101 protein-coding genes and 1 pseudogene (1 of these 102 running past the window's edge) are annotated in these 115,343 nt (G+C 49.1%); 48 read left to right on the plus strand and 54 right to left on the minus strand.

The features are described from left to right. Positions 1–246: 246 nt before the first annotated feature. Together J7438_RS01185 and J7438_RS01190 are read right to left on the minus strand one after the other, a co-directional pair. A complete protein-coding gene (locus J7438_RS01185; RefSeq protein ID WP_209275107.1) occupies positions 247–429 on the minus strand; it encodes a DUF2878 family protein in 183 nt (60 codons plus the stop codon). Positions 430–431: 2 nt separating this feature from the next. Next, on the minus strand, positions 432–1,781 hold the full coding sequence (locus tag J7438_RS01190) for an aminotransferase-like domain-containing protein (protein ID WP_209275108.1): 1,350 nt from the start codon (positions 1,779–1,781) through the stop codon (positions 432–434). A 230-nt stretch (positions 1,782–2,011) separates the two neighbouring features. On the opposite strand from J7438_RS01190, the gene J7438_RS01195 reads away from it, so the two are divergent. Continuing rightward, positions 2,012–2,614, plus strand: coding sequence for a LysE family translocator (locus J7438_RS01195; protein WP_209275109.1), 603 nt, complete (start codon positions 2,012–2,014; stop codon positions 2,612–2,614). A 78-nt stretch (positions 2,615–2,692) separates the two neighbouring features. Here the strand turns inward: J7438_RS01195 and J7438_RS01200 are convergent, their stop codons facing one another. From J7438_RS01200 to ilvA, 3 genes are all read right to left on the minus strand, one after another. Beyond that, complete coding sequence (locus J7438_RS01200) at positions 2,693–3,778, minus strand: hypothetical protein (RefSeq protein ID WP_209275110.1); 1,086 nt, start codon at positions 3,776–3,778, stop codon at positions 2,693–2,695. Between the two features lie 748 nt (positions 3,779–4,526). Beyond that, positions 4,527–4,886: a hypothetical protein gene (locus tag J7438_RS01205; protein WP_209275111.1), complete on the minus strand. Its 360-nt coding sequence runs from the start codon at positions 4,884–4,886 to the stop codon at positions 4,527–4,529. 311 nt (positions 4,887–5,197) lie between these two features. Next, complete coding sequence (ilvA, locus tag J7438_RS01210) at positions 5,198–6,760, minus strand: threonine ammonia-lyase, biosynthetic (RefSeq protein ID WP_286196319.1); 1,563 nt, start codon at positions 6,758–6,760, stop codon at positions 5,198–5,200. 125 nt (positions 6,761–6,885) lie between these two features. On the opposite strand from ilvA, the gene rpiA reads away from it, so the two are divergent. The 9 genes from rpiA to J7438_RS01255 all read left to right on the plus strand — a co-directional run bounded on the left by rpiA (position 6,886) and on the right by J7438_RS01255 (position 19,980). After that, the gene (gene rpiA, locus J7438_RS01215; RefSeq protein ID WP_209203347.1) at positions 6,886–7,560 is read left to right on the plus strand and encodes a ribose-5-phosphate isomerase RpiA; all 675 of its coding nucleotides are present in this window, start codon (positions 6,886–6,888) and stop codon (positions 7,558–7,560) included. A 256-nt stretch (positions 7,561–7,816) separates the two neighbouring features. Continuing rightward, positions 7,817–8,953 (plus strand): branched-chain amino acid ABC transporter substrate-binding protein, encoded by a 1,137-nt coding sequence (locus J7438_RS01220; RefSeq protein ID WP_286196295.1) that lies wholly within the window; start codon positions 7,817–7,819, stop codon positions 8,951–8,953. Between the two features lie 170 nt (positions 8,954–9,123). Then, a complete protein-coding gene (gene livH / locus J7438_RS01225) occupies positions 9,124–10,050 on the plus strand; it encodes a high-affinity branched-chain amino acid ABC transporter permease LivH (protein ID WP_209275113.1) in 927 nt (308 codons plus the stop codon). Beyond that, positions 10,047–11,387 carry a high-affinity branched-chain amino acid ABC transporter permease LivM gene (locus J7438_RS01230; RefSeq protein WP_286196296.1) on the plus strand — a complete coding sequence of 447 codons (1,341 nt, stop codon included), beginning with the start codon at positions 10,047–10,049 and terminating at the stop codon, positions 11,385–11,387. Before livH ends, J7438_RS01230 begins: the two co-directional genes overlap by 4 nt. Positions 11,388–11,441: 54 nt before the next feature. Next, positions 11,442–12,173 carry a high-affinity branched-chain amino acid ABC transporter ATP-binding protein LivG gene (livG, locus tag J7438_RS01235; protein ID WP_503003880.1) on the plus strand — a complete coding sequence of 244 codons (732 nt, stop codon included), beginning with the start codon at positions 11,442–11,444 and terminating at the stop codon, positions 12,171–12,173. Between the two features lie 2 nt (positions 12,174–12,175). Next, positions 12,176–12,895, plus strand: coding sequence for an ABC transporter ATP-binding protein (locus J7438_RS01240; protein ID WP_286196297.1), 720 nt, complete (start codon positions 12,176–12,178; stop codon positions 12,893–12,895). A 676-nt stretch (positions 12,896–13,571) separates the two neighbouring features. Next, positions 13,572–17,750: a response regulator gene (locus tag J7438_RS01245; RefSeq protein ID WP_209275115.1), complete on the plus strand. Its 4,179-nt coding sequence runs from the start codon at positions 13,572–13,574 to the stop codon at positions 17,748–17,750. Continuing rightward, complete coding sequence (locus tag J7438_RS01250; RefSeq protein ID WP_209275116.1) at positions 17,747–18,577, plus strand: CheR family methyltransferase; 831 nt, start codon at positions 17,747–17,749, stop codon at positions 18,575–18,577. The genes J7438_RS01245 and J7438_RS01250 overlap by 4 nt, the downstream gene beginning before the upstream one ends. Before the next feature lie 59 nt (positions 18,578–18,636). Further along, complete coding sequence (locus tag J7438_RS01255; RefSeq protein ID WP_209275117.1) at positions 18,637–19,980, plus strand: two-component system response regulator; 1,344 nt, start codon at positions 18,637–18,639, stop codon at positions 19,978–19,980. A 220-nt stretch (positions 19,981–20,200) separates the two neighbouring features. Here J7438_RS01255 and J7438_RS01260 read toward each other — a convergent pair whose 3' ends face one another. Further along, a complete protein-coding gene (locus tag J7438_RS01260) occupies positions 20,201–21,466 on the minus strand; it encodes a 6-phosphofructokinase (RefSeq protein WP_209275118.1) in 1,266 nt (421 codons plus the stop codon). Positions 21,467–21,697: 231 nt separating this feature from the next. Here J7438_RS01260 and mpl point away from each other — a divergent pair, with 231 nt between their 5' ends. Next, the gene (mpl, locus tag J7438_RS01265) at positions 21,698–23,071 is read left to right on the plus strand and encodes a UDP-N-acetylmuramate:L-alanyl-gamma-D-glutamyl-meso-diaminopimelate ligase (protein WP_209275119.1); all 1,374 of its coding nucleotides are present in this window, start codon (positions 21,698–21,700) and stop codon (positions 23,069–23,071) included. 9 nt (positions 23,072–23,080) lie between these two features. Continuing rightward, positions 23,081–23,704, plus strand: a complete 624-nt coding sequence (locus J7438_RS01270) for a flavin prenyltransferase UbiX (RefSeq protein WP_209275120.1) — start codon at positions 23,081–23,083, stop codon at positions 23,702–23,704. Here the strand turns inward: J7438_RS01270 and J7438_RS01275 are convergent. The 6 genes from J7438_RS01275 to tesB all read right to left on the minus strand — a co-directional run bounded on the left by J7438_RS01275 (position 23,672) and on the right by tesB (position 28,470). Further along, entirely contained in the window at positions 23,672–24,622 is a 951-nt protein-coding gene (locus tag J7438_RS01275; protein WP_209275121.1) for a hypothetical protein, read from the minus strand. The two genes, J7438_RS01270 and J7438_RS01275, sit on opposite strands and share 33 nt — an antisense overlap. Positions 24,623–24,680: 58 nt before the next feature. Then, positions 24,681–24,989, minus strand: coding sequence for a hypothetical protein (locus J7438_RS01280; protein ID WP_209203357.1), 309 nt, complete (start codon positions 24,987–24,989; stop codon positions 24,681–24,683). A gap of 109 nt (positions 24,990–25,098) precedes the next feature. Next, a complete protein-coding gene (locus tag J7438_RS01285) occupies positions 25,099–25,554 on the minus strand; it encodes a hypothetical protein (RefSeq protein WP_209275122.1) in 456 nt (151 codons plus the stop codon). 182 nt (positions 25,555–25,736) lie between these two features. Further along, a complete protein-coding gene (locus J7438_RS01290; protein ID WP_209275123.1) occupies positions 25,737–26,150 on the minus strand; it encodes a c-type cytochrome in 414 nt (137 codons plus the stop codon). A gap of 74 nt (positions 26,151–26,224) precedes the next feature. Further along, the gene (locus J7438_RS01295) at positions 26,225–27,325 is read right to left on the minus strand and encodes a polysaccharide deacetylase family protein (RefSeq protein WP_209275124.1); all 1,101 of its coding nucleotides are present in this window, start codon (positions 27,323–27,325) and stop codon (positions 26,225–26,227) included. Between the two features lie 269 nt (positions 27,326–27,594). Further along, complete coding sequence (tesB, locus tag J7438_RS01300) at positions 27,595–28,470, minus strand: acyl-CoA thioesterase II (RefSeq protein WP_209275125.1); 876 nt, start codon at positions 28,468–28,470, stop codon at positions 27,595–27,597. Positions 28,471–28,851: 381 nt separating this feature from the next. Here tesB and J7438_RS01305 point away from each other — a divergent pair, with 381 nt between their 5' ends. Next, on the plus strand, positions 28,852–30,066 hold the full coding sequence (locus tag J7438_RS01305; RefSeq protein ID WP_209275126.1) for a VTT domain-containing protein: 1,215 nt from the start codon (positions 28,852–28,854) through the stop codon (positions 30,064–30,066). Here J7438_RS01305 and J7438_RS01310 read toward each other — a convergent pair. After that, a complete protein-coding gene (locus J7438_RS01310; RefSeq protein WP_209275127.1) occupies positions 30,051–30,788 on the minus strand; it encodes an FAD-binding oxidoreductase in 738 nt (245 codons plus the stop codon). The genes J7438_RS01305 and J7438_RS01310 overlap by 16 nt on opposite strands. Positions 30,789–30,812: 24 nt before the next feature. Continuing rightward, entirely contained in the window at positions 30,813–31,697 is an 885-nt protein-coding gene (locus tag J7438_RS01315; protein ID WP_209275128.1) for an SDR family oxidoreductase, read from the minus strand. A 245-nt stretch (positions 31,698–31,942) separates the two neighbouring features. On the opposite strand from J7438_RS01315, the gene J7438_RS01320 reads away from it, so the two are divergent. The 8 genes from J7438_RS01320 (at position 31,943) to J7438_RS01355 (ending at position 41,294) form a co-directional block, all read left to right on the plus strand. Further along, entirely contained in the window at positions 31,943–33,499 is a 1,557-nt protein-coding gene (locus J7438_RS01320; RefSeq protein ID WP_209203365.1) for an ATP-binding response regulator, read from the plus strand. A gap of 76 nt (positions 33,500–33,575) precedes the next feature. After that, complete coding sequence (locus J7438_RS01325) at positions 33,576–34,838, plus strand: glutamate-5-semialdehyde dehydrogenase (RefSeq protein WP_353620082.1); 1,263 nt, start codon at positions 33,576–33,578, stop codon at positions 34,836–34,838. A gap of 156 nt (positions 34,839–34,994) precedes the next feature. Continuing rightward, the gene (gene rsfS, locus J7438_RS01330; protein WP_209203385.1) at positions 34,995–35,342 is read left to right on the plus strand and encodes a ribosome silencing factor; all 348 of its coding nucleotides are present in this window, start codon (positions 34,995–34,997) and stop codon (positions 35,340–35,342) included. Continuing rightward, positions 35,342–35,809, plus strand: a complete 468-nt coding sequence (gene rlmH / locus J7438_RS01335) for a 23S rRNA (pseudouridine(1915)-N(3))-methyltransferase RlmH (protein WP_209275129.1) — start codon at positions 35,342–35,344, stop codon at positions 35,807–35,809. Before rsfS ends, rlmH begins: the two co-directional genes overlap by 1 nt. Before the next feature lie 212 nt (positions 35,810–36,021). Continuing rightward, positions 36,022–37,887 (plus strand): penicillin-binding protein 2, encoded by a 1,866-nt coding sequence (gene mrdA, locus J7438_RS01340; protein WP_209275130.1) that lies wholly within the window; start codon positions 36,022–36,024, stop codon positions 37,885–37,887. Beyond that, entirely contained in the window at positions 37,887–39,032 is a 1,146-nt protein-coding gene (gene rodA / locus J7438_RS01345; RefSeq protein ID WP_209203368.1) for a rod shape-determining protein RodA, read from the plus strand. The genes mrdA and rodA overlap by 1 nt, the downstream gene beginning before the upstream one ends. Before the next feature lie 129 nt (positions 39,033–39,161). Next, complete coding sequence (gene mltB, locus J7438_RS01350; RefSeq protein ID WP_209203369.1) at positions 39,162–40,232, plus strand: lytic murein transglycosylase B; 1,071 nt, start codon at positions 39,162–39,164, stop codon at positions 40,230–40,232. 168 nt (positions 40,233–40,400) lie between these two features. Further along, the gene (locus J7438_RS01355; RefSeq protein ID WP_286196299.1) at positions 40,401–41,294 is read left to right on the plus strand and encodes a septal ring lytic transglycosylase RlpA family protein; all 894 of its coding nucleotides are present in this window, start codon (positions 40,401–40,403) and stop codon (positions 41,292–41,294) included. 35 nt (positions 41,295–41,329) lie between these two features. Here the strand turns inward: J7438_RS01355 and J7438_RS01360 are convergent, their stop codons facing one another. After that, positions 41,330–41,737: a hypothetical protein gene (locus J7438_RS01360; protein WP_163369678.1), complete on the minus strand. Its 408-nt coding sequence runs from the start codon at positions 41,735–41,737 to the stop codon at positions 41,330–41,332. Between the two features lie 267 nt (positions 41,738–42,004). Between J7438_RS01360 and J7438_RS01365 the strand changes: the two genes are divergently transcribed. The 5 genes from J7438_RS01365 to lipA all read left to right on the plus strand — a co-directional run bounded on the left by J7438_RS01365 (position 42,005) and on the right by lipA (position 46,084). Then, the gene (locus tag J7438_RS01365) at positions 42,005–42,472 is read left to right on the plus strand and encodes a GNAT family N-acetyltransferase (RefSeq protein WP_209203371.1); all 468 of its coding nucleotides are present in this window, start codon (positions 42,005–42,007) and stop codon (positions 42,470–42,472) included. 122 nt (positions 42,473–42,594) lie between these two features. After that, entirely contained in the window at positions 42,595–43,824 is a 1,230-nt protein-coding gene (locus tag J7438_RS01370) for a D-alanyl-D-alanine carboxypeptidase family protein (protein WP_286196300.1), read from the plus strand. A gap of 107 nt (positions 43,825–43,931) precedes the next feature. Next, positions 43,932–44,198: an HP0495 family protein gene (locus J7438_RS01375; protein WP_209275131.1), complete on the plus strand. Its 267-nt coding sequence runs from the start codon at positions 43,932–43,934 to the stop codon at positions 44,196–44,198. Positions 44,199–44,242: 44 nt separating this feature from the next. Beyond that, the gene (lipB, locus tag J7438_RS01380; protein ID WP_209275243.1) at positions 44,243–44,920 is read left to right on the plus strand and encodes a lipoyl(octanoyl) transferase LipB; all 678 of its coding nucleotides are present in this window, start codon (positions 44,243–44,245) and stop codon (positions 44,918–44,920) included. A gap of 48 nt (positions 44,921–44,968) precedes the next feature. Further along, positions 44,969–46,084: a lipoyl synthase gene (gene lipA, locus J7438_RS01385; protein ID WP_286196302.1), complete on the plus strand. Its 1,116-nt coding sequence runs from the start codon at positions 44,969–44,971 to the stop codon at positions 46,082–46,084. Positions 46,085–46,123: 39 nt separating this feature from the next. Here lipA and J7438_RS01390 read toward each other — a convergent pair whose 3' ends face one another. Beyond that, a complete protein-coding gene (locus J7438_RS01390) occupies positions 46,124–48,691 on the minus strand; it encodes a tetratricopeptide repeat protein (protein ID WP_209275132.1) in 2,568 nt (855 codons plus the stop codon). 416 nt (positions 48,692–49,107) lie between these two features. Here J7438_RS01390 and J7438_RS01395 point away from each other — a divergent pair, with 416 nt between their 5' ends. Together J7438_RS01395 and ilvD are read left to right on the plus strand one after the other, a co-directional pair. After that, entirely contained in the window at positions 49,108–49,818 is a 711-nt protein-coding gene (locus tag J7438_RS01395; protein WP_209203376.1) for a DUF3581 family protein, read from the plus strand. 277 nt (positions 49,819–50,095) lie between these two features. Beyond that, positions 50,096–51,937 (plus strand): dihydroxy-acid dehydratase, encoded by a 1,842-nt coding sequence (ilvD, locus tag J7438_RS01400; protein WP_209275133.1) that lies wholly within the window; start codon positions 50,096–50,098, stop codon positions 51,935–51,937. Position 51,938: 1 nt separating this feature from the next. On the opposite strand, the gene J7438_RS01405 is transcribed toward ilvD, so the two are convergent. From J7438_RS01405 to J7438_RS01435, 7 genes are all read right to left on the minus strand, one after another. Further along, positions 51,939–52,553 carry a LysE family translocator gene (locus J7438_RS01405; RefSeq protein ID WP_209275134.1) on the minus strand — a complete coding sequence of 205 codons (615 nt, stop codon included), beginning with the start codon at positions 52,551–52,553 and terminating at the stop codon, positions 51,939–51,941. A gap of 74 nt (positions 52,554–52,627) precedes the next feature. After that, positions 52,628–53,065: a hypothetical protein gene (locus tag J7438_RS01410; protein WP_209275135.1), complete on the minus strand. Its 438-nt coding sequence runs from the start codon at positions 53,063–53,065 to the stop codon at positions 52,628–52,630. 141 nt (positions 53,066–53,206) lie between these two features. After that, complete coding sequence (gene holA / locus J7438_RS01415; protein WP_209275136.1) at positions 53,207–54,256, minus strand: DNA polymerase III subunit delta; 1,050 nt, start codon at positions 54,254–54,256, stop codon at positions 53,207–53,209. After that, positions 54,253–54,828 carry an LPS-assembly lipoprotein LptE gene (locus tag J7438_RS01420; protein WP_209275137.1) on the minus strand — a complete coding sequence of 192 codons (576 nt, stop codon included), beginning with the start codon at positions 54,826–54,828 and terminating at the stop codon, positions 54,253–54,255. Before J7438_RS01420 ends, holA begins: the two co-directional genes overlap by 4 nt. A gap of 148 nt (positions 54,829–54,976) precedes the next feature. Continuing rightward, the gene (gene katG / locus J7438_RS01425) at positions 54,977–57,142 is read right to left on the minus strand and encodes a catalase/peroxidase HPI (RefSeq protein ID WP_209275138.1); all 2,166 of its coding nucleotides are present in this window, start codon (positions 57,140–57,142) and stop codon (positions 54,977–54,979) included. A gap of 238 nt (positions 57,143–57,380) precedes the next feature. Next, a complete protein-coding gene (locus J7438_RS01430; protein ID WP_209275139.1) occupies positions 57,381–58,271 on the minus strand; it encodes an aspartoacylase in 891 nt (296 codons plus the stop codon). A gap of 203 nt (positions 58,272–58,474) precedes the next feature. Beyond that, positions 58,475–59,851, minus strand: a complete 1,377-nt coding sequence (locus J7438_RS01435; RefSeq protein ID WP_209275140.1) for an aq_1923 C-terminal domain — start codon at positions 59,849–59,851, stop codon at positions 58,475–58,477. 268 nt (positions 59,852–60,119) lie between these two features. Between J7438_RS01435 and J7438_RS01440 the strand changes: the two genes are divergently transcribed. From J7438_RS01440 to J7438_RS01455, 4 genes are all read left to right on the plus strand, one after another. Beyond that, complete coding sequence (locus J7438_RS01440) at positions 60,120–61,511, plus strand: hypothetical protein (protein WP_209275141.1); 1,392 nt, start codon at positions 60,120–60,122, stop codon at positions 61,509–61,511. Between the two features lie 362 nt (positions 61,512–61,873). Continuing rightward, entirely contained in the window at positions 61,874–62,557 is a 684-nt protein-coding gene (locus tag J7438_RS01445; RefSeq protein WP_209275142.1) for a hypothetical protein, read from the plus strand. Between the two features lie 86 nt (positions 62,558–62,643). Beyond that, positions 62,644–63,477, plus strand: coding sequence for a hypothetical protein (locus J7438_RS01450; RefSeq protein WP_209275143.1), 834 nt, complete (start codon positions 62,644–62,646; stop codon positions 63,475–63,477). 164 nt (positions 63,478–63,641) lie between these two features. Next, positions 63,642–64,562 (plus strand): hypothetical protein, encoded by a 921-nt coding sequence (locus J7438_RS01455; RefSeq protein WP_209275144.1) that lies wholly within the window; start codon positions 63,642–63,644, stop codon positions 64,560–64,562. Positions 64,563–64,792: 230 nt separating this feature from the next. On the opposite strand, the gene leuS is transcribed toward J7438_RS01455, so the two are convergent. Then, a complete protein-coding gene (gene leuS, locus J7438_RS01460) occupies positions 64,793–67,420 on the minus strand; it encodes a leucine--tRNA ligase (protein ID WP_209275245.1) in 2,628 nt (875 codons plus the stop codon). A gap of 268 nt (positions 67,421–67,688) precedes the next feature. On the opposite strand from leuS, the gene J7438_RS01465 reads away from it, so the two are divergent. Further along, on the plus strand, positions 67,689–69,350 hold the full coding sequence (locus J7438_RS01465) for a putative transporter (RefSeq protein WP_209275145.1): 1,662 nt from the start codon (positions 67,689–67,691) through the stop codon (positions 69,348–69,350). 110 nt (positions 69,351–69,460) lie between these two features. Next, complete coding sequence (locus J7438_RS01470; protein WP_209275146.1) at positions 69,461–69,961, plus strand: hypothetical protein; 501 nt, start codon at positions 69,461–69,463, stop codon at positions 69,959–69,961. 29 nt (positions 69,962–69,990) lie between these two features. Here J7438_RS01470 and J7438_RS01475 read toward each other — a convergent pair whose 3' ends face one another. Then, positions 69,991–71,217 (minus strand): cation:proton antiporter domain-containing protein, encoded by a 1,227-nt coding sequence (locus J7438_RS01475; RefSeq protein WP_209275147.1) that lies wholly within the window; start codon positions 71,215–71,217, stop codon positions 69,991–69,993. Positions 71,218–71,341: 124 nt separating this feature from the next. Between J7438_RS01475 and J7438_RS01480 the strand changes: the two genes are divergently transcribed. Further along, entirely contained in the window at positions 71,342–72,001 is a 660-nt protein-coding gene (locus tag J7438_RS01480; RefSeq protein ID WP_209275148.1) for a YdcF family protein, read from the plus strand. 45 nt (positions 72,002–72,046) lie between these two features. Here J7438_RS01480 and J7438_RS01485 read toward each other — a convergent pair whose 3' ends face one another. Then, complete coding sequence (locus tag J7438_RS01485; protein WP_209275149.1) at positions 72,047–75,028, minus strand: hypothetical protein; 2,982 nt, start codon at positions 75,026–75,028, stop codon at positions 72,047–72,049. A gap of 160 nt (positions 75,029–75,188) precedes the next feature. Here J7438_RS01485 and J7438_RS01490 point away from each other — a divergent pair, with 160 nt between their 5' ends. Next, a complete protein-coding gene (locus tag J7438_RS01490) occupies positions 75,189–76,163 on the plus strand; it encodes an ankyrin repeat domain-containing protein (RefSeq protein ID WP_209275150.1) in 975 nt (324 codons plus the stop codon). Between the two features lie 98 nt (positions 76,164–76,261). On the opposite strand, the gene J7438_RS01495 is transcribed toward J7438_RS01490, so the two are convergent. The 4 genes from J7438_RS01495 to J7438_RS01510 all read right to left on the minus strand — a co-directional run bounded on the left by J7438_RS01495 (position 76,262) and on the right by J7438_RS01510 (position 78,462). After that, positions 76,262–76,573, minus strand: a complete 312-nt coding sequence (locus tag J7438_RS01495; protein WP_209275151.1) for a hypothetical protein — start codon at positions 76,571–76,573, stop codon at positions 76,262–76,264. A gap of 257 nt (positions 76,574–76,830) precedes the next feature. Then, entirely contained in the window at positions 76,831–77,421 is a 591-nt protein-coding gene (lnt, locus tag J7438_RS01500; protein ID WP_209275246.1) for an apolipoprotein N-acyltransferase, read from the minus strand. A gap of 144 nt (positions 77,422–77,565) precedes the next feature. Further along, complete coding sequence (locus tag J7438_RS01505; protein ID WP_209275152.1) at positions 77,566–78,015, minus strand: nitrilase-related carbon-nitrogen hydrolase; 450 nt, start codon at positions 78,013–78,015, stop codon at positions 77,566–77,568. A gap of 63 nt (positions 78,016–78,078) precedes the next feature. After that, positions 78,079–78,462: a hypothetical protein gene (locus J7438_RS01510; RefSeq protein WP_209275153.1), complete on the minus strand. Its 384-nt coding sequence runs from the start codon at positions 78,460–78,462 to the stop codon at positions 78,079–78,081. Between the two features lie 111 nt (positions 78,463–78,573). On the opposite strand from J7438_RS01510, the gene J7438_RS01515 reads away from it, so the two are divergent. Next, a complete protein-coding gene (locus tag J7438_RS01515) occupies positions 78,574–79,446 on the plus strand; it encodes a hypothetical protein (RefSeq protein WP_209275154.1) in 873 nt (290 codons plus the stop codon). Between the two features lie 163 nt (positions 79,447–79,609). Here the strand turns inward: J7438_RS01515 and J7438_RS01520 are convergent, their stop codons facing one another. Beyond that, on the minus strand, positions 79,610–79,996 hold the full coding sequence (locus tag J7438_RS01520) for a hypothetical protein (protein WP_209275155.1): 387 nt from the start codon (positions 79,994–79,996) through the stop codon (positions 79,610–79,612). A gap of 96 nt (positions 79,997–80,092) precedes the next feature. On the opposite strand from J7438_RS01520, the gene J7438_RS28150 reads away from it, so the two are divergent. Beyond that, positions 80,093–80,368, plus strand: a complete 276-nt coding sequence (locus tag J7438_RS28150; RefSeq protein ID WP_209202715.1) for an RING finger domain-containing protein — start codon at positions 80,093–80,095, stop codon at positions 80,366–80,368. 630 nt (positions 80,369–80,998) lie between these two features. On the opposite strand, the gene lnt (J7438_RS01530) is transcribed toward J7438_RS28150, so the two are convergent. The 5 genes from lnt (J7438_RS01530) to miaB all read right to left on the minus strand — a co-directional run bounded on the left by lnt (J7438_RS01530) (position 80,999) and on the right by miaB (position 86,601). Continuing rightward, complete coding sequence (lnt, locus tag J7438_RS01530) at positions 80,999–82,555, minus strand: apolipoprotein N-acyltransferase (RefSeq protein ID WP_209275156.1); 1,557 nt, start codon at positions 82,553–82,555, stop codon at positions 80,999–81,001. Next, a complete protein-coding gene (locus J7438_RS01535) occupies positions 82,555–83,397 on the minus strand; it encodes a CorC family transporter (protein ID WP_209275157.1) in 843 nt (280 codons plus the stop codon). Before J7438_RS01535 ends, lnt (J7438_RS01530) begins: the two co-directional genes overlap by 1 nt. 92 nt (positions 83,398–83,489) lie before the next feature. Continuing rightward, positions 83,490–83,951: an rRNA maturation RNase YbeY gene (gene ybeY, locus J7438_RS01540; protein WP_209275158.1), complete on the minus strand. Its 462-nt coding sequence runs from the start codon at positions 83,949–83,951 to the stop codon at positions 83,490–83,492. Next, complete coding sequence (locus J7438_RS01545) at positions 83,951–85,138, minus strand: PhoH family protein (protein WP_286196303.1); 1,188 nt, start codon at positions 85,136–85,138, stop codon at positions 83,951–83,953. The genes ybeY and J7438_RS01545 overlap by 1 nt, the downstream gene beginning before the upstream one ends. Before the next feature lie 113 nt (positions 85,139–85,251). Continuing rightward, entirely contained in the window at positions 85,252–86,601 is a 1,350-nt protein-coding gene (gene miaB / locus J7438_RS01550) for a tRNA (N6-isopentenyl adenosine(37)-C2)-methylthiotransferase MiaB (protein WP_209202719.1), read from the minus strand. 382 nt (positions 86,602–86,983) lie between these two features. Between miaB and J7438_RS01555 the strand changes: the two genes are divergently transcribed. Further along, positions 86,984–87,310, plus strand: coding sequence for a DUF1820 family protein (locus J7438_RS01555; protein ID WP_209202720.1), 327 nt, complete (start codon positions 86,984–86,986; stop codon positions 87,308–87,310). 93 nt (positions 87,311–87,403) lie between these two features. Next, positions 87,404–89,818 (plus strand): hypothetical protein, encoded by a 2,415-nt coding sequence (locus tag J7438_RS01560; RefSeq protein WP_209275159.1) that lies wholly within the window; start codon positions 87,404–87,406, stop codon positions 89,816–89,818. Positions 89,819–89,853: 35 nt separating this feature from the next. Here J7438_RS01560 and J7438_RS01565 read toward each other — a convergent pair whose 3' ends face one another. From J7438_RS01565 to J7438_RS01580, 4 genes are all read right to left on the minus strand, one after another. Further along, the gene (locus tag J7438_RS01565) at positions 89,854–90,501 is read right to left on the minus strand and encodes a hypothetical protein (protein WP_209275160.1); all 648 of its coding nucleotides are present in this window, start codon (positions 90,499–90,501) and stop codon (positions 89,854–89,856) included. A gap of 52 nt (positions 90,502–90,553) precedes the next feature. Beyond that, on the minus strand, positions 90,554–91,849 hold the full coding sequence (gene hemL / locus J7438_RS01570) for a glutamate-1-semialdehyde 2,1-aminomutase (protein WP_209275161.1): 1,296 nt from the start codon (positions 91,847–91,849) through the stop codon (positions 90,554–90,556). Positions 91,850–91,929: 80 nt separating this feature from the next. Continuing rightward, positions 91,930–92,574, minus strand: coding sequence for a thiamine phosphate synthase (gene thiE, locus J7438_RS01575; protein WP_209275162.1), 645 nt, complete (start codon positions 92,572–92,574; stop codon positions 91,930–91,932). A gap of 122 nt (positions 92,575–92,696) precedes the next feature. Next, on the minus strand, positions 92,697–94,013 hold the full coding sequence (locus J7438_RS01580; RefSeq protein ID WP_209275163.1) for a dicarboxylate/amino acid:cation symporter: 1,317 nt from the start codon (positions 94,011–94,013) through the stop codon (positions 92,697–92,699). A 273-nt stretch (positions 94,014–94,286) separates the two neighbouring features. Between J7438_RS01580 and J7438_RS01585 the strand changes: the two genes are divergently transcribed. After that, positions 94,287–94,514, plus strand: a complete 228-nt coding sequence (locus tag J7438_RS01585; protein WP_209275164.1) for a pseudouridine-5'-phosphate glycosidase — start codon at positions 94,287–94,289, stop codon at positions 94,512–94,514. Here the strand turns inward: J7438_RS01585 and J7438_RS01590 are convergent, their stop codons facing one another. Beyond that, on the minus strand, positions 94,515–95,066 hold the full coding sequence (locus tag J7438_RS01590; protein WP_209275165.1) for a GNAT family N-acetyltransferase: 552 nt from the start codon (positions 95,064–95,066) through the stop codon (positions 94,515–94,517). 72 nt (positions 95,067–95,138) lie between these two features. Between J7438_RS01590 and J7438_RS01595 the strand changes: the two genes are divergently transcribed. The 3 genes from J7438_RS01595 to J7438_RS01605 are packed head-to-tail and all read left to right on the plus strand — an operon-like array spanning position 95,139 to position 97,027. After that, positions 95,139–95,555: a hypothetical protein gene (locus J7438_RS01595; RefSeq protein WP_209275166.1), complete on the plus strand. Its 417-nt coding sequence runs from the start codon at positions 95,139–95,141 to the stop codon at positions 95,553–95,555. Positions 95,556–95,586: 31 nt separating this feature from the next. Continuing rightward, a complete protein-coding gene (locus tag J7438_RS27545) occupies positions 95,587–96,039 on the plus strand; it encodes an OsmC family protein (RefSeq protein WP_286196304.1) in 453 nt (150 codons plus the stop codon). After that, positions 96,020–97,027 (plus strand): C2H2-type zinc finger protein, encoded by a 1,008-nt coding sequence (locus tag J7438_RS01605; RefSeq protein ID WP_209275167.1) that lies wholly within the window; start codon positions 96,020–96,022, stop codon positions 97,025–97,027. Before J7438_RS27545 ends, J7438_RS01605 begins: the two co-directional genes overlap by 20 nt. A 60-nt stretch (positions 97,028–97,087) precedes the next feature. Here the strand turns inward: J7438_RS01605 and J7438_RS01610 are convergent, their stop codons facing one another. From J7438_RS01610 to J7438_RS01625, 4 genes are all read right to left on the minus strand, one after another. After that, complete coding sequence (locus tag J7438_RS01610; protein WP_209275168.1) at positions 97,088–98,134, minus strand: START domain-containing protein; 1,047 nt, start codon at positions 98,132–98,134, stop codon at positions 97,088–97,090. A 134-nt stretch (positions 98,135–98,268) separates the two neighbouring features. After that, a complete protein-coding gene (locus tag J7438_RS01615) occupies positions 98,269–100,038 on the minus strand; it encodes an SGNH/GDSL hydrolase family protein (protein ID WP_209275169.1) in 1,770 nt (589 codons plus the stop codon). 22 nt (positions 100,039–100,060) lie between these two features. Continuing rightward, entirely contained in the window at positions 100,061–100,525 is a 465-nt protein-coding gene (locus J7438_RS01620; RefSeq protein ID WP_209202732.1) for a C2H2-type zinc finger protein, read from the minus strand. A gap of 257 nt (positions 100,526–100,782) precedes the next feature. Then, a complete protein-coding gene (locus J7438_RS01625) occupies positions 100,783–101,817 on the minus strand; it encodes a hypothetical protein (RefSeq protein ID WP_209275170.1) in 1,035 nt (344 codons plus the stop codon). Between the two features lie 654 nt (positions 101,818–102,471). Here J7438_RS01625 and J7438_RS01630 point away from each other — a divergent pair. Then, positions 102,472–103,839, plus strand: coding sequence for a hypothetical protein (locus J7438_RS01630; RefSeq protein ID WP_209275171.1), 1,368 nt, complete (start codon positions 102,472–102,474; stop codon positions 103,837–103,839). 13 nt (positions 103,840–103,852) lie between these two features. Here the strand turns inward: J7438_RS01630 and J7438_RS01635 are convergent, their stop codons facing one another. The 3 genes from J7438_RS01635 to J7438_RS01645 all read right to left on the minus strand — a co-directional run bounded on the left by J7438_RS01635 (position 103,853) and on the right by J7438_RS01645 (position 107,787). Then, positions 103,853–104,962, minus strand: coding sequence for an anhydro-N-acetylmuramic acid kinase (locus J7438_RS01635; protein ID WP_209275172.1), 1,110 nt, complete (start codon positions 104,960–104,962; stop codon positions 103,853–103,855). Between the two features lie 130 nt (positions 104,963–105,092). Beyond that, positions 105,093–106,538: an OapA family protein gene (locus tag J7438_RS01640; protein WP_209275173.1), complete on the minus strand. Its 1,446-nt coding sequence runs from the start codon at positions 106,536–106,538 to the stop codon at positions 105,093–105,095. 202 nt (positions 106,539–106,740) lie between these two features. Further along, positions 106,741–107,787, minus strand: a complete 1,047-nt coding sequence (locus J7438_RS01645) for a hypothetical protein (protein ID WP_209275174.1) — start codon at positions 107,785–107,787, stop codon at positions 106,741–106,743. A 387-nt stretch (positions 107,788–108,174) separates the two neighbouring features. On the opposite strand from J7438_RS01645, the gene tyrS reads away from it, so the two are divergent. Then, positions 108,175–109,482 (plus strand): tyrosine--tRNA ligase, encoded by a 1,308-nt coding sequence (gene tyrS, locus J7438_RS01650; protein ID WP_209202738.1) that lies wholly within the window; start codon positions 108,175–108,177, stop codon positions 109,480–109,482. A 126-nt stretch (positions 109,483–109,608) separates the two neighbouring features. Here tyrS and amrA read toward each other — a convergent pair whose 3' ends face one another. Together amrA and amrB are read right to left on the minus strand one after the other, a co-directional pair. Next, the gene (gene amrA / locus J7438_RS01655; protein WP_209275175.1) at positions 109,609–110,187 is read right to left on the minus strand and encodes an AmmeMemoRadiSam system protein A; all 579 of its coding nucleotides are present in this window, start codon (positions 110,185–110,187) and stop codon (positions 109,609–109,611) included. A gap of 161 nt (positions 110,188–110,348) precedes the next feature. Further along, positions 110,349–111,128 (minus strand): AmmeMemoRadiSam system protein B, encoded by a 780-nt coding sequence (gene amrB, locus J7438_RS01660; protein ID WP_209275176.1) that lies wholly within the window; start codon positions 111,126–111,128, stop codon positions 110,349–110,351. Between the two features lie 168 nt (positions 111,129–111,296). Between amrB and amrS the strand changes: the two genes are divergently transcribed. Beyond that, positions 111,297–112,397 (plus strand): AmmeMemoRadiSam system radical SAM enzyme, encoded by a 1,101-nt coding sequence (gene amrS / locus J7438_RS01665; protein WP_209202741.1) that lies wholly within the window; start codon positions 111,297–111,299, stop codon positions 112,395–112,397. A gap of 820 nt (positions 112,398–113,217) precedes the next feature. Here amrS and J7438_RS01670 read toward each other — a convergent pair. From J7438_RS01670 to J7438_RS01680, 3 genes and pseudogenes are all read right to left on the minus strand, one after another. Further along, a pseudogene (locus tag J7438_RS01670) lies at positions 113,218–113,355 on the minus strand (alcohol dehydrogenase catalytic domain-containing protein); the annotation flags it as partial. Positions 113,356–113,682: 327 nt separating this feature from the next. Beyond that, positions 113,683–113,952, minus strand: coding sequence for a type II toxin-antitoxin system RelE/ParE family toxin (locus J7438_RS01675; protein WP_209202742.1), 270 nt, complete (start codon positions 113,950–113,952; stop codon positions 113,683–113,685). Beyond that, positions 113,952–114,215 carry a type II toxin-antitoxin system RelB/DinJ family antitoxin gene (locus J7438_RS01680; protein WP_209202743.1) on the minus strand — a complete coding sequence of 88 codons (264 nt, stop codon included), beginning with the start codon at positions 114,213–114,215 and terminating at the stop codon, positions 113,952–113,954. Before J7438_RS01680 ends, J7438_RS01675 begins: the two co-directional genes overlap by 1 nt. A 202-nt stretch (positions 114,216–114,417) precedes the next feature. Here J7438_RS01680 and J7438_RS01685 point away from each other — a divergent pair, with 202 nt between their 5' ends. After that, on the plus strand, positions 114,418–114,849 hold the full coding sequence (locus J7438_RS01685) for a YkgJ family cysteine cluster protein (RefSeq protein ID WP_286196325.1): 432 nt from the start codon (positions 114,418–114,420) through the stop codon (positions 114,847–114,849). 116 nt (positions 114,850–114,965) lie between these two features. Here the strand turns inward: J7438_RS01685 and adhP are convergent, their stop codons facing one another. Next, positions 114,966–115,343: the 3' portion of an alcohol dehydrogenase AdhP gene (adhP, locus tag J7438_RS01690; protein WP_209275178.1), read on the minus strand. The gene runs 642 nt beyond the window's last position; only the last 378 of its 1,020 coding nucleotides appear in the window; its start codon lies off the right edge, out of view — the gene reads right to left on this strand; the stop codon is at positions 114,966–114,968.

Here is a 115,343-nt window from a genome sequence, read left to right on the forward strand (position 1 = left end):
GTTGTTGTCTGTTCAATCTGGCGACCTGCCATGCTCCGCTTTCTTTTGCGTTTGCGGCTGGTTGACGGCTCGTCTCTTCCAGCTTCAGTGGATGTTAACCGGGATACAGTATCTGCGGTTGCTGAGGAGGAAGGTGACTGCATGGTTTGTTTGGAGGTCCTCCCTGTTTCCAATTGGAGAATCGTTTGGGAATGACAACGATAGAATACGACCTTGTCAGCCCGATAAAGTTCCAGGCAACCGGTATCAGAGAAGCCTTACCTGTATTTGTTTTTCTTTATGCCAGTTACCTATCCATAGCAAGTGGATAAAAAGGACTATTACGGCTGCAGCCAGGGCAATTTGATCCCCCCAAAGAACACAAGCAAGCCAGCCAAGCTGGAAAAGCAGATAATTAGCAATCAGTTTTATTTTGTCGTTTGTCATCATTATTAGAACACCAGTGGGCGATAGATGGGTTCCAGTTCTACGGTCAGGATGTCCCGAATGGTTTTCAAAGCGAACTGAACTTTATTGTCACTATCAGGGCTGCTGATACAAAGGCGTACGGCCTGGGGAACTGAGTAGCTGCCAACGGCAAACAGTTCTGACTGGAGCACTTTCACTCCCTTATTATGCAGATGTCGTACAAAAGTCTCTGCCCGCCAGGGTTCAGGTAGCTTGAGCCAGCCATGAAAACTATAAGTTTGTGCCTGTATATCCATACCTTTGAGGTGGTGGGTCATGAGTTCCTGACGCCTGGCAATGGCTTCGGTCTGCCAGCAAATCAGTTGTTCTGCAATACCGGATTCAATCCACTCACTGGCAATTTCAGCCATCAATGGTGGTGGCACCCAGCAGTCGCTCCTTATGGCCATGACCAAACGTTCTCTCAGGTGAGCAGGGTAGCAGAGGTAGCCGGTCCTTAATCCACCCGACAGCGTTTTTGAGAAGCTGCCGCTGTAAATTACCAGGTCAGGAGCAAGGCTGTAGAGCGATGTCAGTCGTTTCTCGGAAGCGACGAATTGTACATCATCTTCCAGGATCAGCAGTTTGTGCCTGCGTGCTATCTCAATGATTTGTTCTCGCCGTTGCATTGGCATGATGAGCGCTGTCGGATTTTGCAGGGATGGCATTAGATACAGCAGTTTCGGGCGGTGTTGCAGGCAGCATTGTTCCAGTGCTTCTGGAATCAGGCCATGCTCATCCATCGGCAAACCTATATGGTGAGTTTGCCATTGTCTTGCCGCATTAATGAACCCCGGATAGGTAAGGGACTCGGAAACGATGGTGTCCCCTGGCCGGGTGGCTGCCTGAAGAGCCATCATATTGCCATGCTGGCCCCCATTGGTGATGAGAATATTGTCTGGATTTACATGGATCGACAGCGGTGCAAGCCACCTGGCAATGATACTGCGATGCCTTTCAAGCCCGGTTTCAGGCAGATAGTCCAGCAGCGCAGTCATGCGCAGAGGGTCTGATGCAATCATTTGCAGCGTCTCGGCCAGTATCTCTTCTCTCGGTGCCGGAACCTGAAGGGTCAGGCTCATATCAATAAGCGTTGACTCTGGTTTTTGAGGTACATTGAATTGGGCCTGCTGCCAGACCTTACCGGTAACAAAGGTTCCACTGCCCACTCTGGCGGTAATCAACCGTCGTCTTTCAGCTTCAGCATAGCCCCGGGTAATAGTACCAATGGTTACGTTAAGAACATCGGCAAGCCAGCGATGAGTAGGCAGTTTATCGCCTGAGTGTAATGACCCGTTTTTAATGGCCTGCTCGATGGCATCGGCGAGAGCCATATATTTGGGGCCGGACTTGAAGGAAAGGCATTTCAGCCAGCCCGGGAAGCTTATTTTTTTATCCATTGTCTTTTTATTATGTTTGAAATGATATCTTTGTCATGGTGACAATTTATTAATTGCACGCTTTTTTGTCCGTATATCATACTTTATTGGAGCCTTAATATCGTCGTTTGTTTGATTGTATGGGGGCAATTTCAAGGGCATTGTTAAAATATACTGAGGGAAAAATGAATGAGATAGAGATACTCTGGTTACCATTGGTAACCTTTGCCTTGAGCTCCAGTATTACACCAGGGCCCAATAATATTATGCTGGCAGCCAGCGGTGTAAATTATGGCTTTGCCAGAAGTATTCCCCATATGCTAGGTGTTTCTATCGGGTTCTTTATTCTGTTTCTTGGGGTTGCATTTGGACTGGGGAGTGTCTTTGAGAGGTATCCACAGCTGCAAACGGGTTTGAAATATATTGGGTCCATGTATCTATTGTGGCTGGCATGGAAGATTGCCACGGCTGCCAGTGTTGCAGAACAGGCGGACAGTAAAAGACCAATGACTTTTCTTCAGGCCATCAGTTTTCAGTTTGTGAATGTGAAAGCCCTGATGATGGCCGTCAGTAGTGCTGTTGTTTTTACATTGCCCGGTGATAACTACACGCTTTCTGTTTTACTGGTTGGGGTGATATTTTCTCTAATCAATCTGCCTTGTTGTTCAGTCTGGGTGGTTTTTGGCTCAGGACTGAGGCGATTTCTGAAAAATGAGCAAAGTTTAAGGGCTTTTAACTGGTCTCTGGCTTCACTGACGGCCGCATCGGTTGCATTATTTTATGTCTGAGAAACGGTATCTTTTTTATCAGCCGGGAGCGCTAATCCCGGTTTATAAAAAATGCCAGGTAAGTTGTGGGGTGATCTGTCAACCATTACGTCTACCTCTGAATAAGGGATGATGATGATGCCCTGGTTCCGGGTCACATCGCAAGCCGTCAGGTGAGCCACCAAAGCACTGGACATCACATTCATCAGCAGATTTCTTCCTGTCATCAATATTAGTTAGTGATCCATCAAAGATGTTACGGTATCTGGCTTGTAGATCTTTGCTGGTAATGTGTGCAGCCAAACCTGGTTCCGAGAGTAGGAATGTTTTGTGCATAATTGTTTCGTTAGGGTCATAAAAAATAACCTTCATGCATCCATCCTGCTTCTTTAATCTCAGGGCCATTACGTGACTAAATCTTGAATCACCTTGTGTACCAAACAAAAAATTCTTTTCATCGCCAGCAGGTATATTCCAATACTTTTCTACCAGCCCCGAAAGAGCCTCAGAAAACGCTCCCTCGTGGAAATAATATCCATCGGCATAAAAGGATCTGTTAGTAATTGGCCCGTTTTTTAATCCATCTGGATTACTGTACGCATCACTTATAGGAGTATCAGGTGTATTTGCAAAGATTGACTGTATCTTTTTCGGGGTGTTTATTCTTTTAAAAGTCTCTTTTCCCCGACCAAACTCTTTTGTGGCATAAGCCCAGGCGATGTGTCGGCAGACTATTTTTCTTCCAGGTGCTACGGTGTCAGTATCAGAGCGACGTACTGTGCAGTTAAGGCACTTTGAGTGCCAGGGTTTAATGGAGTAATACATGGGAATTGGAGCAATACTGCCATCCTGTTTGAAAGCAAGTTTAACCTTAAGTATGCGCCCTTCATCATGCAGTTTGTCTATCTTATTGGAAACATAGCTGGTTGAACTCTTGCAGGCTGACGGTATGCTGATGTTATAAGCACTTAATGGCTTATGGAGGCTTTTGGTAAACCATGCATTTGGGTGTTCTTTCATCAGCTTTTGGGTGTTACCGTCTAAAACGCTGACAGAATAACGACCAAACAGTGCCTTGATGCCATTAACAAGGGATTTTATGACCCTGATTGGCAGTAAGGATTCTGAATGTCTGCACCATGAATGTGATAGTGCTGACAAAACACTAAGCTTGATATGATCCATTACATGATATCCCTTGCTTGATTCTTATGATTCATTTGCTCGAAACCCTTTAGAGTATAAAAGTTCTAAAAAGTTCCACGGCTATCCCTCAGCTCAGGTAAGAGTGATGCTTTATGTTTGAGAGGCTGTATGTTTTTTATAAGCTGGGATCGTGCATCCCGGCTTATAAAAAAATATCAGGTTAACTACTTTTGGTGATCTATCAATCAGGAGCTCTTCCTTCTGAATAAGGGATGATGTATATTCCCGGGTTCTAAAAGCAGCGAGGAAGGTCGGCCACCAAAGAACTGGACATCGCATTCATCAGCAGATTTCTTCCTGTCATCAATATTAACGAGTGCTCCATTAAATAGGAAGCTCGCTCCAAGATCTTCAACGGTAATGTGTGCAGCCAAACCGGGTTTCGAAAGAAGGATTTTTTTGTAATTGGGTCATTTTCTAATTCATTTGGATGATGGTGCGCAAATGATGAAGGACGATCAGGTGTATTTGCAAAGGTTGACTGTATTTTTTCCGGGGTAGCTACTTTATGAAAATCTTTTCTCCGACCAAACACTTTTGTGGCATAAGCCCAGGCGAAATGTCGGCAGACTATTTTTTTTCCAGGTGCTTCGGTGTCAGTATCAGAGCGGTGGACTGCTTGATTAAGGTTTATGGGGGATAGGAATTATCCGAATTATATATGGGGATTGGGGCAACACTGCCATTCTCATTGAAAGTCAGTTTAACCAGCATTCCGCGTCCTTTTTTATACAGTTTTTTCTATTTTATTGGAAATATAGGGAGTTGAGCTTTTACAGGCTGACGGAATGCTAATATCAAAGACATTTAATGGTTTACGGAGTTTTTGGGTATACTGTGCATCTGGGTGTTCTTTCATCAGCTTTTGGCTGTTACTGTCTAAGGCGCTTACAGAAAAACGACCATAATATGTCTTGATGCCATTAACAAGGCATTTTATGGCCCTGATTAGCAGTAAGGATTCTGCATTTTTGTGCCATGTATATAAACGTGCGGCCTGAGCATCCAGTTTAATTTGATCTATTATGTAATATCCCTGTGTTATTTCGCTCTTATGATTAATTTGCTTAAAACCTTTAGAGTGCAAAAGTACTAATAAGTTCCGTGGCTGTTCCTCTTCTCAGGAAAGAGTAAAGTTTGTTGTTGCAGGTAGGATCGTTTGGTGAGTATCTATTTATTGGATTTTTGGGCTCGAGGCCCCACCGGCATACGCCATAAAACTTAGAGATCATGGTGCATGGCGGTTGGTTCGGGTGTCGGCTTCTTCAGGTGCCGACCTGCATGGTCAGCCTCCTGGTACACGTTTTCAATGTAATTGATGGGTTCTTTTTATATGGCGTCTAAACTCCGCTCAGGGTGAACGGAGGTTATACACCTCAAACTCATTGAAATGGTGTACTAGTCTCCCAGGAACGCCTTATAAGCCTCATTCTCATTTTCAGACCAGTAACGGTAGCCAATGGCATCAAGATATTCCGGGATATGCTGGTGTTCCTCTTCCGGGACATCCAGGCCTATCGCAACCCGTCCATAGGCCGCTCCATGGTTGCGATAGTGAAACATGGTGATATTCCAGCGCTGGCCCAGTTTACTCAGGAAGTTTAATAAGGCTCCCGGGCGCTCCGGAAATTCAAACCGGTAAACCTGTTCGTTGTTTACCGCTTCGCTATGCCCGCCCACCATGTGCCGAACATGAAGTTTGGCCATTTCATTATCGGTCAGGTCAACCACGGGATAGCCTTGCTGCTGGAGTTCATTAACCAGCCGGTCGATGGGCATCTGATCCGGGTGGACCTGAACACCGACAAAGATTCTGGCTTTGCCCGGGTTATGGTAGCGATAGTTAAACTCAGTGATATTTCTGCGGCCCAGCAGTTCACAGAACTGTTTAAAGCTACCGGGTTGCTCCGGAATGGTAACGGCGATGATCGCTTCCCGCTTTTCACCCAGCTCTGTGCGTTCCGAGACATAGCGCAAACGGTCAAAGTTGATGTTGGCACCGCTGTCAACGGCCAGCAGGGTTTGGCCCCGGACCTTGTCCCGGCTGACATACTTCTTCATACCGGCAATGCCCAGGGCACCGGCAGGCTCACAGACAGAGCGGGTATCATCAAAGATATCCTTGATCGCGGCACAGATTTCGTCGGCGGTGACGGTGATGACCTCGTCGATACAATCCCGGCAGATCCTGAATGTCTCTTCACCGATCTGTGCCACCGCTACCCCATCGGCAAAGATGCCCACATGGGGCAGGACAACCCGTTCACCCGCATCAAGCGCCGCCTTCAGGCAGGCCGACTCTTCAAACTCAACACCGATGACTTTGACGTCGGGCCGCAGGTACTTGATATAGGTGCTGATACCTGCCGCCAGACCACCGCCGCCCACCGGGATGAACACCGCATCCAGGGCACCGGTCTGTTGACGCAGGATCTCCATGCCAATAGTGCCCTGACCGGCGATGGTATCTATATCATCATAAGGGTGAATAAAGGTGTAGCCGTGCTTTTCAACCAGGGTAAAAGAGTGAGCCAGAGCCTGGTCAAAAGCGTCGCCATGCAGTACGACCCTGGCCCCGTAAGCCCGTACCGACTTCACTTTGATCTCGGGGGTGGTGACCGGCATGACAATGGTGGCCTTGATCCCCATTTCCCGGGAGGCCAGGGCTACTCCCTGGGCATGATTCCCGGCCGAAGCGGCAATAACGCCACGTTCTTTTTCTGCCGTCGTGAGCTGGGCCAGCTTGTTATAAGCGCCCCGAATTTTGAAGGAGAATACCGGTTGTAAGTCTTCCCGCTTCAGGAGAACCCGGTTATCCAGGCGCTGACTGAGGAAGCGGGCCTCATCAATCGGGGTTTCGATGGCGACATCATAGACCCTGGCTTCCAGTATTTTTCGTATATAACGGTGTGGCATGCTGTCCTGCTGGTGTCTTCTGTTAGCTTTATTGAGTTCAGGCAGTGCTGTGAAGCTCTCATTCTATAGGAATAAGCTTCAGGATGGCACTCGTCCAATTTGCCGGAAAATGGTGTAATATACGGCGCGTTTTCAGCCCTATTAACCGCTCAGTATTATCAGGTAACCCCATGAATCAGGATCAGCTCAAAAAGGCCACCGCCGAAGCCGCGTTGCAATATATCCTGCCCCATCTGGAAAAAGATATGGTGATCGGTGTTGGCACCGGCTCTACCGCGCGATTTTTTATTGATGCGCTGGCTGAGTACAAGGATGATTTTGATGGCTGTGTCTCCAGTTCTGAGGCATCTACTGAGCAGCTGAAGGCCCATGGTATTCCTGTCTATGATCTGAATACGGTGTCTGACCTGCGCTTTTATATTGATGGGGCAGATGAAGCCAATGAACATCTTCACCTGATTAAAGGGGGTGGTGCGGCACTGACCCGGGAAAAGATCATTGCAGCGGTAGCCAGAGAGTTCATTTGCATTGCCGATGAGAGCAAGGCGGTGGGTGTGCTGGGTGAATTCCCATTGCCGGTGGAGGTCATTCCCATGGCTCGCAGTTATGTTGGCCGGGAGCTGGTAAAGCTGGGAGGGGATCCTGCCTACCGCGAAGGGGTTGTGACCGATAATGGTAACGTGATTCTGGATGTCTGGAATATGAAGATGCTGGACCCGGTTGCACTGGAACAAAAGATCAATGGCATTGTTGGTGTGGTGACCAATGGTCTGTTCGCCTGTCGTCCTGCTGATGTGCTGCTGTTGGGTACAAACGACGGTGTTAGAACAATTACCGGCAAATGATTAAAACGGGTTCTCTGGAACAGTTGTGATCTTTAGTGGATAGTTGGCTCCCGCTGTTTCCATAAAAAAACCGCAATATTAGGCTGGATCGAATAGAAAAAATCCTTAATATAGCCATTGCTAACAATAAAAATGCTTGGCGACCTGCGTTGAGCGTAACCTGTGGTTTAGTCCTGAGTTTCGGGGGAGGGCGGCCACTTTCTGGCGAATGCTCTGTAAACTCAGGCATGAAAAACAACAATAAAGAGTGACTGACATGCTGAAATCATTCAATAAAAAAATGGCAGTCTTTACTGCCGTGTTAGCGGGTACAGCGGCACTGGGCAGTGCATCCATCGCATCCGCAGAAGATACCATCAAAATTGCCCTGGCAGGCCCGGTAACCGGACCGGTTGCCCAGTACGGCGATATGCAGTTTATTGGTGCCAAAATGGCCATTGAGCAGATTAACCAGGCGGGTGGCGTCAATGGCAAGGAGCTGGAAGGGGTTGTCTTCGATGATGCCTGTGACCCCAAGCAAGCCGTAGCGGTTGCCAACAGGATTGTAAACGACGATATTCGATTTGTTGTCGGTCACCTCTGTTCTTCTTCAACTCAGCCTGCTTCTGATATTTATGAAGATGAAGGTGTCTTGATGATCACTGCCGCCTCAACCAGCCCGGACATCACCACCCGTGGCTATGAGCTGGTTTTCAGAACCATTGGTCTGGACAGCATGCAGGGGCCAACGGCTGCGAAATACATCATTGATTCGGTAAAACCACAGAAAATGGCAGTGATTCACGACAAGCAGCAGTACGGTGAAGGTTTGGCCGCCAGTGTTCGTGATGAAGTTCAGAAGGCCGGAGTTAACGTTGCGCTTTATGAAGGTGTAACGGCCGGCGACAAAGACTTCTCTGCCCTGATTGCCAAGCTCAAGAAAGAGGATGTCGATTTCGTTTATTACGGTGGTTATCACCCTGAGCTGGGCCTGATTTTGCGCCAGAGTGCAGAGAAGGGACTGGATGTTAAGTTCATGGGGCCTGAAGGTGTCGGCAACAAGGATATCTCTGCCATTGCCGGTGAGGCCTCAGAAGGCTTGCTGGTGACTCTGCCCAAGAGTTTTGATCAGGATCCGGCCAATGCCCGGTTGGTGGAGGCATTCAAGGCCAGGAGTGAAGATCCTTCCGGCCCATTTGTCTTTCCCGCTTACTCTGCGGTGCAGGTCATGGCAGATGGCATGAAGCTGACCGCCAGTGAAGACCCTGAGAAAGTTGCCAGCAGCCTGCGTGCCAATAACTTCAAAACACCAACCGGTGAGCTTGGCTTTGATGGCAAGGGCGACCTGAAGGACTTCAGCTTTGTCGTTTATCAGTGGCATTCTGATGGCAGCAAAACTGCCCTGACCAAGTGATCGGAATACTGCCCTGCCTGCATGGGCAGGGTATTAATAAAGGAAATACTGTGCAGTCGAATAACCAGACGGCACCAGTCTAACAATGAGAAAGCAGTAAAAGGCCTGCAAGGAGTGCAGAACGCCATAAGCGTTATTGCAACATGCGGGCCTTTTTTATGGATTCGACCATGCCTGAGTCAGCCTATTATTTTATTCAGCAATTGCTGAACGGCCTTACTGTCGGGAGCACCTATGCCCTGATAGCCATCGGTTACACGATGGTCTATGGCATCATTGGAATGATCAACTTTGCCCACGGCGAGATATATATGATCGGCAGCTACGTTGCCTTTGCCGTGCTGGCCGGTCTTGCCTTGATGGGGGTTGACAGTATTGCCCTGATGCTGGCCGCCGCCTTTATCATCAGCATTATTATTACCAGTACTTATGGCTTTGCCGTTGAGCGGGTGGCCTATCGACCATTAAGAAACAGTAATCGATTGATTGCCCTGATCTCGGCAATCGGTATGTCTATTTTTCTTCAGAACTATGTGCGTATCGCCCAGGGTTCGAGAGATATCGCAATGCCCAGCCTGATTACCGGTGGCTGGACGTTTGGGCCCGCTGATGAGCTTAATGTCACTCTGTCGTACATGCAGGTGGTGATTTTCATTATTACGTTTATCACCATGACACTGCTGACGCTGTTTATTTCCAAATCAAGGATGGGGCGTGCATGCCGGGCATGTGCAGAAGACCTGGGCATGACCCGGCTTCTTGGCATCAATACCAACCAGGTTATCTCCCTGACCTTTATTATCGGTGCGGCACTGGCTGCGGTGGCCGGTGTTTTACTGGGGCTCTATTACGGCGTTATTAACCCCTATATTGGTTTTCTTGCGGGTTTGAAAGCGTTCACTGCGGCGGTTCTTGGTGGCATCGGCAGTATTCCGGGAGCTGTACTTGGCGGCCTGATTCTTGGTGTTACCGAAGCGTTTACCGCAGGGTATTTCAGTAGCGAATATAAAGACGTCGTCGCCTTTAGTCTGCTGGTGCTGATTCTGTTATTCCGACCTTCAGGGATTCTTGGCAAGCCGGAGGTAGAAAAGGTATGAATAGTCAGTCATCTACCACACTGCGCTGGTTTCCCGCTTTTATGGCAACCGGAGCGCTGTTGCTGCTTGCTGTGTTAATGCTCGGGGTTCAGCTATCCACTGAAAATACAAAGTTGGTCGTTTACTTTGCGGCCAGTGAACGGTGGCAGCTGATTCTTGCTGGTGCTGTTCTGGTTTTCCTGGTTCAGTTATTCCGGAACCCCATCTCTGCTTTCTGGCAGGGAGCCAAAAAACACAACCCACTACCGCAGGTTCAGCTGCCATCACTGGATGATAATAAACCTCTGAAGCGGCTGCTGATCAGTTTTGTCGTGGCCGGGCTGATGGTCTGGCCTTTCTTTGTTTCCCGTGGTGCGGTGGACCTGGCAACACTGGCACTTATTTATGTCATGCTTGGTCTGGGCCTTAACGTGGTTGTTGGTCTGGCAGGTTTGCTGGATCTTGGTTATGTGGGCTTCTATGCCGTTGGAGCTTACAGTTATGCGCTGTTGAGCCAATATTTTGGTCTTGATTTCTGGAGCTGCCTGTTGATCGGCGGGGTTATGGCGGCATTCTTTGGTTTTATCCTGGGGTTTCCGGTGTTAAGGCTTCGTGGAGACTATCTGGCCATTGTTACCCTGGGCTTTGGCGAGATTATTCGTATTTTGCTGAATAACTGGACCTCAATTACCGGAGGGCCGAACGGGATCAGTCAGATTCCAAAACCAACGTTGTTTGGTCTGGAATTTTCCCGGCGAGCCAAAGAAGACGGCAATGTACCATTTCACGAGTTCTTCGGGATTGACTACAGCAGCGGCTATAAAGTGATTTTCCTTTATATCCTGGCGCTGCTTCTGGTGCTGTTAACGCTCTACATTATTAATCGCCTGTTGAGAATGCCCATTGGCCGGGCCTGGGAAGCGCTTCGGGAAGATGATATTGCCTGTCGCTCACTGGGTTTGAATCCAACAGCCATCAAACTGTCGGCCTTTACCATTGGTGCAGCGTTTGCCGGATTTGCCGGTACTTTCTTTGCGGCCCGGCAGGGTTTTATTAGTCCGGAGTCTTTTACCTTTATTGAGTCAGCCATCATCCTTGCGATCGTGGTTCTGGGAGGCATGGGGTCACAGATGGGCGTTATTCTTGCCGCCGTTATTATGACGGTACTGCCAGAGTTTGCCCGGGAGTTTCAGGAGTACCGGATGCTGATGTTTGGCCTGATGATGGTGTTGATGATGATGTGGCGTCCGGAGGGGTTGATGCCCATGAAACGTCCGCATCTGAAGTTGAAAGATCATCAGTCGGATAAAAAAGATGATGCTTCTGTTAATCGTCAGCCCATTGCTGAAAGCGTTTAATCTGCAGGGAGTTATAAGATGAGTCAGTGTTTGCTGGAAGCATCGGATCTCAGTATGCGCTTTGGCGGTCTGCTGGCCGTGGATCAGATGGCGCTCAAAGTTCGTAAAGGCGAAATTGTCTCCATGATTGGCCCGAACGGTGCCGGGAAAACGACAGTGTTTAATTGTCTGACCGGCTTCTATAAGCCAACCGGAGGGAAGATTCTTTTTCAGGGCCGGGCGGTAGAAAAGCTGCCTGGCTTTAAAATCGCCCGTTTAGGTGTGGTGCGAACTTTCCAGAATGTGCGTTTGTTTAAAGCCATGACGGTTCTGGAAAATCTGCTGGTGGCCCAGCACCGTCATTTGAACACAGGGTTGTTGGCCGGGCTGTTTAAAACACCTTCGTTTCGCAAGAGTGAGGCAGAAGCCATGGAGCGGGCCGCTTACTGGCTGGATAAAGTGGGCCTGACTGAGTTTGCCAATCGTGAAGCCGGAAACCTGGCCTACGGTCAGCAGCGACGACTGGAAATTGCCCGCTGTATGGTGACCGATCCACAACTGTTGATGCTGGATGAGCCTGCTGCAGGACTGAACCCTAATGAAACCCGGGAGCTGGATAAGTTGATTTCCGATCTCAGAAAAAATCATGGTGTATCAGTGCTGCTTATTGAACACGATATGAAACTGGTGATGGAAATCTCGGACCGGATCTATGTTATTAATCAGGGGAGGCCCCTGGCATCCGGAACACCGGAAGCAGTCCGCAGTCATCCTGAAGTGATCAAGGCTTATTTAGGGGAATCCTGAGTATGAATAACGATAAACCACTGCTAAGCCTTGAGCATGTTTCTACCTTTTATGGCCAGATTCAGGCACTGGATGACGTGAGTGTAGAGATCCGGGCCGGTGAAATTGTGACGTTAATTGGTGCCAATGGTGCGGGAAAAACCTCTCTGCTGATGACACTCTGTGGTGATCCACGGGCGAGCAGTGGACAGATCTTTTATGGTGGGCGGGACATTACCCGGGACGATACGGCGGATATCATGCGCTCCGGTATCGCACTGGTGCCGGAAGGTCGGCGTGTCTTCTCCCGGCTTACCGTGGAAGAAAATCTCAGCATGGGGGGCTTTTTTACCGATGAGCAGGATTATCGTCAGCTGTATCGCCATGTTCTTGAGCTATTCCCGCGCCTTGAGGAGCGCCTCACCCAGCGGGCAGGCACGATGTCTGGAGGTGAGCAACAGATGCTGGCCATAGCAAGGGCACTGATGAGTAAGCCCAGGCTATTACTGCTGGATGAACCCTCACTGGGCCTGGCTCCTATCGTGATTCAGCAGATTTTTGACATTATTGCCAGGCTGAGGGATGAAGGGATGACGATCTTTCTGGTTGAGCAAAATGCCAACCAGGCGCTGAAGCTGGCTGATCGCGGCTATGTGCTTGAAAATGGGAAGATTGTTCTGCATGACTCCGGACAGGCTCTGCTAGTGAATAAATCTGTGCAGGAGGCCTATCTGGGCGGGTGATTGCAGTATTTTTCCTTTGATTTCTGAAGGGTTTGCCATACGCGGCTTTGAGAGAACTTCTGGCAGAAGCCGCTTTGGTTTCAATAGGTTAACTGGGTAAAACTTTAGTATCAGCCATATTTTGGAATCAAAATAACAATTTAAATTTTTGATAGTAATTAAAATTATCATTATTTTTTATTTATTCATTTGAAATCAACCAGTAAGTGGCGTGGTAGTTCTGGTTATAAGGCCATGTTCCCAGTACTATACTTTCCCTATAACTGAACTAGCAGTACAAGGAAGTGCATCATGAAACCTGAATACGATAAGCTGACCACACCGGAAGTATTGATGTTAGCCAGCTCACTGAGCGTTTTGGCGGGTTCACTGGTTACCCTTGGAATGCTGATTCAGTAGTCATCCGGCAATATCAGGGTTAAGCCTATGGCTACAAAGACCTGGCGGGTGCCCGCCGAGGTTTTTACCAGTCCAGAACAACACTCCCCTTCAAATCATCAGCATACCCACTGTTGATCTCATCTTGGTTTATAACCACCGACAGCAGTTATCTCTGTGATGGATTTTTCTTTGGTTCCTATGGGACAGAACCCTAATTTTTTTGTGCTATTTAACGATGATTAAGAGATGGAAAAGCTCCAGACTCCATCCTTTGCCAAAGCACAGAGATCAGGCCATGAGTTCAGAATCACCCAGTGAAAACAGGCAGCGAAAGACGGGTGGTCTGGCACTCACGCTTTTTCTCTGGTTTATTGTTTTATCCATTGGGCCTGTTGTGATTGTTGGGCTGAATGAGTACAAGACCGGAAAAGAAGCCATTGTCAAAGATCGTTATGATCAGCTTTCATCAGTAAATTTTCAGTTAACTCAACGCATTAATGAATACTTTGATACGGTGTTAACCAATTTATTCATTATGGCATCATCTTCCGAAGCATTTATTACCGAACTGGTGATGGCTCCAGGATTTAAAAGCCAGCCGGTTTCTGAGTTTATTAATTCCAGGGAATACGGGGATATCTATGAAAAGTACTCCATGGAGTATGTGGATTTCCTGCGATTCTATGACTACTCCGATGTGATTCTGGGCGATGCGGCAGGCAATATTCTCTTCACAGTGAATGAATACAGTGATTTAGGAGAAAACCTGTTTTCTTCAGAACTGGAAAATACGTTGTTTTCCTTGGCTGTTAAAGCCAGCCTGAATGATCAGCAGCCAAAGTATGCCGACCTTGCTGCCTACCCGCCCATAGGCAATGAGAAAGTCATCTTTTTAATATTACCGCTGGCGGATTCCTTCCAGAAAGCGGTGGGTTTTATTGCGGTGCAGATTCACCCGAAGAATATTCAGGTGATGTTTGATAAAGGTGAGTCCAGTGACGTCGGTCTCTCGTCGTTTCTTGTCGGTAAGGATCGTAAAATTCGCTTTGGTACCCGGTTTGAAAATCAGGAGCAGCTTAAATTTGGCGATGATAATCCGCTCATTAACCTATGGTTAAGCCATCTTGAGGATGATGGGAGCTACAGAGAGGAAGAGGACCATTTCGGAGAATTCTCAGCAGATAATGGTCATGCTTTTGAGTCTATTGGCCAGCATGAGCATGATCTGGAATCCATTTCAGAAAGTCTTGACGCTTTAAATCTGGACGAGCAGGACGTGTTCGGTCGGGCGGCTAAAGCAAGCTTGAACCATATTCGAAGCTACATTCATGGTGAAGAAGTTCTGGGGATTTATCTACCAATAAATATTGCCGGAACCCCTATGGTCATCCTTTCAGAAGTAACGCACCGGCATGCTTTTGCATCAGTTCAGGACTTTCAACAACGCCTTTTTGTGCTTATCGCCATCACTTTTGCCCTGGTTGTGGTTATTGCTCTGTTTGTTACACGACAACTGGTGAAGCCCATCCGTCGGATTACCCGGTGGGTCAATCGAGTCGCCGCAGGTGACTATGCCGAAGGGACTGTCCTGAATGGTAATAATGAGATCAGCGAACTCAGTCGCAGTTTTGCCCAGATGACTGAAAGGTTGCGTACCGTCAGTGCGGAAAATACCCGGAAAAACTGGCTTCAGGAAGGTATGGCCGGGCTGTATAACAGTGTGCGTGGTGAGCAGGCGATGGCTGAGCTGTGTCGTAACATTGTGACTTATATTGCCCGCTATCTGGATATGCATTCCGGTGCCATGTTTGTAAAAGATGATAACAACCGGCTGCAGTTGATGGGCACCTATGCCTGGAGTAAACGCAATCAACATGCAAAGTCTTTTGCCATGGGTGAGGGGCTGATTGGTCAGGCAGCATTGGAAAGGGAAACGATGGAGATAGCCGATGTACCTGATGGCTATATGGAAATTGCGTCCGGACTGGGCTCTGCCAGACCAACTCATCTGATCATTGTCCCGCTGTGCTATGAAAATGATCTGAAAGGGGGAGTTGAGTTTGCCCGGCTTGGTCCAATGACGGATGAGCAGCGCCTGTTTCTCCAACATTCTGTTGAAAGTATTGCCATTGCCATTAACTCTGCCCAGTATCGAACCCGGGTTAATCAGCTGCTTGATACCACCACCCAGCAATCCGAAGCACTAAAGGAACAAAAAGAAGAGCTGCGTTCGGTTAATGAAGAGCTGGAAAAGCGAGCCGGTATTCTGGAGGAGTCTGAAGAAGAGCTGAAAGCCCAGAGTGAGGAGCTGCAGAAATCCAATGTCGAACTGGAAGAACTCAGCGAACAGCTGATGCTCCAGAAAGAAGAGATTGAGAGAAAGAATAAAGATATTGAGCTGTCCAGTAAAAAGATAACGGAAAAGGCGGAGGAACTTGCCCGGGCCAGTCAATATAAATCTGAATTTCTTGCCAATATGTCCCATGAGCTGCGCACGCCCCTGAATTCTTTATTGCTCCTTTCCCAGATGCTGGCAGAAAACGACGAAGGTAACCTGACAGAGGACCAGGTAGAGTCTGCGCAGGTGATTTACAACGGTGGTAAAGAGTTACTCGAGCTGATCAACGACATTCTTGATCTGTCCAAGGTTGAAGCGGGAAAAATGTCGGTCAATCTTGATGATACGCCCCTGAACGAGATCAAAGGCAGTATTGAAGCCATGTTTAACCCACTGGCAGAAAGCCGTGGTCTGCAATTTCAGATCAGCATAGAGAGCGGTACCAGCCGGTCTGTTTTCACAGATAGCCAGCGGCTAATGCAAATTATCAAGAACTTCCTTTCTAATGCGTTCAAATTTACCGAGGAAGGCCGTGTTCAGGTAAGGATGTTTAATGAAACCCGCTCTGGCCATTTTTCAGACGATACCTGGACTGGTTTTGCTGTTAAAGATAGTGGGATTGGGATTCCCAAAGAGAAGCAGGAATCGATTTTTGGCTCATTCCAGCAGGCCGATGGGTCTACCAGCCGAAAATATGGCGGCACCGGGCTTGGTCTGGCGATCTCCAGAGAGATGGCAGAACTTCTGGGGGGCTTTATTGAGCTGGACAGCAAGGAAGGTGAAGGAACCACCTTTACCCTGTTCCTGCCGACTAATCCAGTGTGTTCTCTTGGCCCTGAGAAAGTACTGGCAGAAAACTATGTGTCCGATGTGTTTGACCAGTCTGTGAGAGCGTCAGAGGCTCCTGCTCAAAAGCCAGAAATAGATAATAAGCCGGAGGAGGCGGAGTTATCTGAGCCTGCGGCATCGTTTGATTACCAGTTACTGGTTATTGAAGATGATCCTCATTTTGTCACCATTCTTGGTCAACTGGCGGGTAAACATCGCTTTGGCTGTTTGCATGCAGAAACAGGAGAGCAGGGAGTTGCCCTGGCCCGACAACATCAACCATCAGCCATTATTCTGGATTTAGGCTTACCGGATATGGATGGGCAGGAGGTACTTGCTCAGTTAAAAGGCGATGAGTCAACCAGACATATTCCGGTGCATATTGTTTCGGGACGGGATCCGCAGTCGGTTTCCAGCCTTGGCACTGTTGGTTATTTGAGAAAGCCCGTGACGGTTACCGATATTGATCAAGCGTTTTTGACCCTTGGACAGGCCATTAGCCAGGATATTCACGATGTACTGATTCTCGATCTGGATGAAGAGCAAAGATCCCAGGTAGGCAGCATGCTGGAGCAAAAAGGGCTCCATGTAGGGTATGCCAGCACAGCAGAAGAAGCTGAGAAGAGGCTTATTGATCAACAGTGGCATTGCCTGATTATGGACCTGGAGCTTGGGGAAGTAAGAGGGCTGGAGTTCCTGGAAAAAATGACAGGCAAGTTGGGATCAGATATGCCGTCAGTGGTCATTCACACCGCGCACCCTGTAGATAAGACAGAACATTCCCAGTTGCAGGAATTCACCAATGCCATGGTGATGAAAGGTGATAGAGCCCTGGAAAGAATCACGGATGAAGTCAGCCTGTTCTTGCATACCGTTAATAAGGATCAGTTGGATGATACGCCCGATGAGCCGGTGGCCGGGTCAGAGAAGCGTCTTGATGGACACAAGATTCTGCTGGTTGATGATGATTTGAGAAATACCTTTGCTCTTTCCAAAGCCCTTCAGGGCATGGGGCTGGAAGTTGTGCTGGCAGACAATGGCAAAAATGCGATCAGCAAGCTTGAGGAAGAAGACGGCATTGAACTGGTATTAATGGATATTATGATGCCCGTTATGGATGGCTATGAAGCCACTGCCACTATTCGGCAAATGAATGAATTCAAAGAACTTCCGGTGATAGCCCTGACCGCCAAGGCCATGGCAGGTGATAAGGCCAAATGCCTTGAGGCAGGAGCCAATGATTACATGACCAAACCGCTGGATATGGACAAGCTGACAGCAATGCTGAAGGTGTGGCTGCTGCGATGATGGAGACTTGCCCGGTAGCTGATCTGGAACTCGACTTACTGCTGGACGCTGTCAAGAAGCACTATGGCTATGACTTTCATGACTATGCCAAAGCATCCATGATCCGTCGGGTAAGAAAATACATGGAGCAGACCGGCATCAACCATATCAGTGAGTTGATTCCCCTGTTCCTGCACGATCAACGTGCATTTTATCGCTTTGTGAAAAGTATTTCCGTTGTGGTGACGGAAATGTTCCGGGACCCGGATGTCTTTAAAGTCTTGAGGGAAGAGGTCATTCCTGTGCTCAAGACTTACCCGTTTATCAAGATATGGCATGCAGGGTGTGCATCCGGTCAGGAAGTGTACTCTATGGCGATCCTGTTGGCAGAGGAAGGGATACTGGATCGTTGTCAGATTTACGCCACGGACTTCAATGATGATGCTCTGAATCTGGCCAAAAAGGGGATTTATCCGGCAGAAGATATTGAACTTTATGAAAACAATTACCGCCTTGCCGGTGGGAAGCATAAGCTTAGTGATTATTGGGTCAGCCTCTATGATTCAATCAAGGTCAACAGTCGTTTATCGGAACGGCTGACCTTTGCCAATCACAACCTGGTGACGGATGGGGTTTTTGGCGAAATGCATTTGGTGATGTGCCGCAATGTACTTATTTATTTCAATGAGCAGTTGCAGGACAGGGCGTTAACTCTGATTAACGACAGTTTATGCCCGAGGGGATTTCTCTGTATCGGGCGCAGAGAGAACCTGAAGTTCAGCCAGATCAGAAACCATCTTGAAGATGTCAGTAATACGCTGCGGATATACAGGAAGCTGGGCTCGTGAATTCAGTCGGCTGACAGAATCTATGGAACCTTTTGGGAATAAGACAGGGATTGTCTGCTATGGAGACAAAGAGCAAAGTCAAAATTCTGGTTGTGGATGACCGCCCGGAAAACCTGCTGGCGATGGATAAGTTACTGAAGCCGCTGGGGGCTGAGATCCACAAGGTGGATTCTGGCGAGAAGGCACTGTCTGAAGTTCTGGCCCATCACTTTGCGGTTATTCTTCTGGACGTGCAGATGCCCGGCATGGATGGCTTTGAGACAGCTACATTGATGCACAGTAACAAGCAAACGGCCAATATCCCGATCATTTTTGTGACGGCGATTAATAAAGATCAAAACTACGTAGCCAAGGGTTATCAGTCGGGGGCTGTTGACTATTTGCCTAAACCGATTGTGCCGGAAATTCTTCTGGGTAAAGTGAAAGTATTTTTACAGCTGGAGGAACAGCGGCTGGAGCTTGAACAGGTAACCAGGGAGCTGCAATGGATCAGCCAGAAGAACAAGCTGCTGCTGGACTGTGCAGGAGAAGGTATTGTCGGGGTAGATAAAGAAGGCAAGATAACTTTTATCAATCCGACAGCCTGTGAGTTGTTAGGCGGCGTTGAAGCAGCTTTTCTGGATCAGCACATCAGCCAGTTTCTTTTGGACGACACCACGGGTGAAACAGCTCAGGAGCAATGGCAGAAGTCAGCTATTTATCGTGAGTGCCTGGAACAAGGCGGGACACTTAAACAGTCCACTGAATTAATCAACGTGAGCCGGGGAAGATTTCCGGCGGAGTTCAATATTGCGGCCATCGTTAATAGCAGGAACGCGGTTCAGGGAGCCGTGTTTGTCTTTCAGGATATAACTGAGCGCAAACAGCTGGAAGACCAGCTAGTGAAAATGGCTAAGTATGATAGCCTGACGGGTCTGGCTAACCGGACGTTATTCAGGGAGTTTCTTCAGTCTTCAATGGACCGCAGTGACCGCTACCATAATAAGACAGTGGTTATGTTTCTGGATCTGGATCATTTTAAACAGATCAATGATCAGCTTGGCCATGATGCAGGGGATCAGTTACTGACCAGTGTTGCCAGTCGTCTGGAGGGTTGTATCCGTAAGGTTGACCTGATTGCCAGGCTGGGTGGTGATGAGTTCGCCGTGGTACTGGATGATGTCAGTAACCCGGAAGATGCCAGAACGGTTGCCAATAAAATTCTTGCTGCACTTAAGGAACCCCATGAGCTGGGCGATACTGCAAGAAAAGTAGGTACCAGCATTGGTATTGCACTTTACCCTGAGAATGGCAGCGATGCTGACGGTTTGATCAAGGCGGCAGATGAAGCCATGTATGTGGCGAAGAATGAAGGTCGGAATGACTTTCGGTTTTACTCCGACCTTAACCCGGATATTTCATAAACGTGCTCCCGCTCTCGCTTGTCCTTTGCCGCTCTAAGGGAGTTTTGTTCAGTCGACCGTACTCCCCGGTACGGCGCTCCCTCACAAAATCCCTTAGAGCGACAAAGTCCTCGGCTTTGGCATCCTGCGTCGCCCTACCTCCCACATCCATGTGGTCGTGCGCGAGATTCGAGGCAGTTTATGAAATATCCGGGTTAATCAATGAACGGTTAAGTTAACATTACACGTCGAATGCTGTATCCAGCTGTTTCTCGACAAACACTTTTTTCAACCTGGCAAAACGAGGTAAGCCGTTCAGGTAAGCTGGGTACTCCTCGCCTTCAATCAATGGTTCAAGATAGCCCCGGCAGGTTTGGGTAATGTTGAAGCCATCCTCATTGATAAAGTCCAGTGGCATTGTACGTTCGAAGTTGGCAACCTTTTCCAGTGCTACCTCTTTGATCGCCCAGCGATACGGCATGTCAGACTCTCGAATGATGGCAGGCATTACGGCATTGTGACCTGTTACGGCCAGTTCAACCGCTGCTTTACCCACAGCGTAAGCCTGCTCCACGTCAACACGTGAAGCGATATGGCGGGCAGAGCGCTGAAGGTAATCAGCGACAGCATAATGGTATTTGTAACCCAGTTCCTGCTTAATCATATTACACAGGGCTGGAGCTACACCGCCAAGTTGCTGGTGCCCAAAGGAGTCAATTACCGTTGTTGACGCGGAGATAAAACTGCCATCGTCGTATTTGGCACCCTCTGAAGCAACGATCACGCAATAACCTTCGTTATTGACGGTTTCATGGACTTTTTTGAGAAATTTTTCTTTGTCCAGCGGCAACTCAGGGAACAGGATAATATGCGGTGGATCACCATCCTGGCGGGCAGCAAGGCCGGTAGCTGCTGCCAGCCAGCCAGCATGTCGTCCCATGACTTCCATGACAAACACCTTGGTTGAAGTGTCGCACATGGAAGCAATATCATGGCTGGCCTCTTTGGTGGATACGGCAAGGTATTTGGCCGCCGAACCAAAGCCCGGACAGTTGTCGGTAACCGCAAGGTCATTATCGATGGTTTTGGGGACTCCGATACAGGTAATCGGGTATCCCATTTTTTCACTGAGCTGGGACACTTTCCAGGCAGTATCCATGGAGTCATTGCCACCGTTGTAGAAAAAGTAGCCAATGTTATGGGCCTGAAAGACTTGAATTAACCGACGATATTCCGATTCACTCTCTTCAAATGACTTCAGCTTGTAACGACAGGAGCCAAAGGCACCGCCGGGAGTCCTAAGTAATGCGCCGATGGTTTCATCGGACTCGTAGGAGGTGTCGATAAGCTCCTCACGCAAAGCGCCCAGTATGCCATTATGCCCTGCGTAGACTTTACCGATTTTATCCGGGTAACGACGAGCTGTTTCAATAACCGCGCAGGCGCTGGCATTGATAACAGCGGTAACACCGCCAGACTGTGCGTAAAAAGCGTGCTTCAATGTCATCGGTTAAATTCCGGGTGTTGCTGTGTGTTGTTTTGTGTTCCTGGTTGATTGCAGATGATACCCGATCAAGAGTTTATTGGTAACGCTGTTATGCATGAATTTTATGGGCTGATGGTCTTTCGATGTCAACGTCCTTTTGCGCATAAGGCAAAAACAATGTCAAAATTCTGGTATCAGGGACTTTAGGATCTGTGCCCAAATCTGGAGCGCTTTTTTTTGGAGAGATCGGGAATGCACATACACATTCTGGGTATTTGTGGAACTTTTATGGGAAGTCTGGCCATGCTGGCCAGAGAGCTTGGGTTTGACGTGTCAGGCTCTGATGAGAATGTTTATCCCCCGATGAGTACACAACTCGAAGAGCAGGGTATTTCATTATTTCAGGGATATGGTGCTGAAGCGATCAACCCGTCACCGGATCTTGTGGTGGTTGGTAATGCCATGAAGCGGGGGATTCCGGCTATAGAGTATGTGTTGGAGAAGGGGCTTCCCTACGTTTCAGGTCCCGAATTTTTTGCCAGGTACATAGCGCCTGACCGCTGGGTATTGGCCGCTGCTGGTACCCACGGTAAAACCAGCACCAGCAGTATGCTTGCCTGGATCCTGGAATATGCCGGTATGTCTCCGGGCTTTTTGATCGGGGGCATACCGAAAGATTTCGGGATTTCCGCACGACTTGGCAGTACCCCCTTTTTTGTGATTGAAGCGGATGAGTACGACACCGCTTTTTTTGATAAGCGCTCAAAATTTATTCACTACCAGCCACGAACCCTGATTATCAATAATCTTGAGTTTGACCATGCGGATATTTTTGATGATCTTGCGGCTATTCAGCGGCAGTTCCACCATTTGGTCAGGACAATACCGGGCACTGGTCGAATTATTTATCCTGCCGGTACTCCCGAGATAGAAGCTGTTATGGCTATGGGCTGCTGGTCTGAGCAGGAAGAATTGGGTGGCAGTCACAGCCTTTGGCAGGTTGCACCGGTCAGTAGCGATGGCAGCCACTTTCAGGTTTTGTATAAAGGCACGGTTGTCGGAACCGTGAACTGGCAGCAGGAAGGTGATCACAATGTTGCCAATGCTTTAGCAGCCATTGCTGCGGCTCACCATGTCGGTGTCTTGCCAGATACAGCCTGTGAGGCGCTTTCTGTCTTTCAGGGGGTAAAGCGACGGATGGAAATGGTGGAGGAGGTTGGTGGTATACGGATTTATGATGATTTTGCCCATCACCCAACGGCGATTGCCACCACTCTGGCTGGGCAGCGAGCCAAACTCGGGGAAAATGCGAATATTCGTGTGATCATTGAACCCCGATCAAACACCATGAAAATGGGCGTGCATCAGGAGACATTGATCGCCTCCACCGCCAAGGCATCGGAAGTTATCTGGTTTAAACCACAGGGGCTTGACTGGCCATTGGCCGAGTTAGTGCAGGATAGCCCGGTAACGTCATCGGTTATGGATTCCACAGAAGCCATTGTGCGTTATCTGGTTGATACCGCCTCGGCTGGCGACCATTTGCTGGTGATGAGTAATGGTGGGTTTGAAGGGATTCATGGCCGTATAGCCAGTGGGTTGAAAGAGAAACTCAAGAAAAATTAAGGTTAAGTGATGAGTCGATCAAATCCTGAAAGAGTAACATTAGCCATCACGGGGGCTTCCGGAGCTCAGTACGGGCTTCGGCTACTGGAAAGCCTCGTGGCGGCAGAGCAACAGGTTTTTGTCCTGGTTTCCAGGGCGGCAAAAGTGGTTCTGGCCACAGAAATGGATCTTGAGATCGGTGATACGCCTGACGCCATTGAGCAATTTTTTATCAACCGTTACCGTGCTGCTCCCAGACAGATTCGTGTGTTTGGTGAGGATGACTGGATGTCGCCTGTCGCTTCAGGCAGTGGTGCTCCCAGCTCAATGGTGATTTGTCCCTGCAGTACCGGAACCTTGTCGGCCATTGCCTGTGGTTTAAGTAATAATCTGACACAGCGGGCAGCAACGGTGGTATTAAAGGAGCGACGCAAGCTGATCATAGTGCCCCGGGAAGCCCCCTATTCTGAAATACATCTGGAAAATATGTTGAAATTGAGCCGGATGGGCAGTGTTATTCTTCCTGCGTCTCCCGGTTTTTACCATCGGCCGGAAACCGTGGGTGACATGGTCGATTTTATTGTTGCCCGGATACTGGATCAGCTGGGAATTTCCCAGAAGTTAATGCCGTCCTGGGGGGATCATTGTCTTTGAAGAGGCTGGTTGTTCTGCCCCCGGAATAAAAGGTTTCAGGTTGTAAAGCCATAACGCCAGGGCATCCAGATAGATGGGCAGATTGGTTGCCGGGTCTGCCGGACCTGCCGCCAGATCAATGTCAAAACCCGGCAACTCCTGTCTTACTACTTCCTTCTGGTAAATCCCATGGGGCTGTTCTGAGATAACCAGGGCAGTTCCCGGTAGTGGGCCTGATTTCACCCAGTGCTTGAGGGTGTCGCGGGTATTGGGCCTGTGCCAGAAGCCGTCCCTCCAGTTTCTTGGCGTATCAATAAACTCAACCGGCAGGGCTCTCATTGCTTCTGGCATGGACACCAGTTGATGCAGCATGATTGCCGCCTCTGTTTCGGTAAAAGGGAGTGGGTCCGGGGTCTTCTTGTCAGGCTTTTTTGTGAGAATGTCCAGGTAGTCAGCCCCCGGGGTGAGAGGGCGCTGGCCCACCAGAAAAATCAAACGCTTGAACCGGATACCCTGACGCCACCAGTCAGTTAACAAGTCCAGCCTGCGTTTCATGCCGGGGGCAGTGGCTCCCAATAGCAGTGCATAATCATATTGTCTGGTTAATGGCCCGATGGGGGATATGAGTCCAAGCTTTTCAAGCAGATCAAGGACTCTGTGCCTTTTGTCCGTTGATATATCCAGCCCTGGTAATTCCCACCGTTCCTGTCCCGGTTTTCTGCGCCAGACCTGGGTGGTATCGATCATTGACTCCAGAGTAGGAGCATGGGAAATGCGCAGCTCTGTTAACAGTTCATCCAGTGTTAACGTGAGCGTTTTATAGTGTTGACCAGGATCGACGGTATCCGCCTGGGAAAGCATGGAAAGATACATGAGTGTCCCTACCAGAAACCGCTGGTAATTGAATCGGTAATGGAATCGACTCTTCCAGCCGGGCATTGTTTTTGTCCCTGATGATGGCGCAGGGACAAGCATAGCTGGTTCTCTTAACAGGTTATTAATGCTGAGTTGACGCAGAAGTAGCGGTCTGGGCCTGTTGCTGGAGAATAAGCTGGCTCAGCTCAGGCTGTTCCCAGTTCTCCGGGTAGTGTTTGGCCATTGCTTCCATCATGACGGTATATTCATCAGCGGGTTTTTTCAGCAGGTAAGTCAGGAAGGTAAAGATTCGATCAGACATTTCTTTGTTGATCTGATTCAGTTGTTGATCGTTTATCTGTCCTTTTTTCTGACACTCTTCAATGGTGGATTGACGAATGCAGTTGGCGGATATGATCAGCGCCAGTTTCTCGATGTTTTGATCTTCCATGATGGGCTCCATGCCTGTATAGATAAAATACGTTTACCTATATAAAACTAGTTGCTGTGGGAGGGGTTTCAAGCCTGACAAATAAAAACAGGGGAAGAGATTCCCCCAATTAAGGTTGAGGCGACTGAAGGCTGGTTAAATCGGGTTTATCCCGATCGGTGTTATACTCAATGCCCAGTTGCCAGCCTGTAGCAATCAGCAATCCGCCAACAGTCCCCCAAAGCGGTCCGACAGGGGTTAAGACACCTATAACGAACCCTGCCACACTGCCAATTCCGGTTTTGGTAAAAAAGGGCGGTAACATTTCACCAAAATGTCTGGACACATAATTAACAAGCTTTACTGCCCGACTGTAGAGGCCTTTGAAAAAGCATGAGATATTACTCCATGCGGAATGCTCTTCACTGGAGCTGGAGGACATACGGATTTTGGTAAAAATGCTGGCGATTTTTCTGCCAAAGCTGTTGCCACTTTCATCACTTTTATCACTGTGGCTCAGTGAAGCATCAGTAGAAGGGGGGGGGGCGTTGGGGATAAAGCCAGCAGATTGGTATGATACGGTCATTTTAAGCACACTTAATTATGTCGATTTGATACTTAAGACCAACAAAAGCAATTAAGGTTCCCACCTTTACTTGAAAATTTAATTGATCCTGGCGTGATGAGTAGAAAAATAGATCTTAATAGGTCTTAAAGGGGACATCCGGGATTTGTTAATTTACCGGGGCATCCCAATTTGGAGGAAACTTATAAACATCCGGTTATTGAGTACCACTCGCTGATACTCTCGATTTCTTCTTCAGATATCAGCCTGGCAATATTACTCATTGGCTGGTGAGTGGTTCTGGCGCCGTTTCGGTAGTATTGCAGTTGCTTAACCATGTACTCTTTTTTCTGACAGGCCAGATTAGGGTTAAGTGGCGTTGTACCAATACCGGTTGGGCCATGGCAACCCGCGCAGAGCTGCATCGCTTTTGCCTGTGCTGCTTCAAGGTGTTTGGGGGGAGGCTGAATTTGAGTAGCAGACTGCTGGTCAGTACATCCAGCCAGAAAGAAAACGGCGACTGGTACTATTTTTTTGATTTTAAAGGCTATTTTCATCAAACCATCGACTTCACTTAAATTGAGGGAGCGGTTAATAAACCACTTTACGTTTGCCAATACATGTTAGAGCCTATTGACGTTTCGTTGCAGGCACGCAACGAAACGACAACAGTTCCAGTCATTCAGCTTTGTCAATCCAGTGCCTTACCTTCATCTGTCAATCTGAGCCATGCATGGGAGTACCAGTAGTAGTGCTGACCACTGTTGGATGGCGCAGTACAGTTGTAACGAGTTCGGCCTACTGGTAATGGTTTATTGGCTTGAGTCCTGAGCAGAGTCATCTCTTTATTTAGCCAGGTTACCTTCAGCTCACCCTGGCCGGAGGCATAACACTTAAGCTGTTTTTTCTGGTAATCCCCTTCAGCCAGGGCCAGCTCCAGTTCGGGCTTAAGGTTATCCTGTGTGATCAGTGATGAGTCGGGGCTCTGGCTGGTCACTGGCAGAGCCCTGCTGTTGACTTTAGTGGCAAAGTCATTCAACCCATAAATACCAGCCATGGGGAAACGGGGCAGACGAGTGAAGTCAGAATATTCACCAGCGGCTCCGGACTGCTGACCAAATCCTGTATAACCCATCTTATCCAGTGTAACTCTGAGTTCCGGGGTGGTTTCGCCAAATGTCCAGGCAAACATCTTAACACTTTGACCGGTTTGCTCCCGGATTCTGGCTTCTGTCATATACAGGTCCTGACGGAACCGGGAAAGCCACTTTGCCCTGGTTTCTCCGGGCAGCCTTTCTACACTGTGGGCGTGGCTCATGGTGTGGTTTGCCAGGGTAGCACCTGCTTCCGTCATTTCCCGCAGATGCGCCCAGCTGAGGAAGTTCTGATAGTTTTTATCCACCGGTGTGGGCGTGACAAAAATGGTAAATGGCAACCCCTGTTCCCTGAGTATTGGAAATGCCTCGGTGTAAATGCTCAGATAAGCATCGTCAAAAGTGATGGCGACTGTTTTTTCCGGTAATGCCTTTTTATTGCGAAGTGCCTCAACCACATCAACCAGTGGCATCACATTGAACTTATTCTCCGCAAGATAGTGGATATGTTTCCTGAATGTCTCGGGGGTGACGCTGGTTATTTTCGGGGTTTCATTACTGACATGGTGATATTGCAATATGACTGCAGAACCGGATCCCTGACTCAAGGCCGGGATTATCGAGAGCAGTGTAAAAATGCAGGGTATGGATTGCCTCAATTTACCGACAACGGGCTTCAGCAGTAATGACAAGCTCACAGTATTCCCTTAATACGGTTTCCCCCAGCTGGATTCGGGGCAGTTGATGAAATATCCGGGCTGGGATTTTAACCTTCAACAAGGGGAATTTACTATCGTACTAATGACCACTTTTGGCTACTCAGGTATCCAGAGCCTGGTTCCATGTCCAGTGGTTAACTCCTTCCGGACAAAAAAAACCACCGATCAGCAAAGGCAGGGGCTGATTGGTGGTCCAAGTTTCAATAGCGAACAATTAAAAGTTTATGAGCGGTCAGCTCATTCTTCCTTTAGACCTTGGTCTGAACCCTGACCGGCCTGACAAGCCCCTCCTGGATGGTAGACGCTACCATTACTCCAGCCTGATTGAATATCTGGCCTCTTACCAACGCCCTGGCACCGCTGGCATGGGTGCTTTCAATAGAGTGCAGTAACCACTCATCCATCCTGAATGGGCGGTGGAACCACATGGCATGGTCCAGACTGGCTATTTGAACGGGTTTCTGGAAAGCGGCAGCTCCATGAGGGTACATGCTGGTGGGTAAGAACTGAAAGTCTGAGGCATAGGCCAGAAGGTATTTATGCAGCCCGGGGTTATCGGGCAGTTTTCCGTTGGCTCTTATCCAGATTTTATGGTTTGGTGCTCTGGTGTCTTCTGCCATTGGATCAACCGGGTCAGCAAAGCGAATCTCAATGGGGGTATCGCTGAGCAGTCGTTTTTGCAGAGGCTTGGGAATCAGGTCGCTGTGCCTTTGAATCAGGGCTTTTTCGCTCAGTGCTTCATCCGGGGGGATGACGTTTGGCATCGGGTCCTGGTGTTCAAACCCACTTTCGTTTAAATGAAAGGATGCGGACAAATTGAAAATAGGGCGACCATTTTGCACGGCTACTACCCGGCGGGTATTGAAGCTTCTGCCATCTCGAATGCAGTCCACCGTGTAAACAATCGGCTTGCTGCTGTCGCCCTCACGAAGAAAGTAGCTATGGAAGGAGTGAACATGACGTTCTGGATCCACCGTCTGCCTTACCGCAGACAGTGCCTGGCCTAATACCTGGCCACCAAATACCCGCCCCCAACCAAGGTCCTGACTCTGGCCCCGGAATATATTGTTTTCAATCGGTTCCAGTTTCAGTTGATTAATCAGTTCTTCCAGTACATCACTCATCCTGTAACTCCCTGGCTGCATACCGTTGTTGAGATTGGCTGCAGATTGTGTTGGTGTTTGGGTGACAGGGTAACAACAGGCCCGCATTTACCCTGTAAAACTGGCGCAGTTTAAACGCTCAGGCCTGCTTTGCAAATCAGGCTGTACCAGCAGGAAGGATTAGCCCACAGCCCGTTATAGCTGATAAATTGTGGGTTTTATGAGTCTGGCCGGTTAACACCGGTAAGCTCGGGCTGTTTACGATCAAGCATCTGGCAATATTTCTGGTAACGTTCCGATGTCATCATGGGTAGTCTATTAGAATGAAACTGTAGTCTAATTCTGATAACACATCAGCCCAGATCGATAGCAAGGTATTTCCCACCAAGGCCGCAATAAATCATGGATAACGCTTATTTTGATGCCATTCATATATGGTTACAGCAGAATACTGGCCTGATTGGTCCTGCTGTAGCAATGGTGGCCTGTCTGGAATCACTGGTCGTGGTGGGCATTGTTCTGCCGGGTGTGGCCCTGCTGTTTGCACTGGCGGCTATTGCCGGGGCGGCTTCCATTTCTATCTATCCAATCCTCCTGTGGGCTTTTCTGGGAGCTGTTGTTGGTGATGGGGTCAGTTATCTGCTTGGCTATCATTACCACGAGCGAGTCAGAGGCTGGTGGCCATTTAATCGTCATCCTCAATGGTTGGAGCGTGGTGAAGATTTCTTCAGGAAGTATGGTTTTTTAAGCATTGTGATCGGGCGTTTTGTTGGTCCTGTCCGCCCCATCATACCGGCAGTAGCGGGTATGATGGGTATGGTTCCCAGGTACTTTTTTACCGTTAATATTCTCTCAGCCCTGGCCTGGTCTCCGGTTTACCTGCTTCCGGGTTACCTGACGGGAGCCGCACTTCAGTGGCATGATAAAGTGCCCGATCAATTGTTGGCTGTGTTGTCAGCCATTACCGGTGTTGCCATCCTGCTTCCGCCGTTGCTGATCAGTGCTCATCGTCACTTCAAGCCCCGGTTTATTGGGTATCTGGTGCTGGTATCAGGGTTGCTTGCCTTACTTATTGCTGCTCACCGGGCAGGGGTGCTGGAGAGTGTCAATCAATGGCTGAAAGTCGTTCAGTTGTCCTGGTTGCAAAAGGTGATGTACTGGGTGGTTCCGATTGGCAGCATTCCTGTTTTGGGTATTGTTTCTGCAGGTGGCTTATTCTGGCTTTACCGTTCTAATCGGCTTGCCACTCTGTTCAGCCTGTTCTTTGGTGGTGTGTTAATGGTTTGCTCTGTCTGGCTTATCAACGGGCTGGCAGACAATGACAGTTCTGTGACATGGCTTGATCCTTATGCTTTCCCCTCTGTGCATACAACAGCCATCGTCTATGTACTGTTTTCTTTGGTTACCCTGGTGGCAGTCAATCGTCCATTTAAAGTCCAATGGTTATCGGCCAGTGCCGCTTTGGGGCTGGTGATGATTGACGCTTTTGCCCGGTTGGTTTTGCAGGTTAACTGGTTTGGCGACGTTATGACGGGATTGTGCCTTGGTTTATTCTGGGGACTGGTTACTCTTGAGCTGACAAGCTGGGCTGAAAAGCAGAGTCAGTGCCCGGAGTAAACATATTTTTCCCGTTTGATTTGCCGGGGGGATAACCCTCTGTCTCTGAGCAGAGTCACGCAATCATCAATCATACCGGGGTTTCCGCAGAGATAAACCACATCGTTTTCAGGGTTCAGGTTGAGGGCGTCAAACTGGTCTTGCACGTGGCCAGCATACTCATGGTTTGCTGTATTTACGGTGGACTCACGGCTTAAACAGGTGCGGTACTTTAAGTTTGGCAGTTGGGCAAAATCTTCAGAGTAAATGCTTTCCTCTCGATATCTGAAACCCTTTACAACGGTGACAGCTGTTCCCTTATCACTAAGCGTTTTCAATTGCTGAATCATGCTTCGATAGGGAGCAATCCCCGTGCCAGTTCCCACCAGAAGAAGCTGTCCGGGAAAGGTGTCCGGAAGCGTGAGGGCTCCGAACGGGCCAGAAATATTCAGTTCGGTTCCGGCAGGGGCTTTCTGGAAAAGCCCGGAAGCAACCCCACCACTGACCAGGCTGAGCGCTACTTGCAGCAGGCCGGTTGCCTTATAGTCCTCTGGTGCGTTGGCAATGCTATAACTTCGTTTATGAAGTTTTCCATCCATCTCAAACTGCAGCTGCACAAACTGTCCGGCAATAAAATTGAAACTCGCTCCTTCGTCCTGTACCAACTCAAAGCTCAGCTGCAGTGTATTGGCACTGAGCTGTTCAGTCTTATAGAGTTTTGCAGAGAAAAGAGAACCGGGCATTAATGGCTATCCTCATAACGTTATTTAAGAGCTACCGCTTTCATAATAGCTTCTGATCATCCGTGCGAGGGTTCCTCTCCAGGGTTTATTATGAACGCCAAAGGTACTTAAAATTTTCCGGCAGGAGAGGGTTGCATTGGCTGGTGCCTGAATACCATTACGATCGTTCAATTTATCCATACGCAGTTTTCGGATTTTCAGGTCCTGAAATTGCGATGCCTCAGAAATCACCACCTCGGCAAAACGGTTTTCAGAGATAGACTCTGCACCGGCGTAATGATAAGTACCCCAGGGTTCAGCCCCACAGCCCAGTTGCTGGATGATCGCGACAATAACTCTTGCCGCATCGTCGCTGGGGGTCGGGCACCCCTGTTGATCGGATACCACGGCAACTTCTTGCTCTTTGCTGATCTGATCCAGAAGGTACTTTAAAAGGTTGGTGCGCCGGTGGCTGATGACCCAGGATAGACGAAGAATGATATGCCTTGGGCAGCGCTCACTGATTTGCTGTTCTGCCTGCCATCGGCTGGTGGCCAGAACACCGGCAGGGTTAGGTATATCTTTTTCGGTATATGCTTCCTTTTTGCTGCCATCAAAAATCCGGTAGGTGGAAATATAGACCAGAATGGCCTGCTGCCGGTGGCAACCATCCGCCAGTGTTGCCATGGCATCCCGGTTTATCCGGAAGCATTTGGAGGGCTCGTTTTCGGCCTTAACCGGATCGTTATAACCTGCACAGTTGACTACGATATCTGGCTGATAATTTTTCAGGCAGGCATCAATGGACTCAGGCTGTTCCAGATTTAATTCATCCCTTTTCGGAGCGATACAATGGATCTGCTTATCAAGGAACAACCGTTGTACTTCCTGGCCGATCAGCCCGGTACCACCAATCAATAGTATTTTCATAAGCACTCGGCCGTTATGAGTTAATGATCACGGGCGATTCAACGCCATTGGATCAATACACTAAATAGCTCTATTGAAACATGAATAAGAGGGCTCAGGAAAAGAATTCTCAACGTTGAAAACATTGGCAAGAGTGATTGATGGCAGTAAGGTCTCTGATAAAAGCCGAAGTTATAGTAAGATAAGCCACTTATTTCCGTCTATTTTTACATTGATGAACCTTCTGAAATCAGGGTCTGCTGACGATGTATCTGGCTGAAGCTCCTGTAGAGCAGCATGAAGAAGAGCGTATTCTTCTTGTGGATGACAATCCGACCAATTTGCAGGTATTACTGCAAACCCTCAGTGGCCGTGGCTATAAGCTTCTTATTGCCAAGAATGGAGAGAGTGCTCTCAGGATCGCTGTCAAGGCAAAGCCCGCTTTAGTGTTGCTGGATATTATGATGCCTGGCATGGATGGCTATGAGGTCTGCCACCGGCTCAAGGAAAGCCCTGAAACCCGCAATATAACGGTGATTTTCCTGTCCGCTCTGGATGACACCAAAGACAAGGTCAGGGGCCTGGAAACCGGCGCTGTGGACTTTATCTCCAAGCCATTTCAAGCGGAAGAGGTCATTGCCCGGGTACAGACCCAGTTGAAAATCCATAAGCTTGAACAGGCACTTTCAGCGAGAAATCGACAGCTGGAGGCTGATAAGGCCCGCATTCTGGAAAGTATGAATGAAGGGATATTCGGCCTTGATCGACTGGGACTGATTACCTTTGCCAACCCGGCAGTCTCTGCCATGACCGGCTGGTCCATAGAACAACTGACGGGTCAGAACCTGATTCAGTTGATGAAAGGGAGTGAAGATGCCCCATCAGGGCCACTGGCACCGATTGAGGTATCCCTGAGCAAAGGTGTCAGTAAAACCGTTGAAAATGCCACTTTCCTGCACAGTGACGGTTCGCCATTTCCGGTGGATTTTTCCTGTACGCCGATTATGGAAGACAGTTCCCCTAGTGGCGCAGTGGTTGTGTTCAGGGATATTTCCGAGAAAAAAAGGCAGCAGGAAGCTCTGCAGAAGGCTCTGGATGAATTGGAAAGCCAGAAAGAGCAACTGACCCATGTCTCCCGGTTGAGCACCATGGGTGAGATGGCCGCTGGCTTTGCCCACGAGGTAAATCAGCCATTGACCGCGATTTCCAATTACGCCCAGGTGGCCAGAAGAATGCTGGCCCGGCTGGAATTGGCGGATGATCTTGGTCTTTCCGAGGCCATGGAAAAAGTCAATACCCAGGCCCGGCGGGCCGGGGAAATCATTGCCCGTATTCGCTCTTTTGTGAAGAAGCCGGACCATGTTCTGGGCAGCGTCGATCCAAACCGGTTGATTCAGGACACTTACAAGCTTGCTGAAGTTGACGCCCGTAACAACCATATGGAAATCCATCTTGAGCAGGAAGAGGGGCTTCCGAATGTGAAGGTTGACCCTGTGCAGATCCAGCAGGTGGCATTGAACCTGATTCGTAATGGCATGGAAGCGATGAGAGATATGGAGACCCGCAGTATCGGTGTCTATGTTCGTACCGAAAAGCTGGATGATAACTTTGTCAAAGTGTCGGTCATTGACCGTGGCCATGGTCTGGCAGATGATGCCGAAGAAAAACTGTTTACGCCGTTTTACACCACCAAGGCTGATGGTATGGGTATTGGACTGACGGTATGTCACTCCATTATACAATCCCATGGTGGCCGGTTGACATTCCAGCGTCACCCGGAAGGCGGGACGATATTTGAATTTACCATGCCGATTGCGGACTGATAATATGGCTGTTTTACAGCCTTTTATTGCAGAGAATAAACGATAGTGGTGATGCAAGTTGCCGGGAGAAAAGACATTGGCTGATCAAGTGACGGAGTACATGCATGGACTGGGCCAGAGAGCCCGGCAGGCCAGTAAGGAGATGGCTGTTGCTGATACTGCGATGAAAAACAGGGCACTTCTGGCGATAGCAGACGCACTGGAAGCGGATCGTTCACAGCTGAAGTTTGTCAATACCCGGGATCTGGACGCTGGCCGGGAACGTGGGCTTGATGCTGCCATGCTGGATCGCCTTGAACTGACCGATGCTCGAATTGATGCCATGATTGAAGGTCTCCGTCAGGTGGCAGCCCTGCCAGACCCCATCGGTACAATTGATGATATGAAGTATGTGCCCAGCGGTATCCAGGTAGGCAAAATGCGGGTGCCACTGGGCGTTATAGGCATTATCTATGAGTCCCGTCCTAACGTTACCGTGGAAGCAGCGAGCCTGTGTCTGAAATCTGGCAATGCGGTTATTCTCCGTGGAGGCAGTGAGTCCATTCACTCCAATCAGGCTATTGCCCGGTGCATTCAGCAGGGGCTGGCCCAGGCAGGGTTGCCTGAAGATGCGGTTCAGGTGGTTGAAACTATTGACCGTGCCGCTGTCGGAGTGCTGATCACCATGCCTGAATATGTCGATGTGATCGTACCTCGTGGTGGCAAGGGACTGATTGAGCGCATCAGTGCTGACGCCCGGGTACCGGTGATTAAACACCTGGATGGTGTCTGCCATGTGTATCTCGATGATCGGGCCGATCATAGCAAGGCCGTTCGGATTGCCATGAATGCGAAAACCCATCGCTATGGTGTGTGCAATGCCATGGAAACGCTGCTGGTGCATCAGGACGTGGCTCAACCTTTGCTGCGGGAGCTTTCAGGACTTTATTCTCAGAAGGGTGTTGAACTCCGGGGATGTCCTGTTACCTGTGAGATTCTGCCCGGTGCGGTACCAGCAACAAAAGAAGACTGGTCGGAAGAGTATCTTGGTCCCGTTCTGGCCATTAAAGTGGTCCTGGATATGGATGAAGCAATTACTCATATCAATCACTATGGTTCCCATCATACCGATGCCATCGTCACTGAAGACTTTACCCGTGCCCGCCGCTTTATGCGGGAGGTGGATTCAAGCTCTGTTATGGTGAATGCATCCACCCGCTTTGCCGACGGGTTTGAATATGGGCTGGGTGCTGAAATTGGTATCTCTACCGACAAAATCCATGCCCGTGGGCCTGTCGGCCTGGAAGGGCTGACTTCGCAAAAGTATGTGGTTTTTGGGGATGGACATATTCGCCAGTGATACTGCTCTGATAGTGGATTTCCGCCTCTGGAGGGTATCGGGCATTGACTTCTATGATTAATGCTGAGAGCCTGCCCTGTTTAAATGGCCTGATTCGGCACAGAGTAACAAACCATGCTCTGCCGGATCGTCAATACGAGGTTAATTTTGCAGTCTATGCATTCTGATGAGTTAAAACAGCTTGTTGTCGAAGCTATCGAAGAAGTAAAAGGTAATGAAATCACCTGTTTGAATGTTTCGGGTCAAACCAGTGTGACCGATTTTATGGTGATTGCCTGTGGTACCTCCAACCGCCATGTAAAGTCGCTGGCGGATAATGTCATTGAGCAGTGTAAGAAACATGGTGTTCGGCCGTTAGGGGTTGAAGGGCAGGACAAGTCCGAGTGGGTTCTGGTGGATCTTGGTGATGTCGTTGTCCACCTGATGCTGCCTGCTACCCGCCAGTTCTATGACCTGGAAAGACTTTGGGACAGCGCTGACCTGGTTGTCGCTGAGCCCTCCTGATGCGGATTCGGCTGATATCGGTTGGCTCAAAAATGCCGGGTTGGGTTGAAGAGGGCTACAGGGAATACAGTCGTCGGCTTGGTGCGGACGTGAAACTGGAGCTTGTTGAGATTCCTCTCGGTAAGCGCAGTAAAGGCTCTGACATTAATCGCCTTCAGGAGAAAGAGGCTGGCCAGATGCTCGCTGCTGTGGGTTCAGGCGACCTGGTGGTCACCATGGAAATTATGGGCAAGGCCTGGAGCACAGAGAAACTGGCGAACAATATGGGAGCGTGGCTACACAGTGGCCGCAATGTCAGTTTACTGGTCGGCGGACCGGAAGGTTTGCATGCCTCATGCCTGGCAAAGGCGGATCTCCGCTGGTCATTGTCGCCATTAACATTGCCTCACCCGCTGGTCCGGGTTGTGGTGGCTGAGCAGATTTACAGAGCCTGGAGCATTCTTCACAATCATCCCTACCACAAGTAAAACTGATGTAACCTTGATTGACGAAGTACTTTCACTCAAGTAATAGTGAAGGCTAGCCTCCTAGTGTGAGAGTTTTTATCTGAAATGCGGTGTTTTTTTCTTGAGAAGCACTGCATTTTTTACGCTTAATATTTGTGTATTAACAGGCTAATGTATCAGTTGATGCATTAAGAGCAGCCCTTTGACCATACGACTGATGACTGAGATATAACATGCCGCAGGATACCTTAAAGGACCATGGGGCAGAAAAAAGACTGGTAAATATCCGGATTTGGGTTGCCATTGGCTTTATGGTGCTCCTTGCTATGGGGCTGGTTTCCCGCCTCTTCTATCTTCAGGTTGTTCGCTACAATGAGCTGTCCACGCAATCGGATGAGAATCGTGTACTGGTTCAGCCAATACCCCCCACCCGCGGCCTGATATACGACACCAATGGCAAGCTTCTTGCCGTTAACAAGCCCAGCCATATATTGTCAATTGTTCGGGAGCAGACCAAAGATCTTGCCGGTTTGCTGGATGATATTGGTCATATTTTGTCTCTGACCGACGGTGAGCTGCAGCGTTTTCATCAACGGGTTAAGCGACGCCGACCTTATGAAGCAGTGCCTCTGAAGTTTGATCTGACTGCCGAAGAGATTGCCCGGATTTCGGTGAATCTTTTCCGTTTGCCGGGGGTAGATATCAACGCTGAACTGATCCGGCAGTACCCCGAAGGACAGCGTTTTGCCCATAGCATCGGCTATGTAGGCCGAATCAATGATCGGGATTTGAAACGTCTGGACCCGGCTCTCTACTCCGGCACTCATACCACGGGCAAGATTGGCATAGAGCGCGCCTATGAGTCGGTACTTCTGGGTAAACCCGGTCATCAGGAGGTAGAGACCAATGCCCGTGGCCGGGTATTGCGCGTATTGAAAAAAGTTAGCCCGCAAGCCGGTCAGGATCTTAACCTTTATCTGGACAGTGAGCTGCAAAAGGTGGCCATTGATGCAATCGATGGCCGCCGAGGGGCTTTGGTGGCCATGGACCCGAAAACCGGCGGGGTGCTGGCAATGGCCAGCAATCCATCATTTGACCCCAATCTGTTTGTGACGGGGATTGATAGTAAAACTTTCAATGCGCTCAACAGAGATATCGAGCGACCGTTGTACAATCGGGCATCATTAGGTGAGTACCCACCCGCCTCCACAGTAAAGCCGGTGATGGGGCTGGCACTGCTGGCGAGTGATATCGTCAAACCAGAGGACAGGATTTTTGATAAAGGCTGGTTTCAGCTACCGGGCAGTGATCACCGTTTTCGCAACTGGAAACGTTCCGGTCATGGCTGGGTTGATTTATCCCGCGCGATATCGGCATCCAATGATACCTATTTCTATATTCAGGCCGGGAAGCTGGGTATCGATAATCTCCATGATTTTGCTGATCAATTCGGCTTTGGCCACAAAACCGGTATTGATATAAGGGAAGAGCGTCCGGGCCTTTTGCCCTCCAGGGAGTGGAAACGGGGTGCCTATGGTCAGCCCTGGTATCCGGGTGAAACGGTGATTGCGATCATCGGGCAGGGGTATATGCTGGCAACCCCCTTGCAGCTGGCAGAGTCAACGGCACTTATCGCCAACCGTGGCAAGTATGTTCAGCCCCGTTTGGTGAAAGAAGATATTCCTGAAATCCAGGGTGAATTCTGGGGGGATGACATCACCATTGGCCGGACTCCCGAGGCGGAAGCCAAGAACTGGGAACTCATTATCAAAGCCATGGAAGATGTTGTTCACTCTCCGGGGGGAACTGCACACTGGCGAATCGGTCGGGGACTCAAGTATCGTATGGCCGGTAAAACCGGGACAGCACAGGTGGTCAGTATTCCCCAGGGAGAGGAGTACGATGCTGAGAAGCTGAAAGAGTTTGAGCGGGATCACAGTTTGTTTGTCGCATTTGCACCGGCAGAAGATCCCCTGATTGCCGTTGCTGTTATTCTGGAAAACAACAATGGTGCTGCCAATGTCGCCAGAAAAGTTATGGATTCCTACCTGCTGCCAAGATTAACGGCCAACAGCCATCAAGTGAAGGGAGAGAAATAATGGCCAACCAGGATTTTGTTCGCCAGATTGATCTCCACGGGTTTGGCCGCAGCCCGGGATTGTCCATGCGCTGGCATATTGATTTTGTGCTGCTCGGGTTTCTGCTTTTACTGTGTGGTGCGGGGCTCTTTATTCTTTACAGTGCCACCGGTCGGGATATGTCGGTTGTTATTCGACAGGCAACCTACCTGGGCATCAGTCTGACCGGAATGTTAATCGTGGCCCAGATTCCGCCAAGGGTGCTGATGCAGTGGGCCAAGTGGTTTTATGTGGGAGGGGTGCTGTTATTGCTGGCCGTTCTGTTTATGGGCGTACAGTCCAAAGGTGCACAGCGCTGGATTCAGCTGCCGGGTTTCCGGTTTCAACCATCGGAAGTGATCAAGCTGATTATGCCGATTACCATGGCGGCTTTTCTGGCCAGGCGTCCACTGCCTCCCTTGTTTAAAGATGTGATTTTCTCACTGATTATTATTGCTGTACCGGTGGTACTTATTGCCAAACAACCTGACCTTGGCACGTCTATTTTGATTGGCTCTTCGGGCCTGTTTGTGCTGCTGCTGGCCGGTTTGCGCAAGCGCATGATATTTTCTGCCATCTGTCTTGCAGCACCGGCGATCTATGTGTTCTGGCAGTTCTTTATGTATGACTATCAGAAGCGGAGGGTGCTGACATTTCTGAACCCTGAAAGTGACCCGTGGGGAGCCGGTTGGAATATCATCCAATCCACCATCGCTATTGGTTCCGGTGGGCTTTATGGCAAGGGTTGGTTACAGGGCACGCAATCGCATCTTGATTTTCTGCCAGAGAGCCATACGGATTTTATAATTGCCGTTCTGGCGGAAGAGTTTGGCCTGATGGGATGTCTGGTGCTCTTTGTCCTGTATACCCTGATTCTCGGGCGGGGACTATTCATCACCCTGAATGCCGAGACGCTCTTTGGCCGTTTATTGGCAGGTAGTATTACTCTGACGTTTTTCGTGTATATCTTTGTCAATATCGGGATGGTCAGTGGACTCCTGCCAGTAGTGGGTGTTCCATTACCCATGGTTAGCCGGGGGGGGACTTCTTTAGTGACCCTGCTGGCCGGTTTTGGTTTTCTGATGTCGATACATACCCATCGCTCTTTTCTGAGGGCCTCCCAATAGATCTTTACCTTTCTACCATAGAATTCAAAACCACTGTCGATTAATGTAGAGGCAGGGTGGGTTATGTATGTAGCTGTTTTAGTGTTTGTGAGAACCCTGAGTTTGTTATTTTTGAATAGGTACGGATACATGAAAAATTTTCCCGGGGTATTCCGTCGAATGTTTCGTGGTGGCCTGCTGATGGCTGCCGTGGTTGCTACACCTGTCACCTGGGCATTAGCCCAGGAAAATCACAACAGTGACTATCTGGGCAGGCAGGATGTTGATGCTTTTATTGATGAGCTGGTAACTGAACACCGTTTTTCCAGGACAGAGCTTGAGGATATTCTGGCCGGGGCGGAGCGTTCCGAACGTGCCCTGGAGCTGATCAGCCGCCCTGCAGAAGGGACTCTGGAGTGGAAAGACTACCGCAAGATATTTATCACGCCAGAAAGGATAGCGAAGGGTGTCAGCTTCTGGGAAGAAAATGCCGAAACCCTGGCCCGTGTTGAACAGGAGTTGGGGGTGCCAGCCAATATTATTGTGGCGATTATTGGCGTAGAAACCTATTACGGTCGGCAGACCGGTGGCTTTAAAGTGCTGGATGCGCTCACGACGCTGGGCTTTGACTTTCCCCGAAGAGGTGAGTTTTTTCGCAAAGAGCTGAAAAATTTCCTGTTACTGGCCCGTGAACAGAATCTGGACGTTGACGAATTGACCGGGTCCTATGCAGGAGCCATGGGCATTCCACAATTCATGCCATCCAGCTACCGTGCCTATGCGGTTGATTATACCGGCGATCAGCAGGCAAATATCTGGCTTAGCGATGAAGACGCCATCGCCAGTGTTGCCAACTATCTGCAAAAACACGGCTGGAAATACGGCAGTGGTGTGGCAGTTCAGGCAAAGGTTTCAGGCGTTAAGCATGAGCAGATCGTCTCTTCAGGATTGAAACCGGACAAAAAACTGAGTCTTGTGCAAAAGGCTGGGTGGGCTGTGCCGGAAAGGTTACCAAAATCCTCAAAAGTTCTGGCGATGAAACATGAAGGCAGTGCTGGCGCTGAGTACTGGGTCGGACTGCATAATTTTTATGTCATTACCCGCTATAACCGTAGCCAGATGTATGCCCTTGCCGTTTATCAGTTGTCCAGAGAAGTGAAGGACAGTTATAAACGGTCTCTGGCATTGCAAAAGCAGGTTGCAAAAGGTAAGCAGGGGTGATGGTTTTCCCGGGTTTGCTGATCTTTGCTGAAGGCTCACTGTAAGGTGAGCCTTTGGCGGCTACCCGGTTGATTGATAACGACCCCTCAGGAATATTATTTGTTAACGTTGAAAAGTATGTTTGATCAAATGGGACGATCTGGAGCCGGTCTCTCAGGCCTGGTATCAATGAAGAAAATCGTGGGAATTAACACCCGGGGATTCAGGCTGGTTCCGGCCGTCATGCTATCAGCCCTGGTTGGCTGTAGCAGTAGTCCACAGGTCCAGGATGGCCCACCGGCTGATTCCGTTGATATCAGTACCATTCCTGACGCAGTCCCGTCGCCGATACAGGTCCCTGTTAAAAATACACCCTATACCCTGGGTGGGATTCACTATCAGCCGATGGCCTCTGCCAATGGTTATGCAGAAAAGGGCCAGGCCTCATGGTATGGCACCAAGTTTCACGGGAAGCAGACGGCTAACGGTGAAATCTATGATATGTTCAAGATGACGGCGGCCCATAAAACATTGCCGCTGCCCTCCTATGTCAAGGTCACTAATCTGGAAAATGGTCAGTCGGTGGTGGTGCGGGTTAATGACCGTGGGCCATTTCATGGTGACCGACTGATCGATCTTTCTTATGTTGCGGCAAAAAAACTGGGGTTCGCTGATTCAGGGCTGGCGAATGTAGCAATAGAAGGCATTGACCCGGAGACCTTTGCCCGTTCTCCCGCCCATGAACGGGATGGAGAGTTGCTCTACCTGCAACTGGCCGCCTTTAAAAACTACCATAATGCGCAGCTTTTACGTCGGGATCTCTTTTCCCGGGCGGGTGTCCAGGCGAAAGTGGTCAAGGGGGATGCACCAGAACCGCTTTATCGGGTGAGGATTGGTCCGGTAGAAAGTCCTGATCATCTGGAGGAGTTGCTGGAGGGGTTAAGCTCTGCTGAGTTTGCGTCGCCCTATCTTGTGTATGAAAAACCTGTCGATGAAAAGTCTATGGGTGATGCGGGAACTTCCGAAAAGATGGTGACTGAAGTAGAGGCAGAACAGTCTGAACAGGTGGTGAAAGCCCCATAAGATTCGGGGTATGGATAGGATGGAGTCACTCTATCCTATTCTCTATCAACGAGTATTTTCAGCATGCCTTTGATTTCGGCCAGTTCATCTTCTACACGGGTCAAGCGATCTTCAACGCCGGTTAACCTGCCTGAAACACCGATCAATTTCCCTTCTACCCCCGTCAGGCGTCCCTCAAAATCCGTCAGATGTTCATCGGTTTGAGTCTGCCACTGTTCCATACTGTTGATGCGCTGAATCAGAGCTTTCATCAGTTCTTCAACATTGATCAGGCGCTCATTCATCCCGCTGCTCTGGCGGGTGAGTTCAAAGACCGTTTGTCGTATGGTAACAATGTCTTCGCTCATTTCCGTCAGCTTGGCGTTCTCTTTTGCCGCTGCCCGAGCTTTAGGTTCATTGATACCGAGCTCAATCAGACACTCGTACAGGTCTTCATTTAACATTGTGTCACTCCCGCTTTCCCATGTTTTATCAATCATAGAGTTATTGATTACTGTTACGGTTGAAAGGCATTGATGGCTCATAGTCGTGTATTCACAGGTAAAAATAGAGGGCGTTTGGCAACCTTGCCCAGATAATTCATTTTCACCGTAAGGCTTTGGGGCGTAAGGGATGTAGCATTTTTTTATCTATCCTGCTTTCCGTAAGGTCAGGTTTTTCAGTGCTTTGAGGTACAATCATGGTTATAGATTTCTTTGCTATTAATCCTGATGAAGATTATTAATTTGCAAGACCTGCCCTCATGCATCGAAACGGTTGCGCGTTGGCATTACAGGGAGTGGGGGGCTTTATACCCCGGAAGTGATTTGAGTGACTTTCGGGAGGATATGGAAGCTTCTTTGCTGACCGACCTGATCCCGCAAACCTGGGTGCTGGCAGAGGGAGGGAGTGTCTGGGGATCAGTCAGCATTCTCAAAGAGGATCTGCCAAACTATCCGGAGTTTTCACCATGGCTGGCCAATGTCTATGTGGAACCATCGAAGCGGGGGCATGGCTATGGTCAGCAGCTGGTAAAGGTGGCAATGGGGTATGCACGGCAGCAGAACCTGGGTCCGCTATTCCTGTATACTCCGGATCAAGTCAGCTTTTATGAGCAGTTGGGTTGGCGTACTTTTCATGATGATATCTATCATGGGAAAAAGATATTCCTTATGAGCAGTATGCCTGCTCGCGTCTGACTTGACGGAAGATCTGCTGTGCTAATTGATGAATTGTTATCAGTCGCTGTAAGTTGCAGTTAACCTCTAAAGATTTGAACATTATAATGATGAAAATCCATATACTCAGAGCATTTACCTGCATGGGCAAAAGAATTTTATCTTCCCTTCACACGCTGGAGGCCCTTCATAAGCTGGTGGCCCCCCGCTGGCTGAAAGCGTTGGCCATGACTGGTCTTGTTTTTGTCGGCCAGGCCAGTGCTTATGGACAGATTCCTTCGCCACCGGAAGTGTCCCTGAAAAGTTACATTCTGATGGACGCCGCCAGTGGTGAAGTGCTGGCCTCACAGAATCCCGATGAGCCCATGCATCCGGCCAGTCTGACCAAGATGATGACCGCGTATCTGGCGGAAATGGAAATGGCTGCGGGCAACATCCACCGTGATGACCAGGTTCTGGTCAGTGAAAAAGCATGGAGCCTGGGCGGTTCCACTATGTTTATTGAAGTCGGGGAACGGGTAACGGTTGAAGATTTGCTGAAAGGTATCATTATCGTTTCCGGTAATGATGCCAGCGTTGCGGTTGCTGAACACATCGCTGGCAGCGAGGGAGCCTTTGCTCAGTTGATGACCAGTACCGCCCAGCGACTTGGCATGAACAACACGCTGTTCCAGAATGCTTCCGGCTGGCCAGCAGATGACCATTACTCGACCGCCCGTGACCTGGCCATTCTTGGCAAGCATATCGTTCAGGACTATCCGGAATATTACGGCTGGTATGCTGAGAAGTATTTTCAGTACGGCGTGGATAAAAAAACCGGCAAACCCCTGCGTCGTCAGGCAAACCGTAACCGTCTGCTCTGGACCAACCCCTATGTGGATGGTCTGAAGACCGGGCATATTGAAGACACCGGCTACCACCTGGCAGTAACCTCTGAGCGTGATGACCGCCGTCTGATTGCTGTGCTGTTAGGCTCTGCCAGTGAGAAGCAGCGTGCGGATGATGCCCAGAAACTACTGACCTATGGTTTCCGCTTCTTTGAAAATGTGGATGTGAAAAAAGGTGGCGAGCCTCTGCAAACCGTTAAAGTCTGGAAAGGGGACATCAGTGAAATTACTGCGGGTATTACCGAAGACCTGATTGTCACTGTGCCCAGGGGTACGGGTAAGAACCTGACCGCCTCTCTGAAGATCGACCCAAAGCTGGAAGCGCCCATCAAGAAAGGTCAGACCATTGGTTCAGTCAACGTTATGCTGGAAGATGAACTGGTTCGTGAGGTGCCGCTGATTGCTCAACAGGCTGTTGAGCCAGGAGGTTTCTTCAAGCGTATCTGGGATAGTATTGTCTTGTTCTTTACCGGGCTGTTTGCATAACCCGGGTTAAAGATAAGCGTGAAAAGCGCTGTATTCCCGACAAGGATGCAGCGCTTTTACTGTTTATAGTCCGACGTACAGTCTGACAATGATGTAGGTAGATGGTTATGAATGAGCCACAGGCCCCGAAAATTGAATTCCCCTGTGATTACCCTATTCGTATCGTAGGGCACTCAGCTCCCGATTATAAAGATTTTGTACTGCGGGTGGTGACCAAACACGCACCGGACTTCGATGGCCATGCCAAAATGAAAACCAGCCGAAATGGCAAGTACATGTCGGTAACCGTGGTTATTCATGCCACCGGCGAACCTCAACTACAGGCGCTCTTTGAAGATCTGAAAGCCAGTGGCCGTATTCAGATGGTTTTGTAATGGACAGGGCTTTGATAGCTGAAAACACCCAACAGTCTGACGGTATTGAAAACGACCTGATCGTACGTTACCTCGGGCGGAGAAACTACGAGCCTGTCTGGCAGGCTATGAAAGCTTTTACTGCCAACAGGGATGATCAGACCCGGGATGAATTCTGGGTGGTGGAACATCCCCCGGTTTTCACCCAGGGGCAGGCTGGCAAGCCGGAACATGTTCTTTTCCCGGGAGATATCCCGGTTATTCAGGTGGATCGTGGTGGCCAGGTTACCTATCATGGGCCGGGGCAGCTGGTGTTTTACTTCCTGATGGATGTGCGCCGGAAGAAGAGTGGTCCAAGGGCTGTGGTTTCTGCATTGGAAAGTGCCGTAATTGCAATGCTGGCCAGTTATGGTTTAGAGGCACAGAACAGGCCGGATGCGCCGGGTGTGTATGTCAATGGTGCCAAGATTGCATCCCTTGGGCTCCGCTTTCGTAAGATGTGTTCTTACCATGGTTTAAGCCTGAACGTAGATATGGATCTGGAACCATTTAACCGAATTAACCCCTGTGGTTATCCCGGGCTTAATGTGGTGGATATGGCATCGCTGCTGGGAACTGTCGATATGGAGGAAGTGAGTCGGCGTTTACTGGTATGCTTTCAGAAAGCACTGAGCTACATCAATATTGATGAAAGAACGGCAATTGATGAGCTGTTGACAGCAGATAGCGGAGATAAAGATTAAGCCGTTAACGAGTCCAGTTAGCAGTAATCCAAGAAAACAGGGGGAGGCATGTCTACTCATTCCGAAAACAGCGGTCTTGAACCGTTTGGCAGCCATGAGCCAGTAGAAAGCCATGAGCTTGTGAATAGCGGCCTCACCGGAGAAAGCCCACGGATGAAACCGGAAAACATTATTCCTACCGTGCAAATAGACGGTAGCGTCAAAATAGAAAGTGGCACCAAATTTGTCAATGACAAAGGTATCACAGCCATTAAAAATGGCATTAAAGCCAGTGCCGGGGGGCAGCATGCCCCGATTCAGCGGAAACCATCCTGGCTCAGAATAAAAGCAAGTCACGGCACAAAGTACAAAGAAGTCAAAAGTACCGTGCATGAGCATAAGCTCAGCACGGTCTGCGAAGAGGCCATGTGCCCGAATATCAACGAGTGCTGGAGCTCCGGTACTGCAACCATCATGTTGATGGGTGATACCTGTACCCGGGCCTGCCGGTTCTGCGCTGTGAATACCGGGAATCCCAAAGGGTGGCTGGATCATGATGAACCAGAGCACACCGCTAACTCGGTTAAGCTGATGAATCTGAAGTATCTGGTGCTGACCTCGGTGAACCGGGATGACCTGCCGGATGGCGGAGCCGGACATTACGCTGCGGTGGTTCGCCGGGTTAAAGAAGAAAACCCGGATACTGATGTAGAGGTTCTGACACCTGATTTTCTCGGTGTTATGTCCCATGTTGAAAAGGTTGTTGATAGCCCCATAGCGGTCTTTGCCCAGAATGTCGAAACCGTGCGCCGACTGACTCACCCCGTGCGTGATCCCAGGGCCAGTTATGAGCAGACACTGGCTGTGCTGGAACATGCCAAGAAATACCGCCCTGATGTCCTGACGAAAACCAGCCTGATGCTGGGGCTCGGTGAAACCGACGATGAGATTCTGGAAGCCCTGGATGATCTGAGAGCCATTAATGTGGATATTGTTACCTTTGGCCAGTACCTGCAGCCAACCGTCAATCATCTTCCCATTGAGCGTTATGTGACACCGGAAGAGTTTGAAAAATATCGACAATGGGGGCTTGAGAAAGGCTTCCTGGAAGTCGTTTCCGGTGCGCTGGTGCGATCCAGTTATCGTGCGGAGCAAGTCTTACAGAAGAACAACGTGGGTCTTTGATACGAATGGGGGTGGGAGGCAATCCCCCCACCTTTGACGCTATTGCTCTGTGGCCAGTTTTTTCCTTAGTCTTTGAATATCGCCTAAAGGGGTTTTTTTTGCGATGCGATGGCGTAACGAGGGTTCGTTTTTTAATCGAATTCTCCAACTATTAAACTCATTGGCTGTGCTATAAAACTCCCCCGATTTTTGTTTGAGCCTGTTTTTCTCTTTTTGGTCATCACAATCTGTTGCCATATCACCATGTATGTGGCCAATAAGGGATAAAAAAGAACCAGTGATAAATGTCAGTGACAGGCTATGTTCAAATTCGGCTAAATGATGCTTGGCGATAGCGCATGGCTGAATGATCCACTGAGCCTTATAGTCGGCTAAATTCTGGTCAAGAGGATGGAGGCAGCATAGCCATCCCAGCGCTTTATCAATAATCAGTTTTCGAATGGCCTGTTGGGTTTTTGGAAGGTCGTCAGATAATAAAACCGTGTCACCAGCCTTCCGGTCCAGTCCGTAATCGGTGAGTGTTTTGCCGGATTGAGCCAGTATATTTAACTCACCGGACTTCTGTTCTTGTTTAGCTGACGCATTGAAGGCTTCCAGATGTTCAGATCCTTTTGCTATCACTCTGAGGCTCCATAAATCCATGTGAGCAAAGCTTGCCTGTTGTATTGTGAGCTGAGTTTCCTGACAGAATTGTTCTAATACGGCTCGAGCCTGTTCAAAGTCGCTGTTGTGTAATAACTGTGTAACACAGAGGCTGATGTAGGACAGCCGGATTCGAGGGATTGATTTAATGCTTTCCCCTTGAATGGGTGTTTTTTCGATGCTTGTGGAGTACACAGGACTTGCGTTGATAGAACATTGATCTTCGCCAGGGCTTTGTTTTTGACCTTTCAGGTCTCTGGTTAAACTTCCTTGAATTCTTTTTTTACCTTGTGTTTTTGTGGTTTTCTCTTTTCTGGTTGAGCCTGGGCGGCGTCGTTGTTTTCTGGATCCCTTTTTTTCGTCAGATGCCGCTTCCAGAGCGAGTGGTTTTGTTTCGGAGAGTTCCAGTTCATCAATAATTCCCTGAATATAGAATGATACGTCTTTGGCATCGATAAAATCATAGTGCTCTATAGCCCTCTGCAAAAGGGTAATAACTTCCTCTATTGAACCGAGATCATTCTTTCTGTTCTTGATCAGCAGCAAAGCCAGTTGCAGGTTGGCCGCACTGATACCTTGTTGTATGGCCAGTCTGGAATGGTGAATGGCTTCTTCTAATCGGTTGCTTTGCTCATACACCTTGCTGAGTAACCATCGGGCTTCAGGGACCCGGGATTTTAACAGCTCATTTTCTGCTTTTTCAGGTTCGTTTTTCAGGTAGTACAAAACCGCGGATAAATAGAGCCTGCTGTCTTTGTTGGGGATATCGATAAGGTGGAAGGTATCTGGACTGATCAGAAAATTACAAATAGTATTCAAAACTGGCAGGTGTATTTCTGTTGATGCAATTTCCTGTATTGTAGGTAATACTTTTTTCTTGAATTCGGGGATCTGGAGGAAACGGATGAGCTGTTCCAATGCTGACAGGCTAATGTCCGGTGAGTTATATGCCAGCTGACCATTTTCACCAAACCGAAACACGTAGAATAATAACGAATTCGGGTTTAAATCAGGAGTGTCTGTTGAACCGGGAATGATAGCAAGATTACTGCATTTTACTTTATTAACCAAATTGAGCGCAGACCCACACAATTCTGCAATGTTTAAATTTTTTGCAAGCCATTGTTGCGTGTCTTGCGCTTTTTTAAATAATTCGGAGTCATGAATAAATTCAATGATATTAGCTTTTATTGTTTCAGTGTCTCTAAAAAAAAGTATGTATTTTAATGAGTTGGTAATACTTGTGATGATGAATGTGGGCAGTAAGTCTTCATCATAAGGTTCCATTTTCTGGCTCTTCAGATCACAGCAAGTGACTCTATGATTGATTTTTGTGAGTGGTATATTGGCCATTTTTTCCTTTTCGAAAAATGATAAAATCCGTTTGCTGATTAAAACATGGTTAGCCGATTCTACTTCACCTTTAGAGTTTTTTATCCATTGTAACCAAATGCTTATTAAGAAAAGGTCTTGAATCTGTTCCGGGTCCGAAGGTGTGCAACTCAGTAAAAAATCAATAATGTGGTTTTCAAACTGTTCAAGATCATCCGCTATGGTTAATAAGCTCTTTTGCGTATTTTCTGCTCTGGATTCCACGAGTTCCTGTAGCTGCCAGAATTTCACATAAGTGGTCTGGAACTGGTCCAGAAGATGAGAGAGTGTTTCTGCTGATGGTGTTTGAAAATATCGTTTTTCTCTTTCTAAAGTGACATTGTTCCCTCGATGACACAGCTTTCTTTTCGTTTCCAGTTGTGCGTTCGTGTACTGAACAACCGGATGTTCAGTTGCTTTGACAGATCGGTTGCATAGATCCAGTGGTTCCTGTGTTTGCCGGTCTTTTGGCAGATGTGACTTCAAAGTCGTTATCGCTTCAGTTAACGCTAATGCTTCCAGAAATGCCCCGTGATCGTTTGAGGTTTGAGGGACAAACGGTAGATGAGGGGAGAGGTTAAAAGAGTTTGCCATCGGTTTGGGTCTAGCGTCAGGGGTTGAAGTGCGGCTGAACTGTAAACTTTTAGACCACGGCAATAACGTTAAGTTCGGTAATGATGCTTTAAACAAAAAGCTACGATTTACTGGTAGGCTTCAGGGGGCTACTCACTTAAGATGTATTTCCCGGACTACGGCCTTCGCAATGCTTGCTTGATATTCATAAAATAAGTGGTTGGTCAACCACTTATGGTAAGGTGCTTGCTATTGCTCATATGCCTCTGAGTAATAGCCGCTTTCCCGTCCCTACTGTTCTGTGGGCCAGAGCAAGGTAGAATGTTCGCTGTTTTACCATGGGTATTTGTCACTAATGACTGAACATCCGATAGCCAGGGGCATTGAGTGCCGTCTGACTGAAGGGATGACTGCGGCAGGAATTCAGCTTTAACACTATGTTTATTGATCAATACTGTACCTCTCTGGCAGACAACCGCTTTTCCTTTACCCGCGAACAGGCCAGCCAGTTTGCGAAGCGCATTGCCAATGATTTTAACCCTCTGCATGATGTGGATAACTCCCGCTTCTGCGTTCCGGGTGATCTGCTTTTTGCCAAGATCTTGCTGAGCGAAGGTCTGTATAGCGATATGCGTGTCACTTTCAATGGCATGGTTACCGACGGTGTTGAGCTGGAAATCTGTACCAACGAAAAAGGGCATAAGAGCATTTATGATCTTTCCGGCAAGCTGTATCTGGATATTGAACGCCACGGAGCCTGCAGCCACGATACGTTGATGATTGAGCAGCTGGTGCGCAGTTATGTGGCCTTTTCCGGTGAGAGTTTCCCCAATGTCTTTGTGCCGCTGATGAAGTCCCATGGGGTTATGATCAATGCCGTCAAACCGCTGGTCATCTACGACAGCATGACCTTGAAAATGGCGCGTGTTGACCTGGTAAACCCGCATCTGGAAGCAGCAGGCGCGACTCTGGATGTTAATGGCAAGCGGGGTAAGGTGACGCTTAACTTTGTTTACCGTGAAAATGGTGATGTGGTGGGGATGGGGGAGAAAACCATGATTCTCTCCGGCTTGCGGCCCTACGACCAGGAAGCCATTGATATCATGATTAAAAAACACAGCGCCCGGCAGCACCAGTTTGCCGGCTGAGCGTCTTTTTTGGCACTTCTGGTAATGGCCACTTTTCAATGGATACGTCTTAATTTTCTGTGATGACTTTGAAGAGTGGATTCTATTCCGGTTTTTCCAGTGGTATTTCCACATAGTCAGACAAATCGCCTGAATTTTGATATTCTAACCGGCCGCCATTGGATGGCGATGAAAACCCCGTCAGCAATGGAGTGCATTGGCTTTTTAAAAGTTACCGTGTACAGACAGAAGCAAGAATAAAACCATTTGCCATTGACCGTTATAGAGGGACTGTTTCATGCCAGCCTATCGCTCCAGAACATCCACCCATGGCCGAAATATGGCCGGAGCCCGTGCGCTATGGCGGGCAACAGGTATGAACGATGGGGATTTCAACAAACCCATTATTGCTGTTGCTAACTCATTTACCCAGTTCGTGCCTGGCCATGTTCATTTGAAGGACATGGGGCAACTGGTTTGCCGTGAAATTGAGCAGCATGGTGGTGTGGCGAAAGAGTTCAACACCATTGCCGTGGATGACGGCATAGCCATGGGGCACGATGGCATGCTCTATTCCCTGCCCAGCCGGGACATCATTGCTGACTCCGTGGAATATATGGTCAATGCCCACACAGCCGATGCGCTGGTCTGTATTTCCAACTGTGACAAAATCACTCCGGGCATGTTGATGGCGGCCATGCGCCTGAACATTCCGGTGGTTTTTGTGTCAGGTGGGCCAATGGAAGCGGGTAAAACCAAACTGTCCCAACATGGGCTTGATCTGGTTGATGCCATGGTGATCGCCGCTTCAGATGCCGATGATGAAACCGTTGCCGAATATGAGCGTTCAGCCTGTCCAACCTGTGGTTCCTGCTCAGGGATGTTTACCGCCAACTCCATGAATTGTCTGACGGAAGCGCTGGGTCTTTCCCTGCCGGGCAATGGATCCATGCTGGCTACTCACGCTGATCGTGAGCAGCTGTTTCTGGAGGCAGCTCGCCGAATTGTTGATATCACCCGGCGTTATTATGAACACGACGATGAGAGTGTACTGCCCAGATCCATCGCCAGTTTCAAGGCGTTTGAAAATGCCATGAGTCTGGACATCGCCATGGGTGGATCGACCAATACCATCCTGCATCTGCTGGCGGCTGCACAGGAGGGTGGTATACCTTTCGATATGCGTAATATTGACCAGTTATCCCGTCGGATTCCCCAGTTATGCAAAGTGGCACCCAACACCCCGAAATACCATATGGAAGATGTTCACAGGGCGGGTGGGGTGATGGGTATCCTTGGTGAGCTGGATCGTGCCGGGCTATTGCACAATGATATTCCCACGGTGCACAGCGCCACCGTCGGCGAAGCCTTGTCCCGCTGGGATATTATCCAGACCAGCGATGAGTCGGTAAAAACCTTCTTTAAGGCGGGTCCTGCCGGCATTCGTACCACAGAAGCCTTCAGTCAGGATTATCGCTGGGAAACCCTGGATGATGACCGGGCAGAAGGCTGTATTCGCTCACTGGAACATGCCTTCAGTACTGAGGGGGGGCTTGCAGTGCTTTATGGCAATATTGCCGCCGATGGCTGTGTGGTCAAAACCTCGGGTGTTGATGATGATAACCTGGTCTTCGAAGGTCCGGCCCATATCTGTGAAAGTCAGGAGGACGCGGTCAACGCTATTCTGGAAGACCGGGTGCAGCCGGGAGAGGTGGTGATTGTTCGTTACGAAGGGCCAAAAGGTGGGCCGGGTATGCAGGAAATGCTCTACCCGACCAGTTATCTGAAATCGAAAGGGCTGGGTAAGGCCTGTGCGCTGCTGACGGATGGACGTTTCTCCGGTGGTACTTCCGGACTTTCCATTGGTCATGCTTCTCCTGAGGCCGCATCCGGTGGTGCCATTGGTCTGGTGGAGAATGGGGATATCATTCGGATAGATATTCCCAACCGAAGCATTAATGTCCAGTTGACCGAAGACCAGCTGGCCGCAAGACGGGCAGCCATGGAGGCCCGGGGGAAAGCTGCCTGGCAGCCGGTTAAGCCCAGGCCAAGAAAGGTCTCCACGGCGCTTAAAGCTTATGCCCGTATGGTCACCAGTGCAGATAAAGGTGCCGTTCGGGATTTGAGCCTTTTTGACTGAACTACATACACACAATACGAAGAGCCACCAGAATCAGCAGGATGCCACACAGCCGGTTGATCAGCGTGGCTCTTTTTCGTAGCGCTGGCAGCACTTTGTCATGGCCTGCTACTGAGGCAACCAGGCAATACCAGGCACCATCGCAGAGTGTGGCAATGGATGCCATCAGTATCTGAGTCATTACCGTGGAATCAGGCGTTACAAACTGGCTGAACAGCGCCAGGTAAAATACGGCAATCTTGGGGTTCAGAAAAGCGACCAGAAAGCCGTCAATTGCCGCCTGTTTCAGGCTCAGCTGCTGCTGTAACTGATGCTGGTCGTTAATTAACGAGGATGCGGAGGTAATGGCCTTGTACCCCATCCAGGCCAGATAGGCGGAACCTGCATAGGTAATCAATTTATAGAGCCAGGGCGTTTCAGTAATCACAACACCGATACCCGCCGCCACCAGAAACGCATAAATGCCAATCCCCAGGGCGTGGGAAATCGAGGTAACCAGCCCATGGGCCCTGGAACCCTGCACGGTGCTTTTCATGACGGCCGCCAGACTTGGGCCCGGTGAGATGGCTCCAAGCGCGCAAATGGCCAGAATGGATAACCAGGAAGATGCTGTCATCGCACTACTACTTTTATGTGTTGTTTCTGTGATGCTGTATTGGCTGCGAAGTATAGTGCTTTGCCAGCGGTCTTTTAATTAACTTTGCTGGTTCTGTCCGGTTTGGCAAGGATATCCCTGGCCTTTTCCAGCGCGGCATACTCATCAATAAACCAGCCCACACATCGTTCAGTGCTAATCGGCACCCCTGACTCATTGATGGGCTGATAAACGATCCACCACCGCTCTTCTGGCCGGGGGTCGTTGTATACAAAGACATATTTCATATCGCCCCGGTCAGTAATGGAGACCATTACCTTATCGTAGGGGGTATACGGACACACGTCTTCCATCAAAAACACATAAGTAGGCCTGCCCTGATTAAACTCAATGTACTGAAATTCCTTTAACCGGCGAAAGGTATCGAGTGCCTTCTCGATGTCCGAATTCATCAGGTAGCCGGGAATATTGTTGTTATCCCACCAGAATTTGCCGTCCAATGATGGCTTTTTAACAAGAAAAGATCTGTTCATACTGCATAGTCCATTAAACATTATTTAGTTTTTTAGACCGCACGTACCAGATTAGGTTCCATGTCATGTTCATCGACAGGATTCAGGGCATGTTATTGATGAATGAGCCAGGCAGATGAAATCAGCGCTTCCGGGCTAGAGTCAGTTGATGACCTGAATGGGGGGTAAACCTGCCAGATTCAGGGTCAGGGTCAGCAGTTTATCCCAGGCGTTACCTTTCTCTAACCCTTTGATACAACGATCAATCTTTCCTGTATACAGCAGCATCTGACGCAGGTTTCGCTCGCTGCTCCGGCGAATGGCCTTTTCCAGCAAGGATGTCCTGCGCTTGAGCATAAATGGCACGAACCCCAGCGCTTTAGCGGATTGTTCAATGGCCAGATCCCTTGCCATTCCCCGGGATAGCTGTCGGCTGAGATGGCTAAGCAGGCGTATCTCCCTGGCCAGTGCCCAGAGAATGATCGGAGGCTCAATGCCTTCACCTTTCAGAATGCCCAGGATGCGCACACACTGCTTGATATTGCCTTCCAGGGCGCTGTCCAGCAGTTGGAACACATCATATCGGGCACTGTCCGACACCGCTTCTCGCACAGTAGCTTCATCAATGGTTTTGTCCCTGGCCAGAAGCTTGAGCTTTTCCAGTTCCTGGGATGCCGCCAGAAGATTCCCTTCCACACGCTCGGCAATCAGGCTCAGGGCATCCGGGGTTGCCCGGTAGCCATCCACTTTAAGCTGTTGAGCGAGCCAGCCTGGTAGCTGTCCGGATTCGATTGGCCAGATGGGAATAAATACTCCGACCTGTTCCAGCGCCTTGAACCATTTTGATTTTTGCAGGGTGTTATCCAGACGATCCGTGATCATCAGCAGCAGATTGTCCGGTGAGGGGTGGCTGAGGTATTCCAGCAGCGCTTTACTGCCTGCATCTCCGGGCTTGCCATTGGGGATTCGCAGCTCAAGAATCTGCTTCTGGGCAAACAGCGACAGGCTGTTGGCCGTGCTGAGAAAATCCCCCCAGTCAAAGCCATTTTCAACATGATAAACATGGCGCTCGGAAAACCCGGTGTCCCTGGCATATTGGCGGATCTGATCACAGCATCGGGCAACCTGAAGCGGTTCATCACCGCTGACGATGTAGACAGGTGCCAGCTGTTTCTTCAGCTGTGCTCCCAGTTGGTCAATACGAAGCTTCAAGGCAGAGGGTTCCGGTTCGATTCAGTGTTCTCCATCTGGGCTTGCGCCGCAGCCCTGGCTTGTTCAGCGGCCGCTGACAGCTCAGCCTCAGACAGACTGTGAATCCGGCGCAGGGTTGTGGCAACCAGCTCCTGCTGTAGCTCAGAAAGGATAATCCCTTGTTCTGACTCCGCCGCATTCGGCGCATCCTGGTTCAGGGTGATGTAGCGTTCACGGGTTAACTGAACCGGAGCGAACAGCGGCAGGCCAGAGGCGGTCTGCAACTGGTAGACCACCTGCATGGCAATTCTCTGTTCAAAATAGCCAGCACTGACAGCGGTCTGCTGATCAGTATCACGTTCAACGCGGATGATATTGATGCGCCAGGGAGCCGTCTCGCTGATATCGATGCCACTGCGTTCCATGGCCTTGGAGAGAGAGCGTATATAGACCGGATCATTGCCGGTGATGGACAGTTGGTGGATCTCACTGTCCGTACTCATTTCTCCTCTCAGATGGAAGCCACAGGCTGTTAACAGACTGGTTAACAGCAGCAAAGTCAGCGTGCTCACTGAACGAAAGGGGTAGGTCATGATCTCTCCACCAATGATGCTTCAAGTGTTCAAATTCGACCTGTAACTCTACCATGACGGCGGTAAGCAGAAAAAAGAAAATTAGCCATGACAAAAAACACGCCGCAATCAATGCGGCGTGTGTATCGGGTTTTAGCAGGTGTTGCGATTAAGCCAGGTCAAAGCGATCAGCATTCATGACTTTGGTCCAGGCGGCGACAAAGTCACGAACGAATTTTTCCTGATTATCGTCCTGGGCGTACACTTCTGCGTAAGCTCGCAGAATTGAGTTGGAACCAAATACCAGGTCAACACGGGTAGCGGTCCACTTCACGGTATCGGTCTTGCGGTCCCGGATCTCATAGAGACCATCAGCGGCCGGTTTCCATGTGTAGTTCATGTCCACCAGGTTAACGAAGAAGTCTGTGGTTAACTGACCTTCGCGATCGGTGAAGACCCCGTGTTTGCTGCCACCATGGTTAGTACCCAGAACCCGCATACCGCCGATCAGTACTGTCATTTCGTGGGCGGTGAGTCCCATTAATTGAGCCCGGTCCAGCAGCATCTCTTCCGCTGCCACGGCGTAATCCCGCTTCAGCCAGTTGCGGAAGCCATCGTGCAGAGGCTCAAGCACTTCGAAGGACTTAATATCCGTCTGCTCCAGCGTGGCATCGCCACGGCCAGCAGCGAAAGGCACCTTAACGTCAAAACCCGCTGCCTTGATAGAGGCTTCCAGACCGACATTACCGGCCAGAACAATCACGTCTGCCAGGCTGGCACCGGCTTCTGTTGCAATCGGTTCCAGTACCGAGAGCACTTTTTCCAGACGCTTGGGCTCGTTGCCTTCCCAGTCCTTCTGGAAATCGAAACGGATACGGGCACCGTTGGCACCGCCGCGCTTATCGGAGCCACGGAAAGTCCGGGCGCTGTCCCAGGCCGTAGTGATCATCTCACTGTTGCTCAGGCCGCTGGCGGCAATTCTGGCCTTGAGCGCAGCCACATCGTAATCGGTCTTGCCTGCAGGTACCGGGTCTTGCCAGATCAGCGCTTCCTGTGGTGCATCCGGGCCGATGTAGCGGGTTTGTGGTCCCATATCCCGGTGGGTCAGCTTGAACCAGGCGCGGGCAAACACTTCGGAGAAGTAGGCGTGGTCATCACGGAAGCGTTCGGAAATCTTGCGATATTCCGGGTCTACCTTCAGCGCCATATCCGCATCGGTCATAATGGGGTTATAGCGGATGGATGGGTCTTCCACATCCACAGGCTTGTCTTCTTCGGCAATGTTAATGGGCTCATATTGCCAGGCACCGGCCGGACTCTTCTTCAGTTCCCAGTCGTATTTGAACAGCAGGTGGAAATAGCCGTTATCCCACTGGGTTGGGCTGGTGGTCCAGGCACCTTCAATGCCGGAAGTCACAGTATTGCGGCCAATGCCCCGGCTGTTTTTGTTGAGCCAGCCAAGGCCCTGATCTTCCAGTTCAGCACCTTCCGGAGCCTCACCCAGCAGTTCTGCCTTACCGTTACCGTGACACTTACCTACAGTGTGGCCACCGGCGGCAAGGGCTACGGTTTCTTCAGCGTTCATCGCCATACGCCAAAAGGTGACGCGCATGTCGTGGGCGGTTTTCAGTGGATCAGGATTGCCATCCACACCTTCCGGGTTGACGTAAATCAGACCCATCATCACCGCTGCCAATGGGTTTTCCAGGTCACGCATCCCGGAGTAGCGTCCTCCTTCTTCAGTGCTTGGCTTCAGCCACTCTTTTTCAGAGCCCCAGTAGGTATCTTTTTCAGGGTGCCAGATATCTTCCCGGCCGAATGCGAAGCCAAAGGTTTTCAGCCCCATGGATTCATAAGCGACAGTACCTGCATAAGCCAGCAGGTCAGCCCAGCTCAGCTTGTTACCGTACTTTTTCTTGATCGGCCATAACAGGCGACGGGCTTTGTCCAGGTTGGCGTTGTCGGGCCAGGAATTCAATGGGGCAAAGCGCAGGTTACCGGTACCGGCACCGCCACGGCCATCGGCAATACGGTAAGTACCGGCCGCATGCCAAGACATGCGTACCATCAGGCCGCCGTAGTGTCCCCAGTCGGCAGGCCACCACTCCTGGGAGTTGGTCATCAGATCTTTAAGGTCTTGCTTCAGGCCGGCAAAATCGAGCGTTTTCACCGCTTCCCGATAGTTAAACTCTGGTGCCATCGGGTCGGTTTTTTGGTCATGCTGATGCAGAATGTCGAGGTTCAGAGTTTTTGGCCACCAGTCAACATTCGACTTGCCGCTCTCGGTCACGGCACCGTGCATAACGGGACATTTTCCAGAGTGGGGATGATTCATTGCTCAGTTTTTCCTGTGGGTTACGTTGGCAGCATTATCAGTTTTCCAACGGGGTGCTGGTTTGACTTGGGTCAATGTTTCTCCTTTTGTATCAGTATATTACGAATTTTATCTGATTATCTATGGGGTGTTTTCGCGTTTTTTTAGGCAGGAGTACTGATTGTTGATTGCTGGCAGTTAACTGCCTGTGGTTTCTGCTTCAGAAAAGGAAAGTGAGCATAGTTAGACCAATAGATGTTCAATCCAGTGAGACTTCAACTTTGTCGGTGATGATGAAAGCCGTATCTTCAAGGTAGTAAGCGGCCTCATTAATAAATACCGGATAGCCTGGTTCCCCGGAGTATCGGATGTCATCACCCTGAAATGTCATAAAAATGGGGTGACCGGTTTCCAGCAGACGATAGTCCCGATCCTGAAGGTCTTTGTGAACCATTGCGGCCAGATTCCCTTGTTCATTTCTGGGGTAGGGTACTTTTTCCCTGAACCTGAATACCGTTACTGCATCAGGCAGCTTGGGTTCCTGGCGGGTTTTGCACAGAGTCAGGAACTTAACGACCAGATCCACCACTTTCTCAGTGGTTTCAAAGAGATCATGGCGAAGCACGGCATTGGCTAAGGGACCAACCTCAATCACAATACCAAAACGTGAAATGCTGTTTAACGACTGGTGCTGAACATGGTCAACATCGCTGAGCAGGATCCGGGCTTCGGGAATATTTTTCTGGACATAAGCCGCAGTGTGAAGGTTTAGTGGTTCACTGTTTCTAACGATCAGGGTAATGCCCATATTGGCGGTGGTACTGTGGAGATCAACCAGGAAGTGTTGGCCTGTGTCATCCTGAGAGAAGTGTCGGGCGATTTCTCTTGCCCGCTGACACTCATGGGCGTCTTGAGTACCGGTGAGAACCCGGGCAGAAAATGATCGGTTCAAATCCTGATCAATAAACCGCCTTGCCCGGGCAAAGGCTTCCGGATTGGCAAGGAGCGTTGCCACTTCCAGGGCATTATCCTGATAAACCCCCGCTTGCTCTGCCTTGCCTATGAAGTAGGGACCGATGTATTCATTGCCGTGGGTTCCGCCAATAATAGTGACTTTTTCAATGACCTGATGATTGCCATTTTTCATCATTAACCTCTCTGGCAGTGCAATTGTTTATCTGATTTTTTATGGCTGCCTGACTGCATTTGTTATCAACGAACAGCGTATGCGTGATGTGTTTAACCCACTTTTCACCATTGGTTAGATGATACTACCGGGGGGATTTCTTGCTGAGACTAGTTATAGTCCGATGATTACGCCAGTTTTACTGTGCAGGGAATCATTCCCGGCGTTTACATCTTTATTTCAAGTTGAACAATTCTTTCAAGTTTTATCGGGAGGACCAGTTCGCCTCCTGACTGCAGGCTTTTAAGCTGAAGCTCACTGTCACTGAGGCTGTTAATAATGCCCTCATACTGGCGTCCATTGCTCAGGGTAATTCTGATTTGCCGCAGTTCACCTTCAGTCAAACTGGTCAGCTTCACAGGTTGGTACCGGATATGCTGACCAACATACACTGCTCTCAGGTCTATTTCCTGTTCAGGCAGGGAGGCTGATTGGTCATCATAGGGTTCAGATACAGGGTTTGCCCTGCGGCTGTCTACGTCCGGCAATTCGACGTTGCTCAACAGTATTGCCTGCAGTTCAGCCACTTTTTTACTTATCTCCCACGGAACAATCGTGAGTATTGGCGCAATGATTTCACTATTGTTAATCGATACAGAGCGCTGGCTAACCACCGGAACGTCATCTTCCCGGTACTGCCGGTTGAAAAGAAACGGGGACTGAAATTCCAGGCTAATGGAGACGGTCTCTGGCTTGTTGAGGAAGTCCTGGTATGCCTCTCGAATAGAATCCCCCGGAATAACGCCCCATATTGCCCCGTAGTATTGATTCTCCCGTGATACTTCCCGGGCAACATACTCAGCAGTTGAAACGCCAGAGCGTTGAGCGCAGAACCTGACTTTCCGGCTTATATACCCATCATCCTGATACCAGAAAGAAAGTTGCTTTAGTCCCGCAGTTTCGGTTTTGAATGCTGCCCGGTCAAGATGGCTTATGTTATCGATGGACAGGCCCAACGTAGTAAATCCCAACCCCTGAATTTCGCTTTCAAGGACAAGGTCAAGCGTTTGGTTGAAGTCATGAAATTGATATCGGAGTCCGAGATTGACTAAATTAGCGGAGGTATAACCCATTGATTCAAGCTGTGCAGGGCCAAAGAGATGCTGGTCATGACAAGCTCCGGCAAGGCTTGTGTTTAATGACTCATTCCTTTTGGAAAAATGGGCTTCCAGGTCAGGGTGGTCCAGAAAAAATAAGTTCATGCCCTGCAGCTCTACAGTCAGGGATTGCGGTATCAGAGAGTAATCACCGGTTAAGGCTGGCTGGTACAGTCCATAAAGCTCTGGAAAGCGAAGGGATATTCGCTGTATTTCCAGTCTGTGCTGCTGGCCGGATGGTAGATCAATCGTTGCATTGTGAAGCTTGATAGTGCCGCCCAGGCCTATATCAATTTGCTCATAGCTGACACGGGCATAAGGAGAGAGGCTGGCGACCCACTGATTTACCATCAAGGTGATTTTACTGGATAAAAAGTACATGATTCCCGGCAAAATAACGGCTGCCAGAATTGTGACAAGCGTAAGTCCTTTTAACCAACGAAGCACTTTATCACCCTGAATTATCCATAAAATCTTATATGGTCAGGAATTTTGCCAGTAATTCACAAGGTAAGCCAGCGTCCTCTTTGATATGTTCAGCTCCCGTTTGGCGGATGGACTTTACTGATTGCTGCCAGGTTCCGGGAGGCTGGCCGCCCCACCATGCCGGAACTTATCCGGATTTTCAGTGTCTTACTGTATATAGGGAAAAATAATAATTAACTCAATATGATGGCAGAGTGCATTCTCTGCTTTGGACTTAGCAGGAGGCCCCATGGCAGAAGCTGTATCCATGCAATTAGCGGTACCTATGCAACCGGCGGCATCCATGCCGCCGGATTTGCCCAATTCCGGCCAGACAGCCAATGTCAGCTGCACTGAACTGACCAAAGAAAAGAATCTGTATGTTACCGATGCTATGGGTAACTCCAGGCAGTTGCGGCTGGTGGAGCGTTGGGAGCTGCGGACTGTTCAAAACAGGATTTTTGCCAAGCCATTAGGTAGTGAGTTAAGAACAGTCATTGAGAGGAACGTTACAAGCCAGTGCCCGCAGCCACCATCTTCACTTACAGCGCCGCCTTCAATGCCAATAGCGGTTTCACAGCCAGCTTTTATCAGCAATGTTGTCTCAGGTAATAGGATATTGCCTGCCTGGACGGCCTTACCCGATAGGTCAATTGCCTCTCTCTTTACCACACCACCTGCACTGCATGTTGTGGTTTCCGGACCTGACCTGACAGAAAGCCAGTCAGCGCAAATTATCATTGAGGTGATAGCAAAAGTAGCACAACTGATTGCCTTGTTAACGGGTGGCAGTGTTCAGATCATTGATGCCAGACAGGGGGAGTCTGAAGATCACGCAGCGTCCCAGGGGGGCAGGGTCCCCTTGTCTCAACGACATTCAATCAGTGAACTGTTAGGTAACCTTATTAACAGTCTCATGTTGCAGGGGCGTCCGGAAAATATTCAAAAAGCGATGGAGTTATCCAGATTGGCGGAGAAGCTGTCGCTGGCTTTAAAAGATGCTAACTCACTGACAGACTCTGCTTTATTGCAAGAAGTTGACTCTCTTTTAAATCAGTATGCCACTAACGCTGATATTGCTGCTGAAATTGCCCCTGAAAAAAGACTTGCTCTTGTTAATCGGCAATACCATTCGGAGTTATTAAAGCCGGGGGTAGTCAATGGGTTTGGCAGCGGAGTAGAGCATGATGGATTATCTGTACCAATAAAGTCCGGGGTGCATAATGGGCATGGCGAGAGCAGGCTGAAAAACGGGGAAGGGCCTGTTTCCCCGGGGAACAGGAGTACAAATGAAGCTGTTCGCCCTGAGTCAGGTAACAAGGTCGGCATTAATACCAGTATCAATACCAGTGCCAATAACAGTGCAACGCCCATCAGTTCCGCTCAGGCAATGGGTTCGTTAAACCAGTTGCTTGCTTCAATGGGGTTGGCCAATATCGCAGCACAACCACCACTGGCTGTGGAAAGTGGTCAAAAGCAGCCACCTCCCATTATTTTACCTAATACAGCTCCAAATCCCTTGAATCGGTCTGATAGGAAAAGGAAAAGCAGGAAAGAACGTGAAGAAGAGGAAGAGGAAGAAAAAGAAAGGGAAGGGTCATCTTTTTTATTCGATGATGAGCCTTTTGATGATGACGAATAAAGGAAAACGTCTGAAGGAATGACACCAGTGTTTCCTTAGCCGCCTTAAAGCTCACTTCCCGTGGAGTCTTGCCAATTTGCTTTTTTGTTTTCCCCATCAGTGATACAGATTAAACTACAAAAGCGGAATGGGCATGCCTGAAACAATTGGTGTCGTACAGGCTGACAAAACCATATGGCAGAACTATTGAAGATGTTTATCCTCAGCGAGGAAGGTGGCTCAAATGTGAATGATTGTCTTCCTGCGTAAGCCCTGCACCTCTTTTTTAGAACTTTAGTTTTTTTAATGAGTCAAAGTCTAAAGGTACTCTTTAAGGGCACATCTTCGTCAGGATTAAGGATGATTTAATACAGGAGAAATTGGTGGATCAATTATCCCAAACCTTATGTGATCATAAGCCAAATTCTTTTACTAACACTGCTATCTTGTCCAACACACAAGTCGAGCTGATAAAAACAGTGGTTAAATATGGGGCGTATAAACTCACGAAAGAAGAATCTATGATCGTTATCGATTATCTTCTTAAAAGAAGTATTCCTTCTAAAACACCACCGAAAATGGCAATTTTTATTTATGATCATCTGGAGATCACTGCGAAAATAAAATCCTTGCGCACTCTCCCTGAGAGTTTTAAAAATGATGACTTGTACAATGAACTCATTTGTTCAGGAATGATAGGGCTCAAATACCTTCCGGAACATATTAAAAATAAAAACAAAGAATACTGCCTGTCACAATTATCCTATGGCTTGTGTCAATTATCAGAAGTTCCGGTTCATTTTATAACAAAAGAAGCCATTTTGGATTCACTCAATGACCAGAAATGGATTAGTAATTATTATGAGTTTTTGATGAATCAACGTCGATACAGTACTTTCTACAAGGACCCTGTCTTGATTGAAGAGGTGCTGATAAAGATTGTCACAGCTGAATTGGGAGAAGATGAGCCAATAAAGAGATGTCATTGCATGGTCTTGGGTAATGTATATGGGTTTGTCTCACAAAGATATAAGGCAGATGAAAAAAAAACTTGGTTTGTTATTTAAGAAGCTGGTGAATGCCAATCCTTTTTTCTTGATTCATATTGAATGGCATCCATGATATTGGCGTACTTAATGGCCAGTTTGGGATTATGCCTACGTCAACGATACCGGCATTTCACTTTACCGGGCGTCGATGGGTGTTCCTAAGCGCGTTGTTGGGGAACTCCGCTTATTTCGCCTTTCCATTACCAGGAAAGCTTGAATGCTGGATCGAAGCGATTGAACGTCCTGACTTTGGCTGGGATGGTTTACGGGATTGGGGCGATGTTGAGTTTTATGGCTCCATAAAAAGCGGTCTTGGTGCGAAAGACTCTAAAACCTGGGGTTATACGCCAGAGGTTATACAGCGGCTAAGCTTTGCCAATGCCCTATGCGAAAATTTGCTCGCTGCCGTGTTATTAAGGTCACGCTTGCGTCGGGATTCACAAGATTATTATTATCAAAATCAACAGGCAGTGGAAGAGACAGAAAACTTTATTGAACAGCTACTGAACGAATACCTGTCAGGATTTTTTGCCAAAGAAAAAGAATTACAGCCCAAGTCAAGATTGCAAGAATTTATGGGGTTAGACGATACCAAATACCGTTCATGGTTGACTCGCTCAGCCCTGGAGATTCTGTACTGGACTGCCCAGCAGCCTGATGAGGTCACAGACCCCGGTGCATTAAACCCTGATCGTGAGTGCTACTCAGAACACCTGAAGAACACCGGGCAGTTGGATAAAATACTGTACCCGAAAACTTTGCACCCCACTGACACGCAGAAAAAGTATCCCAGAGACTTCCATCAAGCCAATGGTCAGCAAAATCTCGGAGCCTTTAACGCTATTTTACCTCTGGTCGCTCTGACCCGGGGAATTACAAGGTTTGCTGCCAATATTATTGTATCCGCATCAATACCCAGGGGGGGTAATATGGAATGAATAAGTCCAGAACTATTTACAGTGTGTTTTGTTGTACTGGCTGTCCTGAATCCTTCCGTACAAAATCTTGTTGAGGATTTAATCAGAAACTGAACTTTTTCCTGATCGATGTGTCAGAAAGGTGTATTACCCAAACAACAATGAACTTTTTTTGGTATCAAATTATGGACCCTCTTCTCGCACCGAAATTTTTGAATCTGAATCCGGTTTCCAATACCGTGAAGCCTCAGGATCAAAATGAAGATAATCAAGCAGGAGGAAAAAACACGCAAGGCAATTTTCGTGGCATACTCGTCAAGTTAGCTGATGTTATTCCGAAAACTGTACTCATAAAAGCCAATGAAGATATTGAAGAAGCAACAAATCCTGATTTCAATAGTGTTATCAAAGGCTATCCAAAGTCAAAAAGTGAAGTTATGAAGTATGAGGTATGGACCCTTTTTGAACCGACGGAATTATTCTGCAAACCGTCACTGGTTATTCCTGAATATAGTCCTGCTTTTTTTCAAATTCCTCTGACTGGTGACAGTGCTCCCGGCATCACTGGCCTCCTCCTGGATGACCGCTGCGAACTTATGAACAGAGATGCTATTGAACCTGAACTCAGAAAATATGTGAAGTCGGATGCAGTTATCAATTTGTTATTCTGTGCGATTAAAAGAATGGCTGTTGAGTTGCAATTGGGTGGCCACACCATAAATATTCTGACAGCCGAAATTCTGCGTTACCCTGTAACTGCGGAAGTAACATCGGATAAAATGGAACGTGGCTGGTACAATTATGGCGATAGAAACCGACCTTGCAAGTCCACCATCTTTATGATGGTAACGATGAACAAAAAAATTACGGATGCTGGATGCGGATACAGGGGGGGAGACATCAACATTGCGTTTAGAGAAACAGGCTTAGAGCCAAAACCTGTAGAAGGAACCATAGAGTCTTATGATGTTAGTGTCGAAAATAGTGCCATCCTGCTGAAAACTGACCCTGAAGTGATTGTTCGCACTAATAATGCATTTCTGGTTGGTGATGTTGACATTGCAGAAAAACGCGTACTTGCCTTAAAAGTTACTGTCGATAAGTAGTTGGGTAAATGGAATCGTATATTTCTGACTAAGTGGACAGCTACTATGTAAGGCACAACGCAGACAGCATAGCTGTATGACCTGGTCAAAAAAACAGGATTCCGTTTGGTTAACTGCTTAATAATCAGAAAACTCCGTCTTGATACCCACCCCGTTTCTAACGGGGTGGGCATGGAATAGACCTTGAGAGCAGTATTAGTAACTCGGCCCGGGTAGTCATCAGCTTACGACTAATTGGCAACAATATTCACCAGTTTACCGGGAACCACGATCACTTTGCGGACTGTCAGACCATCGGTGAACTTGCTGACGTTTTCATGCTCCAGAGCCAGCTTCTCAATGGCGTCTTTATCCAGGCCTGCCGGTACTTCCAGTTTTGCCCGCACCTTACCATTGACCTGAACCACCAGGGTGATGGCCTCTTTCTTCAGCGCTGCTTCGTCAGCTACCGGCCATAAAGCATCCAATACTGGCTCAGAGTGGCCCAAAGCCTGCCAGATACTGTGCATGGCATGAGGCGCAATCGGTGCCAGCATCAGCGTGGTGGCCTCAATGGCTTCGCGCATAACGGCGCGATCCTGACTTTGTGCATGGCTCACCTGGAACTTGCTGATGGCGTTGTTCAACTCCATGATCGCGGCAATGGCGGTATTGAAGGTCAGGCGGCGCTCACAGTCATCAGAAACCTTATTGATGGTTTCATGCACTTTACGGCGCAGATCCTTTTGTTCTTTGGTCAGGGCGTTCAGATCAAGAGCGGCCACAGCACCACCGGCAATATGCTCTGCGGCCTGCTTCCAGAAGCGACGCAGGAAACGGTTGGCACCTTCTACAGCGCTTTCAGACCACTCCAGGGTTTGCTCCGGTGGCGCAGCGAACATGGTGTACAGACGGATCGTGTCAGCACCGTACTGATCAATCAGGTCCTGTGGGTCGATACCGTTGTTTTTCGATTTGGACATCTTGCTCATGCCCGCATGCTCAACCACTTCACCTGTCGTTTTCAGGGTAGCCTTAACCAGACGTCCTTTGTCGTCAAACTCGCTGTCGACATCCGTCGGGGCAATCCACTGCTTGACGCCTTTGTCATCAAGCTTGAAGAAGGTGTCAGCAAGTACCATGCCCTGGCAGAGCAGGCGCTTGAACGGCTCATCGCTGTCCACCAGGCCGGCATCACGCAGCAGCTTGTGATAGAAACGGGAGTAGAGCAGGTGCATAACCGCATGCTCGATACCACCAATGTACTGGTCCACCGGCAGCCAGTAGTTGGCCTGCTCAGGGTTCAGCATCTGGTCATCAGAGTGTGGCGAGCAGTAGCGGGCGTAGTACCAGCTGGACTCCATGAAGGTATCAAAGGTATCAGTCTCACGGGTGGCAGGCTGACCGTTGTGGGTGGTTTTTGCCCACTCAGGATCTGCTTTGATGGGGGACTGAACCCCGTCCATTTCCACGTCTTCTGGCAGCAGCACCGGCAGATCTTCCAGAGGAACAGGAACTTCAGTACCGTCTTCCAGGTAGCGCATCGGAATTGGTGCCCCCCAGTAACGCTGACGGCTGACACCCCAGTCGCGCAGGCGATAGTTCACCTGACGCTCACCTTTGCCTTCTGCAATCAGTCGGTCGGCGATGGCATTGAACGCCTCTTCTGAACTCAGGCCGTCAAATTCACCGGAGTTCACCAGCTTACCCTTGTCCGTAAAAGCCGCTGCGCCAAGGTCAATGGCTTCGCCATTGGCAGGCTCGATGACCTGTTCGATGGGCAGACCAAAGCGGGTGGCAAACTCGTAGTCCCGCTGGTCATGGCCGGGAACCGCCATCACTGCACCGGTACCGTAATCCATCAGTACAAAGTTGGCCGCCCATACAGGGACTTCACGCCCCGTGATTGGGTGAATGGCCCGGATGCCGGTATCGACACCGACCTTTTCCATGGTGGCCATTTCGGCTTCAGTCACGGCATTGGATTTGCAGTCATGGATGAAGGTGGCAAGGGCAGGGTTATTGGCCGCTGCCGCTTTGGCCAATGGGTGCTCTGAAGCAATGCCCACGTAGGTCACGCCCATCAGGGTATCAGGTCGGGTGGTGTAAACCTTGAACTCATCAGGGGCACCTTCAGGCCCATTGGCAACCTTGAAGGTCATCTGTACGCCTTCGGAGCGGCCAATCCAGTTGCGCTGCATGGCCTTGACCTGCTCTGGCCAGTGTTCGAGTTTATCGAGGTCGGCCAGCAGTTCGTCGGCGTAGGCGGTGATTTTGACAAACCACTGGGGCAGTTCTTTGCGCTCAACGACCGTATCACAACGCCAGCAGCGGCCATCTTCAACCTGCTCGTTGGCCAGTACGGTGGCGTCGTTTGGGCACCAGTTAACGGTGGCCATTTTTTTGTATACCAGGCCTTTTTCGTAGAGCCGGGTAAAGAACCATTGCTCCCACTTGTAGTAATCCGGCTTACAGGTTGCCAGCTCACGATTCCAGTCATAGCCGAAACCCAGGCGCTTGAGCTGGCCTTTCATGTAATCGATGTTTTCGTAGGTCCAGGGTGCGGGTGCCGTCTTGTTTTTGATGGCGGCATTTTCGGCAGGCAGACCAAAGGCATCCCAGCCCATAGGCTGCAGGACATTCTTGCCCCGCATGCGCTGGTAGCGTGAAATCACATCACCAATGGTGTAGTTACGAACGTGCCCCATGTGCAGTCGGCCACTGGGGTACGGGAACATGGAGAGGCAGTAGAACTTCTCTTTATTCTTCTCGTCTGAACAGCCTTCTGAAGTGCCTTCGGTAACAGCAAAGCTGTCATTGTCTTCCCAGAATTTCTGGGCTTCGCTCTCAATCTGATGCGGTTGGTAATGCTCTTCCATCATCGCTCAACGGGCTTAATGTAAAGGATCGCTTTGATGCTTTCCTGAAAGCCGTCCGGTGAGAAAAGCTTCGTGGAAAACCAATCAAAGAGTCAGGGAAACTAATAACCCGCAAGGATACAACACTGCCTGCGCAACTGCACTTTTCCTGTGGATTTATCCATACAGATTGTCCTCCATTGATCTATATCATCCGTCCTGACTGTCAATATTTGGTAAGGTGATGCATTTTTCGTCATCCATTCATTCTCACTTTCTGGAAAACATAATGAGCGATATCGCGATATCCATATCGATCCTGTCGCTGGTGGCCGTGCTGGGCCTGTGGATAGGTAACTGGCGCATCCGCGGCGTCGGTATGGGCATAGGTGGAGTGCTGTTCGGGGGTATTCTGGTGGGGCACTTTGTCTATCAGATGGATATTCATCTGGACAGCCATACACTGGAGTACATCAAAGAATTTGGCCTGATTCTTTTTGTTTACACCATCGGGATTCAGGTGGGGCCGGGCTTCTTTTCATCGCTGAAAAGCAGCGGTCTGAAATTGAATGCCTTTGCCGCAGGGCTGGTACTGCTGGGCGGGGTGGTGGCCACCGTACTTCATCTGATGTTTGATGTTCCACTGCCCGTTGTCCTGGGGGTTTATTCGGGCGCAGTGACGAATACGCCTTCTCTGGCGGCGGGTACCGGCATTCTGGCCGAGCTGGGGACGCCAGAGAGCATGCTGGCACTGCCAGGTTCTGCCTATGCGGTGGCTTACCCGTTTGGTATCTGTGGCATTCTGCTGAGTATGTGGTTTATCCGGCGACTGTTCAAAATAGACGTTAACCAGGAGGCGGAAGCCTTTGAGAAAGTGTCCGGTACCGGAAAGGAAAGCCTGTATACCATCAATGTTGCCATTCGAAACCCGAATATTGATGGCCTGGCGCTTCAGGATGTTCCGGGGCTGAATGACGGAGAACTGGTCTGTTCTCGACTGAAGCGGGACGAAGAGCTGATTGTCCCCAAGGGCAATACAACAGTGGCGTTGGGTGACATTCTCCATCTGGTTGGCAGTCGACAGAAATTACAGAGTGCCCGCCTTATTCTCGGCGAAGAGGTGGACGCGTCCCTGACCACCAAGGGTACGGAGCTCAGAACTTCCCGGGTGGTGGTAACCAATGAGAAGGTGCTGGGTAAAAAGCTGATCGACCTGAAATTCAAGCAGCGTTATGACGTGGTGGTTTCCCGCCTGAACCGCTCCGGTGTGGAGCTGGTGCCCAACCGGGAGGCGACGTTGCAGTTTGGTGATATTCTCAACCTGGTTGGTCGCCCTGAGTCGATTGATGCGGTGGCCAATCAGGTGGGCAATGCCCAGCAGAAGCTGCAACAGGTTCAGATGATGCCAGTGTTTATTGGTATTGGTCTGGGGATTTTGCTGGGCTCTGTGCCACTGGCTATCCCGGGCCTGCCAGCGGCGCTCAAACTGGGGCTGGCGGGTGGACCTCTGCTGGTGGCGTTGATTCTTGGCCGAATAGGCAGTATTGGTCGTTTATATTGGTTTATGCCGCCCAGTGCCAACCTGGCTTTGCGGGAGATTGGTATTGTTCTGTTTCTGGCCGTGGTCGGTTTAAAGTCCGGGGAAAACTTTGTGGATATCCTGGTGCATGGGGATGGTTTGCAATGGATGCTGTACGGCGCAGTGATCACCCTGGTGCCGCTGCTGGTGATCGGTATTACCAGCCGTATGTTTGGTGGGCTTAACTATTTGAGCCTCTGTGGCCTGCTGGCAGGCTCCATGACGGACCCACCTGCGCTGGCCTTTGCCAATAGTCTGCATGAAAAGTCCGGAGCGGCGGCACTGTCCTACGCAACGGTTTATCCGCTGGTGATGTGTTTGAGAATTTTGTCACCGCAGATACTGGCAGTGTTGCTGTGGGGGCTCATGTAAGGAACTGTCCTGAGGGTTGGAACTAAAAAGCGCTGGTAATGGTCAAAGTCGTCTTAGTACCAGAAAACATAACCGGTTGTTGTTTCAGAGGATGCAGAGGAACTCAGATTATGCCCGGCGTTTTACAGCCCTTTTCAGTGATCACACCCTCAGGTCGACAGGTAGATGTTGCCTTTAGCAATGAGTCATCGCAGATATCCGCACTGAGAAGCCTGGAATGCATTCAATGCAGAAATATAACCTACAACGGCAGGAAAATTGATGGTTGCCATCATACGATCTGCCAACCTTGCATAGATAATAACGATTTATTAGCAACAGGAGAGCATAATTGCGATGGCATTATTGTTACCGGAAAAACATTAACCAGCTACAGTATAGAGACTAAGACGCTTCTGGATAATCTGATTGTTCTCTGCCCCTTTAGCAATTGTAACCAGAAAGCCCTGCTGTCAGATGTTGATCAACACATCAGAGACCACATAAACCCCGCTAATGGTTCGCTCAGTGAGATTCAAATAGCTAATGATCCAGGTGAATTGCCTCCAAACTCCCGGTGGTATGAACTTGAAGGCATAATCTATTATGTTGTTGAATCGAATGCTCAGTGACTTTGTAGCATTAAAAAATCAGCAGAGTCTCAATCACTTCTTAACTCATTGCTGGGTGATATCGGTGTTGGCAGTCTGAATACCACCAGATACGTAGAAACTATAAAGGTCAGAATTGCCGCTCCTTCGATCAGTAATGCGGTCTCCTGCTGGATTCTTCCTGCCGTCATGGCTCCGTAAGCCAGGAGTAGTGAGAATTCACTGCTCTGCCCCAAACGTAACCCCATTTCTGCCGCATTATCGTTCCGTTCGCCTGCCAGATGCTTCAGCAGATATTTAAACAGTATGGGCTTGGCAATTAATACGATCGCTGACGTCAATAGAATGGCCATCAGGAGATGACTTTTTAGCATCGGTTCAAACTGGGCTCCCACCGAAAAGAAAAACAGAATCAGAAAGAACTCCCTCAACGGTTTCAAACCCTCGGCAATAATCAGTGAGATTGGCGATGTAGCAATACTGACTCCGGCAATAAAAGCGCCGATCTCATGGGACAGACCAAAAGACTCCGCCAGTTGAGCTGCTGTCAGGCACCAGCCCAGTGACACCAGAAAAATATACTCAGAGATAATGTCAAAACGCCCCATCAGCGGTAGCAGGATATATCGGACAAAACTCCAGGCCCCCAGGGCAAATGCACAGGTTTTCAACGGCAGTAATAGCGCTTCGATATGGGCTCCACCGTTGCTGCTATAAAGAATCAGAATGGTCAGAATGGCCAGAATATCTTCAAACAACAGGATACTGATCATCACTTCACCGGTTCTCTTATGGTGCAGTGTTGTGGTAGGGATCAGCTTTAAACTGAGTACGGTACTGGAAAAGGCCAGAGACAGGCCAGCGATCAACGCTTCTATCAATGGAAAACCAAAGAGCAGGGCAAGAACGGCACAGATCATGGCACCAACAGCGCTCAGGCAGAGAAAGGTTACCAGCGCCGTTTGTTTTAACTGTTTGAGCAGGTTTCTGGGGTGCAGGTGTAACCCCAGCAGAAACATCAACAGAATAATCCCCATGGTGGAGATCGCTTCAATATGTCCATCATCCATGACCACATTCAGACCCTGGGGACCAATCAGCATACCAAGGCCTATATAAGCGAGAATAATGGGTTGTTTCAGCCAGACAAACAGGGTACCCAGTAACGATGCACCACCAAAGATGACAGCCATTTCCAGAACAAGATGCTCAAACGGTCCTTGCACAGCGTAAACCTTATCGTTAAAACTATGGGACTGTTCAGGATAGTTGATCAAACAGGTTGGGATTGTCCGATTTTCAATGAGCGTGTCACAATAACGTGTCCCCACCAGGGCCTGCGGGGTCGTTCAGAAAAACAAGTGGACTCTTTTTTTCATGTTGCTGATTTGGCTGATCATAATGGGACTGATTTTTAAGTCATGGATTGCCTGGCTGGTACTGGTCATTCTTTATCTGTTCTCAACCCAGCCGGTAGCATCGCTGCTTATTCGCAGCCTTGAGCGCTACCCGGTCTTTACGCCGGGGCAAACACAACCTGTAGAGCCTCAGGCAGTGGTGATTCTTGGTGGTGGTTTACCTCGTATCAGCCCCGAGATGTCAGGCTTTCGCCCTTCCATGTATACCCTGGAGCGACTCCGTTATGGTGCATGGCTGAGCCGTCAGACTGAGCTGCCGGTGATGGTCAGTGGTGGCGGTTTCCGACCGGAAGCCGCCATCATGGCAGAAAGTCTTAAACATGATTTTGCTGTGGAAACCCGGTGGTTGGAGGATCAAAGTACTACAACCCGGGAAAATGCAGTGTATGCCCGTGAAATGCTGCCTGAGGATATTCAGTCGGTTTTACTCGTGACCCATGGCTGGCATATGCCAAGGGCTGTTCTCAGCTTCGAACGAGCTGGTTTCCATGTGATTCCGGCACCGGGGATGCTGGCCGGTGCCCCAAAAGACACTTTCCGTATCAGTCGATGGTTGCCAAGTGCCCGTTATTTGAGCGACAGTGAACGTGCTTTCAGAGAGTACGCCGGGTATTTATGGTACTGGCTGATCTATCGCAGCTGACTGTTGTGCAGCCTGGATCAGTGCTATTTAGACAGTTTTTGTCGTTCAATTCATATCAAGCCCATAGTCTTCATCAACAGATAACATGAAATAAGCCGAAGTCTCGTGTTGACCATCAGAGACATCGTATCTGTGAAGACTATCACCGCCAACGGTCTTTTCGCGTCTAAACAGCATATAATCCATTACATTGGTGTCTTTGCGGCACTCTTCAAGCCAGCAGACTAAAGCATGATGCAGTTTACTTTCTTCAGGAAAACTCTTAAGGCATTCTAATACCTGATCCTTATGGATTTGTTGTCCATTAACACACAGGCTGTTGATATAGCAGTGCGCCAGGAAGAAGAAACGTATGCGTAAGTTCTGAAATGTGTGTCTCAGTGTTTTGGTGGATTGCAACACCTGTGCTGCTGACAGGTTTTCATGGTCAATTGTCCATTCATTCTGCATAGCCATGAATTTCAGGATACATTGCAGTCGGTGTTGCTCATCGTCCTGAACCGGTGCGTTGTTTGAGATTTGCCAAGCCTGTTGAAGTATATCCTGAGCTTCGTTGGTGTCACCGTACTGCAGAGATTGTTTCAGCCTTTGAATCAGATATTTGGTTTGCTCGGCAGAATGATCGCCGGGTATTTCATTAAACGCGTCTAATACTTGCTGGTTATCCCAGATGCTTTCCAACACTTTTGTCTTCAATGGCAGCTGAGAATACAAAATAGTGTTTTCGAGCAACCAGCCACCCCGTTCATAATCCATCGCATCCGGCGTGTCCTGCTGGCCATTCAACAGCAGGTCTCTCAGGCAACATTCCGCTTTGAAGTGCGCTGCCGCCAATTGGCCCGCCGGACTATTGGTGAAACCCCGGACCATTTCATCCGGTGTAATCTGCTGGCCATTCAACGCCAGGTTTCTCAGGCAACATTCTGCCTTAAAGCAAGCCAGCTCCATTGTTGCCATGGCACCTTGGTAGTCATTAACCACTGCATCTGGTGTAATCAGCTGGCTATTCAGCGGCAGGCCCTTCAGGCAACATCGTTCCTTAAAGCGCGCTATCCCCAGTTTGCCAGCCTGATTGTCCGGAAAACCCTTAACTACTGCATCTGGTGTGACCGGCTGGCCATTCAATGGCAGGCCCCTCAGGCAACATTGCTCCGTGAAGCGGGCCCTTCCCAGTTTGCCTTCCGGACTGTTTGGGAAAGCCCTGACTACTTCATCCGGAGTCACCTGTCGGCCATTCAATAGCAGGCCTCTCAGGCAACATTCTGCTTTCAGGCGAGCTGGCTCCAGTGTTGCTCTGGCGGCCTGATAATCCTTCAGTATCTCTTCCAGTGTCACCTGCCGGTCCTTCAGCGGTAAGCCCTTCAGGCAACACTTTTGCTTGAAGCGCGCCAGCGACAGTTTGCCTTCCAGACTATCGGGGAAATCCTTAACCACCTGATGTGCTGTGACCGGCAGGCGATTCAGCAGCAGGCCCCTCAGACAACATCGTTCCTTGAAGCGGGCCCTGCCCAGTTCGCCTTCCGGACTATCCGGGAATTCCTTAACCACCTCTTCCGGCGTGACCCGCTGGCCATACAACAACAAACCCCTGAGGCAACATTGTTCCTTGAAGCGCGCTATCCCCAGTTTGCCTCTCCGGCTAGCCAGGAAATCGTTAACCACCTCATTCGTTGAGACCTGTCGGCCCTGCAACAACAGGCCCTTCAGGCAGCATTCCGATTTGAAGTGTGCCAGTTCCAGTAGTGATCTGGCGGCCTGATAACCCTTAACCACCGCATCCGCTGTGACCAGCTGGCCATTCAACGGCAGGTTCCTCAGGCAACATTGTTCCTTAAAGCGCGTCAGCTCCAGTAGCGCTTTGGTGGTCTGATAACCTTTAACTACCTCATCCGGTGAGACCGGCCGACCATTCAACCGCAGTCCTTTCAGGCAACATTCTGCTTTGAAGCGAACCATCTCCAGTGGTGCCCTGGCGGCCTGATAATCCTTTACCACCGCATCCGGTGCGACCTCCCGGCCGAACAACGGCAGGTTCTTCAGGCAACATTCTGCTTTGAAGCGCGCCAGCTCCAGTGATGCCCCGGCGGCCTGATAATCCTTGACCACCATATCCGGTGTGACCTGTCGGCCATACAGCAGCAGGTTCTTCAGGCAACATTCTGCTTTGAAACGCGCTATCCCCAGTTTTCCGGCCGGACTATCCGGATAAGCCTTAACCACTGCATCCGGTGTGACCAGCTTGCCATCCAACCGTAGTCTCTTCAGGCAACATTCCGCTTTGAAGCGTGCCAGCTCCAGTGTTGCCCCGGCTGCCTGATAAGCCTGAACCACTGCATCCGCTGTGACCCGATGGCCATGCAACGGCAGGCTACTCAGGCAACATTCTGCGGTGAAGCGCGCTACCCCCAGTTTACCGACTTGACTGTCCGGAAAAGCCTTAACCACCTCATCCGGTGTAATCTGCTGGCCATTCAATGGCAGGCCGCCAAGGCAACATTGTTGCTTAAAACGCGCTCTTCCCAGTATGCCTTGCGGAGTATTCGGGAAATCCTTGATCACCGTATCCGCTGTGACCGGCTTGCCATTCAATGGCAGGCCCTTCAGGCAAAATTCCTCTCTATAGTGTGCTATCGCCAATCTGCACTTATTATTGCCATCTGGCCGTCGGTTGAATTCTTGAATAACCTGCTCCGGGGTGACTTTTCTATTGTTTAGAAGAATGTTCTGTGCGCAAAGCTTTTGCAGGAAGAAGCCAGCTCTGAGAGACGAACAGTCACTGCCATAGGCTTTAATCACCTCAGTCGGGGTGATTTGATGTCCCTTTAACGGCCTTTTATTCCAAAAGGCAAACTCAATACGCCTGGCATCATTCAGAGGTGGGGTTGTGCCTCTATGAAACTGATGCGTTGAGACACTTTTACCGTTAAATGAACATCCGGCACGGTCAGGAATCCTGTTTGAACCGGTTTTTTGATTTACCCGGCCCGCAGGCTTTGGGGGGGAATGAGTGGATGCTGCTGCTTTCAAAAGACACCCTGCACACCTGGACTTTAAATATCGCCATTTGACCTTGTAGCGACTTTCCGGTTCCATTTTTATATAAGGAATATTGGACGAAACTTTTTGCTGGATTGCTAATCAAAAGATCAAACTATTTCAGCGTCTTCAGCGTCGAGAGGTTATTTTGATGGATGCCCCGGGAACTCAGCCTGTTGATCCTTACAGAGATGTGTCTGCAGAGGCGATTGCCAGTGGTGGCATTGCTTCAACGATGGAGCAAGGAGTGCTTGATTTTTCCAGGTGCCGACATGTGTCTGATTTTGCTGATAAGGCAAAACCTTTGGCTTCTGTGGCTGTTGAGGCATTACGTATCGGCAGGGATGTTGATTACCCTTTTGGCATGAACCCTCTTCATTGGGCATGTGCTGCAGCCGATTCTCAGGCATTTCAGGTGATTTGTAACTCAGTTTCCCATGAGCAGATTGTATCACTGTTTAATGAACCCAATGGGGCCAGATCAGTCGATGAAATTGCCTATGAAGTTGCTGGTAAAGTGGGTCCGGCAATCAACAGCGACTGTCCGGATCAAATACTGGTTTTTCTGTTAAACAGTGCTCCCGAAGCGCTGCGGGCGGAATATTACCAACTGTTTCGATCCATCAAGGCAATATTAACTCCAGGGGATTTAAAGGGACAGGCTGCCAACAATACCGGTAATAACCGGTTTAATCTGGCAGCCGGTGGCAGGGAAGAGGTTGTGCGGTGGTACTGTGATATGTTCAGGGCTGACCCTGACTATCAAATCGCCATCAATCATCCGACCTATGCGGGTGTAAGGCCACTTCATCACGCAGGCAGAAGTGAACATCCCGAGAGGGTTAAAGTATTTGCATTATTGTTATCAGAAGGAGCCTGGCCGAGTTTGGCAAATCTGGATAACCGGGGTAATTCGCCATTGGATCATCTCCAGCCTGATGACCGGATGATTGATCAGATCATGGGTTATGTTGTGGACTATCTGGGATTATCCGGGCTGGAAGAAGCTGAAAGACAGAGTAGGCTGAAAACGATAGAGTTTGAACTTATCGCTGCGTTTGAACGATTTGAGCAGGGGGTGGATTTAACCAGAGAAGTCGCTCTTGGGAAGACAATGACTCCTTAGGGCAGGGTTTCACCATTATTTTGTTATTTTCAGGAATTAAAATAAACAGAAAAAAACAGGTAGTAGTACCGGCCATAGGGCCGGTTTCAAAATTTCTATTAATGAAAAAGATTAAAATATTTCGAGTCTGACTCGGAGGTATTGTGTTGTTGAACTTCAACCCGACCTTTGGTCGTTGCAACCACCTTACAATATTTTTCATCAGACGTTACCCAGGTTAAATAATGGGCTTCTTTACTATGTCCTTTATCTACTGTCACTCTGACAAGTTCAGGCTGACCTGAAGAAGGAAATATTCTAAAACAAACTTCTGCTCCCGAACCACTTAAACGATACCAGTCTGTAATAATGACTGAGGCCATAGAGGTATTGGCTGTGATTATACTGATTAGTAATAATAATGTTTTCATGACTTCTCCTTAAGCTATCCTATGGAAAACCATAAGAGGCCAGTTTCCGGCCTGGCCCGATGTATATGTTCCAATACTCAAGGTTTTCCGTTCTTTAATGCCGGGTTCATTGTAAACGGTTATAAATTAGCAATTTGCGTTCACACAAATCACTAACCGATTAGTTAGTTGTGATAACACCTTGTTCTTTTCAGGGAGTCTTATAGTAGGCATTAAGAGGCTGTTTTAAAAATCTATCGATTTTCTGCAATACTGCTTCACTTTATTGACGTCATTTTCCGGGGATTAAAATACAGCGGCAGTATAACCATCAGGAAGCCAACAAGTAGTAACACCGGCCAGGAGCCATAGGCCATAAACGGCGTCTGCCCTGCCCGAATCTCTGCGGTTGCTGACAAAACGCCATGGGTAAAGCGCGGAATGGTTTTTGCCACACGTCCCTTTTCATCAATCAGGGCGGTAATGCCGTCATTGGTAGCCCGGATCATAAAGCGTCCGGTCTCCAGCGCTCGCATCCGGGCAATCTGGAAATGCTGGACAGGGCCAATGGATTTGCCAAACCAGGTATCGTTGCTGATGGTAATCAGCAGCCCACTCTCTTGCGCCATTTGTGCGACAAAGTCCGGGTAGACCACCTCATAACAAATATAAGGGGCAATGGTTACCTCGCCCGCCTTAAGTAAGGGGTGTTCTGAGTCTCCACGGGAGAATTCTGACATGGGCAGGTTAAAGAAATCAATCAATCCACGTAGCAGGGACTCCATGGGAACGAACTCACCAAATGGCACCAGCTTCTGCTTGTCGTAGCGGCCAGGGCCCTCTGAGGGTAAATAAGTAGTTAACCAAATGAAATCCTATTTTCTGACTAAGTGAACAGTCACTCTGCGGCGTTACAACTCCGATCACATAGCTACGGCTATGCTCCCTGCGTTGTGCCTTGCATAGTAACTGCCCACTTAGCCAGAAATATACGATTCCATTTGGCCAACTACTTAGCCTTCTCCCAGAGACAGAATACTGTTGAAGTAACGGGTTTCGCTGCCAGCATTATCATCCACTGGCATGCCAAGAATTAAAGTACTGTTATTCTGACGGGCCATTCTGTCCAACTGAGCCATCAAGCCCCGGGCACGGTTATAAAACAGTGGAATGGCATTTTCCGGCCAGATAATCAATTCCTGCTGCCATTGGTCTTCACTCAGGCCAATGTAATTAATGATGGTGGTGTGAATAAAGTCAGGGTCCCACTTCAGGTTTTGGGGGATATTTCCCTGTACCGCGCTGAAGGAGATATCGCCGGTTTTTTCTGTCCATGCCATGTTGTTGAGGGGCCACGAAAGTCCCCAACATACCAGGGCGATGAATAAAGCAATAATATTGGGTGTTCGCTGCTGTTTAGCCGGAATAATCAGGGCAAACAACAGGCAGGCTGTGGATACCATCAGCAGGCTTAAGCCATAGGTTCCGATAACGGGAGCCAGCGCAGCAAAGGTCGTGTCCAGAAGTCAAAAGGGCTGAAGCCCAGGGGCACGGCCGCACCTGCGGCCAGCGACAGCAGGTAGCGCACAACCTGAAGAGGTGAAAGGGACGTCGCTGTCCATAGAGACATCCGGATTCTGAATAAACCGGACAAGCCCTTCCCAATGATTTGCCAGGCTCTCCGACACTTTGAGTTGCTCGACTTTAGCCTTATGTTCTTTTTTCATCAAGGCAATGGCTGCTGTCAATTCGCGCTCACGATCTCGAGCTCGTTCCCACAGATCCCGATAGTGATTGACCTGCCATTTGGGATCAATGTATTCCTGCTTGGTCAAGCTGACTTGAACAAGACTGAAGGGAGTGCCGGGTTGACCCGAAGTGCATTCAGGTTCAGGGGAGATATCAAGCATCTGCCAAGGAGTTGAATACATGACTTTTGATGCTTGAATTATGGTTTTAGCGAAGAGTTACCGTACTTGTCGGCAAGTTGGGTTAAGTTACTCAGAAGGAAATTAATACTTATGCATCCATTAACAAATCACCCTGTCCAGTCAACTCTGTCCAAATCTGACAGCCCTCAGGCTATTGCATCTACTGAGTCGAATGGTAAAGCTCAGGACATTCCTGCCTGTTTACGGCAATTTCCTGATTCCGAAGAGGGCCCGGGGCGCTCTCTGGATAATCGTCAAATAGCTTCTCTAACCTCTTGTTCCGTAAAGACAGAGCGTAAACAACCAAAGGTGCAGTTTCAGGAAAATGATTTATTGCTCGTTTATCCTTGCAATTCAGTTGACAGAGGCACTCCCAGTCTGGATTTGAAAATTAATCCAGAAGAGCTTAAAAACAATCTTTATAAACGCATAAGTGAATTTTTGTATGAGGAATGGGTAGAAAATAGAAGAAAAAGTCCTCCTACTCAGGAGGAAGAAAAGTCACTGACTGATTCAATCTTGGCAAGACTGCCTGCAGAACTGACTGAGTTTCTGAACAAAGACTGGTCCGGTAAAGAGTGGTTTGCTCCCGATGAGTATCAAGCCTTAGCGAGGTTCCATAGCGCAATCATTTTGCTTGGAAGCGATGATTTGGAATACCTGAATGGCGAAAAGGAAAAGGAATTTAAACAATTTTTTATAAAGGCGTGTTTACCCTTGCGTGCTGGCTGGAGCGAAGACGAAATAGAACTCATAGAGTTTTGGTTGAATGAGGAATTACAGAATTGTCAGTGTTATCCTGATCCTCAACGGATGAACGAATACATTAAAACGTGTCATTATGGCATATTAAAAGCCGACTGTGTGACGGTCTGTGATGAATGCATTTTTCGTGTTATTGAAAACTGGAAAACCTATGAACGCTTTAAAGTGCTGATGAATCAGGGGGAAGGATTACCGTAACACAGTTAACCTTTCAGGTGGTCTATCTATTGAACTTTTCATAAGACCCTTTGACTGACTTATCAGAAATCAGCCGAGGGCAATCAGGCTCTGCTTGATTCCTCCGATCAGTGTTTATGAGCATCTTGATAAGTCAGGTACTTACATTCAGGAGAGGCGACAACTATTCTGGTGCAGGGGGGATATCCTGGCGATAAACATGCCAGCAAAGCATCTCCAATTTATTATTTTCTACTTCACATTTGATACTTTCGAAAATTCTGCCAACTTCCTCAAATAAGCCATTACTAATGTGCAAATTAAAGATTTCATCTGGCCAGAAATTACAAGGACATTTGAGTATTCGCTGTTGTTGCTGACGTGTAATTTTGTTGATCGAATCCAGATAACTATCCCGCTGTTCAGGCAGTTTTGCCAGCAACTGGTTTAACCGGTAAATAACACCATTTTTTGAATTCATTTCCGCTGCTTTCGCCTGACGAAGAGCCTTTGCCTCATACGTCTCGAGCAAAATCCTGTTTACGAATGCATGGTAATGTTTGGTGTACACGAGTTCCGGCGGAATATAACGTTGAGGTGAGGATTCGTATGCATCTTCGGTGGCCAGGACAAAGCAGCCGGGATTGTTTTTTATGAGTGTTTTGAAATGGACAATTTTATACGGGTTGACGGTGTTAACTGTTCAATATGTCTTGACTCAAAGAAATGCGAAATCATTCACCTGACATGCGGGCATGCATTTGGCAGATCGTGCCTACTGAACAGGTTGGAAAGTCATAACCAAAAAACCTGCACTCTCTGTCATAAACAACTAACTGATAATGATATAAAAGAGATAAAAGCTATCCCATTGCCTGAACGTTTGGTAATTATTTCGAAAAAAATGATTAAACTGTTTTGGCCCAGCTATTTTGACGAATAATCGCTCGGCTGTTGTTCCATTGATGATTGTCGTGGCTGATGCAGCATATGGCGAAAGAAATGAGTCCCGTACCCCATAAACCTTGCTTATTCTGACAGTTGCCGTTAAAACATCAGTGTTAACACATCAGCAATATCTCCTGCTCTTCCAGTTTTGTTAAAATCCCGCCTTTTGACTCTATAAGAACCTTGGTTTGTTCAAATTCAAACTGCTCGTGGAACTGAGCCAAAAAAAGATACTTACAGATTCATAAATATTGCATTCCTTCTCTTTCAGGTTTTCCATAGAGGCTGAAATATGCGATGTAGGGATTATGGCATGGTGAGCTGTTACGTTTGAACTTATCGCTGCGTTTGAACAATTTCAGCAGGAGGTGGATTTAACCAGGGAAGTCCTCCTGGGAAGACAATGGCCCCCTGAGGGGCTGTCCGGGGGAGGGTAGGTCTGCCTCTTAGGGTGGACATTACCATTTTCAATGGCTTTCGGATGGAACCACGAAAGTCACGTAGAGCACAAAGAAGAGATTTTCTTTTCCTTCGTGGTCTTTGTGTCCTTCGTGGTTCCATCTTTAACTTCCCGAAGAGGGAGTAGCCGCTTAATGCCTACCCTGAGTGGTCTGCCTACAGGGCATCACTGACTTCTTTTTCGGGGGTTAACATACAGCGGCAGAGAAATCAGAAGCAAGCTTAGCAGTAACACCGGCCAGGAGCCGTACATCATAAATGGTGTCTGACCCTCGCGAACCTCCGCGGTTGCTGACAAAACGCCATGGGTAAAGCGCGGAATGGTTTTTACCACACGTCCCTTTTCATCAATCAGGGCGGTAATGCCGTCATTGGTGGCCCGGATCATAAAGCGCCCGGTTTCCAGCGCTCGCATCCGGGCAATCTGGAAATGCTGGACAGGGCCAATGGATTTGCCAAACCAGGTATCGTTGCTGATGGTAATCAGCAGCCCACTCTCTTGCGCCATTTGTACGACAAAGTCCGGGTAGACCACCTCATAACAAATATAAGGGGCAATGGTTACCTCGCCCGCCTTGAGTAAGGGTTGTTCTGAGTCTCCACGGGAGAATTCGGACATGGGCAGGTTAAAGAAATCAATCAACCCGCGCAGCAGGGACTCCATGGGAACGTACTCACCAAATGGCACCAGCTTCTGCTTGTCGTAGCGGCCAGGGCCCTCTGAGGGTAAATAGCCTTCTCCCAGAGACAGAATACTGTTGAAGTAACGGGTTTCGCTGCCAGCATTATCATCCACTGGCATGCCAAGAATTAAAGTACTGTTATTCTGACGAGCCATTCTGTCCAACTGAGCCATCAAGCCCCGGGCACGGTTATAAAACAGTGGAATGGCATTTTCCGGCCAGATAATCAATTCCTGCTGCCATTGGTCTTCACTCAGGCCAATGTAATTAATGATGGTGGTGTGAATAAAGTCAGGGTCCCACTTCAGGTTTTGGGGGATATTTCCCTGTACCGCGCTGAAGGAGATATCGCCGGTTTTTTCTGTCCATGCAATGTTGTTGAGCGGCCACGAAAGTCCCCAACATACCAGGGCGATGAATAAAGCAATAATATTGGGTGTTCGCTGCTGTTTAGCCGGAATAATCAGGGCAAACAACAGGCAGGCTGTGGCTACCATCAGCAGGCTTAAGCCATAGGTTCCGATAACGGGAGCCAGCGCAGCAAAGGGCCTGTCCAGAAGTGCATAGCCTGATAACAGCCACGGAAAGCCAGTCAGCAACCAGCTGCGCACCCACTCAAACAGCACCCAGATTCCTGAAAATATCAGTGCCTGCTGCCAGGGTGGCAGTGCCCCGGCTTGTCGCTGGTTAAGCCAGCTGTAAAGCAGGAAGACCGGCATGATCATCAGGGCGGAAATGCCCAGGACAAAAAGCCCGGTCAGCAGTCCGGCCAGCATGGGGGAAGCAGCCCCAAATTCATGAATACTGACGTATATCCACGATGTGCCGACCCCAAACATCCCGACACCAAAAAGAAAACCGCACATTGTTGCGGTCTTGATGGGTAATGTTCGGGTCAACAGAAAGATAATGGCAACAGCCAGCATGGGAACTGGCCAGAAGTCAAAAGGGCTGAAGCCCAGGGGCATGGCCGCACCCGCGGCCAGCGACAGCAGGTAGCGCACAACCTGAAGAGATGAACGGGACGTCGCAGCAGGCATCAGCAGGGGGTTACCCGCAACAGTCGAATCCGACGACCATCGGCGTTCAGTACATCAAAGCGGAAACCGGAAATTTCCACGGATTCATTGCGGGTTGGCATATGACCAAACTCCTGCATGACGATGCCACCAATGGTATCAAACTCATCATCCGGGAACCTGGTGGCAAACTGCTCGTTAAAGTCTTCAATGGGCGTCAGCGCTTTGACAATAAACGCGTGTTCAAGGTCATCCGCCGGTTTGATAAAGGTATCTTCATCAACATCGGTTTCATCCTCAATATCACCAACAATCTGCTCAAGCACATCCTCAATGGTGACCAGTCCGGCCACTCCACCAAATTCATCAATAACGATAGCCATGTGGTTACGGTTGGTGCGAAACTCCCTGAGCAAAACATTCAGGCGTTTGCTTTCCGGGATAAAAGTCGCTGGTCGTAAATGGTTCTTGATATTGAATTTGCCCGCGGTGTTAAGAATCAACGGCAGCAAATCCTTGGCCAGCAGAATACCGATAACTTCATCTTTGGTATCGCCGATAACCGGGAAGCGGGAGTGGGCCGACTCTATCACCTGGGGCAGGAACTCTTCCGGGTTCTGGTCTTCATCCACACAGACCATCTGGGAGCGGGGGATCATGATTTCACGAACCTGCATGTCCGCGACCTGAACAGCGCCTTCGATGATGCTCAGCGCTTCATCATCCAGCATGCCCCGGCTTCCGGCATCTCTTAGTATGCCCAGCAGCGCGTTGCGGTCTTTGGGGTCCTGGTGAAATATGCTGGTCAGTTTGTCCATCCATGATGGTGACGGATGATCTTCCGTCGAATGGTCGTCGCTCATTGCCCTCTGTCTTCACGGCTATGCCCACCAAGAGGCTCCCGGTGGGCGGTTTACTGATGAATGTGTTAAACGCGATCCAAAGTCTGTCAGGATTACTCTCTGTCCTGATAGGGATCAGGATAGCCGAGCTGACCAAGAATTTCCGTCTCCAGAGACTCCATTTCTTCGGCTTCCTGATCGTCAATGTGATCGTAGCCAAGCAAGTGAAGTGTGCCATGAACCATCATATGAGCCCAGTGGGAATTGAGATTTTTTTTCTGCTCAATAGCTTCCTGCTCAACAACCGGGACGCAGATAATCAAATCACCCAGTAATGGCAACTCCAGTTCGGCAGGAAGATCGGAAGGAAAGGACAGTACATTGGTCGGCCCTTCCTTGCCCCGCCATTGCCGATTCAGCTCGGCACCTTCATCTTCATCGACGATCAGGAGGCTGATTTCAGCTTCCTGACGGTGCTGGCCAACGGCAGCAGCGGCCCACTTTTCCAGATCACTCTGTTCGGGAAGCTGTGTGCTGCGGCTGTTAATCATCACATCGATATGAACCGAGGCCATTATTGTGCGCCTTTGGGTGATGAAGAGCCTTCAGCTGGTAAAGAGCCCTCAGCGGGTAAAGAGCCCTCAGCGGGTAAAGAGCCTTCAGCCGGATGAGAGCGAGCAGATTGATGAGCAGAAGGTTGCTTACCCTGTCGGAAATGCTTTCCTGTTGACTGCTCCTGGGTCAGTTTGTCGAAACGGTCATAGGCCTGCACGATCCGTTGTACCAGGGGATGGCGTACCACATCCTTGGCGTTAAACCAGGTAAAGCCGATACCGTCAACCCCTTTGAGGACTTCAATGGCACTGGCCAGACCGGAGCGTGTCCCCCGGGGCAGGTCAACCTGGGTGATATCACCGGTAATCACTGCGGTAGAGCCAAAGCCGATACGGGTCAGGAACATTTTCATCTGCTCCTGAGTGGTATTCTGGGACTCATCAAGAATAATAAATGAATTATTGAGTGTACGACCCCGCATATAGGCCAGTGGGGCAACTTCAATAACATTTTTCTCTATCAGTCGGTCAACCCGCTCAAAACCCAGCATTTCATACAGGGCATCGTAGAGAGGCCTGAGATAAGGATCGATTTTCTGGGACAGGTCGCCAGGCAGAAAGCCCAGTTTTTCCCCCGCTTCCACCGCAGGACGCACCAGCAGGATGCGACGGATCTGTTCTTCTTCCAGGGCCTGTACCGCAGCAGCAACGGCCAGGTAGGTTTTCCCGGTGCCCGCTGGGCCAATACCGAAATTGATATCGTGCTGCAGAATCGACTTTACATAACTTTGCTGGTTAGGCCCCCGGGGCGTGATCAGGCCTTTACGGGTACGCAGAGAGATCAGCTTGTCTTCGGGTTCTTCGTGTATCCACTCAATGGCCGATTCCTGCAGGAACAGGTGAACCGTGTTCGGGCTGAGGGGGTCGTCCTTACCGGTTTCTCTGAACAGTCGCCTGACTACTTCGCCCGCTACCTCAGCACGGCCATTTTCACCATGGATGGCAAAGACATTACCGCGATGACGGATGGTGACGCTGAGACGTTCTTCGATCTGTTTCAGGTGCTGGTTGAATTGCCCACAGAGTTCGGCGAACCTCTGTGGCTCATCAGGCTCAAGAGAGAAGCGGCAGACGTTTTGATCAGTGGCGTTATGGCCAGAGGCGTTGTTACTTCCGGAAGAGTCCTGTCCTTGTGTTTTGGTATTCAAAGTCAGTGTTTAGCCTTTACTGCAAGTGGATTCAGGTAAGATATTACGATGGTCTCTGAATGTAAGCCAGTCAGGATTCCCTCTGAGAAAAAGAGGCATTACGCCTCTTCTTCTCAGGCCACGCTGTCCAGTTCGGAACTGATCAGCGTGCCACGCAGAGAGTGCGGCAACGCTTCAACAATCTCGACATCCGCAAAGTGGCCAATCAGGCGAGGGTCGGCACACTGGAAATTCACTACCCGGTTGCACTCGGTACGCCCTGATAATTGCCCCGGATCTTTCCTGGAATAACCGGTCACCAGAATCTTCCGGGTGCTGCCAACCAGACGACGGCTGATCTGAATAACCTGCTGATTAATGCGGTTCTGCAAAATCTGCAGGCGTTGTTTCTTCACTTCCTCGGGAACATTGTCTTCCATATCGGCTGCGGGAGTACCGGGGCGCTTGCTGAAGATAAAACTGAACGAGGCGTCAAAGCCCACTTCCGCAATCAGGTTCATGGTGTCTGCAAAGTCCTGATCGGTTTCTCCCGGGAAGCCGACAATAAAGTCTGAGGAGAGCTTCAGGTCAGGGCGTATAGCCAGCAGCTGTCGTATTTTCTTCAGGTAGTCTGCTGCGGTGTGCTCCCGTTTCATCAGTTGCAGGACCCGGTCAGAGCCACTCTGTACCGGCAGGTGCAGATGGCTGACCAGCTCGGGAACTTCGGCGTAGACATTGACCAGGCTGTCTGAAAACTCCAGTGGGTGAGAGGTGGTAAAGCGGATACGGTCAATCCCGTCAATGGCAGCCACCACCGTGATCAATTCTGCCAGGTCACAGACCGTACCATCGTGTTTTTCACCACGATAGGCGTTGACGTTCTGCCCCAGCAGGTTGATTTCCCGAACGCCTTTTTCCGCCAGGCCATAACATTCAGCAATAACGTCATCCATGGGGCGGCTGATTTCCGCACCACGGGTATAAGGAACGATGCAGTAAGTGCAGTACTTGTCACAGCCTTCCATAATAGAAACAAACGCCGTTGGACCATCCACACTGGGTTCCGGCAAACGGTCAAACTTTTCAATTTCCGGGAAGGTAACGTCCACTACGGGAATATGGTTGGCCCGGCTGGCATCAATCATTTCCGGCAAACGGTGCAGGGTCTGTGGGCCAAACACCACATCAACCTGGGGGGCCCGTTTACGGATCTCATCACCTTCCTGACTGGCAACGCAGCCGCCAACGCCGATGATCAGGTCCGGGTTTTTCTCTTTCAGTTTTCGCCAGCGACCCAGCTGGTGGAACAACTTTTCCTGGGCTTTTTCCCGCACGGAACAGGTGTTTACCAGCAGGACATCCGCCTCTTCCGGATTGTCCGTCAGCTCCAGGGTATGGGTTTCGCCGAGCAGATCAGCCATACGGGCGGAATCGTACTCGTTCATCTGGCAACCATGGGTTTTGATATACAGTTTTTTGCTCATTTCACACTTTACTGGCTTGTGCCGGGAGGCTGTCCGGGAATAGCCAGCCCTGCAGGCGTTATTCCCGGACAATCTCCTGGGGGGCTCAAACCTTCAGCGAGGCTAAGCCTGTTGTTCATAAACCGGGCATTATAGCTACCCTGCACCATGGAGGATAGTCAAGGATGAGCCCGGTTAAACCGTGATTGCATAGATTGTATTGTGGTCATTGCAGAGTTCGGGCGTGGGATGACGAATGATCGATCCGGTCAGATTTGTACATTCCAGTGTATTTAAGCAAACCATTGCGGTCAGGCTTTGTGTTATGATCTGCGCCCTGAAATCCTATGGTCAGCTCAAGCCGTAAAACGTCTGGGCAGAATTAACGTGGTACTAGAACCTAATGGCGAAAACCCCCATTTTCCGTGTGATTTTTCAAAATCAGGGCGAAGTGTTTGAAATCTACGCCCGACAGATCTTCCAGAGTGAACTCTGGGGCTTCATTGAGGTTGAGGAGTTTGTCTTCGGTGAGCGCAGTCAGCTACTGGTTGACCCGGGCGAAGAGAAACTGAAGGCAGCTTTTGAAGGCGTAAAACGCAGTTACATTCCACTGAATACCATTATTCGTATTGATGAGGTGGAAAAAGAGGGAACCGGCAAGGTTTCCGAAGCACAGGGTGATAATGTCCGCCCCTTCCCCGTGATGCCCCATATTCCCAGCAGGGACTGAACTTCACCGCTGGTTAGGCAGTCTTATGCACAGCTCGCATCCATGGCATCAGCACTGCCATCCTCTGGCCTGTGCCGGTAGTGGGGGGATATTATGGATTCACTGTCAGATTCTCTTAAGTCACTGGAAGTTGGCAGTGCTGTCCCCGGGGACAGTGATGCGATGTCTGCTTCTGGTTCTGCCCCAGCCATAGTATGGGGACGGGAGTTGGCAGTGGTTAATGTCTCATCACCGGCATGTTCAGGGCTCCCTGATGCTACGCTCCCTGACGCTGCTCCCCACACGGCTGCAACCGTTGTTGCTGATCATGGCCCCGGGCTGTTAATGGGAAATCCGGTTAACAGCGAAAAGAACAACCATTTATCGAGCCGGGAAAAAGTGGTCGCGGTAATGTCCGCCTTTGGTACATCGCACCCCTTCGATAGCCGGGCGATAATGCACATTTTAGCTGAATGCATTTGTGATGAAGAAGATCAACTGTCTCCCTTCGTCAGTAATGGTAAGAAATGCAATTTTCTGTTGTCAGGATTTCTGGCTTTTCAATATGCCGGGGAGCCTGAAGCCACTGAACCCATCCTGGCAAAGCTTAAGAATATTGATAAGGATTTTCTCGACCTTTATCTCAGGGCTGTTGAGCTATATTTGCTGATTTCCGGACAGTCACCATCTTCTATGGATTATGAGCAGGTGCAGGAGCTTGCTCAGTTGGTCCGGGAGACTGAATTTTTTCCCGCCGCCTGGCTGCTGGTGAAGCTGAGTTGTAATACGGATAAGCTGCTGCTGGTTTCACCCTTTCTTATCCCGCGTCTGCTGGTCCCGTTCCTGAATCGGAGCAATGAAATGATTATGTTGGAACGGACTTTTGCCCGGGAGCTGATGGATGTATTCACTACCCTCCTCAAGCTGACTAACAAAAACTTCAATAGCTGTCTTGAAAAAATGACGCCACGGGACTTGTTTATGATGGATTTGGGGGGGCTGTTAATGGGTGCTAACACCAAACCTGAGTTCAAACCATTTGCTGACTATCCGGAAGTGCTGAGGCAGATCATTACTTTGGACTGGAGTGACATTATTCGTTCCCGACAGGAAGGAGGCAGGCTCGAACTTCGCTCCAGGCGCAACCGCTATAACCATAACGATCTCAAGCAAGTGTTTGAGGAATCGGGGGCGAAGTTGCGGGTATCGAAAGGCACAATAAATAATCTGCTTGGCGGGGTATTCAAGGATGCAGGCAAGGGGGATACGAGAAGAAAACTATATAAGTACTTCGAGCAACATCTTGAGGCGAAGGAGTCACGCTTTGTCATTGGGCTCATGAAGTTGACCAAAGGGCTAATGTACCTTTGTTCCACAGGGTTTGAAAAACATCCCCTGATCGCCCTTATACATCTGGCTAATGCGGCAGACAGTGGCTTGTCCCCGCTGCTGCTCAAAGATGCGGGTGATATTAACCTGGGTTTTGGTCGGTTTGAAAAGTCCCGGGAACTGTATCAACAGCTGCGCAGCTTACCCGGTTTGCCAGAGTCCCTCGGGCGAAGGCTGGATTCATTAATTGAAATCTGTGAGTTAAATATTCCTGCCGTAACCAGTACTGCGGCGTCAGATGCTGTTAAAACGCCGGTTGTCGTTGAAGCTGACAGCACGAAAAGCAGGAAAAAAAGAAAACCACGTCAGCGCAGCAGGACCGAGTTCAGAGGGGACGTGGTTGCCCCGAAGCAGCGCAGCCCGGATACGGAGCAAACACCTGAAGTTTCCCGGCTGGTTGAGCCGAGGCATTTGCCGTCGGTGTCTGATTTGCCTGAACAATCAGATTCTGAAGACAGCGCACATCCGGATAAGCCCCCGGAAACGGTACAGGTAGACCAACTTTCACCTGTTACACCTTTGAGGCCAGCGCCTGAGAAGGTGGCCGGGACAACGGCCCCACGGCAGCTGTTTATGCCAAGGGAGGGACGCTTCAGCGATAGTGATTTGATGGTTCAGAAGTTTATTCGGGAGATTAATGCCCATCGGAACAAAAGTGATCTTGTCAGTGAGAAGTTGTGTATTGAACAGTGGCTGATGCAGGACCGGGTCTATGGGCGTGTTTGCGAAGATGCAGCCTGGTTCTATTTGCGGCAGTGTATTTTTCCCGAGCAGATGAACGCGGTCATCCTGGCCGGTGACAAGCTGAATCATGAGAAGGAGGCAAAATGGCAAATGCTGCACTTTGCCCTGGATTGGGTCTCCCGGGCCATGGCCTGTTACCTGGTACAGCCCATAGAGAAGCGTATCCTCAGTGGCCGGTTGCAGGAGATGCTGATTCAGCGGCACCATCAGAACCCGGAGCAAAAAAAGGACGCTGAGGCCTGCAAGCGCCTGCGTTCCGGATGCTCCGGTTTTGGCCATGTTTTTTCTGAGTTGAGTGGCCTGGTCAGCAGCCACAAGCTAAGAAAAATTTATGATGACAAGGGGCATGAGTTTTTTGCGTTAAAACGCATTGCCGATCCTCTGTATTACCTGTGAGCGTGATATTGCTTTGGTTTCCGGCTTGATAAGGCTCAGGCCGATAGTTGCTTGTCGTTTTGATACCGGTTTTTAAAGAGCAGATACAGGCCGCTGCTCAACAGCAGGTTGCCCAGTCCAATCAGGTACCGGAATAAATCCAGTCTCAGATAGCCAGCCAGTGTGCCTTCAGTACCGATGATCAGCGCGCCGGTAAAATAGCTGGTAACAGAAGCGATGATCAGCCACTTCGGACCGGACTCCACCGATGAACGCAATAGCAGAAATGACGCGAAAATCAGCAGCACGGCCATTTGCAGGTCACGGTAAATAATGTCTAAACCGTACCACCGACAGACTTCGTAAACCACGCACACACCCAATATCAGCCTGCCCCAGGCGGCCCGACTCCAGCTGCTGACGCTAACGCCAAGACAGGTGGCAATGCCGGTCAGAGGCGGCGCAAGAAACATGGCAGCATTCACCAGCATATCGTGGGGGCCTGACCATGCGCTGGAGATACCATAACGTACGCTACCAGTGATGGATGCCAGTGCCATTAGCAGGAATCCCAGCAATGCAGCAGTGGCAGAAAAGCGATGAACGTCAGCGAAACTCTTTTGCTGTGCCATAAGAAAAACAGCAAAAAGGCAGGCAAAGGCCAGCACGGCATCAGAAATAGCCAGAGAACTCATTGTTTGCAAAATTGCTTAACCAGTCATTTAATAAAATACTCCAGAGATCAGGCTTCCGGGCTCAGGATAATCGGGCGAATGCTTTCTCTGCCGCACTCCATGTAGCGTCCAGCTCTGCCTGACCATGGGCTATGGATATAAATCCTGCCTCAAATGCTGAGGGTGCCAAGTATACGCCATTATCCAGCATACCATGGAAGAATTTGGCATAGCGCCCGGTGTCACAGGCCATCACTTTGGTAAAGCTGTCTATGGTATTGTCGGCATGATTCTGGTCGGTAAAAAATAGACCAAACATGCCGCCTACCTGGGATGTGGTAAAAGGAATACCGGCGGCTTCTGCTTTTTCTCTGAGACCTTGCAGAAGTAACGCGGTTTTCTCCGTCAGGGATTCGTGAAAGCCGTGGGTAGACAGATTTTCCAGTGTGGCCAGACCGGCAGCCATGGCCAGCGGGTTGCCCGAGAGTGTTCCGGCCTGGTAGACAGGACCCAGTGGTGCCAGATGCTCCATAATCTCCCTGCGACCACCAAAAGCACCCACGGGCAGACCACCGCCAATAATTTTACCCAGTGTCGTCAGATCCGGTGTTACGCCGTAATAGGCCTGGGCACCACCCAGTGCAACCCGGAAACCGGTCATGACTTCATCAAATATAAGAACAGTGCCGTATTCATCACACAGCTTGCGCAAGCCTTCCAGAAAACCGGGAACGGGTGGAATGCAGTTCATGTTGCCAGCCACCGGTTCAATGATGATACAGGCAATTTCATCGCCTGCCTGCTGGAAGGTTTCTTCCACCTCGGCAAGGTTGTTGTAGGTCAGGGTAATGGTTTTTTCCGCCAGCGCAGCGGGCACTCCCGGTGAATTGGGCACCCCCAGGGTCAGGGCACCGGAACCTGCTTTTACCAGCAGGGAGTCGGAGTGGCCGTGGTAGCAGCCTTCAAACTTGACGATTCGGTCACGACGGGTAAAACCCCGGGCCAGACGAATGGCACTCATGGTCGCTTCAGTACCGGAGTTGACCATGCGCAGCAGCTCCATGGAAGGTACCATCGCCCGTACCATCTTGGCGAGGCGGGTTTCCAGCTCCGTGGGTGCACCAAAGCTCATGCCAGCCAGGGCCTGATCACGCACGGCAGCGATCACATCCGGGTGGTTGTGGCCGAGGATCATGGGACCCCAGGAGCCGATGTAGTCAATGTATTCCCTGCCATCCACATCATAAAGATGCGCGCCACGGGCTTTTTTAAAAAAGATGGGCTTGCCGCCAACTCCTTTAAATGCTCTGACCGGTGAGTTTACTCCCCCGGGGATGACCGTCTGGGCATCGTCAAAAAGTTGTTCAGAACGAGACATGGTGGCAATTCCTTAACATAGGCTGTGCGGCTTAAACCCGGGGTTTTGGCCGCTATTCTTTATTGTGCAACTGTGGAAGGTTAAACAGCTTTACGCTGTGTATCGTTAAACAGAGCTATAAAATTCCGGGCTCGATCCCGAATATTCTGTGCCGCAAACAGGTTATTAACGACGGCAACCATATCAGCACCGGCAGAAATCACCTCAGACGCATTGTCCGTGGTAATGCCGCCAATGGCGACGATGGGCAGGTCAAACATTTCCCGTGCCTGTGACAGAATGGCAAGCTCGGCATTTTTAGCATCGGGTTTGGTTCGGGAGGGGAAAAACTTGCCAAAGGCAATATAGTTGGCACCCTGTTCAACAGCCGCTTTTGCCTTTTCCAGAGAGCCCTCACAGCTGATGCCGATAATGGCATAATCACCCAGCCGGGCTCTGGCATCGGCAATACTGTCATCCTGCTGGCCAAGGTGAACGCCGTCGGCTTCCACATCAAGGGCCAGCTCAACGTCATCGTTGATGATCAGCATGGCCTGGTACTGATGGCAGAGAACCTTCAATGCCCCGGCCTGTCGCAGTCTTTTACTGGAATCAAGGCTTTTATCGCGGTATTGCAAGATTTTCATACCGCCCATCAGAGCCTGCTCTACCGTTTCGAACAGTATTCTGTCATCAGGTTGCAGTTGACTATCGGTAATACCGTACAGGCCGTGAAATCGATGCATGGTCCATACCCAATTATTAAATATTCGGCAGATTATACCAGTTTATCGTCCTTGTCTTTAATGGACGTTCATTATTAACCATAAGACCAGTATTCATCATATTCCGTGGAAAAAAATGTGTTCTAACAAACATCAGGTTTGCCCGGTAACGCATCAGAATCGATGGCAACACTCTCACTTATTGTTGAGCTATCTTCGCTGGCTTCAGGGTGGGCTTCACCCACTGAGCAGAGAATGCCGGCAACCGTATTGCCAACAACATTGGTGACCGTGCAGCCAGCATCGGTAATCCGGTCAGTCGCCAGAATAATCGCCATGGCTTCAACGGGTAGCCCCATGGTGTGTAACAGTACTCCGGTGGAGACTGCTGCACCGCCGGGTATACCGCCAGTAGCAACGGCCAGAAGGAAGGTGGTGAAGCCCATGGTGCCCATTTCCAGAAGGCTCAGGTCAATATGCCAGGCATTGGCCACAAACAGGGCGGCAACGCTCATATAGATAGCAGAACCGGACATATTAATGGTGGCTCCCAGGGGAACCGTGAAACCGGCGATATGTGCCGGGACCTGGAACTTTTCGATCAGTGTCTGATAAGTAATGGGGATGGAGGCGTTAGAGCTGGCGGTAGAAAGGGCAAAAATGACCTGCTCACGGGTGTGACGGATAAACACCAGCGGGGAACGTTTAATCACCAGCCCAATCAGCACCGGATAAATAACAAACAGCCAGAGGCACATAATGAGCAGGCAGGTCAGCACATAGGACAACACACTTAAAATGCTGCTGCCGTTTAGTGTGGCAGCCAGTTTGGCGGTCAGAAAGAAAACCCCGATAGGAGCCATGCTCATCACCATGCCAATCAGTTTCATCATCACGCTGTTGGCCAGGGAAATAGCATTGCTGACACTGTGGGTTTCGTGGTTTTCCAGTTTCTTTATGGCAATCCCGGTAATGATTGCCATAAACAGGATTTGCAGAATATTGCCTTCTACCAGCGCCTGAAAGGGGTTCACTGGGACCACGTTAATAATCATATTCAGCAGTGAGGGGAGTTCAGACTGGCCAGAGCGAACCAGTTGGTCAACGTGGCCAAGATTGGCACCGGTCCCCGGTGCCACCATCAATGTAATAACAATGGCTGACAGGATGGCAAAAAATGTATTGCCCAGATAGATGCCAAAGGTTTTAACCCCCAGTCTACCGACCTGGGTGATGTCGTTAATGCTGCACACAGCGTGGGCTATGGAGACAAAAATAAGGGGGACAACCAGCATTTTTATCATTGCCACGAACATCACACCAACGGCATGAAAGAGGCCACTGACCAGGTATTTCTGGATAATACCTTCGGGGGAGGCAGCCAACTGGATGATGATGCCAGCGGCCATTCCCAGTATCAGGGCAATCAGTATTTGAGGGGCTAAATTTTTCTGCATCATACATTCTCCTCTCAATATGAAAGTGAAACGGCTCTGCTGACTTATGCCCCCTTACTTAATTGGAACGCTTTATCAGTAACAAGTTCCCGACAAAGATGAAAAAATGCTATTTCCTTATGGTAAATCCTTATTTTAGTTGAAAATTATCGGATTTCCTGAAGCCGTGATCAGGGCCGGATTTGCTCAATCGAAGGCATAACCAGCCAGTTTCAGGCGAGTAGGGGGTGCTTTTGATGTCCCTCGGCAACGTATTTCAGCTCTTATTCGCTGCTAATGTTGCCAAGGTACTTTTGTGAAAGTTTTGGAGGTCAGGCATGTTGTCACCATGCCTGGATATCAGCGCTGAGGTTTCGCAAGCCCTGGCCTGAGAATGTTGAAACGGCTTATGCCGTGGAGAAAATCATCCGTGATGCTGATGCTGTGCCTGCTACCATGGCTATTTTGCACGATCGTATGACATCATTCCTGTCAGCAGCAGATATTGACTACCCTGTTACTTGATTACCAGATTTCCGGCTTATTCATCGCCTCGACACAGTGTGGTTTACCAGCGATTGGCTCAATCTCCTTACTAACCAGCGACTGGCCTAACCAACCTTCCGGATGGGACAACGGCAGTGGTGCTTTGATCACGGCTTCACTGACAGGCGCAAAACCTGTTCGACAGTAGTAATCAGGATCACCATAGGTGAATACCAACTCTGTGCCATTGTCTTTTAATGTACGCAGGCCAAAGTGGATCAATGCCTGACCGGTACCTTTACCCTGGTAATCAGTGCCGACAGCAACCGGCGACAGTAGAAAAGCATCAATACCACTGTCAAACGTTAACCGGGAAAAGATAATGCAGCCTGCAACCTGTTCGCCAGGTTGTCGGCTATGGTCCAAGGCAACAAAAACAAACAGGTCGTTGTCGCCTGTTGTCTTCATTACCTCATAAGCGAGGTTGCCGACTATTGCTCCTTCCGTCTCGCTTTCCGAGTCAGTAAATGTCCTGGTAAAGAGATGTCTGATCTCGTCAATGTCACCCGGATTGTAAACTGAAAACTCCACAATGCCTCCAAATTAATTACAGTCTGTCTCTTGTGCTACTCTGAGACTTTCGTGATCCTGAGGAAAAAAATAATGAACATCAGCATTTCTTATACGCCTGCTACTCTCGGGCAGCAAGCTGAAACACCTAACCTGGTAAAAGCACTTACAGGCTATGGCATGTTCGCAGGGTTTCTTATTTGCATTAAAAAAGTCCAGGATCCAGGATTGGTGACGTTGGCTGCTTCCAGTGCGGTTGGCGCAGGCCTGGGTTACTTATGTGGGTATTCAATTCACCATTCATTATTGGCGGTTGTTGATGGTGTGCGAAATGTTACCAATGGTTTGAATGCGTTGTTCCCGGGTGCGGATAATCACACCGTTACTCCCACAGCAACCTCAATCAATCAGTGGTTAGAAACCAACGATCAAGATAATAACGTCAGGTTATCTAATAATCCCGGCAACGCCGTTGCCCGCCAGACATTGAGTCGACGGCACAGTGTTTAACGGTTGTGTCACATCCTGAAGGCACCGGTATATGTCTCCAGGGCAGAGAGTGTGCATTGTAGGGGTGTCGGCCTTTTTTGTGCTAACGTTCTACAGCGTTGCAACTATTTTTTTGCACAGTTTTTTTAAAGTGATTAATTCATCAAGGTCAAGCTGGATTTTACATTTCATTTTCCCACAACACCATCATCACCAGATATTGGGCATACGTCAGATCCAGCTTATTTTAAGTCTGGGGCTGTCCTGCCCAAAAGAAATGGGTGGTACTGGTGCGGCGGCGAATCCTGAGCAGCTGTTTGCCGCGGGTTATGCTGCCTGCTTCTCAAACGCCATTCTTCATGTTGCCCGTGAAAGCAAAGTGGCTTTGCAAGCTGCCCCGGTCACATCCGAAGTAGGCATCATTACTTTTCAATGCATTCTGCTACTCAAGTCGGATGATTTATCCACATCCCGGATGAAGCATCATGCAACCTTACAACCATGAATTTGTTATAATTCAAGTATCAATCAAAAAAGATGACAAATTCATGAATTCAGTAAATGTCACGGCTAACCAGTCCGGCTCGAAAGTTGAACTTATCGCTCAATTTTTAGCAACCAAGGCCAGTTCCGGGCAAACCGCATCGGTTTCAACATCTTTTAACCGACAGGTAAAAGCTCAAGTCAAGCCTTATTACCCTGGCATAAAACGTCAGCCCGGCGAAGAAGAGTGTGTCACTCAAGACTTCAGCGAGAAAAGATGCACATTAACCACCCTGGCAAACCAGGTTTCTGGCAGACAGGATCAACAGTTTTCAGGATCGGGTCAGAACAGTCAACGCTACGAGTTTTACCCCTTGGCTGAATGTTATAGGCAAAAATCACAGGCCAGTGAACAGCAGTGTCGGCCGCCCAGTAAAGTAGCCCTGCCGTTAAAAGAAAGAAAAACTTATCGATGTAGATGGGATGGTTGTGGTAAAACATTTACTCGAAACAATAATCTGAAAATACACCAACTTACTCATAAAGGGCTGAAGCCGTTTAAATGTGATGTTGCTGGTTGCGGCAAAGCATTTACCAGGAATTATGATCTGAAAACACACCAATCCGTTCATACGGGGCATAAGCCGTATAAATGTGATTTTGAGGGTTGCAGAAAAGCATTTGCCAGGAGGCCTGATTTAAAAAGACACCAGGTCATTCATGCGGAGCATAAACCGTATAAATGTGATTTTGTGGGTTGCAGAAAAGCGTTTATCTGGAGGCATAGTCTAAAAATACACAAGCGCACTCATACGGGTGAGAAACCACATAAATGTGAGTATATGGATTGCAATAAGAAGTTTTCCACGAGGCAAAATCTGAAAGTACACCAATGCCTTCATACGGGGGAGAGACCACATAAATGTGAGTTTGTGGGTTGTGGCAGGAGATTTATCACAAAGAAAAATATGAAATTACATGAGCGTCATCATTTAAATAAGAGTTCGTGAATTTGGTAAGAGGTTTGCCATGGAGTCAAATCTAAAATAACACTAATGGATTTATAAGGATCAGTCATCATAATTATCCTGGACTTCCCGGGTAAAGTCGTTCCAGTTGATCTTTGGTGTACGCCATTTATAGTTTGTATCAGAGCCATGGTTCTCTGAAGCCCAGGTATCGTATTTCAGGGCACAATCATGCAAGTTAGTAATAGTGTCAGGAATCACCTTGCCCAAGAGGTTGTTAACCAGCCACGCCGGTATGGAACCCTTTGGATCAGAGTGCGAGATAAATATCAGTTTAGTCCCGCCACAATGGGTCGGTATCATGTAATACCCAGTGATAAATGAGCGAGCCCTTACAAACCCTTCCCGCTCAGGACAGTCTGCATGGTCCACGCTGTGGTTCATAATGATATACTCACCGTTGGTAAACTCCATCCAGGAGCGCATGTTGCAGAAATCACGTTTCGAGATCGGCCAAAGGGGTTGCACTGCGTAGTATCCAATGTCATTCCGGGAATCCAGCTGACAGATGTCGCGCCCCTCAACCATCTTCTTGTCCCAGGTTTTGCGGTAGTCTGCATCATGCAGTGTGTTGAACAGCGTTTCGGGATTAATATCGTCCCACTGGACAGTTGCACGGACAATGTTGAATCCGGTGCCTTTCTCACCAGGCTTCAGATCCTCTGGCCTGGACTCCACGAGAAGAGCTTTCTGGCTATCCTCATATACTGTTGTCCACTTGCCATCCTGGCTCCCGGCGAAGTCACGCAGTTTAACGAAGTCGGGTAGTTGCATCAGCTTGTACATCTGCCCCTTTGATTCAACAAAGACAGGGGTAACCGGACACGTTGCAGCGTTCCCATCCGGGGAATGTGTTACCTGAAAACTTTGTGATATTTGCCTGTCTTCTAATGGCTTGTTTGCTGATGTTGTTGCTGGTTCCTGCCTGCCACCCTCAGGTAAGGCTTGAATAGAGTGGGCTACATTTTCTTCTACAGAAACTGAATTAGTATGCCATGTACCGACATCATTTTGATGCTGGGGCCCCGGCCTGCTAATTGATCTACTACTGTATTCATCAAATTGGGGATTACCTTGACATGCTCGCATTTTGTAACCAGACAGTCTTGATCAACTCGCATAATGCCACTATAAAAGCCCAGGAAAAATAAATGTCAAGTCGAGTATAGGTCGGTTTTATCTGCCCTGATTGTCAGATGAATCGTTTTCAGTAAACACTGGCTTCAATTACTTAAAACAAATGAATGTTTGCGATGTTGTGCCTCTTTTATGGCCAGTGCCTCAGGGTAGTTGCTGGTATCGCAGGGAATATTAAACCGGTCTTCCAGGATCTGACACACCTGTTCTGCAATGGCGTAATGAGCCTCTGCACTCGGATGCACACTGTCGCTGTAAAATGCTGTTTTGCCCGGAGTTATCTGAGACAAATGATTGCGGACGGGGTGCCAGCTGTCATCAAATGCCGCATTGTTTAGCAGTTCCCGGGTAATAATGTTGCGCTGCTGTTCAGCCTCTTTTCGCTTTTGTGCAATAAGGGCCTGGCGATCTATTTCAACCTCTCCATCGTCATCTATACCCGGTATTGGAATATTCAGAATAGGGTGCACAAAATCCCATTGTGGATCTTTTCGCAGAATTTCAAACACTTCTTCACCATCAATCTTCATGACACGATAACCAGAGTGCTGAGGAAATGATTCCCTTAGCAGGTTGATTCTCATACTCAGGCTGGCCTTGTATACCCGCCATTTTTCATGCATTTCCTGTCGTTCGGGGGCGTTAAGAAACCTGGGCGTGGAAGTGATATCGGGCAGTGAAAACACGATAACCCGCTGAGCACCTGCTTGCAGCACATTGTAAATATCCTGTGCCTGTTCCTGGGCAATATCGTCAGGTTCCTGCCAGTTATTCAGGAAATCATTACCGCCATTAAAAAAGACCACCAGGGTGTCCGGCAGGATCAGTGGGCTGGAAGTGTCTTTACCGACCTTGCCATTGCGCTCACTCAGATAGGACTGCACAATCAGACCCTCGCAAGGGGGTATAAGGCTGCCCTGAAAGAGCGTGACAACAGCATCCATGACCCCCTCCACAGAACTCAGGAAGGCACCGGGTCTGCCCAGCTTACTTTCAGCACAGAGTACCCAGCTGCCCGCCATGGCCCGGTTATCAAGTTTCACTTTGTGCTGATTCGGGTATGACATCATTCTGACCAGCACCTCGGGCCACATCAAATCCATCTCTCTACCGGTGGTCCACTTCCCTTTTTCGTAGTGCTGGCTGTCCGGCAGGAGAGGGATTTGGTCTGCAAACTGGCTGGTGGTTGACAGTAAGGTCTCTTCAGCCACGGCAGGAATCATAGATAACAGGTCTGCCCTGATAATTTCACCCAGGGCCTCGGTCTTATTGGCCAGAAGTCTGCTGATACTTTTGATGGAGGGCATCTGACGGGCAATATAGGAATGCTGAATATTGCGGAGAAAGCGGGTGGTGCGTTGTACCGCCCCCAGCAGTGGGCTGTCCAGCTTCTGTTCCATGTATTCAAGGCCTGCCAGTATGTTCGTCAGCAGTGTTTCCAGCTGGTTCACAGCATGCTCTTCCAACCCGGTCATTAGTCGCCGGATAAAGCTTTGTTCACGTTTTTCTGCCTGAAGTTCTATCCGGTAAAGTGCAAATGTTTGTTTAATATTCCGGATGCTGCTGGCGCGGGAGAAGAACTGGCTCAGATCAATGGGTGGCTCTTCGACCATCGGGTTGAAATCACCCCTCAGGGTTTTCAGCAGATTGAAGGTAGAAAGCGCTGAATCAGGTGTATGAAAATCATCACCATGACTGTCTGAGAGGCTGTCCCCAAATACCAGTAAGGTATGGGGGCTCCATGGCTCAGGTTTGATTAATACAGGACTGCTTATATTCGGTTCATGGTGCGCACTGGTTTGCAGGGAAAACAAAACCAGGCAGCAGGTGATCAGTGTATAGCAACAGTTTTTCATGATCTGGCCCTGACTGAACTACTTACCCATGTTCCTCAATTTTAACCCAATTATCATGATTTACAGGCTGAATCTGATGGCAGTTTTTTATATGAGTAAATAAGTTAGAAGATTGAGAAAAAGATTTAACGCATATCAGGCAAAGATATGGTTTAACCCCTGAGTGGACATTGGCATGTCTTTTTAAACCAGCTTTTTGAGTAAACCTTTTTTTACATATGTGGCATTTGTAGTTTTTTGTAATCAGATGAATCGATCTCTCGTGCAGGCAACGTGCAGCATCAAATCTGAATGTTTCACCACACCCTTTACGGCTACATGTAAATTTTTTGCCCTTTGAGTCTTTTGCCGCTGGATTGCGGCTGGATAACCTTTCCAGCCCGTTAGTTAAATTGTTTGGCTGGGGGGAAGCTAAAGAAACAGGAATTTGTTGATAAACGACAGGGCGAGATTGATCATTGGCCTGAGTATGGGCGACAGGAGCCAAGCCAAGGAGGCCACAAAAACAGACCTGTCGTAAGTTATTGTTAATGCTCAACATAGGATGACTAAATTATTCAATAATACAATAATACCTTGGATCACTTCTCTTTATAAAAGTTCCTTCGCGACAGGCTAAGCCCAAGAGTTTGAGGCTCCATGAGCTGAAATCATTCGTTGAAAGCAGGTTCCACTCCTGCCCGGTAAAGACTCATCCCATGCCGTAATTATTTCGTAGTCAGTGGTTACGGTCTTCTACCTTTTTCAGGACATAGAGGTAGATTCAAGCTCATTATTTTTTGCTTTATTCGATTTCCTTACAAAGGCGGCAGCTTGCTTGGCAGCGATTCTTGCTTGTTCTTTATCACCGGTATTCCTGAGAACTTTGTAGTAAACCTTAATATAAGCCTTCCGTGGCTCGCTCTTTTCGTAAGCTCTCTTGGTAGCCTTCCCTTTCTCGGACTGCCGGTAAGTCTTCTTGACAGCCATCCCTTTGTCGGACTGCTGGTATTTCTTCTTGACAGCCTTCCCTCTCTCGGACTGCTGGTAAGCCTTCTTGACAGCCTTCCCTTTCTCAGATTGTCTGTAAGTTCTCTGGTAATCCTTACCTTTTTTGGACAGTGCGTGAGCTTTCCTGGCAGCCTTCCCTTTCTCGGAATCAAGATAAGCCTTCCGGTACGCCTTTCCTTTTTCGGACTGCTCGTAAGCCTTCCGGTACGCCTTTCCTTTTTCGGACTGCTCGTAAGCCTTCCTGGTAGTCTTCCCTCTCTCGGACTGCTCGTAAGCCTTCCGGCGATCCTTCTCTTTCTCGGACTGTGTCCGGGCTTTGGCAACCTTGATTGTCCCTGATTGCTCGTGAGGTACAGCGAGCGTGAGGGGCCGAGGTTCATCAGAACCGGACGATTCATGTGCTTTAAACTGACTGGTTTCAATTGTAACTTGCTCTTGAGGGTCTTTATGTAATGGATCAACTTTAGCAACTGGACGTGATGATGGCTGAGAAAAAACAGCTAATGAATTTTCCGGAAGTAACTTAAGGGTTATTTGCTCAAAGTTTGTTGTGGATGGTAAATGAGAAATTGAAAAATCACTCAGTGAATGTGGAGCCGGTAGTGTGTCCAGATCTATTACATCCTGATTTAAATACCCATCATAGAATGAATCAGGTGTATGTATAGAGTGGCCAGCCATAGTTGTCTGTGTATCGAAAGGATTATTTGGTATTGAGTGTGCATCCAGAAACTCCTGTAACCATGAGTAGTCAGAAGTGACAATTGAGTCTAAATCGGTTGTGTTCATTGAATTATTGAGTTATTGATATATTGAATTAAAGCTTAAGACCTATCATTCTTTATAAAAGTTCCCTTCTGATACAAACCGTTTACTGTTTATGCCGAAAGTGCATAGATAATTGATATGGATATCAGAAATAACGAAGTAGAACGCTTTGGAAGGGGGGGGGAATAAAGGTTGTTTTAATCTAATTATTTTTTTATTCGATTTTTTATAAAGTCGGCAGCTTGATTAACGGCGATTCTTGCTTTTTCTTTATTGCCGGTCTTTCTGAGAGCTTTGTAGTAAGCATTAACATAAGCCTTCCGTTTCTCCGACTATACATAAGCTTTAAAGTCTGTGAATAAAAAATCCTCATCAAAAAAACACTGGAAAAATCACAAGATAAATTTCCATTAATGTATCATGGCTAGCTACTTAAACGCTTCGGGAATAACCATAAATGAATTTGAGCTTGCGTTAAATTTTTTCATGGGATTATCTAATTATTGAAATATTAAATTATAGTTTATGACTAATAATTTTTATAAAAGTGTTGTTGTTGTTTTCCTTTATTAGGAAACAAAAGGATCCTGTGCAGATTATTTGCTTAAATGCTGTTTGGATTGTTTTGACTCTCATCTTATGAAAAAAATACTGATAATCAGGTAATAAAGTACTATGGGCATTACAGGCACAGCTTCAGGTAATGAAGTTCAGTATCAACAGGCTATTGATCCTACTGCTGGCACGCTGAAGCCATCACGTTCACAGGACGCCATTGAATCTAGAGGTTTTACCGGAACCAGGGCGGTGGTAAAGGAGGATTCAGACGCCGTTGTTAACTGCAGAACGGAGCCGATCGAGGAACCCGGAGTCCGGAGTGACAGTAAAACCATATCGCAAAGAGAAGTGACCCAACCCGGTTGTAAAGCAATCTTGCTGGGGAAAAAAACGGATGAAACCATTGAAGCTATATGTGGAGGAACCTGTCTGGCACTTGTTGGGCTGGCACTTCTGCTCGCTGCCGGGAGTGGTATTTTTAGCTTGAATGAGAGTTCTTCATCAATGGTTGCAACTGGCAACCATTATAATTCAACACCTCCCTCAAATCTGACTTTTAATAAAAACACTAAGGCATTATTACAAGATGCTATCTCTACTTCCTCAGCACAGAATAATGAGGACTCTTCCGGTATTGGCGGATTATACGTCGCTGGATTATTTTTTATCACTGTGGGGGTTGCTGGTATTTTATTGACACGCTTTTGTTCCGGTAGTGATACCAAAAAAACGGATAAAAGTCAGAGCAGTAAAATTCTGGATTTAGAACCTGGTCCTAAAGATCAAATAAATAACAGCAAGTCCGATGAAATCTCCATGGAAGATATTTCAACCCTTCGGCAAAGGGAATCAGTCAACCGCGATACCAGGCCTGACCTGCTGCTAAAAGCGGATTATCAGCAAGCCGGGTCATGGGATGTGGAAAGCGTTAATCAGGGTGCCGGTTCTTCAGTTAATGTGGAATATCCACTTCCCTATGACAGTGATGAGGAAGAATTTCATCCATTTTTACCCTGTTTAGTCAATGTTGAAGCTGAGGTTACGCCTGTGCTGCCTGCTGCTTTTCCATCAGAAAGCTTCGATATGGTGAATATGTCTTCCAGACATAGTGGTTCACCTGCCCTGCTGATAGCAGGTGAACCGCTTGATGAGACGGCATTCTCCCCCTGTGCAGGGAATGATGCTGACAGACTGTATCAATTTATTGAAGATAATGCCTTTGAGTCCCTTGAACCTGAGGTAAGCAGGGCATTTAAGAGGCACGTGTCAAAAATGAGTTATCTGGATTTCAGGGCATTTGCCAACAATGTTGGAGCCGGAGATGAAGGTAGAATCAGGCAATCAATCAATAATATGGTTACTGGTAAAATCCCTGATGATACTCCTGAAAAGAGAGAACGGCAGGTTCAGACGCTGGCGGAGGTTATCAGTACATTTCCAGTCAACTCTTCGGGCACTGAGGTTTCCGGGGAAACCATCGTGTAATGCATTGCCGCTGTCACTGGTAATAACGTCCACCGAGCAAACGCAAACCCGATGCTCCGGTAACTGCAGGCAGGTTGCCAGGTAGCTGTAACATATTCTGTCTTGCTAACCAGGCAAAGGCGGTAGCTTCTACCCACTGAGGATTAACACCAAGCTCCGAGGTTGATCCCAGCTTTGTGCCGGGCATTTCTTCTTTCAGCATTGCCATCAGGGTGTTGTTATTGGCACCACCGCCACAGGTAAACACTTCATCGGTATCGGGGGCATGCTGCTTTATGGCATCGGCAATGCAACGAGCCGTTAAGCGACAGAGGGTTGCCTGTATGGTGGACGGGGACAGCCCACGAAAGCCTTCGAGCATTGCGTTGAGCCAGGCAGGGTTGAACAGTTCCCGGCCGGTACTTTTGGGGGCGGGTAACCGGAAAAAGGGGTCGCTTAACATGGTTTCCAGCAGGATCGGGTCATGGGGCTCCCTGGCAGCATGAAAGCCATCCTTATCATAAGGTTGCCCCCATTGCTGTTGGCACCAATAGTCCATTAAAAGGTTCCCGGGACCGGTATCAAAGCCGGTTACCGGTTTTTGCTCACCGTTTTCAGCAGGCAAGATCGATATATTGCTGATACCGCCAATGTTGACGATTACCCGGTGGCAGGTTTCGCCGGTAAAAACCGCACGGTGAAAGGCCGGTACCAGCGGGGCTCCCTGACCACCGGCGGCCATATCCCGGCGTCTGAAGTCGGCAATAACGGTAATGCCGGTCTGCTCTGCCAGGATATTAGGGTCACCGATCTGCAGGGTGTAGCCTGACTCGGGTATGTGCCTGATGGTCTGGCCATGACTGCCAATGGCCTTGATTTGATCAGCGGTCAGTCCTGCTTTGTTCAGCAGCGCATTGACCGTTTCTGCAGCGACATAAGCAATGGCCGGGTCCACTTCCGCCAGCAAACGGATTTCATCATGACCTGGCTGGCAGAGTTGCTGAATTTTTTGCTTCAGCTCAGCGGGCCACTCAGTACTGTGGTGGGCCAGGAGAGTTGGACTCTTTCCAGCAAAGTGAACAGCGGCAGCATCCATGGCGTCGAGGCTGGTACCTGACATAAGCCCTATATAGATATCTGACATGGTTCGCCTCTGGAAGGAAGGTTTATCGGGACATTATTGTTAACGACAAAGACAGTGAGGCGCAAAGTAAACAACCAGATAGCTTTGCGCCTTACGTGCCCACATTACGGTTTTTTCAATCACTTGCAGGTTACTGCGTGGCCAGCAGTGTTTCCCTGTGTTTCTCAAGCCTGGCAATCATCAGTTCGGATTTTTTCCGGAAGTTAGCCATCTCGTTTTTGGCGATAGGGGCTGCATCCGGGAGCTTAACCGTCATCGGGTTTCTGTGCACGCCATTCACACGAAACTCATAATGCAGGTGAGGCCCAGTGGCCCAGCCCGTTTTGCCCACATAGGCTATGGTCTGGCCCTGACGAACTCTCTGGCCTTTTTTCAGACCGGCCAGTTTATTGGCATGGGCATAGACGGTCACTACATTATTCGGGTGCTGAATAAATACCACATTGCCGAAACCATTCTGCCAGCCGGAAAACTGCACACGACCATCGCCCGCGGCTTTAATCGGGGTATTCATCGGAGCGGCATAATCGACCCCCCGGTGAGGGCGTTTGGTCTTGAACACCGGGTGCAGGCGGTTGGGGTTAAATCGTGAACTGATACGGGTAAAATCCACCGGAGTGCGGAGAAACGCCTTCTTCATGCTTTTTCCGTCCGGGGTATAGTAGTTGGTATCGCCGTTACTGTCGGTATAACGGATGGCGGTATAGGTCTCTCCCTGGTTGGTGAAGCTGGCTACCAGAATATTGCCATCGCCCAGTTTTTCCCCTTCCAGATACTTCTCTTCATAGAGCAGATTAAAGTTGTCACCACTGCGGATATCCTGAACAAAATCGATATCCCAGCCAAAAATTCCGGCCAGCTCCATGGTCAGATTCTGGGACAGGCCTGCTTTCTGGCTGGCAAGGAAGAGAGAGCTTTCAATAATGCCGCTGGCATAGGTGGGATGGATTTCCGGTGACAGGGTCACCTGTTCTGCCCGGTAGCCATCGTCCTCCCTGTTAAAGAAAATGCTTTCCAGCCTGGACTTGACGTAGCGCAGCTGGGTCAGGGTTCCTTCCTGATTAATCCGGAATTCCAGGGATTCCCCCGGACGTATGCTGGCCAGTGTTTCGCCATATTTGGGGGTGTTGGCAACCTGGTAAACAACACTGGCATTTAATCCCTGGCTATTAAACAACACCGATAAATTATCACCAGATTTAATGGTGACACTGTGCCATTTTCCCAGTTTTTGCTCCAGGTCGTAGGCGGCTTTTGCCAGAGCTTTGGCTTCTGCTTCCTGTTCTACTTCTTTGATAGCTGTTTCTGATTGATCAGCGTTCTGATTGCTGACAAATTGGGAAGACTCGGGAATTGTGGGGCTGCTGGTCAGCTCAGTGTTGGCTTCCTGAGGCTGGAATGCATCAATGGACATCGGGATTTCATTGCGCCTGGCTTCTACGTCACCAGAAGGTAGAAGAGCCATCAATCCCATGACGCTGGCAGCGATGGTGCTTGCCAGCAGCAAGTGTCGCCTGGGGAACTGTTTCAGGCGCTGGTTGATCCGTGTTGCGCCCCTCGGGATGGCTTTATTCATTAAGATTTTAACGCTGTCTTCAGTGTGGTTATCAGTAAATTATAACGATAAAAAATATCGTAAGTCATATCCGTCAGAAAAGGTACGTCAATACAAGGTCAATTATTCTGTTTTTTCATTAATGTCTTGATTATCACGAATCATTCTATTGCCTTGTGGTTTGTCTTTCCAAGAGGGAATGAAAATGCAGGGTTGTTCATCGTCAGAGTTTATGTACTGAAACGGATGTTGGAATGCGATCGCCTGTGGGTGGGTTAACAGATGGGTGCGGGCTTGTTTGTAATAAGGGTTGCTGGTCTGTTTTTGAGAAGGGTGCAGGGCTGGCGGCTGACTGCTGAGTGGTTTGAGCATTGGCAGTCAGTGGCTCATGTAGTGAAGCTGTGCGGTGCTGGTTTTCGGGTTCAGGTTGCTGTTGGGAGTCCTGGCTATTGTGGCTGGTTTCTACAGCAGGCATTGATGGGTGGCTCTGGCTTGAGTTTACGGCGGTTGGCGGTAGTTCCACTGGGGGATGTGTGGACTGGCTGGCCGGGTTATCCAGAGGTCGGTTATCCGCTGCCGGATCAAGGGCTGGCGATTGTCTTTCCAGATGATCAGAAGGCAGAGTTGCAGCTGACTGGAAGAGTGATTGAGGCGAGGGGGGCGCTGGTGTATTGAGATTGATATAAGGTTCTGCCTTAAACAGCCAGTGCGGCGAATGCAGAAGAATTGTACCCACTATACCCAGCACAGATATGGAAAGGGTTATGGATATGACCATGCCGGCAAGGTACATCCAGGTGTATTCAGAATCCGGTGAAGTACCGGACTCCACAAAGTGCTTCCACTTATTGGCACCTTGCCTGACGTACTCTTCCACCGGGGGATTCTGGAGATAAGCCGCTTGCTGTGCTTTATCTCCAGGCTGTTTATCACCAGTGGGTTGTTGTTCAATTCTGCTATTTTCTGCCACTGGTACCTTTTGAACCGTTCTATCCCCCAGGTTCTCATGGGCATATTGCAGCAGCCCGGTAAAACCACCAAAACAAACACTGGACAGGACGGCCACTTTTCTGCAGGCAAAATTCAGACACTCGGCAGCTGTTGACAGGGATCGCATGACCACCCAGGCAGCATCACCTGCGGAAAAATTTGAACCCGTCTGCCCAGATTTGTACGAAGGTTCTTTTTCCCGGGAGGTTGCGGATGTTGCCGGTAGAGCAGCAGAGTAGGTTGAAGCTGTTGGTGTCGACAGTGGTTGTGGCAAATCCAAAGACTTTTCCTCCCGCTATGTTGGTGCCGGTATTGTGGAGATTTAGCAGAAATATTAAACCGTGCCCGATTGGACAGATTCGTCATGGTGCATGAATCAGCTATCAGAAATTCGCAAGCACTCCGAATTGATTCGACAGTTAGGATTTAACGTAAGTTCCAGTCTCATCAAGTAAAGGCCTGGTAAGAAAAATAGACTGAAATTTACCTTATTTAGAGGTTAGGCATTTGTTCCGGCACGGTTTTGTTGTATTTTGGGCGGCTTGATTTTTTATTGATTGTTTCCTGTCCACCGGAGCAGGGAGTTGTTTCTTGATTTGATGTCAGAGCCCCTGGCATCCACCGCAGTATTCCGGTTGAATCATCGAATCGTCGCAGGAAAAGGCAAATGTCCGATAGTCAAAACCCGTTGCTGAAAGATCTTCAGGCCCGCCAGCTCATCGCGCAGACCACTGCTGTTGAGGAACTGGACACTCATCTGAGCGAACAGCCCCGGGTGCTCTATTGTGGTTTCGATCCTACGGCTGACAGTCTCCATCTTGGCCATCTGGTGCCATTGCTGGTGCTCAAGCGTTTCCAGCAGGCGGGTCATAAACCCATTGCCCTGGTGGGTGGGGCCACCGGCCTGATTGGTGACCCAAGCTTCAAGGCGGCGGAACGTCAACTGAATACCCCGGATGTGGTGGCGGGCTGGGTTGAGAAAATCAAGGGACAGGTAAGTCAGTTTATCGACTTCGATTGCGGAGAAAACTCCGCCGTTGTGGCCAATAATCTGGATTGGACCGGCGACCTCAATGTTCTCGACTTCCTGAGAGATATCGGCAAACACTTTGCGGTGAATGCCATGATCAACAAGGAGTCGGTACAGCAACGCCTGAACCGGGAAGGCTCCGGTATCTCCTTTACCGAGTTTTCCTATGCCCTGCTGCAGGGCATGGACTTTGCCGAGCTGAACCGCCGTTATGACTGTACCCTGCAGATCGGTGGCAGTGACCAGTGGGGTAATATTGTTGGCGGTATTGACCTTGCCCGACGTCAGAATAAGGCCCGTGCCTTCGGGTTAACGGTACCATTGATTACCAAGTCCGATGGCACCAAGTTTGGTAAAACAGAAGGCGGTGCGGTCTGGCTGGACTCCCGAAAGACCTCCCAATATGCCTTTTACCAGTTCTGGATGAACACCGCTGATGCCGATGTGTATCGTTTCCTGAAGTTCTTTACCTTCCTGAGCATGGAAGATATTGAGGCCATTGAGCAAGCGGATGCTGAGCGTCAGGGCAGGCCGGAAGCCCAGAGAATTCTTGCCCGTGAAGCTACCCGCCTGGTGCATGGTGAGGAAGGTCTCAAGGCGGCGGAGCGCATCACTGAAGCACTGTTTTCCGGGGACATTACCCAGCTGTCAGAAACCGATATGGAGCAGCTGAAGCAGGATGGCCTGCCCAGTGCTACTATCGAGCGGAGCGGGCTGGAAGGCCAGGCTATGACGCAGCTGTTTGCAGAAGTCGGCATGGTGAAGTCAGGCAAGCAGGTTAAAGATGCGCTGGCTAATAACGCGGTGTTCTTTAATGGTGTCGCCCGTGGCTCGGCAGATAATATGAACCTGGCAGAATGCTTTGCAGCCCGGGGTGCCATGTATGATCGGTTCTTCCTAGTGAAATTGGGTAAGAAAAATCACTTTCTGTTTGAAGTGGTTTGATCGAATCGCCGCTCTTTATTAAGAGCGTTTTATTAAAAGCGTGCTCTTAAAAGCTGATGGTCATCGGGCAGTCCTGTCCCGGTGACTGATTTATAAAGCTGGCCATTCAAGTTAACAGGGCCAGCTTCAGTGCCTCCTCTCTTTGAACTTAACACACTGATAACGAAAGCACTCCATATCATCCGGCCACAACCCCGGAGTCATACCGGCTTTGCTTTTCAAATGGGCCAGAAACTGCCGGGGGTTAGGCAGCTGTTTCCACACCTGTGGTAAGAAGGTTGCGCTGTATTGGGGATTGCGAATCAATAATCCGTCGATGCCGGGGTTCAGCTGCTGTAAAAGGTCTTTCTCATCAGCAACGTCCATGCGTTCCTGAGGGGTCAGTACGGAAACTTCAATTTTGATATCGGTCAGCTCACTTTCCGTCACCGGGGGAAACCGTGGGTCCCGGAATGCGCTGGCAAAGGCATTGTGGATCACATCATCCAACAGTGTCCGGTAAGCCTGGGTTGAACCAATACAGCCCCGCAGTTCCTCGCGCTTGTGCAGTGTTACAAAGCTGGCTGCCTGTTGCAGAAAGAAATCTGCCAGGTCTTCTTCAGGTAATGGTTCTGGTGGCAGGCTCCGGGTACAGCCTTCACTGATGGTCTTGCGGGCAAGGCGCAATAATTCTCTTTTCTGACTTTCTGTAGGGGCAATTTGCACAGTAAAAAATTCCCGTTTCCTTCGTTGGAGGCATTGATAGCCTCCTTCTGATTTTTATCGCCACTCAACGGGACCACTGAATAACGGCTTCATGTTATCTGACAGCAGTTGAGCGTCTGATTTGTGGATGTGTGCAGGGTGGATTCTGTAGGATAATCGCGCTATTGAATAACAAAGGCTCCATAGCCCACTACCCTGCTTTTATCGCCAGCAGTATCTCCGGAGTTGCGCACATCAAGCGTAATAACATCCATCCCCCGGTGCTGGGCAACCTTCAACATGCCATTAAGAGGATAGCAGCCACAGGCTTGTCCACCGGTCAAATTACAACTGAGCTGTTCAATGGCTTTAACCGTCTGGTTATCCCGGTAACAGGCCTCTTCATAGGTGTGGTAATGACTGAGGTCGGAGCTGATAATCATCAGGGTCTCCTCTTCTCCCCAGAGGTGTTCAATCACCTCAGCAACCGCTATAGGGCTGGTGTCGCCAACAACGATTGGAATCAGTTTGAAGTCATCCAGACATTCCTGCAGAAACGGGCACTGGACCTCAAGACTGTGCTCGTGGGTATGGGCTTCATCGACGGTCTCTACCTGGCTGAACTGTTTCAGTTCCTCCATGGCGTCAATATCCAGCGGAATATGACCAAGCGGTGTGGCAAAGGCTTCACAGTCCGGCAGGGCCATGCCCAGCAGCGGAACTCTGTGACTGGGGCCGAGCAGGGCAACCCGGCGAATATTCTGGCGCATTGAGTTCAGCAGGCGGTAGGCACTGGCCGCAACCGGGCCGGAATAGATAAAGCCGGCATGGGGAACAACCAGAACTTTCGGTGAGAAATCCCTGGGGTGGGCATCGCTGAGCATCTCTTTGACCGAGTTGGCCAGGGCTTTGGGTGAGTCAGGGTAAAAGGTTCCGGCTACAGCGGGTTGGCGAATAATCATTATGGGTTCTCCCCCGGGAGTGGCTGAGCCTACCGGCACATTTCAAGCGAAATAAACCACTCTCTTTATTTGCATCGCTCAAATAATGTCGGCAGAGCCTATAATTATAGCCTTGGTTACTATCATCAGGATGACAATCAGGCAGTGAACCTGGTCTGGAGATGGAACATGCTCAGGGAAAAAACACCGTCCGGAAATGTGTCAACCAACTATTGGCATGCGCTTGAGGATGGACGAATCCAATGTGACCTTTGCCCGAGGGCCTGCAAACTTCGGGATGGGCAGCAAGGGCTCTGTTTTGTCCGTGCCTGTGAAAGTGGTCAGATTGTGCTTACCAGCTATGGTCGCTCCTCCGGCTTTTGTATTGACCCTATTGAGAAAAAACCACTGAACCACTTTCTTCCGGGAACCCCGGTTCTGTCATTCGGTACAGCGGGTTGTAATCTTGCCTGCAAATTCTGTCAGAACTGGGATATGAGCAAATCCCGTGAGATGGACACCCTGGCCGACCAGGCATCGCCCGAGGAACTGGCGGATACGGCTGAGCAACTGGGCTGTCGGTCGCTGGCGTTTACTTATAATGACCCGGTGATTTTCCTTGAATATGCCATTGATGTTGCCCGGGCGGCCCATGAAAGAAATTTGCAGTCGGTGGCGGTGTCTGCCGGGTATATCTGTGATGAACCCCGTGTTGAGTTTTTCCGCTATATGGACGCAGCCAATATTGACTTGAAAGCGTTCAGTGAAAATTTTTATCGAAAAATCTGTGGTGGCGCTTTGCAACCGGTGCTTGAAACACTGAAATACCTCAAACATGAAACCTCTGTCTGGTTTGAGATCACCACATTGCTGATTCCCGGGGAAAATGATTCCGAGCATGAACTGAACGACATGTGTCAATGGATTGTTGAACACCTTGGCGTGGACGTTCCGATTCACTTCACCGCATTTCATCCCGACTGGAAAATGCGGGATCACCCCCATACACCTGCCGCTACGCTGACCATGGCCCGACAAATAGCACTGAATCATGGTATTCGCTACGCCTACACCGGCAATGTCCATGATTCTGATGGTGGCAGTACCCGTTGTCATCAGTGCCATAGTCTGCTTATTGAGCGTGACTGGTATGTGCTTGGGGAGTGGGGGGTTGATGCGTCTGAAGGTAAGGGTGTGTGCCAACAGTGTGGAACGCCGGTTGCCGGTGTGTTTGAACAGCAGCCTGGTATTTGGGGCAGTCGTCGGGTGCCGGTGAAGATTGTGGCCTGAATTTCGAGGTTTGTACTGGCTTGAACATTATTCGTCATCCAAGTTCTTTAAGTACTTAACATATCCTCAATTTCTGCCGTCTTTGCTACAGGACATCCGGACGGACGCTATTCTCGGACATCCTCCTGAACGCGCCGCCTGACAAGTCCAGAATTAATTGGCATGAGGGTGATTTTGATCACTTGGTTGAGTAGTGACAGGAGCTTTGTCTGAAGAATTTCTATTTTGGAAGTGATTGGATGTTTCATTCAATTCTTTCACATCCGCGAATTTATCTAAAGTTCGAAGGGTATGCCTATTATGACATAAATAATTAATCGTCTTGCCGATCATGCAGCCAATACAACAATATGAAAGGGTTTTACCCATAAGGCATCCAGTAGCACAGCCAAGAGTTGAACCAACGGTTTGATAGTCTATATCCCTGACGGACCAGCCAGGAGTGCAACACCCTTCATGTGTTTGTGTAGACTGCGTTTGCATATTTTGTTTGCCTTCAATCTACCAGCTGATTACTAAATGATTCAACTTTCTGTGTTGGTCTGACAATAATTATTGGTATTAGTTCACTTTATGTTTCTTCTTTAAGTAGCTGGCCATATGGAATCGAATATTTCTGGCTACTTGGGCTGGTACTATGCGAGGCACAACGGAGGGAGCATAGCCGTAGCTATGTGACCGGAGTTGTAACGAAGCAGAGTGCCAGCACAAGGAGTCAGAAATATTCGATTTCATATGGTTAGCTACTTAAGGCCAGTATTGATTCATACCCATAACAGGTTCACCATCGGAGCTTTCTTCCCAAGGTTAATAAACATCAGGGAATACCCACACGGTCGCCCGGTTTGATATGACTGATCTGGTCACCGACTTCCGTGACTGTACCCACACCTTCATGGCCGGGAACCAGTGGCAGTTTTGGTTTAACCGGCCAGTCGCCATGGCAGGCATGAAAATCGCCATAGTCTGTTTATTGAGCGTGACTGGTATGTGCTGGGGGAATGGGGAGTTGATGCGTCTGACGGTAAGGGGGTCTGCCAGCAGTGTGGGACACCGGTTGCCGGTGTGTTTGAACAGCAGCCTGGCGTTTGGGGCAGTCGTCGGGTGCCGGTGAAGATTGTGGCCTGAATTCAAGTGCGTTGCCAAGTTACGCTTGTACAATTGGTCTATCTTGGCTGATGCGTTTCTGGACAAGAATTTTCTGGCAAATTTAAATGTGCAATCAAAACGGAGCTATCAAGAGTATCCAGCCGACAGGCTACTGGATTAAGTATGCGTTATGTTGCTATTTGAACAATTCAGAATGCGACCCGGTTCTTTCAAAAATTATCTTTTGTCCATCTACCCGATACATCAATAGCCAGTCAGGTTCGATATGGCATTCTCTGTACTTGTGCAGGCTTCCTGTCAAGGCATGATCACGATGCCTTGCAGGCAAAGGTGTCTGAGTGACCAGCAACCTCAGTATCTTAACCAGCTTGTCCATATCCTTGTTTTGCTTCTTTACTCTCTTGTAGTCTTTGTTGAATTTCGACGTGTATACTGGCTTGAACATTATTCGTCATCCAAGTCCTTTAACATATCCTCAAGTGTGTTGAACTCCTTTAAGCCTGTGCCTGCATTGGACTCAGCAAGCGCCTGTATAGTCTCATCATTGGGTATGCGAACATCAAATGGCATCCCCTGGCACAACCCTACCTGTTTGTAGAATAAAGTAATTGCTTGTGTGGTATTCAAACCTAGCTGCCTGAATACCGCTTCAGCCTGTTCCTTTACATCAGGCTCTATTCTAGCCTTGACTACCTCACTTTTACGCATTTCTATGTTCCTCTATATGCCTTGTTATTTCATACCGAGTCAGTGTAGACCATTTGGTACACATCGCAACGAAGAAAGGATAGATTGCCCCTTCCCCCGGGAGGCGGTCCTGGAATAACTGTTATCGAGCATTCGCTTTGAGTGGCCAGGATCAGTAGAATAATTTTTAAAATAACAGGACTTATTACTTATCGTGTCAGATATGGTTAACCGGATCGAAACCAGAGACATCACTTCCAGCAACAAGTGTGATCAGTGTACGGCCCTTTGTTGCTCTTACATTACCCAGGAACTGGACACTCCCCGCAGTATGCACGCGTTTGATGTGTTGCTTTGGCAGGTGGCCCATAAGGGCGTGCATATTTTCAAGGATGGCAATGGCTGGTACCTGCTCTGTCAGACCCGGTGTGAATTCCTGTTGCCGGATAATCGCTGTGGTATCTATGAACGCCGCCCCATTATCTGCCGGGAACACAGCAATGAAGCCTGTGAGTTTGATGCGCCTGTCAATGACGGCTGTGATCTGTATTTCCAGACCTACGATGAACTGGATGCTTATTGCCGAACACGGTTCAAAACCTGGGACAAACGGCTTGAGAAGTTTGAGGCAGGACGGGTAAAACGACAACGGTAGACCATTTTACCCAAGTTCCGTCCATCCACATTTCGGATACCAAGAAAAACCTTGCCACAGAGAACCGCAAAAATCTTTTCCTCCGTGTCTCTGTGTCTCCGTGGTAAAAAAGGATGCTACTGTGCCAGCTCCATAACAACACGCCCGGCAATATCACCTTTCTCCATTTCGTCAAAAATCGCGTTGATCTCTTCAAGGGTTCGTTTCTGGATAATCGCCTTTACTTTACCCTGGGCAGCAAACTCCAGGCACTCCTGTAAATCCTTGCGGGTACCTACGATGGAACCAACAACAGAAACGCCGTTGATTACCGTATCGAATATAGGAATGGGCATATCCTCCGGTGGGAGTCCGACCAGGACACAGGTTCCTCCCCTGCGCACGGAGCGATAAGCACTTTCAAAGCCCGCTTTGGAGACCGCTGTGCAGACAGTAGCGTGAACACCGTTACCCAGCAGAGACCGAATTTTCTCTTCCGGCTGCTCCCGGATAAA

This window comes from Thalassotalea sp. G20_0, assembly GCF_017744175.1.
Classification (GTDB): Bacteria; Pseudomonadota; Gammaproteobacteria; order Pseudomonadales; family Endozoicomonadaceae; genus Endozoicomonas.

Bases quoted from the DNA above. Each gene is read 5' to 3' on its own strand.
- ybeY (WP_209275158.1), bottom strand. From the start codon at position 83,951: ATGGCCTCGGTTCATATCGATGTGATGATTAACAGCCGCAGCACACAG.
- J7438_RS01515 (WP_209275154.1), top strand. From the start codon at position 78,574: ATGCATCCATTAACAAATCACCCTGTCCAGTCAACTCTGTCCAAATCT.
- J7438_RS01505 (WP_209275152.1), bottom strand. From the start codon at position 78,015: ATGGTATCCACAGCCTGCCTGTTGTTTGCCCTGATTATTCCGGCTAAA.
- J7438_RS28150 (WP_209202715.1), top strand. From the start codon at position 80,093: ATGGACAATTTTATACGGGTTGACGGTGTTAACTGTTCAATATGTCTT.
- tyrS (WP_209202738.1), top strand. From the start codon at position 108,175: ATGTCCGATAGTCAAAACCCGTTGCTGAAAGATCTTCAGGCCCGCCAG.
- J7438_RS01455 (WP_209275144.1), top strand. From the start codon at position 63,642: ATGGACCCTCTTCTCGCACCGAAATTTTTGAATCTGAATCCGGTTTCC.
- J7438_RS01280 (WP_209203357.1), bottom strand. From the start codon at position 24,989: ATGGAAGATCAAAACATCGAGAAACTGGCGCTGATCATATCCGCCAAC.
- amrS (WP_209202741.1), top strand. From the start codon at position 111,297: ATGCTCAGGGAAAAAACACCGTCCGGAAATGTGTCAACCAACTATTGG.
- J7438_RS01395 (WP_209203376.1), top strand. From the start codon at position 49,108: ATGTTTATTGATCAATACTGTACCTCTCTGGCAGACAACCGCTTTTCC.
- mrdA (WP_209275130.1), top strand. From the start codon at position 36,022: ATGCCGCAGGATACCTTAAAGGACCATGGGGCAGAAAAAAGACTGGTA.
- J7438_RS01490 (WP_209275150.1), top strand. From the start codon at position 75,189: ATGGATGCCCCGGGAACTCAGCCTGTTGATCCTTACAGAGATGTGTCT.
- rlmH (WP_209275129.1), top strand. From the start codon at position 35,342: ATGCGGATTCGGCTGATATCGGTTGGCTCAAAAATGCCGGGTTGGGTT.
- J7438_RS01635 (WP_209275172.1), bottom strand. From the start codon at position 104,962: ATGTCAGATATCTATATAGGGCTTATGTCAGGTACCAGCCTCGACGCC.
- J7438_RS01420 (WP_209275137.1), bottom strand. From the start codon at position 54,828: ATGACCTACCCCTTTCGTTCAGTGAGCACGCTGACTTTGCTGCTGTTA.
- J7438_RS01640 (WP_209275173.1), bottom strand. From the start codon at position 106,538: ATGAATAAAGCCATCCCGAGGGGCGCAACACGGATCAACCAGCGCCTG.
- J7438_RS01305 (WP_209275126.1), top strand. From the start codon at position 28,852: ATGGATAACGCTTATTTTGATGCCATTCATATATGGTTACAGCAGAAT.
- J7438_RS01270 (WP_209275120.1), top strand. From the start codon at position 23,081: ATGAGTCGATCAAATCCTGAAAGAGTAACATTAGCCATCACGGGGGCT.
- amrB (WP_209275176.1), bottom strand. From the start codon at position 111,128: ATGATTATTCGCCAACCCGCTGTAGCCGGAACCTTTTACCCTGACTCA.
- J7438_RS01580 (WP_209275163.1), bottom strand. From the start codon at position 94,013: ATGATGCAGAAAAATTTAGCCCCTCAAATACTGATTGCCCTGATACTG.
- J7438_RS01255 (WP_209275117.1), top strand. From the start codon at position 18,637: ATGGAGACAAAGAGCAAAGTCAAAATTCTGGTTGTGGATGACCGCCCG.
- lnt (WP_209275156.1), bottom strand. From the start codon at position 82,555: ATGCCTGCTGCGACGTCCCGTTCATCTCTTCAGGTTGTGCGCTACCTG.
- J7438_RS01535 (WP_209275157.1), bottom strand. From the start codon at position 83,397: ATGAGCGACGACCATTCGACGGAAGATCATCCGTCACCATCATGGATG.
- J7438_RS01585 (WP_209275164.1), top strand. From the start codon at position 94,287: ATGTTGCCAAGGTACTTTTGTGAAAGTTTTGGAGGTCAGGCATGTTGT.
- J7438_RS01360 (WP_163369678.1), bottom strand. From the start codon at position 41,737: ATGTTAAATGAAGACCTGTACGAGTGTCTGATTGAGCTCGGTATCAAT.
- J7438_RS01375 (WP_209275131.1), top strand. From the start codon at position 43,932: ATGAATGAGCCACAGGCCCCGAAAATTGAATTCCCCTGTGATTACCCT.
- J7438_RS01185 (WP_209275107.1), bottom strand. From the start codon at position 429: ATGATGACAAACGACAAAATAAAACTGATTGCTAATTATCTGCTTTTC.
- J7438_RS01685 (WP_286196325.1), top strand. From the start codon at position 114,418: ATGGTTAACCGGATCGAAACCAGAGACATCACTTCCAGCAACAAGTGT.
- mpl (WP_209275119.1), top strand. From the start codon at position 21,698: ATGCACATACACATTCTGGGTATTTGTGGAACTTTTATGGGAAGTCTG.
- J7438_RS01440 (WP_209275141.1), top strand. From the start codon at position 60,120: ATGGCAGAAGCTGTATCCATGCAATTAGCGGTACCTATGCAACCGGCG.
- J7438_RS01320 (WP_209203365.1), top strand. From the start codon at position 31,943: ATGTATCTGGCTGAAGCTCCTGTAGAGCAGCATGAAGAAGAGCGTATT.
- J7438_RS01605 (WP_209275167.1), top strand. From the start codon at position 96,020: ATGCAACCTTACAACCATGAATTTGTTATAATTCAAGTATCAATCAAA.
- J7438_RS01250 (WP_209275116.1), top strand. From the start codon at position 17,747: ATGATGGAGACTTGCCCGGTAGCTGATCTGGAACTCGACTTACTGCTG.
- livH (WP_209275113.1), top strand. From the start codon at position 9,124: ATGCCTGAGTCAGCCTATTATTTTATTCAGCAATTGCTGAACGGCCTT.
- leuS (WP_209275245.1), bottom strand. From the start codon at position 67,420: ATGGAAGAGCATTACCAACCGCATCAGATTGAGAGCGAAGCCCAGAAA.
- J7438_RS01480 (WP_209275148.1), top strand. From the start codon at position 71,342: ATGGGACTGATTTTTAAGTCATGGATTGCCTGGCTGGTACTGGTCATT.
- J7438_RS01465 (WP_209275145.1), top strand. From the start codon at position 67,689: ATGAGCGATATCGCGATATCCATATCGATCCTGTCGCTGGTGGCCGTG.
- J7438_RS01200 (WP_209275110.1), bottom strand. From the start codon at position 3,778: ATGGATCATATCAAGCTTAGTGTTTTGTCAGCACTATCACATTCATGG.
- J7438_RS01220 (WP_286196295.1), top strand. From the start codon at position 7,817: ATGCTGAAATCATTCAATAAAAAAATGGCAGTCTTTACTGCCGTGTTA.
- J7438_RS01240 (WP_286196297.1), top strand. From the start codon at position 12,176: ATGAATAACGATAAACCACTGCTAAGCCTTGAGCATGTTTCTACCTTT.
- J7438_RS01630 (WP_209275171.1), top strand. From the start codon at position 102,472: ATGGGCATTACAGGCACAGCTTCAGGTAATGAAGTTCAGTATCAACAG.
- J7438_RS27545 (WP_286196304.1), top strand. From the start codon at position 95,587: ATGTCTCCAGGGCAGAGAGTGTGCATTGTAGGGGTGTCGGCCTTTTTT.
- J7438_RS01675 (WP_209202742.1), bottom strand. From the start codon at position 113,952: ATGTTCAAGCCAGTATACACGTCGAAATTCAACAAAGACTACAAGAGA.
- miaB (WP_209202719.1), bottom strand. From the start codon at position 86,601: ATGAGCAAAAAACTGTATATCAAAACCCATGGTTGCCAGATGAACGAG.
- J7438_RS01355 (WP_286196299.1), top strand. From the start codon at position 40,401: ATGAAGAAAATCGTGGGAATTAACACCCGGGGATTCAGGCTGGTTCCG.
- J7438_RS01510 (WP_209275153.1), bottom strand. From the start codon at position 78,462: ATGCTTGATATCTCCCCTGAACCTGAATGCACTTCGGGTCAACCCGGC.
- ilvD (WP_209275133.1), top strand. From the start codon at position 50,096: ATGCCAGCCTATCGCTCCAGAACATCCACCCATGGCCGAAATATGGCC.
- rpiA (WP_209203347.1), top strand. From the start codon at position 6,886: ATGAATCAGGATCAGCTCAAAAAGGCCACCGCCGAAGCCGCGTTGCAA.
- J7438_RS01555 (WP_209202720.1), top strand. From the start codon at position 86,984: ATGGCGAAAACCCCCATTTTCCGTGTGATTTTTCAAAATCAGGGCGAA.
- hemL (WP_209275161.1), bottom strand. From the start codon at position 91,849: ATGTCTCGTTCTGAACAACTTTTTGACGATGCCCAGACGGTCATCCCC.
- J7438_RS01390 (WP_209275132.1), bottom strand. From the start codon at position 48,691: ATGGCAAACTCTTTTAACCTCTCCCCTCATCTACCGTTTGTCCCTCAA.
- J7438_RS01275 (WP_209275121.1), bottom strand. From the start codon at position 24,622: ATGCCCGGCTGGAAGAGTCGATTCCATTACCGATTCAATTACCAGCGG.
- J7438_RS01495 (WP_209275151.1), bottom strand. From the start codon at position 76,573: ATGAAAACATTATTATTACTAATCAGTATAATCACAGCCAATACCTCT.
- tesB (WP_209275125.1), bottom strand. From the start codon at position 28,470: ATGAGTGATGTACTGGAAGAACTGATTAATCAACTGAAACTGGAACCG.
- J7438_RS01310 (WP_209275127.1), bottom strand. From the start codon at position 30,788: ATGCCCGGTTCTCTTTTCTCTGCAAAACTCTATAAGACTGAACAGCTC.
- lipA (WP_286196302.1), top strand. From the start codon at position 44,969: ATGTCTACTCATTCCGAAAACAGCGGTCTTGAACCGTTTGGCAGCCAT.
- J7438_RS01195 (WP_209275109.1), top strand. From the start codon at position 2,012: ATGAATGAGATAGAGATACTCTGGTTACCATTGGTAACCTTTGCCTTG.
- J7438_RS01260 (WP_209275118.1), bottom strand. From the start codon at position 21,466: ATGACATTGAAGCACGCTTTTTACGCACAGTCTGGCGGTGTTACCGCT.
- livG (WP_503003880.1), top strand. From the start codon at position 11,442: ATGCGCTTTGGCGGTCTGCTGGCCGTGGATCAGATGGCGCTCAAAGTT.
- katG (WP_209275138.1), bottom strand. From the start codon at position 57,142: ATGAATCATCCCCACTCTGGAAAATGTCCCGTTATGCACGGTGCCGTG.
- J7438_RS01370 (WP_286196300.1), top strand. From the start codon at position 42,595: ATGGGCAAAAGAATTTTATCTTCCCTTCACACGCTGGAGGCCCTTCAT.
- J7438_RS01365 (WP_209203371.1), top strand. From the start codon at position 42,005: ATGAAGATTATTAATTTGCAAGACCTGCCCTCATGCATCGAAACGGTT.
- J7438_RS01615 (WP_209275169.1), bottom strand. From the start codon at position 100,038: ATGAAAAACTGTTGCTATACACTGATCACCTGCTGCCTGGTTTTGTTT.
- rsfS (WP_209203385.1), top strand. From the start codon at position 34,995: ATGCATTCTGATGAGTTAAAACAGCTTGTTGTCGAAGCTATCGAAGAA.
- J7438_RS01230 (WP_286196296.1), top strand. From the start codon at position 10,047: ATGAATAGTCAGTCATCTACCACACTGCGCTGGTTTCCCGCTTTTATG.
- J7438_RS01560 (WP_209275159.1), top strand. From the start codon at position 87,404: ATGGATTCACTGTCAGATTCTCTTAAGTCACTGGAAGTTGGCAGTGCT.
- J7438_RS01315 (WP_209275128.1), bottom strand. From the start codon at position 31,697: ATGAAAATACTATTGATTGGTGGTACCGGGCTGATCGGCCAGGAAGTA.
- J7438_RS01405 (WP_209275134.1), bottom strand. From the start codon at position 52,553: ATGACAGCATCTTCCTGGTTATCCATTCTGGCCATTTGCGCGCTTGGA.
- J7438_RS01450 (WP_209275143.1), top strand. From the start codon at position 62,644: ATGCCTACGTCAACGATACCGGCATTTCACTTTACCGGGCGTCGATGG.
- J7438_RS01430 (WP_209275139.1), bottom strand. From the start codon at position 58,271: ATGATGAAAAATGGCAATCATCAGGTCATTGAAAAAGTCACTATTATT.
- J7438_RS01595 (WP_209275166.1), top strand. From the start codon at position 95,139: ATGAACATCAGCATTTCTTATACGCCTGCTACTCTCGGGCAGCAAGCT.
- mltB (WP_209203369.1), top strand. From the start codon at position 39,162: ATGAAAAATTTTCCCGGGGTATTCCGTCGAATGTTTCGTGGTGGCCTG.
- J7438_RS01190 (WP_209275108.1), bottom strand. From the start codon at position 1,781: ATGGCTCTCGCCGATGCCATCGAGCAGGCCATTAAAAACGGGTCATTA.
- J7438_RS01680 (WP_209202743.1), bottom strand. From the start codon at position 114,215: ATGCGTAAAAGTGAGGTAGTCAAGGCTAGAATAGAGCCTGATGTAAAG.
- J7438_RS01245 (WP_209275115.1), top strand. From the start codon at position 13,572: ATGAGTTCAGAATCACCCAGTGAAAACAGGCAGCGAAAGACGGGTGGT.
- J7438_RS01285 (WP_209275122.1), bottom strand. From the start codon at position 25,554: ATGACCGTATCATACCAATCTGCTGGCTTTATCCCCAACGCCCCCCCC.
- J7438_RS01470 (WP_209275146.1), top strand. From the start codon at position 69,461: ATGCCCGGCGTTTTACAGCCCTTTTCAGTGATCACACCCTCAGGTCGA.
- J7438_RS01610 (WP_209275168.1), bottom strand. From the start codon at position 98,134: ATGCGAGCATGTCAAGGTAATCCCCAATTTGATGAATACAGTAGTAGA.
- J7438_RS01410 (WP_209275135.1), bottom strand. From the start codon at position 53,065: ATGAACAGATCTTTTCTTGTTAAAAAGCCATCATTGGACGGCAAATTC.
- rodA (WP_209203368.1), top strand. From the start codon at position 37,887: ATGGCCAACCAGGATTTTGTTCGCCAGATTGATCTCCACGGGTTTGGC.
- J7438_RS01625 (WP_209275170.1), bottom strand. From the start codon at position 101,817: ATGAACACAACCGATTTAGACTCAATTGTCACTTCTGACTACTCATGG.
- thiE (WP_209275162.1), bottom strand. From the start codon at position 92,574: ATGCATCGATTTCACGGCCTGTACGGTATTACCGATAGTCAACTGCAA.